The organism is Caulobacter sp. CCNWLW153, assembly GCF_036889365.1.
GTDB classification, from domain to species: Bacteria; Pseudomonadota; Alphaproteobacteria; order Caulobacterales; family Caulobacteraceae; genus Caulobacter; species Caulobacter radicis.
The window spans coordinates 1-114,487 of sequence record NZ_JBAKFV010000014.1; the positions used below are offsets into that span (position 1 = coordinate 1).

Annotated in this window: 96 protein-coding genes, 1 tRNA gene and 1 pseudogene (1 of these 98 cut by a window edge); 45 read left to right on the forward strand and 53 right to left on the reverse strand. The window is 69.9% G+C overall.

From position 1 onward, the window contains the following. The 4 genes from V6S85_RS19985 to rpsL all read right to left on the reverse strand — a co-directional run. The coding region (locus V6S85_RS19985; RefSeq protein WP_334349513.1) for a hypothetical protein at window positions 1-76 on the reverse strand (76 nt) is incomplete at its 3' end. 123 nt (window positions 77-199) lie between these two features. After that, the gene (gene fusA / locus V6S85_RS19990) at window positions 200-2,278 is read right to left on the reverse strand and encodes an elongation factor G (protein ID WP_116564922.1); all 2,079 of its coding nucleotides are present in this window, start codon (window positions 2,276-2,278) and stop codon (window positions 200-202) included. Between the two features lie 114 nt (window positions 2,279-2,392). Continuing rightward, window positions 2,393-2,866, reverse strand: coding sequence for a 30S ribosomal protein S7 (gene rpsG / locus V6S85_RS19995; protein ID WP_004624018.1), 474 nt, complete (start codon window positions 2,864-2,866; stop codon window positions 2,393-2,395). Window positions 2,867-2,878: 12 nt separating this feature from the next. Next, on the reverse strand, window positions 2,879-3,250 hold the full coding sequence (gene rpsL / locus V6S85_RS20000; protein WP_058350131.1) for a 30S ribosomal protein S12: 372 nt from the start codon (window positions 3,248-3,250) through the stop codon (window positions 2,879-2,881). Between the two features lie 354 nt (window positions 3,251-3,604). Here rpsL and V6S85_RS20005 point away from each other — a divergent pair, with 354 nt between their 5' ends. Then, the gene (locus tag V6S85_RS20005) at window positions 3,605-4,387 is read left to right on the forward strand and encodes a hypothetical protein (RefSeq protein ID WP_243410474.1); all 783 of its coding nucleotides are present in this window, start codon (window positions 3,605-3,607) and stop codon (window positions 4,385-4,387) included. Here V6S85_RS20005 and V6S85_RS20010 read toward each other — a convergent pair. From V6S85_RS20010 to rpoB, 4 genes are all read right to left on the reverse strand, one after another. Then, window positions 4,384-6,183 (reverse strand): methyl-accepting chemotaxis protein, encoded by a 1,800-nt coding sequence (locus V6S85_RS20010; RefSeq protein ID WP_334350019.1) that lies wholly within the window; start codon window positions 6,181-6,183, stop codon window positions 4,384-4,386. The two genes, V6S85_RS20005 and V6S85_RS20010, sit on opposite strands and share 4 nt — an antisense overlap. A 126-nt stretch (window positions 6,184-6,309) precedes the next feature. Beyond that, window positions 6,310-6,834 carry a hypothetical protein gene (locus V6S85_RS20015; protein WP_116564926.1) on the reverse strand — a complete coding sequence of 175 codons (525 nt, stop codon included), beginning with the start codon at window positions 6,832-6,834 and terminating at the stop codon, window positions 6,310-6,312. A gap of 111 nt (window positions 6,835-6,945) precedes the next feature. Further along, window positions 6,946-11,136 carry a DNA-directed RNA polymerase subunit beta' gene (gene rpoC / locus V6S85_RS20020; RefSeq protein WP_116564928.1) on the reverse strand — a complete coding sequence of 1,397 codons (4,191 nt, stop codon included), beginning with the start codon at window positions 11,134-11,136 and terminating at the stop codon, window positions 6,946-6,948. A 99-nt stretch (window positions 11,137-11,235) separates the two neighbouring features. Further along, window positions 11,236-15,306 (reverse strand): DNA-directed RNA polymerase subunit beta, encoded by a 4,071-nt coding sequence (gene rpoB / locus V6S85_RS20025; RefSeq protein ID WP_116488548.1) that lies wholly within the window; start codon window positions 15,304-15,306, stop codon window positions 11,236-11,238. Between the two features lie 342 nt (window positions 15,307-15,648). On the opposite strand from rpoB, the gene V6S85_RS20030 reads away from it, so the two are divergent. Further along, a complete protein-coding gene (locus V6S85_RS20030; protein WP_334350020.1) occupies window positions 15,649-17,343 on the forward strand; it encodes a tetratricopeptide repeat protein in 1,695 nt (564 codons plus the stop codon). A gap of 262 nt (window positions 17,344-17,605) precedes the next feature. Here the strand turns inward: V6S85_RS20030 and V6S85_RS20035 are convergent, their stop codons facing one another. The 3 genes from V6S85_RS20035 to rplJ form a co-directional block, all read right to left on the reverse strand. Next, window positions 17,606-19,957: a glycoside hydrolase family 31 protein gene (locus V6S85_RS20035; RefSeq protein WP_334350021.1), complete on the reverse strand. Its 2,352-nt coding sequence runs from the start codon at window positions 19,955-19,957 to the stop codon at window positions 17,606-17,608. Between the two features lie 339 nt (window positions 19,958-20,296). Beyond that, entirely contained in the window at window positions 20,297-20,677 is a 381-nt protein-coding gene (rplL, locus tag V6S85_RS20040) for a 50S ribosomal protein L7/L12 (protein ID WP_058346458.1), read from the reverse strand. Window positions 20,678-20,723: 46 nt separating this feature from the next. Next, entirely contained in the window at window positions 20,724-21,242 is a 519-nt protein-coding gene (gene rplJ / locus V6S85_RS20045; RefSeq protein ID WP_058346459.1) for a 50S ribosomal protein L10, read from the reverse strand. Between the two features lie 376 nt (window positions 21,243-21,618). On the opposite strand from rplJ, the gene V6S85_RS20050 reads away from it, so the two are divergent. Then, the gene (locus tag V6S85_RS20050) at window positions 21,619-21,996 is read left to right on the forward strand and encodes a VOC family protein (RefSeq protein ID WP_116564934.1); all 378 of its coding nucleotides are present in this window, start codon (window positions 21,619-21,621) and stop codon (window positions 21,994-21,996) included. 180 nt (window positions 21,997-22,176) lie between these two features. Here the strand turns inward: V6S85_RS20050 and V6S85_RS20055 are convergent, their stop codons facing one another. From V6S85_RS20055 to V6S85_RS20095, 9 genes are all read right to left on the reverse strand, one after another. Then, on the reverse strand, window positions 22,177-23,400 hold the full coding sequence (locus V6S85_RS20055; protein WP_116564936.1) for a TIGR03862 family flavoprotein: 1,224 nt from the start codon (window positions 23,398-23,400) through the stop codon (window positions 22,177-22,179). Further along, entirely contained in the window at window positions 23,397-23,792 is a 396-nt protein-coding gene (locus V6S85_RS20060; RefSeq protein WP_334350022.1) for a type II toxin-antitoxin system VapC family toxin, read from the reverse strand. The genes V6S85_RS20055 and V6S85_RS20060 overlap by 4 nt, the downstream gene beginning before the upstream one ends. Continuing rightward, window positions 23,792-24,031: a type II toxin-antitoxin system VapB family antitoxin gene (locus V6S85_RS20065; protein ID WP_116564940.1), complete on the reverse strand. Its 240-nt coding sequence runs from the start codon at window positions 24,029-24,031 to the stop codon at window positions 23,792-23,794. Before V6S85_RS20065 ends, V6S85_RS20060 begins: the two co-directional genes overlap by 1 nt. A gap of 127 nt (window positions 24,032-24,158) precedes the next feature. Next, on the reverse strand, window positions 24,159-24,848 hold the full coding sequence (rplA, locus tag V6S85_RS20070) for a 50S ribosomal protein L1 (RefSeq protein ID WP_116564942.1): 690 nt from the start codon (window positions 24,846-24,848) through the stop codon (window positions 24,159-24,161). Window positions 24,849-24,852: 4 nt separating this feature from the next. Next, complete coding sequence (gene rplK / locus V6S85_RS20075; RefSeq protein ID WP_058346464.1) at window positions 24,853-25,284, reverse strand: 50S ribosomal protein L11; 432 nt, start codon at window positions 25,282-25,284, stop codon at window positions 24,853-24,855. 165 nt (window positions 25,285-25,449) lie between these two features. Further along, a complete protein-coding gene (locus V6S85_RS20080; RefSeq protein WP_334350023.1) occupies window positions 25,450-26,805 on the reverse strand; it encodes a tetratricopeptide repeat protein in 1,356 nt (451 codons plus the stop codon). A 157-nt stretch (window positions 26,806-26,962) separates the two neighbouring features. Then, window positions 26,963-27,520, reverse strand: coding sequence for a transcription termination/antitermination protein NusG (gene nusG, locus V6S85_RS20085; RefSeq protein ID WP_058346465.1), 558 nt, complete (start codon window positions 27,518-27,520; stop codon window positions 26,963-26,965). A gap of 14 nt (window positions 27,521-27,534) precedes the next feature. Next, window positions 27,535-27,846, reverse strand: coding sequence for a preprotein translocase subunit SecE (gene secE, locus V6S85_RS20090; RefSeq protein WP_101719570.1), 312 nt, complete (start codon window positions 27,844-27,846; stop codon window positions 27,535-27,537). A gap of 63 nt (window positions 27,847-27,909) precedes the next feature. Continuing rightward, window positions 27,910-27,985 (reverse strand) — tRNA-Trp (locus V6S85_RS20095). Between the two features lie 244 nt (window positions 27,986-28,229). Here V6S85_RS20095 and V6S85_RS20100 point away from each other — a divergent pair. Next, window positions 28,230-28,403, forward strand: coding sequence for a hypothetical protein (locus V6S85_RS20100; protein WP_165799384.1), 174 nt, complete (start codon window positions 28,230-28,232; stop codon window positions 28,401-28,403). A 49-nt stretch (window positions 28,404-28,452) separates the two neighbouring features. Here the strand turns inward: V6S85_RS20100 and V6S85_RS20105 are convergent, their stop codons facing one another. Next, window positions 28,453-28,743: a hypothetical protein gene (locus V6S85_RS20105; RefSeq protein WP_240633813.1), complete on the reverse strand. Its 291-nt coding sequence runs from the start codon at window positions 28,741-28,743 to the stop codon at window positions 28,453-28,455. 328 nt (window positions 28,744-29,071) lie between these two features. Here V6S85_RS20105 and V6S85_RS20110 point away from each other — a divergent pair. Beyond that, a pseudogene (locus V6S85_RS20110) lies at window positions 29,072-29,969 on the forward strand (ferredoxin--NADP reductase); the annotation flags it as partial. A gap of 71 nt (window positions 29,970-30,040) precedes the next feature. On the opposite strand, the gene V6S85_RS20115 reads toward V6S85_RS20110, so the two are convergent. Beyond that, on the reverse strand, window positions 30,041-31,258 hold the full coding sequence (locus V6S85_RS20115; RefSeq protein ID WP_334350025.1) for an MFS transporter: 1,218 nt from the start codon (window positions 31,256-31,258) through the stop codon (window positions 30,041-30,043). Window positions 31,259-31,349: 91 nt separating this feature from the next. On the opposite strand from V6S85_RS20115, the gene V6S85_RS20120 reads away from it, so the two are divergent. The 3 genes from V6S85_RS20120 (at window position 31,350) to V6S85_RS20130 (ending at window position 35,360) form a co-directional block, all read left to right on the forward strand. Then, window positions 31,350-32,144, forward strand: coding sequence for an AraC family transcriptional regulator (locus V6S85_RS20120; RefSeq protein WP_334350026.1), 795 nt, complete (start codon window positions 31,350-31,352; stop codon window positions 32,142-32,144). A 56-nt stretch (window positions 32,145-32,200) separates the two neighbouring features. Next, entirely contained in the window at window positions 32,201-33,415 is a 1,215-nt protein-coding gene (locus V6S85_RS20125; RefSeq protein ID WP_334350027.1) for a molybdopterin molybdotransferase MoeA, read from the forward strand. 73 nt (window positions 33,416-33,488) lie between these two features. Beyond that, entirely contained in the window at window positions 33,489-35,360 is a 1,872-nt protein-coding gene (locus V6S85_RS20130; protein WP_116564953.1) for a nucleoside-diphosphate sugar epimerase/dehydratase, read from the forward strand. 172 nt (window positions 35,361-35,532) lie between these two features. On the opposite strand, the gene V6S85_RS20135 is transcribed toward V6S85_RS20130, so the two are convergent. From V6S85_RS20135 to V6S85_RS20165, 7 genes are all read right to left on the reverse strand, one after another. Beyond that, on the reverse strand, window positions 35,533-38,895 hold the full coding sequence (locus tag V6S85_RS20135) for an error-prone DNA polymerase (protein ID WP_334350028.1): 3,363 nt from the start codon (window positions 38,893-38,895) through the stop codon (window positions 35,533-35,535). Between the two features lie 270 nt (window positions 38,896-39,165). Then, window positions 39,166-40,602 carry a DUF6504 family protein gene (locus tag V6S85_RS20140; RefSeq protein WP_431830623.1) on the reverse strand — a complete coding sequence of 479 codons (1,437 nt, stop codon included), beginning with the start codon at window positions 40,600-40,602 and terminating at the stop codon, window positions 39,166-39,168. Window positions 40,603-40,753: 151 nt separating this feature from the next. Continuing rightward, window positions 40,754-41,530: an ImuA family protein gene (locus tag V6S85_RS20145; protein ID WP_334350029.1), complete on the reverse strand. Its 777-nt coding sequence runs from the start codon at window positions 41,528-41,530 to the stop codon at window positions 40,754-40,756. A gap of 158 nt (window positions 41,531-41,688) precedes the next feature. Then, entirely contained in the window at window positions 41,689-43,614 is a 1,926-nt protein-coding gene (locus V6S85_RS20150) for an HWE histidine kinase domain-containing protein (RefSeq protein ID WP_334350030.1), read from the reverse strand. A 102-nt stretch (window positions 43,615-43,716) separates the two neighbouring features. Then, complete coding sequence (locus V6S85_RS20155) at window positions 43,717-44,439, reverse strand: 2OG-Fe dioxygenase family protein (protein WP_334350031.1); 723 nt, start codon at window positions 44,437-44,439, stop codon at window positions 43,717-43,719. Further along, window positions 44,436-44,834: a group III truncated hemoglobin gene (locus V6S85_RS20160; protein WP_207780690.1), complete on the reverse strand. Its 399-nt coding sequence runs from the start codon at window positions 44,832-44,834 to the stop codon at window positions 44,436-44,438. The genes V6S85_RS20155 and V6S85_RS20160 overlap by 4 nt, the downstream gene beginning before the upstream one ends. A 236-nt stretch (window positions 44,835-45,070) precedes the next feature. Continuing rightward, a complete protein-coding gene (locus tag V6S85_RS20165; RefSeq protein WP_334350032.1) occupies window positions 45,071-46,027 on the reverse strand; it encodes a BON domain-containing protein in 957 nt (318 codons plus the stop codon). Window positions 46,028-46,245: 218 nt separating this feature from the next. Here V6S85_RS20165 and dnaG point away from each other — a divergent pair, with 218 nt between their 5' ends. The 15 genes from dnaG to V6S85_RS20240 all read left to right on the forward strand — a co-directional run bounded on the left by dnaG (window position 46,246) and on the right by V6S85_RS20240 (window position 59,893). Then, a complete protein-coding gene (gene dnaG / locus V6S85_RS20170; RefSeq protein ID WP_334350033.1) occupies window positions 46,246-48,156 on the forward strand; it encodes a DNA primase in 1,911 nt (636 codons plus the stop codon). 48 nt (window positions 48,157-48,204) lie between these two features. Next, window positions 48,205-49,494 (forward strand): SDR family oxidoreductase, encoded by a 1,290-nt coding sequence (locus V6S85_RS20175; protein ID WP_334350034.1) that lies wholly within the window; start codon window positions 48,205-48,207, stop codon window positions 49,492-49,494. Continuing rightward, window positions 49,494-49,964, forward strand: coding sequence for a DUF2269 family protein (locus tag V6S85_RS20180; protein WP_334350035.1), 471 nt, complete (start codon window positions 49,494-49,496; stop codon window positions 49,962-49,964). Before V6S85_RS20175 ends, V6S85_RS20180 begins: the two co-directional genes overlap by 1 nt. A 2-nt stretch (window positions 49,965-49,966) precedes the next feature. After that, the gene (locus V6S85_RS20185; protein ID WP_334350036.1) at window positions 49,967-50,431 is read left to right on the forward strand and encodes a hypothetical protein; all 465 of its coding nucleotides are present in this window, start codon (window positions 49,967-49,969) and stop codon (window positions 50,429-50,431) included. After that, window positions 50,428-50,709 carry a DUF1294 domain-containing protein gene (locus tag V6S85_RS20190; RefSeq protein ID WP_334350037.1) on the forward strand — a complete coding sequence of 94 codons (282 nt, stop codon included), beginning with the start codon at window positions 50,428-50,430 and terminating at the stop codon, window positions 50,707-50,709. Before V6S85_RS20185 ends, V6S85_RS20190 begins: the two co-directional genes overlap by 4 nt. Window positions 50,710-50,765: 56 nt before the next feature. Beyond that, entirely contained in the window at window positions 50,766-51,857 is a 1,092-nt protein-coding gene (locus tag V6S85_RS20195) for an HPP family protein (protein WP_334350038.1), read from the forward strand. Between the two features lie 62 nt (window positions 51,858-51,919). Then, on the forward strand, window positions 51,920-52,585 hold the full coding sequence (locus V6S85_RS20200; protein WP_116564977.1) for a glutathione S-transferase: 666 nt from the start codon (window positions 51,920-51,922) through the stop codon (window positions 52,583-52,585). A 247-nt stretch (window positions 52,586-52,832) separates the two neighbouring features. Beyond that, window positions 52,833-53,087: a hypothetical protein gene (locus V6S85_RS20205; protein ID WP_243410476.1), complete on the forward strand. Its 255-nt coding sequence runs from the start codon at window positions 52,833-52,835 to the stop codon at window positions 53,085-53,087. Further along, a complete protein-coding gene (locus V6S85_RS20210; RefSeq protein WP_334350039.1) occupies window positions 53,084-54,697 on the forward strand; it encodes a methyl-accepting chemotaxis protein in 1,614 nt (537 codons plus the stop codon). The genes V6S85_RS20205 and V6S85_RS20210 overlap by 4 nt, the downstream gene beginning before the upstream one ends. A 153-nt stretch (window positions 54,698-54,850) precedes the next feature. Further along, on the forward strand, window positions 54,851-55,324 hold the full coding sequence (gene greA, locus V6S85_RS20215; protein WP_058349843.1) for a transcription elongation factor GreA: 474 nt from the start codon (window positions 54,851-54,853) through the stop codon (window positions 55,322-55,324). 97 nt (window positions 55,325-55,421) lie between these two features. Beyond that, window positions 55,422-56,423 carry a mitochondrial fission ELM1 family protein gene (locus V6S85_RS20220; RefSeq protein WP_334350040.1) on the forward strand — a complete coding sequence of 334 codons (1,002 nt, stop codon included), beginning with the start codon at window positions 55,422-55,424 and terminating at the stop codon, window positions 56,421-56,423. A gap of 9 nt (window positions 56,424-56,432) precedes the next feature. Beyond that, the gene (locus tag V6S85_RS20225; RefSeq protein WP_334350041.1) at window positions 56,433-57,149 is read left to right on the forward strand and encodes a cytidylyltransferase domain-containing protein; all 717 of its coding nucleotides are present in this window, start codon (window positions 56,433-56,435) and stop codon (window positions 57,147-57,149) included. Window positions 57,150-57,291: 142 nt separating this feature from the next. After that, window positions 57,292-57,939 carry a class I SAM-dependent methyltransferase gene (locus tag V6S85_RS20230; protein ID WP_334350042.1) on the forward strand — a complete coding sequence of 216 codons (648 nt, stop codon included), beginning with the start codon at window positions 57,292-57,294 and terminating at the stop codon, window positions 57,937-57,939. Further along, the gene (locus V6S85_RS20235) at window positions 57,936-59,189 is read left to right on the forward strand and encodes a flagellin modification protein FlmF (protein ID WP_334350043.1); all 1,254 of its coding nucleotides are present in this window, start codon (window positions 57,936-57,938) and stop codon (window positions 59,187-59,189) included. The genes V6S85_RS20230 and V6S85_RS20235 overlap by 4 nt, the downstream gene beginning before the upstream one ends. After that, a complete protein-coding gene (locus V6S85_RS20240) occupies window positions 59,186-59,893 on the forward strand; it encodes a WbqC family protein (protein ID WP_334350044.1) in 708 nt (235 codons plus the stop codon). The genes V6S85_RS20235 and V6S85_RS20240 overlap by 4 nt, the downstream gene beginning before the upstream one ends. Here V6S85_RS20240 and pseI read toward each other — a convergent pair. Together pseI and V6S85_RS20250 are read right to left on the reverse strand one after the other, a co-directional pair. Continuing rightward, entirely contained in the window at window positions 59,890-60,948 is a 1,059-nt protein-coding gene (gene pseI, locus V6S85_RS20245; RefSeq protein ID WP_334350045.1) for a pseudaminic acid synthase, read from the reverse strand. The two genes, V6S85_RS20240 and pseI, sit on opposite strands and share 4 nt — an antisense overlap. A 55-nt stretch (window positions 60,949-61,003) precedes the next feature. Beyond that, window positions 61,004-61,315 (reverse strand): hypothetical protein, encoded by a 312-nt coding sequence (locus V6S85_RS20250; RefSeq protein ID WP_334350046.1) that lies wholly within the window; start codon window positions 61,313-61,315, stop codon window positions 61,004-61,006. A gap of 52 nt (window positions 61,316-61,367) precedes the next feature. On the opposite strand from V6S85_RS20250, the gene trxB reads away from it, so the two are divergent. Continuing rightward, a complete protein-coding gene (trxB, locus tag V6S85_RS20255; RefSeq protein WP_334350047.1) occupies window positions 61,368-62,375 on the forward strand; it encodes a thioredoxin-disulfide reductase in 1,008 nt (335 codons plus the stop codon). A gap of 278 nt (window positions 62,376-62,653) precedes the next feature. On the opposite strand, the gene V6S85_RS20260 is transcribed toward trxB, so the two are convergent. Together V6S85_RS20260 and V6S85_RS20265 are read right to left on the reverse strand one after the other, a co-directional pair. Further along, window positions 62,654-63,871: a cell wall hydrolase gene (locus V6S85_RS20260; RefSeq protein ID WP_334350048.1), complete on the reverse strand. Its 1,218-nt coding sequence runs from the start codon at window positions 63,869-63,871 to the stop codon at window positions 62,654-62,656. Between the two features lie 14 nt (window positions 63,872-63,885). Further along, the gene (locus V6S85_RS20265; RefSeq protein ID WP_116488582.1) at window positions 63,886-64,362 is read right to left on the reverse strand and encodes a Dps family protein; all 477 of its coding nucleotides are present in this window, start codon (window positions 64,360-64,362) and stop codon (window positions 63,886-63,888) included. Window positions 64,363-64,440: 78 nt separating this feature from the next. On the opposite strand from V6S85_RS20265, the gene V6S85_RS20270 reads away from it, so the two are divergent. The 5 genes from V6S85_RS20270 (at window position 64,441) to nadC (ending at window position 71,313) form a co-directional block, all read left to right on the forward strand. Beyond that, window positions 64,441-66,834, forward strand: coding sequence for a PAS domain-containing protein (locus V6S85_RS20270; RefSeq protein ID WP_334350049.1), 2,394 nt, complete (start codon window positions 64,441-64,443; stop codon window positions 66,832-66,834). A 207-nt stretch (window positions 66,835-67,041) separates the two neighbouring features. Further along, window positions 67,042-68,127 (forward strand): quinolinate synthase NadA, encoded by a 1,086-nt coding sequence (gene nadA / locus V6S85_RS20275; RefSeq protein ID WP_334350050.1) that lies wholly within the window; start codon window positions 67,042-67,044, stop codon window positions 68,125-68,127. A gap of 158 nt (window positions 68,128-68,285) precedes the next feature. Further along, window positions 68,286-69,800, forward strand: a complete 1,515-nt coding sequence (locus V6S85_RS20280) for an L-aspartate oxidase (RefSeq protein ID WP_334350051.1) — start codon at window positions 68,286-68,288, stop codon at window positions 69,798-69,800. A gap of 29 nt (window positions 69,801-69,829) precedes the next feature. Beyond that, entirely contained in the window at window positions 69,830-70,456 is a 627-nt protein-coding gene (locus V6S85_RS20285; protein ID WP_334350052.1) for a Uma2 family endonuclease, read from the forward strand. A 14-nt stretch (window positions 70,457-70,470) separates the two neighbouring features. Then, a complete protein-coding gene (nadC, locus tag V6S85_RS20290; RefSeq protein ID WP_116565017.1) occupies window positions 70,471-71,313 on the forward strand; it encodes a carboxylating nicotinate-nucleotide diphosphorylase in 843 nt (280 codons plus the stop codon). Window positions 71,314-71,325: 12 nt separating this feature from the next. On the opposite strand, the gene V6S85_RS20295 is transcribed toward nadC, so the two are convergent. Then, the gene (locus V6S85_RS20295) at window positions 71,326-72,927 is read right to left on the reverse strand and encodes an FAD-binding oxidoreductase (RefSeq protein WP_334350053.1); all 1,602 of its coding nucleotides are present in this window, start codon (window positions 72,925-72,927) and stop codon (window positions 71,326-71,328) included. A 41-nt stretch (window positions 72,928-72,968) separates the two neighbouring features. Beyond that, the gene (locus V6S85_RS20300) at window positions 72,969-73,319 is read right to left on the reverse strand and encodes a hypothetical protein (protein WP_133244713.1); all 351 of its coding nucleotides are present in this window, start codon (window positions 73,317-73,319) and stop codon (window positions 72,969-72,971) included. A gap of 199 nt (window positions 73,320-73,518) precedes the next feature. Here V6S85_RS20300 and V6S85_RS20305 point away from each other — a divergent pair, with 199 nt between their 5' ends. After that, complete coding sequence (locus V6S85_RS20305; RefSeq protein ID WP_334350054.1) at window positions 73,519-74,967, forward strand: mannitol dehydrogenase family protein; 1,449 nt, start codon at window positions 73,519-73,521, stop codon at window positions 74,965-74,967. 155 nt (window positions 74,968-75,122) lie between these two features. Here V6S85_RS20305 and V6S85_RS20310 read toward each other — a convergent pair whose 3' ends face one another. The 4 genes from V6S85_RS20310 to V6S85_RS20325 form a co-directional block, all read right to left on the reverse strand. Next, the gene (locus V6S85_RS20310; RefSeq protein WP_334350055.1) at window positions 75,123-75,491 is read right to left on the reverse strand and encodes a PRC-barrel domain-containing protein; all 369 of its coding nucleotides are present in this window, start codon (window positions 75,489-75,491) and stop codon (window positions 75,123-75,125) included. Window positions 75,492-75,550: 59 nt separating this feature from the next. Continuing rightward, the gene (locus V6S85_RS20315) at window positions 75,551-76,111 is read right to left on the reverse strand and encodes a sugar transferase (RefSeq protein WP_116565019.1); all 561 of its coding nucleotides are present in this window, start codon (window positions 76,109-76,111) and stop codon (window positions 75,551-75,553) included. A 7-nt stretch (window positions 76,112-76,118) separates the two neighbouring features. Then, window positions 76,119-79,172, reverse strand: coding sequence for a polar localization protein TipN (locus V6S85_RS20320; protein ID WP_334350056.1), 3,054 nt, complete (start codon window positions 79,170-79,172; stop codon window positions 76,119-76,121). 198 nt (window positions 79,173-79,370) lie between these two features. Beyond that, complete coding sequence (locus V6S85_RS20325) at window positions 79,371-79,568, reverse strand: hypothetical protein (RefSeq protein WP_133244772.1); 198 nt, start codon at window positions 79,566-79,568, stop codon at window positions 79,371-79,373. A gap of 232 nt (window positions 79,569-79,800) precedes the next feature. On the opposite strand from V6S85_RS20325, the gene cysD reads away from it, so the two are divergent. Both cysD and cysN read left to right on the forward strand, forming a co-directional pair. Next, entirely contained in the window at window positions 79,801-80,772 is a 972-nt protein-coding gene (gene cysD / locus V6S85_RS20330; protein WP_431830644.1) for a sulfate adenylyltransferase subunit CysD, read from the forward strand. Next, complete coding sequence (cysN, locus tag V6S85_RS20335; protein ID WP_334350057.1) at window positions 80,772-82,679, forward strand: sulfate adenylyltransferase subunit CysN; 1,908 nt, start codon at window positions 80,772-80,774, stop codon at window positions 82,677-82,679. The genes cysD and cysN overlap by 1 nt, the downstream gene beginning before the upstream one ends. A gap of 180 nt (window positions 82,680-82,859) precedes the next feature. Here cysN and V6S85_RS20340 read toward each other — a convergent pair whose 3' ends face one another. Both V6S85_RS20340 and metG read right to left on the reverse strand, forming a co-directional pair. Then, window positions 82,860-84,026 carry an MFS transporter gene (locus tag V6S85_RS20340; protein ID WP_116568465.1) on the reverse strand — a complete coding sequence of 389 codons (1,167 nt, stop codon included), beginning with the start codon at window positions 84,024-84,026 and terminating at the stop codon, window positions 82,860-82,862. Window positions 84,027-84,210: 184 nt separating this feature from the next. Next, a complete protein-coding gene (gene metG, locus V6S85_RS20345; protein ID WP_116568463.1) occupies window positions 84,211-85,920 on the reverse strand; it encodes a methionine--tRNA ligase in 1,710 nt (569 codons plus the stop codon). Window positions 85,921-86,093: 173 nt separating this feature from the next. Here metG and V6S85_RS20350 point away from each other — a divergent pair, with 173 nt between their 5' ends. Together V6S85_RS20350 and V6S85_RS20355 are read left to right on the forward strand one after the other, a co-directional pair. Further along, window positions 86,094-87,887, forward strand: coding sequence for a polysaccharide deacetylase family protein (locus tag V6S85_RS20350; RefSeq protein ID WP_334350058.1), 1,794 nt, complete (start codon window positions 86,094-86,096; stop codon window positions 87,885-87,887). After that, window positions 87,884-88,690 carry a glycoside hydrolase family 16 protein gene (locus V6S85_RS20355; RefSeq protein WP_334350059.1) on the forward strand — a complete coding sequence of 269 codons (807 nt, stop codon included), beginning with the start codon at window positions 87,884-87,886 and terminating at the stop codon, window positions 88,688-88,690. The genes V6S85_RS20350 and V6S85_RS20355 overlap by 4 nt, the downstream gene beginning before the upstream one ends. A gap of 80 nt (window positions 88,691-88,770) precedes the next feature. Here V6S85_RS20355 and V6S85_RS20360 read toward each other — a convergent pair whose 3' ends face one another. Together V6S85_RS20360 and V6S85_RS20365 are read right to left on the reverse strand one after the other, a co-directional pair. Beyond that, window positions 88,771-89,232, reverse strand: coding sequence for an EF-hand domain-containing protein (locus tag V6S85_RS20360; RefSeq protein WP_334350060.1), 462 nt, complete (start codon window positions 89,230-89,232; stop codon window positions 88,771-88,773). An 8-nt stretch (window positions 89,233-89,240) separates the two neighbouring features. After that, complete coding sequence (locus V6S85_RS20365) at window positions 89,241-90,023, reverse strand: DUF4198 domain-containing protein (RefSeq protein ID WP_116568457.1); 783 nt, start codon at window positions 90,021-90,023, stop codon at window positions 89,241-89,243. Window positions 90,024-90,189: 166 nt separating this feature from the next. Between V6S85_RS20365 and V6S85_RS20370 the strand changes: the two genes are divergently transcribed. The 6 genes from V6S85_RS20370 (at window position 90,190) to V6S85_RS20395 (ending at window position 96,900) form a co-directional block, all read left to right on the forward strand. Next, window positions 90,190-92,424, forward strand: a complete 2,235-nt coding sequence (locus V6S85_RS20370; protein ID WP_116568455.1) for a TonB-dependent hemoglobin/transferrin/lactoferrin family receptor — start codon at window positions 90,190-90,192, stop codon at window positions 92,422-92,424. A gap of 237 nt (window positions 92,425-92,661) precedes the next feature. Further along, on the forward strand, window positions 92,662-93,267 hold the full coding sequence (locus V6S85_RS20375; protein ID WP_116568453.1) for a YqaA family protein: 606 nt from the start codon (window positions 92,662-92,664) through the stop codon (window positions 93,265-93,267). Further along, a complete protein-coding gene (locus V6S85_RS20380) occupies window positions 93,264-93,818 on the forward strand; it encodes a disulfide bond formation protein B (protein ID WP_334350061.1) in 555 nt (184 codons plus the stop codon). The genes V6S85_RS20375 and V6S85_RS20380 overlap by 4 nt, the downstream gene beginning before the upstream one ends. Window positions 93,819-93,820: 2 nt before the next feature. Continuing rightward, window positions 93,821-94,393 carry a demethoxyubiquinone hydroxylase family protein gene (locus tag V6S85_RS20385; RefSeq protein WP_116568449.1) on the forward strand — a complete coding sequence of 191 codons (573 nt, stop codon included), beginning with the start codon at window positions 93,821-93,823 and terminating at the stop codon, window positions 94,391-94,393. A 146-nt stretch (window positions 94,394-94,539) separates the two neighbouring features. Then, window positions 94,540-96,300 (forward strand): M1 family metallopeptidase, encoded by a 1,761-nt coding sequence (locus tag V6S85_RS20390; protein WP_334350062.1) that lies wholly within the window; start codon window positions 94,540-94,542, stop codon window positions 96,298-96,300. A gap of 81 nt (window positions 96,301-96,381) precedes the next feature. Beyond that, window positions 96,382-96,900, forward strand: a complete 519-nt coding sequence (locus tag V6S85_RS20395) for a VanZ family protein (RefSeq protein ID WP_116568447.1) — start codon at window positions 96,382-96,384, stop codon at window positions 96,898-96,900. A 6-nt stretch (window positions 96,901-96,906) separates the two neighbouring features. Here V6S85_RS20395 and V6S85_RS20400 read toward each other — a convergent pair whose 3' ends face one another. Then, complete coding sequence (locus V6S85_RS20400; protein ID WP_334350063.1) at window positions 96,907-97,191, reverse strand: hypothetical protein; 285 nt, start codon at window positions 97,189-97,191, stop codon at window positions 96,907-96,909. A 114-nt stretch (window positions 97,192-97,305) separates the two neighbouring features. On the opposite strand from V6S85_RS20400, the gene V6S85_RS20405 reads away from it, so the two are divergent. Then, complete coding sequence (locus V6S85_RS20405; protein ID WP_334350064.1) at window positions 97,306-98,169, forward strand: alpha/beta fold hydrolase; 864 nt, start codon at window positions 97,306-97,308, stop codon at window positions 98,167-98,169. 54 nt (window positions 98,170-98,223) lie between these two features. Here V6S85_RS20405 and V6S85_RS20410 read toward each other — a convergent pair whose 3' ends face one another. The 6 genes from V6S85_RS20410 to V6S85_RS20435 form a co-directional block, all read right to left on the reverse strand. Beyond that, a complete protein-coding gene (locus tag V6S85_RS20410) occupies window positions 98,224-99,315 on the reverse strand; it encodes a dipeptidase (protein ID WP_334350065.1) in 1,092 nt (363 codons plus the stop codon). Between the two features lie 29 nt (window positions 99,316-99,344). Further along, on the reverse strand, window positions 99,345-99,863 hold the full coding sequence (locus V6S85_RS20415; RefSeq protein ID WP_116568439.1) for a MarR family winged helix-turn-helix transcriptional regulator: 519 nt from the start codon (window positions 99,861-99,863) through the stop codon (window positions 99,345-99,347). 58 nt (window positions 99,864-99,921) lie between these two features. Beyond that, on the reverse strand, window positions 99,922-100,197 hold the full coding sequence (locus V6S85_RS20420) for a helix-turn-helix domain-containing protein (RefSeq protein ID WP_334350066.1): 276 nt from the start codon (window positions 100,195-100,197) through the stop codon (window positions 99,922-99,924). Window positions 100,198-100,314: 117 nt separating this feature from the next. Continuing rightward, a complete protein-coding gene (locus V6S85_RS20425; protein WP_243410575.1) occupies window positions 100,315-100,776 on the reverse strand; it encodes a hypothetical protein in 462 nt (153 codons plus the stop codon). A 47-nt stretch (window positions 100,777-100,823) separates the two neighbouring features. Beyond that, a complete protein-coding gene (locus V6S85_RS20430; RefSeq protein WP_116568437.1) occupies window positions 100,824-103,637 on the reverse strand; it encodes an ATP-dependent DNA helicase in 2,814 nt (937 codons plus the stop codon). 202 nt (window positions 103,638-103,839) lie between these two features. Next, window positions 103,840-105,507, reverse strand: a complete 1,668-nt coding sequence (locus V6S85_RS20435; RefSeq protein WP_334350067.1) for a M20/M25/M40 family metallo-hydrolase — start codon at window positions 105,505-105,507, stop codon at window positions 103,840-103,842. A gap of 130 nt (window positions 105,508-105,637) precedes the next feature. Between V6S85_RS20435 and V6S85_RS20440 the strand changes: the two genes are divergently transcribed. The 3 genes from V6S85_RS20440 (at window position 105,638) to V6S85_RS20450 (ending at window position 109,471) form a co-directional block, all read left to right on the forward strand. Next, window positions 105,638-108,346 (forward strand): ligase-associated DNA damage response DEXH box helicase, encoded by a 2,709-nt coding sequence (locus V6S85_RS20440; RefSeq protein WP_334350068.1) that lies wholly within the window; start codon window positions 105,638-105,640, stop codon window positions 108,344-108,346. After that, entirely contained in the window at window positions 108,346-109,053 is a 708-nt protein-coding gene (gene pdeM, locus V6S85_RS20445; protein ID WP_334350069.1) for a ligase-associated DNA damage response endonuclease PdeM, read from the forward strand. Before V6S85_RS20440 ends, pdeM begins: the two co-directional genes overlap by 1 nt. Before the next feature lie 76 nt (window positions 109,054-109,129). Continuing rightward, window positions 109,130-109,471: a hypothetical protein gene (locus V6S85_RS20450; RefSeq protein WP_334350070.1), complete on the forward strand. Its 342-nt coding sequence runs from the start codon at window positions 109,130-109,132 to the stop codon at window positions 109,469-109,471. On the opposite strand, the gene V6S85_RS20455 is transcribed toward V6S85_RS20450, so the two are convergent. After that, window positions 109,468-109,929, reverse strand: coding sequence for a DUF3429 domain-containing protein (locus V6S85_RS20455; RefSeq protein ID WP_101719510.1), 462 nt, complete (start codon window positions 109,927-109,929; stop codon window positions 109,468-109,470). The genes V6S85_RS20450 and V6S85_RS20455 overlap by 4 nt on opposite strands. A 243-nt stretch (window positions 109,930-110,172) precedes the next feature. Then, complete coding sequence (locus V6S85_RS20460; protein WP_334350071.1) at window positions 110,173-113,181, reverse strand: peptidoglycan-binding protein; 3,009 nt, start codon at window positions 113,179-113,181, stop codon at window positions 110,173-110,175. A gap of 208 nt (window positions 113,182-113,389) precedes the next feature. Here V6S85_RS20460 and V6S85_RS20465 point away from each other — a divergent pair, with 208 nt between their 5' ends. Continuing rightward, window positions 113,390-113,596 carry a hypothetical protein gene (locus V6S85_RS20465; RefSeq protein ID WP_431830643.1) on the forward strand — a complete coding sequence of 69 codons (207 nt, stop codon included), beginning with the start codon at window positions 113,390-113,392 and terminating at the stop codon, window positions 113,594-113,596. On the opposite strand, the gene V6S85_RS20470 is transcribed toward V6S85_RS20465, so the two are convergent. Then, a protein-coding gene (locus V6S85_RS20470; RefSeq protein ID WP_116568423.1) for a phosphatidylglycerol lysyltransferase domain-containing protein crosses the window boundary here: on the reverse strand, window positions 113,571-114,487 show its 3' portion. Its footprint extends 742 nt past the window's final position; the window shows 917 of its 1,659 coding nt (coding positions 743-1,659); its start codon lies off the right edge, out of view; its stop codon occupies window positions 113,571-113,573. The two genes, V6S85_RS20465 and V6S85_RS20470, sit on opposite strands and share 26 nt — an antisense overlap.

Genomic DNA, 114,487 nt, shown 5'->3' on the forward strand with positions numbered 1-114,487 from the left:
TCTTGCCATGGTCAACGTGACCGATGGTGCCGATGTTGCAGTGCGGCTTATTACGTTCGAACTTTTCCTTGGCCATCTTCTTAGCTCCAGGACCCCAGAGGGGCCTTTATCAAAACAGGTTGAACTTCTGGGGTGGGGCGAAAGGGGCTCCTTTGAACCCCTTTCAATCCAGCGTCTAGGCTTTTCCCGAAGGAGAGGCTTAGGCGTACTTCTTGATCACTTCGTCGGCGACGTGTTGCGGCACCGGATCGTAGTGGTCGTAGACCATGCTGAACTGAGCGCGGCCTTGCGACATGCCGCGCAGGGTGTTCACGTAACCGAACATGTTGGCCAGCGGGACGAAGGCGTTCACGACGGTGGCGTTGCCGCGCATGTCCTGACCCTGGATCATGCCGCGACGGCTGTTCAGGTCGCCGATGACCGAACCCAGGTACTCTTCCGGGGTCACGACCTCGACCTTCATGATCGGCTCGAGCAGCTTCGGAGCGCCCTTTTCGCGCAGCTCCTTGAAGGCGGCGCGCGAGGCGATTTCGAAGGCCAGGACCGAGGAGTCGACGTCGTGGTACTTGCCGTCGGTCAGGGTGGCCTTGAAGTCGATCAGCGGGAAGCCGGCCAGCAGGCCGTTGTCCTTGACCGATTCCAGGCCCTTCTGGACGCCCGGGATGTATTCCTTCGGCACGGCGCCGCCGACGATCGAGTTTTCGAACACGAAGCCCGAACCCGGCTCGCCCGGTTCGAAGGTGATCATGACGCGGGCGAACTGGCCCGTACCACCGGTCTGCTTCTTGTGCGTGTAGTCGATGTCGACCTTGCGGCCCAGCGATTCACGATAGGCCACCTGCGGCGCGCCGATGTTGGCTTCGACCTTGTAGGTGCGCTTGAGGATGTCGATCTTGATGTCGAGGTGCAGCTCGCCCATGCCCTTCAGGATCGTCTGGCCCGACTCGAAGTCGGTCGAGACGGTGAAGGACGGATCTTCGGCGGCCAGCTTCTGCAGGGCGACGCCCAGCTTTTCCTGGTCGGCCTTCGACTTGGGCTCGACGGCGATCTCGATGACCGGGGCCGGGAATTCCATGCGCTCCAGGATCACCGGCGACTTCAGCGGATCGCACAGGGTGTCGCCCGTGCGGGTTTCCTTGAGGCCGGCCAGGGCGACGATGTCGCCGGCGTAGGCTTCCTTGATGTCTTCACGGTTGTTGGAGTGCATGAGCAGCATGCGGCCGACCCGCTCGCGCTTGTCGCGCGTCGAGTTCAGCAGGCTCATGCCGGTTTCCATCTTGCCCGAGTAGAGGCGGCAGAAGGTCAGCGAACCAACGAAGGGGTCGTCCATGATCTTGAACGCCAGAACCGACAGCGGCTCTTCGTCCGAGGCCTTGCGAACGATTTCTTCTTCGGTCTTGAAGTCGATGCCCTTGGTCGGCGGGATGTCGACCGGCGACGGCAGGTAGTCGACGACGGCGTCGAGCAGGGGCTGCACGCCCTTGTTCTTGAAGGCCGAGCCGCAGAGGATCGGATAGAAGGCGCCGTTCAGAACGGCCTTGCGGATGCACTTCTTGATGGTTTCTTCCGAGGGCTCTTCGCCGCCCAGATAGGCTTCCATCGCGTCGTCGTCGAGTTCGACGGCGTTCTCGACCAGGTAGGCGCGGGCTTCCACGGCCTTGTCCAGCAGGTCGGCCGGAATCTCTTCGTCGCGGTAGGTCGCGCCGAGGCCGTCATTGTCCCAGACCACGGCCTTCATGCGGACCAGGTCCACGAGGCCCTTCAGGTTCGATTCCGAACCGATCGGGAATTGGATCGGCACGGCCTTGGCGCCCAGACGGTCGCGGATCGACTCGACCGACTTGTCGAAGTCGGCGCCGATCTTGTCCATCTTGTTGACGAACACGATCCGCGGAACCTTGTACTTGTCGGCCTGACGCCAGACGGTTTCGGTCTGCGGCTCGACGCCGGCGTTGCCGTCCAGCACCGTCACGGCGCCGTCGAGGACGCGCAAGGAACGCTCGACTTCGATGGTGAAGTCGACGTGCCCGGGGGTGTCGATGATGTTGAGGCGCTTGTCGTTCCAGAAAGCGGTCGTCGCGGCCGACGTGATGGTGATGCCGCGTTCCTGCTCCTGCTCCATCCAGTCCATGGTCGCGGCGCCGTCGTGGACTTCGCCGATCTTGTGGGACTTACCGGTGTAATACAGGATCCGCTCGGTCGTCGTCGTCTTGCCCGCGTCGATGTGGGCCATGATGCCGAAGTTGCGGTAGTCTTCGATTTTATGCGTGCGGGGCATAGCGATCGCTCTGCGAAACGGGGCGGCCCTGACGGACACGACCGGGATTTAAACGTGCGGCGCGGGCGGTTTATCGCAAACCGCCCGCGCCTGAAAGGGTGCTGGTAAGAAAGCTTACCAGCGGTAGTGCGAGAAGGCCCGGTTGGCTTCAGCCATCTTGTGGGTGTCTTCGCGCTTCTTCACGGCGGTGCCGCGGTTGTTCGAAGCGTCGAGCAGCTCACCAGCCAGCTTTTCCGTCATGGTGTTCTCACCGCGCTTGCGAGCGGCGGTCACCAGCCAACGGATGGCCAGGGCGCGGCGACGGTCCGGACGGACTTCAACCGGCACTTGGTACGTGGCGCCGCCGACGCGGCGCGAACGGACTTCGATCGCCGGGGCGACGTTGTCCAGGGCGGAGTGGAAGGTTTCAAGCGGACCTTGGTCCTTGCGCTTGGCTTCCAGGATGTCGAAAGCACCGTAGATGATGTTTTCGGCGACGGCTTTTTTGCCTTCGTACATCACGTAGTTCATGAACTTCGTGACAACCAGATCCCCAAACTTGGGGTCCGGCAGGACTTGACGCTTCTCTGCGCGGCGACGGCGGGACATTCTTCTTCTTCCTTACTTCGGACGCTTGGCGCCGTAGAGCGAACGACGCTGCTTACGATCCTTGACACCTTGGGTATCGAGGACGCCGCGCAGGATGTGATAGCGGACGCCGGGCAAGTCCTTGACGCGGCCGCCGCGGATGAGCACCACCGAGTGCTCCTGCAGGTTGTGGCCTTCGCCCGGAATGTAGCACACGGCTTCGATGCCGGTGGTCAGACGGACCTTGGCGACCTTACGCAGAGCCGAGTTCGGCTTCTTCGGGGTCGTCGTGTAGACGCGGGTGCAGACGCCGCGACGTTGGGGGCAGCCCTTCAGGGCGGGCACCTTGTTCCGGACCGGCTTCGGAGAGCGCGGCTTACGGATGAGCTGGTTGACGGTAGGCATTAAGTCTCTGCTCTGATGGAAGCGTGTGCCTTTCGGCCGAGGCGCTTCAGGGTCCTTGTTGTTCTTCTTTCCGGCTTCAAGGCTCCGGTTGGAGACCCGATAAACACGAAACTCGCCGGGACGCGGAAAGCGTTCCGGCGGGCCTGCCGTCGGTTAAGAGACGGACGCTCATCAGGACGGGCGCAAGACCCACCTCGAAAAGAGCGCGGAACCTACTCGCGAAGGGGCTCCACGTCAATCGTCGCCTTCCGCGTCGGTTAATGCGGCGTTTACGCGCGGCGCGCGACGGTCACGCTTTCGCCATCAGCGATCGCCAGCCTGGGCTCGCAACCTTCCCTTGTCGTCGAGTTACTCGTGGTCGAAGCCGCCGCGCGATCCATAACCCTTCTGCTGGATCGCCCCGCCGAAGCCAAGCCCGACAAGCGGTTCTGGGCCGTGGCGGGCGGATCGGCAGCCGTGCACCTGGCGGTGCTGGCGTGGCTGGCCCTGCCCGTGCGCGAGGTCTTTCCCGACCAGGACACGGTGTCGACCGTGACCATCGACCTGATGACGCAGACGCCGCGAGAGACCCCGCGCGAGACCACCAGCGCCGCGCCGGCCGCACGCTCGAATCCCTCGCCGATTCCAAGAGAGGCCCGTCGGCCCGCGCCCACGGGAATCGCCCCCTCCCCGTTCGTGGCCGCGCCCTCGGCGGGCCAGCGCGACCGCGGGGCCTCGGACCATCCCGCGCCCCTGCCCGCCGCCCAGCCCGGCGGCGACCTGAAGGCGGCCCTGCGCGGCAGCGGCACGGGCTGCGCCAACGACCGCGCCGTGGGCCTCAATCGGCGGGAACGGGAGCGCTGCGACGAGCGCTGGGGCGAGGCCGCCCGCAAGGCGCCGGAATACGCAGCCCCCATCGAAGCCGGAAAACGGCGCGACTTCGACATCCAGTCGCTACGGCAGGAGGCCGCCCGCGCCTATCGCGACGCGCCCATGGGCCCCGGCGTCGACCATCGCAGCCGCGACGGCCCCGGCCGGGGCAAGGACATCCCGATGGTCGGGGGCCTGGAGCAGGACGGCCTGGGCCGCCAGCGCGACGCGACGCAGCAGAAGCTGCGCCTGCTGGAGATGCAGCAGAAGAAGACGAAGAAGGACTAGCCGGCGCGACGCAGTCCGGCCGAGGTGGTCTGGGAGGTGCGGAAGCGCGCCACCATGCCCGACAGCTCGTCGGCGGCCGTGACCAGGTTGCGGCTGTCGCCGGCCGAGCGGCTGATCAGGGCCGCGTTGCGCTGGGCGCCCTGGTCCATCTGGTTCACCGCCGTGTTGACCTGCGACAGGCCCACCGACTGCTCCTGGGCGCCGGCGGCGATCTGGCTGACGATGCCGTCGATGGCCTCGACCTGGGCGACGATCTTCTGCAGGGCCTCGCCCGTGCGGCCGACCAGCTTCACCCCGGCCTCGACCTGACGGGCGCTGTCGGCGATGTGGACCTTGATCTCCTTGGCGGCCTCGGCCGAGCGCTGGGCCAGGGCCCGCACTTCTTGCGCCACGACCGCGAAGCCCTTGCCGGCGTCGCCGGCGCGCGCCGCCTCGACGCCCGCGTTCAGGGCCAGCAGATTGGTCTGGAAGGCGATCTCGTCGATGACGCCGACGATCTGGCCGACCTGGTGCGACGAGGCCTCGACCCCGCCGATGGCGGCGATGGTCTCCTCGACGACGATGCGCGAACGGCCGGCCTCGGTCTGGGCTTCACGGACGGCCATGTGGGCCCCGCGGGCGCCCTCGGCGGTGCGGCGGACGGTGACGGTGATCTCTTCCAGGGCCGCAGCCGTCTCTTCCAGGCTGGCGGCCTGCTGCTCGGTGCGGTCTGAGATGTCGGACGAGGCGTCGGCGATGCTGCCGGCGCCGGCGTTGAGCGCGCCGACGGCGTCGACCACCGAGCTCATCGCCCCCTCCAGGCGCTCTACGGCCTGGTTGAAGTCGCTGCGCAGGCCTTCGTAGTCATGGGCGAAGGGCTGGACCAGACGGACCGTCAGGTCGCCGTTCGACAGACGGCCCAGGCCTTCGGCCAGGCTCTCGACCACCAGGCTCTGCTCGCGGGCCGAGCGGGCGTCACGGGCCTGGGCGGCGGCGCGGTCGGCCTCGGCCTGGTCGCGATCGCTGGCGGCGTCGGCCTCGATGCGGCGCTTGGCCTCGGCGTCGTCGCGGAAGGCATGGACGGCGTCGGCCATCAGGCCGATGTCGTCGCGGCGGCCGCCGAACGGCAGGGCGACGTTCAGGTCGCCCTTCATCAGGCGGGCCATGGCCTCGCGCAGGGTCTTCAGCGGCGACAGCTGGCGGCGGACGGTCAGCACCGAGGCGACGCCGCCGGCCAGGCCCAGCACCACGCCGGCCACGCCCAGCCAGGCCAGCTGGCGGTAGACCGGACCGAAATAGATGTCCTTGGGCACGCCGACGAACATCACGCCGATCACCTGGCCCGAAGCGTCCTTGATCGGGTCGTAGGCGACGAAGTAGTCGCGCTTGAGGATCTTGGTCTCGCCGCGATAGGGCTCGCCGCGACCGAGCACGGCGTCATAGACCGGCCCCTGGGCGAGGCTGGTGCCCACGGCGCGCGAGCCGTCCGGCTTCTCGACATTGGTGGTGATGCGCTTGTCGCCGGCGAACACGGTGGCCACGCCCCCGGCCAACGCCTTGACGCGGTCGACGCCGGCCAGGTCGCCGTTCAGCACATGGTCGCCGACCATCAGCTGGTCGCCCTCGCGGCGGAACGACTGCCCCTGGCGGCCGATGACGTCCCAGGCCACGCGCATGCTGGTTTCCTGCTGGGCCACGGCCTGGCGCTTGGCGAAGCCGAGCGAGCTCCAGGCGACCACGGCGAGCAGCCCGGCCAGCAGAACGGCGAAGGCGGCGGCGATGGTCAGGCTGACCTTGGTGGAGATGTCCGAGCGCATGATGTCCGGGCGAGAGGAAGGAATTTGCACTCCTTTTCAGCCCGCCCGGCTGAAATTTCATTTAACGCCCTGAAATAACGAGAGTCTTTTTACAATTCGTCACATTTCCACCGAAGGTTGCCAAATCTAGGCGGCCGGCTTCGGCGTCGTTGCGGGGCGGGTGATCTTGCCGTTGCAAGCCATCTTCCAGGCTTCCCAGTAGCTGGTGTCCAGATGGGCGCAGCCGGCCTTGTTGTAGGCGACCTCGGCCTCGTACCAGTCGACGTCCTGTTCCCCCAGATACTTGAGCACCAGCGCCCGGCACTGAGGCCTGGCCTTGGGCGACAGGGCGTCCGCCTCCCGGACCACGTGATAGGCTTCCTCGTTCTTGGCCCTGGTCGCGACGAAGCCCGTCCAGCGATCGCCCGGCATGGCCGCATCGAGACAGACGAACCGCCCCTCCCCTTCGACGTCGCTGACCAGAGGGTCGCGGAACAGCACCTCCTGGGGCTCCGGGAACGTACCAGAGACGATCGAGAATACCTCGTCGACCGCCACCTTTTCGGCGCCGGTGAAGCCGTCCGAGGGCTTCGGGTCCGGCGGAACCTCCGGCGCGCAAGCTGCCAGGCACAGAGCGGCCGCGACCGTCCCCAACGAGATGCTGCGAAGCATGGACGTCCCCCGACATCCGGCCGCCCCGGGCGACCGCGCAAAACAAAAGAGCGGCCGGGTTTCCCCGACCGCTCCTTGCTTAGCACAACCTGTAAGGCTGTCTCCCGCCGATTACTCGGCGTCCGACAGGGCGATCTCGGCCGGCAGCGGCTCCATCGCCTCTTCGCGCTGGGCGGCCAGCTGCTCGTCGCGCTTGGCGGCGACGCGCTGCAGGCTGCGCAGGTAGGAACCCGTACCAGCGGGGATCAGGCGACCCACGATGACGTTTTCCTTCAGGCCTTCCAGGGTGTCGGTCTTGCCGTGCACCGAGGCTTCGGTCAGGACGCGGGTCGTTTCCTGGAACGACGCGGCCGAGATGAAGCTCTTGGTCTGCAGCGAGGCCTTGGTGATGCCGAGCAGCACCGGCTGGGTCACAGCCGGACGGCCGCCGCGGGCGATCGCCTTGTCCTGTTCCTTGTCGAAGTCCGGCTTATCAAGGTGGTCGCCCTTGATGAGGCCGGTGTCGCCGGGCTCGAGGATCTCAACCTTCTGCAGCATCTGACGAACGATCGTCTCGATGTGCTTGTCGTTGATCGGCACGCCCTGCAGTCGATAGACCTCCTGGATCTCGTCGACGAGGAAGTTGGCCAGGGCCTCGACGCCCAGGATGCGCAGGATGTCGTGCGGATCCGGGTTGCCGTCGATGATGTACTCGCCGCGCGTGATGTAGTCGCCATCATGCACCGCGATGTGCTTGCCCTTCGGGATCAGGAACTCGACCGCTTCGGGCTGGTTGCCGTCGGCGTCGACGTCCGGAGTGATCTTGATCCGGCGCTTGTTCTTGTAATCCTTGCCGAATTCGACACGGCCGTCCATTTCCGCGATGACCGCGCAGTCCTTCGGACGGCGGGCTTCGAAGAGTTCGGCGACGCGCGGCAGACCACCGGTGATGTCCCGGGTCTTGGCGCCTTCGGTCGGGATACGGGCGATGACCTCACCCGGCTTCACTTCGTCGCCGTCAGCCACCGAGAGAATGGCGCCGACCGACAGGAGGTAGCGAGCCTCGCCGCCGTTCGACAGGCGCTTGTACGAGCCGTCCTCGGCCAGCACGCCCATGGCCGGACGCAGGTCCGAACCGCGGGCCGACGCGCGCCAGTCGGCGATGACGCGCTGGGCGATGCCCGTCGCTTCGTCGACTTCCTCGCGGACCGAGAAGCCGTCCACCAGGTCTTCGGCGCGGATGCGGCCGCCGACTTCGGTGATGATCGGCGTGGTGTAGGGGTCCCAGTCGGCCAGGCGCTGGCCGCGCTTGACGGTGTCGCCGTCCTTGATCTTCAGGCGAGCGCCGTACGGCGGCTTGTAGTTCTCGCGTTCCTTGCCGTCGACCAGCACGCTCACCGAGGTGTTGCGGCTCATCACGACCAGGGCGCCGTCGGAAGCCACCACGGTGGCGCCGCTGACGCGGGCGACACCGTCGTTGCTGCTTTCGAAGAACGACTGCTCGGCCACCTGGGCGGTGCCGCCGATGTGGAACGTACGCATGGTCAGCTGCGTGCCCGGCTCACCGATCGACTGGGCGGCGATGACGCCGACAGCTTCACCGATGTTGACCGGGGTGCCGCGCGCCAGGTCGCGGCCGTAGCAGGCGCCGCAGACGCCGATCTTGGCTTCGCAGGTCAGGACCGAGCGGACCTTCACCGACTGGACGGCCGCCGCCTCGATGGCGTCGGCGATGTTCTCGTCGATGTAGGTGTCGGCCGGAACCACCAGTTCGCCGGTGCTCGGGTTCTTGATGTCCTCGGCCGAGAAGCGGCCCAGGACCCGCAGGCCCAGCGAGACCAGCACGTCGCCGCCTTCGACCACGGCGTGAAGGGTGATGCCCTTCGTGGTGCCGCAGTCTTCCTCGACGATGATGCAGTCCTGCGCGACGTCGACCAGACGACGGGTCAGGTAACCCGAGTTGGCGGTCTTCAGCGCGGTGTCGGCCAGACCCTTACGGGCGCCGTGGGTGGAGTTGAAGTACTCCTGAACGGTCAGGCCTTCCTTGAAGTTCGAGACGATCGGGGTCTCGATGATCTCGCCGGAGGGCTTGGCCATCAGGCCGCGCATGCCGCCCAGCTGCTTCATCTGGGCTTGCGAACCACGGGCGCCGGAGTGGGCCATCATGTAGATGGCGTTGATTTCCTTCTCGCGGCCGTTCTCGTCCTTATGCTTCGTCTGAAGCTCGGCCATCATCTCGTCGGCGACGCGATCGGTGGCCTTGGCCCAGGCGTCAACGACCTTGTTGTACTTCTCACCCTTGGTGATCAGGCCGTCGGCGTACTGTTGCTCGTATTCCTCGGCCAGAGCGCGCGTCTCGGCGACGATCGCTTCCTTGCGCTTCGGAATGATGATGTCGTCCTTGCCGAACGAGATGCCGGCCTTGGCGGCTTCCTTGAAGCCCAGGCCCATGACCTGGTCGGCGAAGATCACCGTCGCCTTCTGACCGCAGTGGCGGTAGACGATGTCGATGAGGTTGCCGATTTCCTTCTTGGTCAGCGCCTTCTCGATCAGTCGGTGACCGATCGCGGGGTGGCGCGGCAGCAGGGCGGCGATCTTCATGCGGCCCGGGGTGGTGTCGATCACGCGGCGGCGAGCCACGCCATCGGCGTCCACTTCGGTGAAGCGCGACTTGATCTTGGCGTGCAGCGACACGACGCCGGCGTCCATGGCGGCTTCGATTTCACCCAGATCGGCGAAGATCTTGCCTTCGCCCGGCTCGCCCTCGCGAGCGACCGACAGGTAGTACAGACCCAGGACGATGTCCTGCGACGGCACGATGATCGGGCGACCGTTGGCGGGCGACAGGATGTTGTTGGTCGACATCATCAGGACGCGCGCTTCCAGCTGAGCTTCCAGGCTCAGCGGGACGTGCACGGCCATCTGGTCGCCGTCGAAGTCGGCGTTGAACGCGGCGCAGACCAGCGGGTGCAGCTGGATGGCCTTGCCCTCGATCAGCTTCGGTTCGAACGCCTGGATGCCCAGACGGTGAAGCGTCGGGGCGCGGTTCAGCAGGACCGGGTGCTCGCGGATCACCTCTTCGAGGATGTCCCACACCTGGGGCTGCTCGCGCTCGACCATGCGCTTGGACTGCTTGACGGTGCCCGACAGGCCCTTGGCGTCCAGGCGCGCGTAGATGAACGGCTTGAACAGCTCCAGCGCCATCTTCTTGGGCAGGCCGCACTCGTGCAGCTTCAGGTCCGGACCCACGACGATGACCGAACGGCCCGAGTAGTCGACGCGCTTGCCCAGCAGGTTCTGACGGAAGCGACCCTGCTTGCCCTTCAGCATGTCGGCCAGCGACTTCAGCGGACGCTTGTTGGCGCCGGTGATGACGCGACCGCGACGGCCGTTGTCGAACAGGGCGTCGACCGATTCCTGCAGCATCCGCTTTTCGTTGCGGATGATGATGTCGGGGGCGCGCAGCTCGATCAGGCGCTTGAGGCGGTTGTTACGGTTGATGACCCGGCGATACAGATCGTTCAGGTCCGAGGTCGCGAAGCGGCCGCCGTCCAGCGGCACCAGCGGACGCAGTTCCGGCGGGATGACCGGAACGACGGTCAGCACCATCCACTCGGGACGGTTGCCCGACTCCTGGAAGGCTTCCAGGATCTTCAGGCGCTTGCTGAACTTCTTCTGCTTCATGTCCGACACAGTGCCGGCCAGTTCCTCGCGCAGACGCTCGGCCTCTTTCTCGAGGTCGATGGCCTTCAGCAGGTTCTGGACGGCCTCGGCGCCGATCTCGGCGGTGAAGCTGTCGTCGCCGTACTCGTCCTGAGCGCGGATGTAGTCGTCTTCCGACAGCAGCTGGTGCTGCTTCAGCGGGGTCAGGCCCGGCTCGGTGACGATGTAGTATTCGAAGTAGAGGACGCGCTCGATGTCCTTCAGCGGCATGTCGAGCATCATGGCGATGCGCGAGGGCAGCGACTTCAGGAACCAGATGTGAGCGACCGGCGAGGCCAGCTCGATGTGGCCCATGCGCTCACGGCGAACGCGGGCGAGGGTGACTTCCACGCCGCACTTTTCGCAGATGATGCCCTTGTACTTCATGCGCTTGTACTTGCCGCACAGGCATTCGTAGTCCTTGGTCGGGCCAAAGATACGGGCGCAGAACAGGCCGTCACGCTCGGGCTTGAACGTGCGGTAGTTGATGGTCTCGGGCTTCTTGATCTCGCCGAACGACCACGAACGGATCTTTTCCGGCGAAGCGAGCGAGATGCGGATCTGGTCGAAGGTCGGCGTGGCCTGGACCGGATTGAAGATGTTCAGGACTTCCTGGTTCATCTTGGTTCCTTCTGCGGGACTACCCGCGAAAATTCAAAGTGGAGAAGAGGCTGAAAGGGGCCCCTCCCCGGTCTTCGAGACCGAGGAGGGAGATCCGGATCAGCTGTTCTCCAGCTCGACGTTCAGGCCGAGCGAGCGCATTTCCTTGACCAGCACGTTGAAGCTTTCCGGGATACCGGCTTCGAACGTGTCGTCGCCACGGACGATCGACTCGTAGACCTTGGTCCGGCCGGCCACGTCGTCGGACTTCACCGTCAGCATTTCCTGCAGGGTGTAGGCCGCGCCGTAGGCTTCCAGAGCCCACACTTCCATTTCCCCGAAGCGCTGACCGCCGAACTGGGCCTTGCCGCCCAGCGGCTGCTGGGTGACCAGCGAGTACGGACCGATCGAACGGGCGTGGATCTTGTCGTCGACCAGGTGGTGCAGCTTCAGCATGTAGATGTAGCCGACCGTGACCGGACGCTTGAACTGCTCGCCGGTGGTGCCGTCGAACAGGATCGACTGACCCGAACGGTTCACGCCGGCCATCTCGAGGTGGTCCTCGATGTCTTCCATGCGCGCGCCGTCGAAGACGGGGGTGGCGATCGGGATGCCCTTGCCGAGGTTCTTGGCCAGTTCGACCAGGTCTTCCTCGGTGTCCGGCAGCTCTTCGTCCGGGCCGTAGACGTCACGCAGACGCTGGACCAGGGCTTCCTTCTGGCCGCCGTGCTGCCAGTCCTCGAGCAGACCGGTGATCTGCTTGCCGAGGTTGGCGCAGGCCCAGCCTAGGTGGGTTTCGAAGATCTGACCGACGTTCATGCGCGAAGGCACGCCCAGCGGGTTCAGCACGAGGTCCACGTGGGTGCCGTCGGCGAGGAACGGCATGTCCTCGATCGGCAGGATGCGCGAGATGACGCCCTTGTTGCCGTGACGGCCGGCCATCTTGTCGCCCGGCTGCAGCTTGCGCTTCACCGCGACGAAGACCTTGACCATCTTCATGACGCCCGGGGGCAGTTCGTCGCCGCGTTGCAGCTTGTCGACCTTGTCTTCGAAACGACGGTCGAGGCGCTTGCGGTTCTCGTCGAACAGACGGCGGAGGCTTTCCAGTTCGCCCATCGCCTTCTCGTCTTCGAGAGCGATCTGCCACCACAGGCCCGAAGCCACGCCGGCCAGGCCTTCGGCGGTGATTTCACCGCGCTGCAGGCCCTTGGGACCCGACAGGGCGACCTTGCCGATCAGCAGGTCCTTCAGACGGCCCGAGATGTTGCGGTTCAGGATCGCGAACTCGTCGTCGCGGTCCTTGCCCAGACGATCGATTTCCGAACGTTCGATGGCCAGGGCGCGCTCGTCCTTGTCGACGCCGTGACGGTTGAAGACGCGCACGTCGACGATCGTGCCGGCGACGCCCGGGGGCAGGCGCAGGCTGGTGTCGCGGACGTCCGAAGCCTTCTCGCCGAAGATGGCGCGCAGCAGCTTCTCTTCCGGAGTCATCGGGCTTTCGCCCTTCGGCGTGACCTTGCCGACCAGGATGTCGCCCGGCTGGACTTCGGCGCCGATGGCCACGATGCCGGCTTCGTCGAGGTTGCGCAGGGCTTCCTCGCCGACGTTCGGGATGTCGCGGGTGATTTCTTCCGGACCGAGCTTCGTGTCGCGGGCCATGACTTCGAATTCCTCGATGTGGATCGAGGTGAAGACGTCGTCACGGACGATGCGTTCGGAGATCAGGATGGAGTCTTCGAAGTTGTAGCCGTTCCAGGGCATGAACGCGACGAGCGCGTTGCGGCCCAGGGCCAGTTCGCCCAGCTCCGTCGACGGACCGTCGGCGATGATGTCGCCGGCGCTGATCTTGTCGCCCACCTTCACCAGCGGACGCTGGTTGATGCAGGTCGACTGGTTCGAGCGCTGGAACTTCGACATCCGGTAGATGTCGACGCCCGAGCGGGCCGGATCGGTCTCTTCGGTGGCGCGCACGACGATACGGGTGCCGTCGATCTGCTCGACGACGCCGGTGCGCTTGGCGATGACCACGGCGCCCGAGTCACGAGCCACGACCGCTTCCATGCCGGTGCCCACGAGCGGGGCGTCCGACTGGACGAGCGGCACGGCCTGACGCTGCATGTTCGAACCCATGAGGGCGCGGTTGGCGTCGTCGTTTTCGAGGAACGGGATCAGGGCGGCGGCCACCGACACGACTTGGCGCGGCGACACGTCCATCAGGTCCACCGTCTCCTTTTGCAGGAGGGTCGGTTCGCCGTTGATGCGGCCCGGAACCAGTTCTTCCAGGATCTCGCCTTCGACCACCTTGATGTTCGATTGGGCGATGACGTGCTTGGATTCCTCCATCGCCGACATGTAGACGACTTCGTCCTGCGGCTTGCCGTCCTTCACGCGACGGTACGGGCTCTCGATGAAGCCGTACTTGTTCACGCGGGCGTGGGTCGCGAGGCTGTTGATCAGACCGATGTTCGGGCCTTCCGGCGTTTCAATCGGGCAGATCCGGCCGTAGTGGGTCGGGTGAACGTCGCGGACTTCGAAGCCGGCGCGCTCACGGGTCAGACCGCCCGGGCCGAGGGCCGAGAGACGACGCTTGTGGGTGATTTCCGACAGCGGGTTCGTCTGGTCCATGAACTGCGACAGCTGCGAAGAGCCGAAGAATTCACGGACGGCGGCGGCGGCCGGCTTGGCGTTGATCAGGTCGTGCGGCATGACGGTGTCGATATCGACCGACGACATGCGTTCCTTGATGGCGCGCTCCATGCGGAGCAGGCCGACGCGGTATTGGTTTTCCAGCAGTTCGCCGACCGAACGCACCCGGCGGTTGCCGAGGTTGTCGATGTCGTCGATTTCGCCGCGACCGTCGCGCAGGCCGACCAGCAGCTTCAGGACGGCCAGGACGTCTTCCTTGCGCAGGACGCGGACTTCGTCCGAGACTTCCTGCTCCAGGCGCATGTTCATCTTCACGCGGCCCACCGACGACAGGTCGTAGCGCTCGGCGTCAAAGAACAGCGACTTGAACATCGCTTCGGCGGCTTCCACCGTCGGCGGCTCGCCCGGACGCATGACGCGGTAGATGTCGAACAGCGCGTCTTCACGGACGGCGTTCTTGTCCACGCGCAGGGTGTTGCGCATGTAGGCGCCGACCGTCACGTGGTCGATGTCGAGCACGTCGATGGTGTCGAAGCCTTGGTCGGCCAGGGCCTGGATCGTGGGGACGTCCAGCTCGTCGCCGGCTTCGGCGTAGATTTCGCCGGTCTCGAAGTTGACGGCGTCGCGGGCCAGGTAGCGGCCGGTCAGGGCTTCCGGACCGAGCAGCAGGGTCTTCAGACCGCCGTCGGCCAGCTTCTTGGCGTTGCGGGCGCTGATCTTCTGGCCAGCCGGAGCGACCTCTTCGCCGGTGTCGGCGTCGATCAGGGCGACTTCCGGCTTCACGCCGCGCCAGCGCTCGGGCTTGTACGGGGTGGCCCAGCCGCCCGAACGCTTCTCGAACGGAACGACGTCGTAGAACGTGGTCAGGATCTCTTCGCCGTCCATGCCCAGGGCATAGAGGAAGGTCGTGGCCGGCAGCTTACGGCGACGGTCGATACGGACGTAGACGATGTCCTTGGCGTCGAACTCGAAGTCGAGCCACGAGCCGCGGTACGGGATCACGCGGGCGGCGAACAGCAGCTTGCCCGAAGCGTGGGTCTTGCCCTTGTCGTGGTCGAAGAACACGCCCGGCGAACGGTGCATCTGCGAGACGATGACGCGCTCGGTGCCGTTGACGATGAAGGTGCCCTTGTCGGTCATGAGCGGGATGTCGCCCATGTAGACGTCCTGCTCCTTGATGTCCTTCACCGAGCGGGCGCCGGTTTCTTCTTCGGTTTCGAAGACGATCAGGCGCAGCTTGACCTTCAGCGGCGCGGCGAAGGTCATGTCGCGCTGGATGCATTCCTCGACGTCGTACTTCGGCTCTTCGAACTCGTACGACACGTATTCGAGCACGGCGCGCTCGTTGAAGTCCTTGATCGGAAACACCGACTTGAAGACCGCCTCGACGCCCTCGTCGCGACGCTGGCCCGGACGGACCTCGCGCTGCAGGAACTGTTCGTAGGAGGAGCGCTGAACCTCGATGAGGTTCGGCATCTGCACAGCCTCGGGAATGCGGCCGAACGACTTCCGGATCCGCTTCTTGCCGGTGAAGGATTGCGCCATGTTTTTTCCCTGCGGCGCGGACGGAATCCGCGCGTGAATTCGAATGCCTCGGCGTCCACCCTCGCCGCTCTCCTTGCCGGAGAGCGTCGGACGCTGGAATTCCCCTGACTGGCGACCGGGACCGGAAGCCTGTCGGGCGCCCCTTCGCGCGGATCGGAGGGCGGCTGATCGCGCCTCGGGGCGTTGAAGAGCGGACGTGCGTGGACGCACTCCGCCGAAATGTCTTCGTGAACGGGCCGATATAGGGGATCGAAGCGAGGATGGAAAGGGGGAAACAGCGACCAATTTCACGGCGCGGGTCCGTTCAACGTGGCGACGCTTCCTCCTCGCCAAGGCCCGCCGATGACCGCCGCGCTCAAGACCCGCCCCGCAGAGCGGCCGTTATCGCCCCTGCACCGCATCGCCGCGCGCCTGGACGAGGTTCCCGCCGCCGCTCGAAAGCGGCTGGTCGCGGCCGGGGACGCGCTGGCGGACGGCGACTTCGCCCGCGCCGAAAGCCTGGCCGCCGCGGCCTTGCCCGAGGGCGCAAGCCTGGCCCTGCGCTTGATCGGCCTGGTGCGCGAGCGGGCCGGCGCCCTGCCCCAGGCCTTCGAGGCCTTGCGGCAGGCGCACCTGAAGGCGCCCGCCGATCCCGACGGCGTGCGCGATCTGGCCCGGCTGGCCCGGCGCATGGGCCAGCCGGCGCTGGCCGCCGACCTGCTGGCGCGCGTCCGCGCCGCCCGCCCGGGCGACCTGGCCGACGCCCAGGACCTGGCGGCCGTGCTGCGCGACCTGGATCGCTGCGACGAGGCTTTGGCGATCGTCCGCGAAGCCATGGCCGACGCACCCGCGGCCCCGCACCTGTGGAGCCTGCTGGGCTCGATCGCCGCCCAGAAGGGCGACGACGCCGACGCCCGGGTGTTCCACGACGAGGCCCTGCGCCTGGCGCCGCGCGAGGTTCCGATCCTGGCCAACGCCGCCCTGGCCCGGCTTGATGTCGGCGACGCGGCGGCCGCCAAGGAGGCCTGCGACGCGGCGCTGGCCGCTCGGCCGACGCCGCCCCAGGCCGCCGCGCTCAGGCTGACGCGCGCAACGGCGCAGTTATGCATTGGCGATCTTCCCAGCGGCTGGGCCGACTACGCGGCCCGTCTCGCCCCCGAGCGGCGAGAGGCGCTGGTCTTCGACATCCCCGCCCCGCGCTGGACGCCGGACCTGCCCCTGCATGGCCTTTCCCTGATGCTGGTCGGCGAGCAGGGCCTGGGCGACGAGGTGATGTTCGGCTCGATGATCGGCGACGCCCTGGCCGCCCTCGGCCCGACCGGGCGCCTGACCCTGGCGGTCGAGCCCCGCCTCGCTCCCCTGTTCGCGCGCGCCTGGCCGGGCGTGCGCGTGATCGGCCACGTCACCACCAGCCTGGCCGGCCGCCTGCGCCGCACCGTCCCCGACGCCGGTCCGGTCCAGGCCTGGGCGCCGCTGGGCGACCTGCTGCCGCTGCTGCGCGGGACATTGGAAAGCTTCGAGGACGCCAAGCCCTTCCTCGCGCCCGATCCGGCGCGGGTCGAGCACTGGCGCGACTGGCTGCAAAGCCTCGGCCATGGCCCCAAGGTCGGGATCCTCTGGCGCAGCGGCCTAATGGCCGGCCTGCGCTCGCGCCGCTTCGCGCCGTTCGAGGCATGGACGCCGGTGCTGGCCACGCCGGGCGCGGTCTTCGTGAACTTGCAATATGGCGACGCCGGGCCGGACCTCGCCCGCGCCCAGACCCAGGGCCTGACGATCCACCGACCGCCGAACCTCGACCTGATGCAGGACCTGGAGGGCGTCGTCGCCCTCTGCCAGGCGCTGGACCTCGTCGTCGGTCCGCCGACCGCCACCACCAACATCGCCGCCGCGCTTGGGGCCGAGACCTGGATCGTCTCGGCCAACCCGAACTGGCCGGCGCTGGGGACGACGGGTTACCCCTGGTACCCGGCGGTCAGGGCGTTCCAGCCGGGTGGGGAAACCTGGGAGGCGCGACTGGTAGCGGTGGCCCGGGCGCTTGCCCAAATCCCTCTCTCTTAGAGAGAGGAAGGGGCCCGCCGCGCAGCGGTGGGAGGGTGAGAGGTTTCAACGCCTGCCGCGGAAACCCGCACCTCTGTGTGGTGTAGTCGCGAGAACGGAGCGCGACGGCCAGCAGTCTACCCGCCCCACTTCGACCGCGCCCCATCTGGTGAGATTGTACCCTCTCACCCTCCCATGGCTTCGCCATGGGCCCCTCCCTCTCTCCATGAGAGAGGGTTCAAAAGGAAAAAAGGGGGAGGACGTTTCCGCCCTCCCCCTTCGCTTACTTCACCACCTGGACCGCGGCCTGGGCTTGCGCCGCCAGAGCCTTGTCGCCGGTGGCCGTCAGCTTGCCGGCCTTGTCGTCCCAGCGCAGCTTCACCGTCTTGCCGACGCCCTTCTCGTAGGCGTTGGTGACGCCGTCGTCGTCATAGAGCGAGAACTCGGCGTCGCGGCCCGGATAGACCTTCACCGCGCTGATCGCCTGGACCTGGCTGGTGTTGGTGATCGGCGCGCCCATCGGCACGATCGAACCGGCGCGGACGAACAGCGGGATGACGTCGATCGGCGCCTTCACGCGGATCGTCTGGCCGCCCGTGAACTTCTGGTTGGTCCAGTAGTCATACCAGTCGGCGCCGGCCGGCAGGTAGACGTCGCGCTCGGTCTGGCCCTGCTGCGTGACCGGGGCCACCAGGAAGGCCGGACCGAACATGTACTGGTCGCCGATATTGGCCACTTGCGGATCGTTGGGGAAGTCCATGAACAGGCCGCGCATGAAGGGCGAGCCGGTGTCGTAGGTCGTCTTGCCCATCGAATAGAGGTACGGCATCAGCGCATAGCGCAGCTTCAGGTACTTGGAGAGAACGCCTTCGGCCTCCTTGCCGAACGACCACAGCTCGTTGCCCTTGCGCATGCCGTGCACCCGCAGGGTCGGGGTGAACACGCCGTACTGGAACCAGCGGGTGAAGAGCTCGGGATAGTCGTTGTTCTGGCCGACCACGTCGCGGGCGTCCGACGGATCCAGCAGCGGCGCCTTGGTCGCCGTGGTGGTCGAGGGCAGCCACTGCCAGCCGCCGATGTCGTTGCCCCAGTACGCGAGACCGGACGCGGTGAAGTTCAGGCCGGTCGGCACCTGGCGGCGCAGGGCCTCCCACGTGGGCTGGATGTCGGACGACCAGAACAGCGAGCCGTTGCGCTGGGCGCCGGTATAGGCGGCGCGGGCCAGGATCAGGTTGCGCTTGTCGGGACGGTCGCGGCGCGAGCCGTCGGCGGCCAGTTGGGCGTGCATCAGCGGGAAGGCGTTGCGGATGCGGTCGCCCGTGCCGGCGTGGAAGAAGAAGCCCGACGGCACCAGGTCAGGCTCAGTCTCGTCCAGCCACAGCCAGTCGAAGCCCTGCGAGATGATGTTGTCGCGGATCTTGCCCCAGAACCAGTCGCGGGCCTCGGGGTTGGTGCTGTCGATCAGCGCGCCGGTGCGGTCGCTGCGGAACGGCAGGCCGTCAACCGGATTGCCGTTCTCGTCCTTCAGGAACCAGCCCTTGCCGGCCAGGTAGTTGAAGTAGCGGCCTTCCTGCTCGAAGCGGGGCCACACGCTGATGATGGTGTGGACGCCGCGGTCGTGCAGCGTCTTGTTCATGCCGGCCGGGTCGGGGAACTGCGCCGGATCGATGTCGATCTGGCCCATGCGGGTCCAGTGGAACCAGTCCAGCACCATGATGTCGAGCGGCAGTTGGCGCTTCTGGTAGCCATCGGCCACGGCCATGAACTCGGCCTGGCTCTCGTAGCGGGCCTTGGACTGGATGTAGCCGAAGGCGGCCTTGGGCGGCAGCGGCGTCACGCCGGTCAGCGCGCGGTAGCCGGCGTAGATCTCGTCGGTGGTCTTGCCGGTGATGACGAAGAACGACACGCGCTCGCCGACATTGCTCTGCCACAGGGTGCGGCCGTTGACGCCCGGATAGATCTTCGTGGCCGACGGGTTGTCCCACAGGATCCCGTAGCCCTTGCTGGTCACCAGGAACGGCACGCAGACGCTTTCGCCGTGGGGCGCGTCATAGTCGTGCTTGCAGTCGATGGTGCGGCCGCGCAGGTCGAGCGCGCTTTCCGACTCCTGGTTCTGGCCCAGGCCATAGAAGTGCTCGTCGGCGGTCGTCGAGAAGCTGGCGCCGGCGCGGAAGGTCTTCTCGCCGCTGACCACGTGCGGGGCCATCTCCCAGCCGGTCATGTCGACCAGCGAGGTCCCGTCGGGCTTGCGCACCTTGATCGAGACCGGCGGCAGGGCCGGCGCGAAATAGCGCTCCTGCAGGCTGGGCGCGCCCGGCCACGGCTGGGCGACGACTTCCAGCGACAGCTCGGCGGAGGTGAAGATGTCGGCGCCGGCCTTCTGGTCGTGGCGCCAGCCCTTGTCGGTGGCCACGCCGTTGACGCCGTAGCCCGGGGCGCCCTTGGCCAGGTCCTTGTCCTGGCTGATGGTCACGCGGATCACGTTGGGGGCGTAGGTCTCGACCGAGACATAGGCGCCGTTGCGATCCACCGTGGTCTGCGGCGCGGCGACCGCCATGCCCGCCCCGACGCTGAGCGCCAGACCCGAAACCAGACCCAGGACGCGCGCCTTTGCGCCGTTACCCAGCCAAGCCATGCGATTCCTCCACTAAGTTACCGCTATCATTTCCTGACACCGGCGTAGTGGCGGCTGACAGCGCCGTCAACGCACAAGGTGCGATTTATGGGATGAATAGCAGTGACAAGATCCTCCCCCTGAAGGGGGGAGGTGTCGGCGAAGCCGACGGAGGGGGATGTGGCCTGTGAGCCAGCAACCGCCTCGGCCTCTGAAGGGACTTCCCCCTCCAGCCCTCTGGGCCACCTCCCCCTTCAGGGGGAGGACCTGGGAAAACGAAAACGGGCCCGGAGGTTTCCCTCCGGGCCCGTCTCGTAAGGTCATGAAGACCAGATCCGCGTCAGACGACGCGGAGCCGGATTACTTCACTTGGACCTTGGCGCCGGCTTCGGTCAGCTTCTTGGCGACTTCGTCGGCCTGCTGCTTCGAAACGTTTTCGACGACGTTCTGCGGAGCGCCTTCGACCAGGTCCTTGGCTTCCTTCAGGCCGAGGTCCGGACGGACGCCGCGGACTTCCTTGATCACGTTGATCTTCTTGTCGCCGCCGTCGACCAGGACAACGGTGAACTCGGTTTGCTCTTCAGCGGCTTCAACCGGAGCAGCGGCGCCACCGACGGCGGCCACGGCGACCGGAGCGGCGGCCGAGACGCCCCACTTTTCTTCCAGCAGCTTCGAGAGTTCAGCGGCTTCCAGCACCGACAGGGTGGACAGTTCTTCGACCAGCTTTTCGAGCTTCGACATGTGTCAGTTCCTTAGAGAGATTGGGATAGATTTGCGGGGATGACCGTTACGCGGCGTCTTTGGTCGCGTAGGCGTTGAAGACGCGAGCCAGCTGGCCAGCCGGGGCCTGCAGGACGCCAGCGATCTTGGTCGCCGGAGCCTGGATGAGGCCGATGAGCTTGCCACGCAGTTCGTCCAGCGACGGCAGGGTCGCCAGAGCGCGCACGCCGGCTTCGTCGAGCACGTTGGTCTGGTCCAGAACGCCACCGACAATCTTGAGCTTGTCGTTTTCTTTGGCGAACTGCACCGCGATCTTCGCGGCCGAGACGGCGTCCGGGCCGTAGGCGATGGCGACCGGGCCGGTGAACAGGGCGGAACCCGTGTCACCAAGCTTGCCGTCCAGAGCCTTGAGGGCCAGGGTGTTCTTCACAACCTTGATCGCGGCGCCTTCCTTGCGGAGGCGAAGACGAAGGTCGGTCATTTCCGCAACGGTCAGACCCATGTAGTGGGTCACGACGACAGCGCCGGCATCGGCGAAGACGCTTTTCAGCGACTCGATCGATTCCTGCTTTTGAGCGCGGTCCATTGCGGTCTCCTACTCAGTTGCAGGCGGCCGGACCATTCCGGCAGCCAGATGCTCGTCCCATGCGGAATTGCTCCCGCGCGCGAGTTGCATCAGCCTGTTCCAAGGAAAGTCGGCCGCGCACCTGACTCGGACTGACGTCACGAGAAGGAGGTCTTGGCGTCTCTATCCCTGTCTCCCGACGGCGAGGAAGGGCTCTTCCTCGATTATGGCGCTGGTGACCCCGCGCCCCGCAGTTCTCAAACAGGTTCGCCGCCGAACCGGAGTCCAGCGGAGAGGCGGGCCGTATAGAGGATTTGCACAAGGAACGCAACGGGGTGTCGGAACGCGGCGCGCTCGAACGTCTTCAAGGCAGCGAAACCCATGAAGGAGCCTTGCCATGCTGGGCCAGTTCGACGCCTCCCCCACCCTGCCGGTCAAGGATCTGGCGCGGGCCAGGCGCTTCTACGAGGAGACGCTGGGCCTCGCGCCCGAGGGCGATTCCGAGATGGGCGTCCAGGCCTACCGCGCCGGCGGCGTGGCGCTGACCGTCTACGAGTCAGAGTTCGCGGGGACCAACCAGGGCACCGCCGTGACCTGGCCGGTCGGCGATCGCTTCGACGCCGTGGTCGCCGCCCTGCGCGACAAGGGCGTGGCGTTCGAGACCTACGACATGCCCGGGATCACGGTGGAGGACGGCGTACATCGGGCGGGCGACATGCGGCTGGCGTGGTTCAAGGACCCTGACGGCAACATCCATCACGTGGGGAGTTTCTGAGGGCGCTGCATACGCCTTAACATTCGCTAACCCCTTTCTTCGCTTTCCTCGCCCCTGTGGCGAGGACCCATGCCAGCGGCTGCTCAGATCCCGGCCGACCTCGAAAGGTCTGAGCCGGTTGAAGCATGGGTCCTGGGCACGAGGCCCAGGAAAGCAAAGAAGGAAGAGCCGAGGCTGCGGCTACCGGCCCAAGCGCTCCCCCGCCGCCTTCGCGGCCGCCACGCCGGTGGCGAAGCAGGCCTGTAGCAGGTAGCCGCCCGTGGGGGCCTCCCAGTCCAGCATCTCGCCGGCCAGGAACACGTCGGGACGCGAGGCCAGCGCCAGGCCGTCGAGGCTGTCGAAGGCCACGCCGCCCGCCGCCGAGATCGCCCGCTCCAGCGGCCGGGCGGCGGTCAGGCGGATCGGCGCGGCCTTGATCGCCGAGGCCAGGGCAGCCGGCGACGACGGCAGGTCGAGGCCGTGAGCCTCGCGCAGCAGGTTCACCTCCACCGGCGAAAGCTTCAGCGCCTTGCGCAGGTGGTTGGCCAGCGACTGACCGCCGCGTGCGCCGGAGAGGCGCCGCTCCAGCGTCTCGGCCGGCAGGTCGGGGCGCAGGTCGATCGTCAGCACCGCCTCGCCGTCGCGGGCGATCGCCTCGCGCGGCGCAGGGCCCAGGGCGTAGACCGCCCCGCCCTCGAGGCCGTAGCCGGCGACCATGGCGTCGCCGCGGGCCTGGCGGCCGTCGCAGACCAGGCGAAGGTTCTTGAGCGGCTCGCCGGCGAAGCGGTCGCGGAAGATCGCGCTCCAGGCGACCTCGAAGCCGCAGTTGGCCGGCGCGAACGGCGCGACCTTGGCCCCCTGCCCTTCCAGCACGCCGGTCCAGGCCGCGTCGGAACCAAGCTTGGGCCAGCTGGCCCCGCCCAGCGCCAGGATCGTAACGCGCGGGCGCCAGGCCTCGCGACCGTCGGGGCCGTCGACCAGCAGCGCGCCGTCCTCAGCCCAGCCCGCCCAGGCCGACCGCGTGCGCAGCGAGGCGCCCAAGCCTTCCAGCCGCGCCAGCCAGGCCCGCAGCAGCGGCGAGGCCTTCATGGCCTTGGGGAATACGCGGCCGCTGGCGCCGACGAAGGTTTCCTGGCCAAGATCCCTGGCCCAGGCGACGAGATCGGCCGGCGTGAAGGCCTCGAGCATCGGCCGCAGCCGCGCGGCGCGGTCGCCGTAACGGGCCACGAAGCGCTCGAAATCTTCCGAGTGGGTCAGGTTCAGCCCGCCCCGGCCCGCCATCAGGAACTTGCGGCCGAAGGTCGGCATCTTCTCGAACACCACGACCGAGCGCCCAGCCTCGGCCAGGCGCTGGGCGGCGATCAGCCCGGCGGGCCCGCCGCCGACCACGGCGACGTCGATGATCCTGGAAGCGTTGGCAGTCACGCGGCCTCGATATCCGTCTGCGAGAAGTCGTCGCCCTTGTAGAGCAGCGGAACGCCGTTGGTCTTGGCGCAGGCATAGGCGAAGCAGTCGCCCATGTTCAGCTTCGCGGGATGAACGCCCTTGCCGAAGCGGGCGTGGGCGTCGACAGCAAGGATCTGTTCCGCTTCTTCGATTGGAACGACGACGGCGCCGGCAGACTTCTGGAGCGCTCTGACCTCTTCGGCTGCCTGCCGCACATCCAAGGCCGTTTCCCGTTCAACGGCGCGAACTGTTTCCCAAGTCGCTATCGCCGAGGTCACGACAACTCCAGCTTCCGCCAACTTCAGGCGAAAGGCATCCGCCTCCGGCTCACCGAGGAGTATGGCCGTCCAGGCCGACGCATCGACGAACATCAATCGTCGTTAAGGCTGTCGAAGAACGCCTTGTCGGCCTTGAGGCCCGTCCTCGGCACGCGAGCCATCCGGTCACTGATCGCCCGCATATTCGCCAGCTTCTCCTCCCTCGCCTTCTCGCGCACGGCCAGGGCTTCGGCGGCGGCCAGCTTCACCGTCTCGGTGATGCCGAGCCGCGTCTTCTCGGCCAGCTGGCGGACCAGGGCGTCGGTCTCGGGATCGCGGATGTGGAAGGCCATGGCGTCTCTCCGTCTAGACGAAAGATAACATCGGCTAGCCGGACCTACAACGAGGGCCCAAAACGCAAGACGGGCGCTGGATCGCTCCAGCGCCCGCCCGCGAAGTCAGTTTGCTTCGATCAGCCGATTAGGCGTTGATCGAGGCCACGTCGACCTTGAAGCCCGGACCCATCGTCGACGACAGGCCGATCTTCTTGACGTAGACGCCCTTGGCGCCCGACGGCTTGGCCTTGTTCAGGGCGTCGATCAGAGCCTTGACGTTGATCAGCAGGGCTTCCTCGGTGAACGAGGCCTTGCCGATGCCGGCGTGAACGATACCGGCCTTTTCGACGCGGAACTCGACGGCGCCGCTCTTGGCGTCCTTGACGGCTTGAGCGACGTTCGGGGTCACGGTGCCGACCTTCGGGTTCGGCATCAGGCCGCGCGGGCCCAGCACCTTACCGAGGCGACCGACCAGGGCCATCATGTCCGGCGAGGCGATGACGCGGTCGAAGTCCATGAAGCCGTTCTGGATCTTTTCGACCAGGTCCTCGGCGCCGACGACTTCGGCGCCGGCGGCGGTGGCTTCGGCGGCCTTGGCGTCCTTGGCGAAGACGGCGACGCGAACGTCACGGCCCGTGCCCGACGGCAGTTGAACGACGCCACGGACCTGCTGGTCGGCGTGACGCGGGTCGACGCCCAGGTTCACCGAGATCTCGATGGTCTCGTCGAACTTGGCCTTGGCGTTGGCCTTGACCAGGGCGATGGCTTCGGCGACGGCGTGGGTGGCGTCACGGTCGCCGGTCCAGGCGGTGATGCGCTTGGGTTGCTTAGCCATTGGATTAGGCCTCCACGATCTTCAGGCCCATGGCCTTGGCGGAGCCTTCGATGATCTTGGCGGCGGCCTCGATGTCGTTGGCGTTCAGGTCCTTCATCTTCTTCTCGGCGATTTCGCGCAGTTGCGTGCGCGTCACTTCGCCGACGGTCTCACGACCGGTCAGCTTCGCGCCGGACTTCAGGCCGGTGATCTGCTTCAGGTAGTGGGTCGCCGGAGGCGTCTTGGTGATGAAGGTGAACGACTTGTCCTGGTAGACCGTGATCACGGTCGGCAGGGGGGTGCCCTTTTCGACGTTCTCGGTGCGCGCGTTGAACTCCTTACAGAAGCCCATGATGTTGACGCCGCGCTGACCCAGAGCCGGGCCGATGGGGGGCGAAGGCGTGGCCGAGCCAGCCTTCACCTGGAGCTTGATGTAGCCCAGGATCTTCTTAGCCATACTATCCTCTCGTGAGGGCCGGAGCCCTCGCTGGTGAGCCGTGGTGCGGGCTTGGCGGCCCTTCCACGGATTTGGGTTCGCCTTAACGGCGAACACGCCCCGGAATCGGATCCCGGAGCGAGGTCGCGGCGTGTAGCAGTCGCGCGGCGGAGAGTCCAGCGCCAGTCAGGCGCGAGCGGAGACCAGGGCGGCCAGGTCGCGGGCCGCCGCCTCCACCGCCAGGCTCCAGCCTTCCTCGAGCGCGGCCTGCCGGTAGAGCCTCATCGAACCGTACCACGCCGTGTCGGTTCCCGACACGCCCCAGCGCCAGTCAGGGGCGAACGGGATCATCGTCCAGACCGGTCGCCCCAGCGCGCCCGCCAGATGGCACGGGGCCGAATCCACCGACACCACCAGATCCGCCTGGGCCATCACCGCGGCGGTGTCGGCGAAGTCCTTCAGCTCGCCGCCCAGGTCGAGCACGCCCAGCCGGCGGGAGAGATCGGCCGCGGCGGGCCCCTTCTGCAGGCTGATCCACCGCACGCCCGAGATCCGCAGCAGCGGCGCCAGATCGGCCAGGGTCATGGAGCGGTTATGGTCGTTGGTGTGCTCGGGATTTCCAGCCCAGACCAGGGCCACGGTCAGATCGGCGCTCTCGCCCAGCCGGGCGCTCCACGTCGCCATCCGCCCCGGAGGAACGGTCAGGTAGCCGGCGCGCGCGGGAATCGCCTCCAGCCGGATCCCGCAATAGAGCGGCAGGCTGGGCAGGGGGCAGCAGACATCGAACGAAGACCTGTCGCCCGGCTCCAGCACCCGCACGCCCCCCAGCGAGGCTCGCGCCAGGGCCGTCAGAGGCGCGGGCAGCATGGCCGTGACCCGCACGCCCCGCTCGACCAGCGGCGGCAGGAACCGCAGGAACTGCAGCCCGTCGCCCAGGCCCTGCTCGCCATAGACCAGCAGGGCGCGCCCACGGATGTCCTCGCCGCGCCATTGGGGAGCAAAGCCCGGGTCGACGCCCTCCGTCCGCGCCTCGCGAAACTCGTAGTCGACCAGGCCCGAGGCGTAGTCGCCCTCCAGCAGACTGAGAAAGCCTCGACCGAAGCGGGCGTCGACATGATCGGGCGACAGCTTCAGGGCCGCGTCGAACGCCGTCCTGGCCTCGGCCAGCCGGCCCAGGTGGCGCAGGATGTTGCCGAGCGCGGCCAGGATCAGCGGGTCGCCCGGGTCATTGGCGGCGGCCCGGCGGACATGCGGCTCGGCCGCGGCCGCCGACGTGGTCTGCAGCAGCATCAGGGCCAGGGACGCCTCGGCGCGGGCATGGTGCGGATCGAAGGCCAGGGCCGAGCGGAACGCCTGCGCCGCAGCCTTCCACTTGTGCTGTCCGCGCAGGGCTAGGCCCAGGTGATAGTGCGCGAGGGCCGAACGCGGGTTCACCGCCACCACGGCCCGCAGGGCGACCTCCGCCGGCCGGGTCCGCCCCGCCTGCAGGTGCGCGATCGCCGCGTCGTACTTGTGCTCCTGCCTCATACGGTCGTGACGCATGGCCGCCCTCCCTTCGCGACCCGAGAGGTTGGAGGCGGCAAGGCGCAGCGGCACTGGACTTTAGCACAGCGGCCTACCGGCAAGGCGCGGCCCGGAAAGCAAAAACCCCGCGCCGTCGCCGGCGCGGGGTTTTCGAAAGCTTCGGTGGAGGGATCGCTTAGGCGATCTTCTCGACCTGGCTGTATTCCAGTTCGACCGGGGTGGCGCGGCCGAAGATCGAGACGGTGACCCGCAGGCGGGCCTTTTCCTCGTCGACCTGCTCGACCGAACCGTTGAAGCTGGCGAACGGACCGTCGATGACGCGGACGTTCTCGCCGACTTCGTACAGCACGACGGTCTTGGGCTTCTCGACGCCCTCTTCGATGGCGCCGACGATGCGCTGGACTTCCTTTTCGGAGACCGGGGTCGGCTTGGAGCCGCTGCCCAGGAAGCCCGTCACCTTCGGGGTGTTCTTGATCAGGTGGTAGGCCTCGTCCGAGAGGTTCATCTTCACCAGGACGTAGCCCGGGAAGAACTTGCGCTCGGCGTTGACCTTGCGGCCACGGCGGATCTCGACGACGTCCTCGGTGGGCACCAGGATCTCGGAGAAGCTGTCTTCCAGGCCCTGGGCCTTGGCTTGCTCACGGATGCTCTCGGCCACCTTCTTCTCGAAGTTCGAGTAGGCGTGGACGATGTACCACTTGTGGTTCGGGTTGGTCGCGGTTTCGGTGCTCATGGTCTTTATATGTCTTATCCGGCCGCGAACTTCAGCAGCAGATTGGCCAGCGTACCCAAAATCCAGTCGACGCCGAAGAAGAACACCGAGGCGACGATCACCATGATGAAGACCATCACCGAGGTGATCCAGGTCTCCTTGCGGGTGGTCCAGGTGATCTTGCGGGCCTCGGCGCGGACTTCGCGGAAGAACTGCACCGGGTTGAAAGGCTTCTTGGGCGCCGCGGCGGCGGCGGATGGAGCCTGACCGGCAGGGGCCAGCGCCGCGGCCGTACGGGCGGCGCGGTTCTTGATCGCTGACGGGCTGGATCCCGGTTTCCTGGCCATGGTTTCAGAGGCTCGCGTATCTGACAGGCCGGGCCGAACGCCGGACCGGCCGATGACATATAGTGGCAGGAGTGGAGGGACTCGAACCCCCGGCCCTCGGTTTTGGAGACCGATGCTCTACCAGCTGAGCTACACTCCTGCAGAACTCCGGTCCCGATAGAAAGGACCGCAGCCTTGGCGACGGTCCAGGCCGGAGGGCCGCGAGCGGCGCCGCCGACGCTTCCCAGCGCCAGAGCGGCGTCGTGTAGCAGGGTCGTTTGCGCCGGGCAAGCGGATCAGGACGCGTTCGACACGCGTTATTGCGGAAGTCACGGATCAAGCGGCGCCTTTTCACAGGTTTCTTGGTCCGCCCGCGCCTGAAAGAATGCCTGAAAGGATGAAAGATGGCCGCGAATACCGGCGAGCGCCCCTCAAATCGGGAAGTCGAGCACGAGAATCAGCGACCGAATCCGAACGTCGACGGCAAACCGCCTCGTCCAGCCACCGAACCGGCCGGCGGCGAGGCCAGCGTCGACACGCCGAAGACGCGAACCGACCCCGGCTCCGGCGAGGGCTGAAGCGCAGCCTTCACCGAAGCCCTAGAGCCGTTCGAAACGACAGGCGACCTTAGCCGTCCTTCTTCTCCTCGGCGCCGGTCGAGGCGCTCGGCGTCGCCGCCGCGCACTGGACGTTCAGGTACGACCATTTCACGTCCGTGAGCTCACGGCCGCATTCGGTGTTCTTGCCCTGATCGCGACCACGCAGCGAGACGCCGACCCCCTTGGCGGGGTCCGGAGCCGGACTGGCGCTGGAAACGTCGTAATAGCCGCCGTTGGGGCCGCGCACGACGAGGCACTTGGTGTTCTCGACCGGCCGCACGCAGCCGCTCGCCGTCACCGACTTACCTTCCAGGGTCACTTTCTGGGCCTGGGCGGACTTGGATTGGGCGCCGCCTTCACAACCCGCTACGCCTAACGCTAACAGACTGGCCGCCGCGGCGGCCATGATGAACCTCACCCGCATACGTTCCTCCGTATCGTTGGCTTCGCGAACGAAGCAAAAGGAAGTCTGCGCCCCGTTGGGGTGGCCGGCAATCACATTTTTGACACAGTCAGAAAAAGCGAACGGCGATATTTTGGACTGCTCGTAGAATTTTTTCTCCAAGCGGCTTCAGATCGCAAAAGTTGACATCCGCTCTCAACTTCTCACATGACACCCGTGTCGCCTTCAGGGCCGGAGCGACACCCGACTTTTCTTATGCGCGCCGCCGTTCTTCGTACGGCGCGAACAGGATCGAAATCACTGACATGACGGCCGAGACCGCCACCGCCGCCGCCCCTGCTCCCGCCAAGGAGTCCCCGCACCACCTGGAGACCGTCCTCTGGGTCAAGCACTGGACCGACCGGCTGTTCAGCTTCGCCATCACCCGTCCGGCCAGCTTCCGCTTCCGCTCGGGCGAGTTCGTGATGATCGGCCTGCCCGCCCGCGAGGAACTGGGCGAAAAGAAGCCGATCCTGCGCGCCTACTCGATCGGCTCGCCCTCGTTCGCCGAGGAGCTGGAGTTCTTCTCGATCAAGGTGCCTGACGGTCCGCTGACCTCGCGCCTTCAGCAGATCAAGGCCGGCGACCAGATCCTGCTCGGCAAGAAGCCCACCGGCACCCTCGTGCTGGACGCCGTGAAGCCGGGCAAGCGCCTCTTCCTGTTCGGCACCGGCACCGGCCTGGCCCCGTGGCTGTCGGTCGCCCGCGATCCCGACGCCTACAGCCGCTTCGAGAAGGTGATCGTCGCCCACGGCGTGCGCGAAGTGCAGGAACTGGCCTATCGCGACCTCTTCACCAGCGAGATCCACGAGGACCCGCTGGTCGGCGACGAAGCCAAGGCCCAGCTCGTCTACTATCCCACCGTCACCCGCGAGCCGTTCGAGCGCCAGGGCCGGTTCACCGACCTGATCGAAAGCGGCAAGCTGTTCGCCGACCTGGGCCTGGAAGGCGGCAAGTTCGATCCCGAGCACGACCGCGCCATGCTGTGCGGCTCGATGGCCATGATCAAGGACACCGCCGCCCTTCTGGAGGCCCACGGCCTGGTCGAGGGCTCCAACGCCGAGCCGGGCGACTTCGTCATCGAGCGCGCCTTCGTCGGCTGATCCGGCGCGCATCGCCTCGAATTGAAAAGGCCAGCCGCGAGGCTGGCCTTTTTGCTGTCTGGTCCATGCCCTCATCGTCTTCGCGTATTGGGCAGGAAGGCGGCCATCAGGCCCAGCGCCGGCAGCACGGCGCACAGCTTGTAGACGGTCTCGACGCCCTTCCAGTCGGCCAGTTCCCCGAGCACAGCCGCGCCCAGGCCGCCCATGCCGAACGAGAAGCCGAAGAACAGGCCCGAGATCATGCCGATCCGGCCCGGCGCCAGCTCCTGGGCCAGCACCACGATGGCCGGGAAGGCCGAGGCCAGCAGCAGGCCGATAACCACCACCAGCGGCCCGGTCCAGAACAGGCTGGCATGGGGCAACAGAAGGGTGAACGGCAGCACGCCCAGGATCGAGATCCAGATCACCGCCTTGCGGCCGAAGCGATCGCCGACCGGCCCGCCGGCGATCGTGCCCAGCGCCACCGCCGCCAGGAAGGCGAAGAGATGCATCTGGGCGTTCTCGACCGACAGCTGGAAGCGCTCGATCAGGTAGAAGGTGAAGTAGCTGGTCAGGCTGGCCATGTAGACGTACTTCGAGAAGATCAGCACCAGCAGGATGGCGATGCCCTTGCCGGCCGCGCCCTTGGGCAGGTCGAGGGCGATCTTGCGGCCGCCGCCGGCCGCCAGGCGCGCCGCGCCGTGGTGGCGGGCCCAGACGGCGACATTCCACAGCACCGCCCCGGCCAGCAGGGCCAGCAGCGCGAAGAAGGCCAGGCTCGACTGGCCCCAGCGCACCACCACCAGGGCCGCCGCCAGCGGTCCCAGCGCCTGGCCCGCGTTGCCGCCGACCTGGAACAGCGATTGGGCCAGGCCCGGCCGTCCGCCCGCCGCCATCCGCGCCACCCGTGAGGATTCCGGGTGGAACACCGACGAGCCGACGCCCAGCAGGCACGCGCCCAGCAGGACGAGGCCATAGACGTGCGCCACCGACAGCACCGCCAGGCCCGCCAGCGAGAACAGCGTCCCGCCCGGCAGCACCCACGGGTTGGAACGGCGGTCGGCGTACAGGCCCACCAGCGGCTGCAGGATCGAGGCGGTGATCTGGTAGGCCAGGGTGACCAGGCCGATCTCGCCGAAGCTCAGGTGCAGGTCGGTCTTCAGGTTCGGATAGATGGCCGGCAGCAGCGACTGCATCATGTCGTTGAGCAGGTGGCAGCCGCTGATCGCGAGGATCACGCCGAACACCGTGGTCTGCGCCTGCGGGCTGGACGGGTCGGCGGCGGGGGATCGGATCGCGGTGTCGGTCATCGGGCTCTTCCAGTGAAGGTGAGACCGCGATAGGACCTGCGAAGGCGTCCCGCATTCCGCATTGGGACTTTCACTTTCGAGAGTGGGACAGATGGCCAAGCCCTGGGTGCATCCCGCCGACTACGACGCCATACCCCGTCCCATCGTGGCCACCGGCAACGAGTACCCGCCCTCGTTCGAGCTCGACTGGCACCAGCATGGGCGCGGCCAGCTGCTCTACGCGGCCGCCGGCGTGGCCGTGGTCAGCACGCCGCACGGCGCCTGGATCGCCCCGCCAGAGCGCGCGGTCTGGACCCCGGCCGGCACGCCCCACTCGGTCCGCATGGTCGGGGCGGTCAGCACCCGCAGCGTGCTGCTGGACAAGCGAGCCTCGGCCGCATTGGGCGACACCGGCCGGGTGATCGGCGTCTCGCCGCTGGTGCGCCACCTGCTGATCGCCGCCTGCGCCATTCCGGTCGACTACGACGAGGCCGGCCGCGACGGCCTGGTCATGGACCTGCTGCTCGCCGAACTGGCCCGCGCCCCGGTGATCCCGCTGGCCGTGCCCTTTCCCGCCGCCCCCGCCCTGGCCAGCCGCTGCCACGCGTTCCTGGAGCGTCCTACGCCGCACGAGACCATCGACGACTGGTGCGCGCAGCTGGGCCTTGGCCGCCGGGCCTTCACCCGCGCCTTCCGCCGCGAGACCGGCATGAGCTTCGGCGCCTGGCGGCAACAGGCGTGCCTGCTGGCCGCCCTGCCCCGGCTGGCGGCCGGCGAGCCGGTGACGACCATCGCGCTGGATCTCGGCTACGATAGCCCGGCGGCCTTCTCGACCATGTTCAAGCGCCTGCTGGGCATTCCGCCCAATCGCTACAAGCCCGGAGGCGCCGGCGCAGGTTTCGATTGACCCGCGCCCGCTCGTGCCACAGCCATGCCCCGCGCCCAGACAGAGACCATCGATCCGTGAGCCAAGCCCTGAAGAACCTGACCGTCGAGGAAGCCCGGAGCCGGATGCTGGACGGCGCCGCCCGCCTGGGCGTCGAGGCCGTCGCCCTGCCCCTGGCCGTGGGTCGCGTGCTGGCGCAGGACATCGTCGCCGATCGCCGCCAGCCGCCCTTCGACGCCTCCGCCATGGACGGCTGGGCGATCCGCCGGGCCGACTATGGCGTGGTCGAGACCTTCGCGATCGTCGGCGAAAGCGCCGCCGGCCGGGCCTATTCCCAGCCGCTGGAAGAGGGGCAGGCCGTGCGGATCTTCACCGGCGCCCCGGTTCCCGCCGGCGCCGACCTCGTCGTCATCCAGGAAGAGGCGACGCACGAGCGCGACCATGTGGCCTTCGCGGCCGGTGATAGCCCCAAGGCCAACATCCGCCCCGCCGGCGGCGACTTCCGCGCCGGCGACCGACTGCTGGAGGCCGGCGTGCGCATCGACCCCTGGCGTCTGTCGCTGGCCGCCGCCGCAGGCCGCGCCGAACTGTCGGTCGCCCGCCGCCCGAAAGTGGCGATCCTGGCCACCGGCGACGAACTGGTCGCGCCGGGCGGCGCGCCGGCGCCCGACCAGATCTTCGAGTCCGGCTCGTTCAGCCTGGCGGCCCTGATCGAGGCCTGGGGCGGACAGGCGATCAAGCTCGCCCCCGCCGCCGACTCCGTCGAGGCCATCACCGCCGCGGTGGCCGACGCGGCCGTCGACCTGGTGGTGACCATCGGCGGCGCCTCGGTCGGCGACTACGATCTGGTCAAGCCGGCCATGACGCGACTGGGCCTGGATCTGCGTGTCCAGACCATCGCCGTGCGTCCGGGCAAGCCGACCTGGTTTGGCCATCTCGACGACGGCCGCCGGGTGCTGGGATTGCCGGGCAATCCAGCCTCGGCCCTGGTGTGCGCCGAGCTTTTCCTGCGCCCGCTGCTGTCGGCCCTGTCCGGCGCCGATCCGGCCCTGCCCTTCGGCGTCGCCCGCCTGGCCGCTGCGCTGCCCGCCGCCGGTCCGCGAGAGCACTGGATGCGCGCCGCCCGCGCCATCGACGCCGAGGGTCGGGTGACGGTCACGCCCTTCCCCGACCAGGATTCCTCGCTGGTCGGCGTGTTCGCCCGGGCCGACGCCCTGGTCATGCGCCCCGCCGGCGCCCCGCCCGCCGCCGCCGGCGACCTGGTGACCACCCTGCCGCTGGCCCGCGCCTGAAACGCCCCCTGAATCGGCGACGACGAGCGAGCGGCATGCTAAGCCGCGAAAGTTGAACGGAGTTCGAGTGTCCATGGGTCGCGCCGGCAAGATCGCAGCGCATGTGTTCCTGGCCTTCCTGGCCCTGCTGGTCGGACAGGTCCTGGCCGCGGGCCTGGACACCGACCGGCCGGGCCTGCTGGCCCATGCCGGCCTCTACGCCCTGTCGGCCTTCCTGGTGGAACTGCTGTTTCGGCTGGAGCGCGCGCCCTGGCGGTTCGTGGCCGCCGCCGACTACCTGCGCATCGCCCGCTCGGCGGCGCTGACGGCCCTGACCTTCTCGCTGCTGGCGTTCCTGGTCCTGCCCGACCTCGACGGCGGCCTGCGCACCATCCTGGCGGCCCTGGTCGTGCAGATCGGCCTGCTGGCCGCCCTGCGCGTCGGTCGCCGGGCGCTGCACGAGGGCGTGCTGGCCGAAGCCCTGCTGCGCCTGCGCCCCGCCCCTGCCCACCCGGCCCTGCCGCGCCTGCTGATCATCGGCACGGCGGCCGAGGCCGAGGCCTTCCTGCGCGACCCGGCCCTGGCCGAGCGCTACGCCGTGGTCGGCCTGCTCACCCCCGAGGCCCGCGAGACCGGCGACGAGATCCGCGGCGTCTGCGTGCTGGGCGCCATCGACCGCTTCGACGCCGTCATGCGCCAGCTCAGCGACGGCGGCCTGTCGCCGGCCGCCGTGCTGTTCCTGGCCGAAGCCCCGCTGAGCGCCTTCGGCGCCGAGCGCCTGGGCCGCCTGAAGAGCGAGGGCGTGCGCCTGCTGCGCCGCCAGGGCGTGGTCGAGATGGGCGAAGGCCCCACCGCCGCGGCCCTGCGCGAGATCAGCCTTGAGGAACTGCTCAGCCGCGCCCCCGTGCGCCTCGACCCCGCTCCCGTGCGGGCCCTGGTCAGCGGCCGCCGCGTGCTGGTCACCGGGGCCGGCGGCAGCATCGGCTCGGAGCTGTGCCGTCAGATCGCCGCCAGCGGCGCGGCCCACCTGACGATGGTCGACGCCTCCGAGGCCAACCTCTTCCTGATCGACCGCGAGATCGCCGAGGCCTGGCCCGCCCTGCCGCGCCGCGAGGCCCTGTGCGACGTGCGCGATGCGGATCGCGTCACCCGCCTGCTGGCCGCCGAGCAGCCCGACATCGTCTTCCACGCCGCCGCCCTCAAGCACGTGCCGATGGTCGAGAACCACCCTTGCGAGGGCGTGCGCACCAACGTGCTGGGCACACGCAACGTCGCCATCGCCGCCAAGGCGGCCGGCGCCGCGCACTTCGCCCTGATCTCGACCGACAAGGCCGTGGCCCCGTCCAGCGTCATGGGCGCCACCAAGCGCGTGGCCGAGGCGATCGCCCGCCAGTTCGGCGGCGGCGGCCAGATGCGGGTCGGCGTCGTGCGTTTCGGCAACGTGCTGGGCTCGGCCGGGTCGGTGGTGCCGGTGTTCCGCCACCAGATCGCCCGCGGCGGCCCGGTCACCCTGACCGACGCCAATGTCGAGCGCTACTTCATGACCATCCCCGAGGCGGTGTCTCTGGTGCTGCGGGCCGTGGCCCAGGCGGCCGCCGACGCCGAGCCGCCGGCCGGCGTGCTGACGCTCGAGATGGGCGAGCCCGTGAAGATCATCGACCTGGCCCGCCGGATGATCGAGCTGCAGGGCCTCGTCCCCGGCAAGGACATCGAGATCCGCATCACCGGCCTTCGTCCTGGCGAGAAGCTGACCGAGGCGCTGGTCGACATCAACGAGACCGCCGCGCCCAAGTCGGCCGGCGTGGTCGAGGCCACCCCTGTCGCGCCGCCGCCGCGCATCGACGAGGCGACCCTGGCCAGCCTGGAAACCGCCGCCATCGCCGGCGACGAGTTCGGCGTGCGGGCGCAGCTGTTCGCCCTGGTCGAGCGGCTGAGGGCCACGACGCCGGAAACGGCGAAGGCCTAAAACCTACTCCTCTGGGTGCGAACGAGCGGGAAGAGCGTTCCAATATCCGTAAAACCCCCGCGAAAGCGGGGGCCCAGGTGTTTATCGTCGAGCGCCACGCATTTCAGAAAAAGCCTGGGTCCCCGCTTTCGCGGGGATTTTACGGGAGAAGGGGCAGAGCCTGTCCCTCCTCTCAGTGAAAATCCCGGCTTCGCAGCAGCCGGCCCGACACCTTCTGGCGTACGCGCGGCGCCGGCGCGCCGGGTTCATCCCGTAAGGTCGAGAGCTCCGCCGACAGGTCGGTGAAGCCCTCGGCGACGACGTGGATCACGCCCTCGGCCGCCTGCACCCGGCCGTGCACCACCAGGAACGAGGCGGTCATCACCACGTTGCGGTCGGCCTCGAAGCGGTCCTTCCAGACGACCGCATTCGCAACGCCCGTCTCGTCCTCCAGGGTGACGAACACCACCCCCTTGGCCGTGCCCGGCCGCTGGCGGATCAGGACGAGCCCCCCGACCGACACCTTCTGGCCGTTGCGGAATTTCGGCAGTTGGTCGGCGGTGACCGCGCCCATCTCCCGCAGCATCGGCCGGTAGAATCCGCACGGGTGGGCCTTCAGGGAAAGGCTGGTGGTGCGGTAGTCCTCGGCCACCTCCTGGGGCTTGCCCATCGCCGGCAGGGCCACCTGGTCCTCGAACAGCGGCAGCCCGGCCAGCAGCGGGGCCTGGACCGGCGCCTTGTGCTCGCCCTTCAGCCCCTTCACCGCCCACAGGGCGTCGCGCCGCGACAGGCCCGTGGAGGCGAAGGCGTCGGCCTCGGCCAGCAGTTCCAGCGCCCGCTGCGGCACGCCGCCCTGCGCGAACTCCGCCGGCGTGCGGGCGCCCTCGTCGCGGGCCTTCACCAGGGCCTGGACGTCGACCGCCTTGAGGCCCTTGATCTGGCGCAGGCCCAGGCGCAGCGCCTTCCAGCGGGGACGGGTCTTTTCGCAGGAGATCTTGCGGGGGTCTCGGCGCTCCTCCCCCGTGAAACGGGGGAGGCGGCGCGCTGCGGATACGCAGCGTGACGGAGGGGGCGAGGGACAGAGCGCGGCGCCCAGTCTCGCCCCCTCCACCGCTTCGCGTTCCTCCTCCCCCGCTGGCGCGGGGGAGGAGCTGGAAGCCTCCAAAGTACAATCCCAGTCACTGGCCATCACGTCGGGCGGACGCACCTCGACCCCGTGCTCGCGGGCGTCGCGCACCAGCTGCGACGGCTGGTAGAAGCCCATCGGCTGGGAGTTGATCAGGGCCGCGCAGAACACGTCCGGCCAGGCCCATTTGATCCAGGCCGAGACGTAGACCAGCTTGGCGAAGCTGGCCGCGTGGCTCTCTGGAAAGCCGTAGTGGCCAAAACCCTCGATCTGCTTGAAGCAGCGCTCGGCGAAGTCGCGCTGGTAGCCGCGCCGGACCATGCCCTCGACGAACTTCACCCGGTACTCGGCCGGCGTGCCCAGGTTGCGGAAGGTGGCCATGGCCTTGCGCAGGCCGTCGGCCTCGTCGGGCGTGAACTTGGCCGCCTCGATGGCCAGGCTCATGGCCTGCTCCTGGAACAGCGGCACGCCGTAGGTGTTGCCGAGGATCTCCTCCAGCTCGTTCTCCGGCCCATGCTCGGGCGACGGATGCGGCCAGTCCACCGGCTCGATCCCGTTGCGGCGCTTGAGATACGGATGGACCATGTCGCCCTGGATGGGCCCTGGCCGCACGATCGCCACCTCGATGACCAGGTCGTAGAACCGCCGGGGCCGCAGGCGCGGCAGCATCGACATCTGCGCCCGGCTCTCCACCTGGAACACCCCGATGCTGTCGGCCACGCACAGCATGTCGTAGACGCCCGCCACCTCGGCCGGCACGTCGGCCAGGTCGACGATGCGCTCACCGTGATCCTCGCGCAGCATGCCGAAGGCGCGCTGGATCGCCGTCAGCATGCCCAGGGCCAGCACGTCGACCTTCATCAGGCCCAGGCTGTCGATGTCGTCCTTGTCCCACTCGATGAAGGTGCGGTCCTTCATCGCGGCGTTGCCGATCGGCACGGTCTCGTCCAGGCGCCGCTTGGTCAGCACGAAACCGCCCACATGCTGCGACAGGTGGCGGGGAAAGCCCATAAGCTCGGTGGCCAGGGCCACGGCGCGGGCTATCTCCGGCGCCTTGGGATCGAGCCCCGCGTTCTTCAGGTGCTCCTCAGGCAGGCCGTCGCCCCAGCTGCCCCAGACCGTGCCGGCCAGCAGGCTGGTCACATCCTCGGTCAGGCCCAGGGCCTTGCCGACGTCGCGGATGGCGCTGCGCGGGCGGTAGTGGATCACCGTGCCGCAGATGGCCGCGTATTCCCGGCCATAGCGCTGGTAGACGTACTGCATCACCTCCTCGCGCCGCTCGTGCTCGAAATCGACGTCGATGTCGGGCGGCTCGCCGCGGTTTTCGGAAATGAAGCGGGTGAACAGCAGCCGGTGCTTGGTGGGGTCGATCGCCGTCACCCCCAGGCAGTAGCAGACCGAGGAATTGGCCGCGGACCCCCGTCCCTGGCACAGGATCCCCTGCCCCCGCGCCCAACCGACGATGTCGTGCACGGTGATGAAGTAGTTGGGGTAGTCCATCTTGGCGATCAGCCGCAGCTCTTCCCTCAGCTGGGCGGCCACCTTGTCGGGCACGCCGTCCGGATAGCGCCAGGCCGCCCCCTGCCAGGTCAGGCCGGTCAGGTGCTGCATCGAGGTCTTGCCGGGGGGCACCGGCTCGTCGGGATACTCTTCCTCGAGGTCCTTGAGGTCGAAGCCGATGCGCTGGACGATCTCGGTGGTGCGCGCGATCGCCCTTGGCCAGCGCTCGAAGAGACGCGCCATCTCGGCCGGGGCCTTGATGTGGCGCTCGGCGTTGGCCTCGAGGCGGAAGCCGGCCTCCTGGATCGTGCAGTGCTCGCGCACGCAGGTGATGACGTCCTGCAGCGGCCGCCGCTCGGGGCCGTGATAGAGCACGTCGTTGGTGGCGACCATCGGCGCCCCGGCCGCCTCGCCCAGGGCGTCCAGCCGCGAGAGGCGCTTGAGGTCCTGGGCGGCGTAGGCGCGGGACGCGGCCAGCCATACCCGGCCCTTCAGCACCGCGGCGATGCGGGCAAGGTCGGCCTCGAAGGCGGCGTCCAGCCTTTCCGGCGGCACGACCAGGACCAGTTGCCCCTCGGCGTGCTCGGCGAAGTCGGCCCACGACAGGACGCACTCGCCCTTGCCCGCCCGCCGCTGGCCCACCGTCAGCAGCCGCGTCAGCCGCGCGAAGGCCTCGCGGTCGGACGGATAGCAGAGCAGGCTCGGCGCGCCGTCGGCGAAGTCGAGGCGGCAGCCGGCCAGGGCCCGGACCTTCAGCTTCTTCGCAGCCGTCCAGGCGCGCACCACCCCCGCCAGGCTGTTGCGGTCGACCACACCCACGGCGGAAAGGCCCAGGGCCTCGGCCGTCAGCATCAGTTCCTCGGCCCGCGACGCCCCGCGCAGGAACGAGAAGTTGGTGGTGGCCTGGAGTTCGGCATAGGCGTGGGTCATGGGGTGCAGGCCCGCAAGATCCTCCCCCTGTGGGGGAGGTGTCCGCGAAGCGGACGGAGGGGGGAGCAGCTGATGAACGTCGACCGCCGCGGAAGCTGAAAACGCCCCCCCTCCGGCCCTCTGGGCCACCTCCCCCAGAGGGGGAGGATCCCGGAGGGCCGGAGGGGGAAGAGGCCATTGAAATCGACGCGCGCACGAACGTGAGGAATGACTTCCCCCTCCGTCGGCTTCGCTGACACCTCCCCCTTCAGGGGGAGGGTTTTTGCGCCTTCAACCAAACAGGCCATGCAGCCACCATTTCGGCAAAGCATCGTCGCCATAGAGCCCCTGCCGGTAGATCCAGAACCGGCCGCCGGCCTCGTCCTCCACCCGGTAGTAGTCGCGGATCTTGCCCGGACCCGTGTCGTCGAAATCGCCCCGCCACCATTCCTGGCCGATGCGCTCGGGGCCCTCGGCGGCGCGCAGGCGGTGATGGCGGCCGCGCCAGGTGAAGCGCAGCGGCGGGTCGTCGGGCAGCTTGGCCATCACCTCGATCGGCTCGGGGCGTTTCAGCAGGCGGGTCGGGCGCGGCAGGTCGGGGTTCCACGGCCGGGCGCTCGCCGGCGCCGCCAGGGGCGCGGACCGGCCCACGGCGCGCTCGGGCACGTGGCTCTCCACCGGATCGGGCCGCCAGACCCGCCCTTCGCCCAACCGGTTGACCAGCCGGTCGACCAGCGGGGCCAGGGCCTCGGCCGCGTCCAGCTCGGCGTCGATGCGCGCCTGGCCTTGCGCCAGGGCCTCGACCGCGAAGGCGTGGACGGTGATCACGTCGATCCCGAACCCCGGATCGACGACGTCGAGCCTGGGCGCGACCAGCTTGGCCAGGCGCACGGCGTCACGCCCTGGGCGCGCCAGGCCCACGGGCACGGCGAAGGCCTTGCCGTCCAGGCGATGGTAGACGACCTCGAACCGCTTGGCCCCGCGCCCCTGCGCCTCCAGCCGCTTGCAGATCAGGGCCAGCACGTCGGCGGCGACGCGGGCCAGATCCTCGGGCGCGCTGATCGGCTCGAAGAAGGCCAGGCGCTCGAACCACGGACTGGCGGGACGACGAAAGGCCAGGGCCTCGCCCGCCGCGCCCAGGGCCTGGTCCAGCCGCTGGGTGAAGGCCAGGCCGAAGCGCTTGGCCATCTGGGCGCGCGGCAGGGCGTAGAGCTGGCCCACGCGATGCAGCCCCAGGCGCGGCAGCTGGGCCTGGGCGGCCTCGTCCAGCCGCAAGGCCGCCACCGGCAGGCGGGAGAGCGCCTCGCGCTGGCCGCCGGGCGGAACCACCGCCTGCTCGCGTCCGAAACGGGCCTCTCCAAAGCGAGCGAGGGCCCAGGCCGCCCCGGCGGTGTCGGCGATCGCCCCGCGCGCCGGCACGCCCCAGCGCGACAGCCGCTCCAGGAGATCGGCCAGCATCGCCGCCTCCCCGCCCCACAGGTGGTCGGTCCCGGTGATGTCGAGCAGCAGTCCGTCCTCGCCGTCCACCGCCACGGCCGGCGAGAACCGCACGCACCAGTCGCAGAGGCTCTCCAGCGCCCGCCGGTCGGCGTCGGGGTCATGGTCGGCGGTGACCAGCTGCGGGACCAGCGCCAGGGCGTCGGCGGCCTTCTGGCCGGCGGAGAGGCCCCGGGCTGCGGCGGCCGCGTCGACGGCGGCGAGGCGGCGCGTGCCGCGTTCGGAGACCAGCAGGGCGAAGGGGGGATCTTCTGAGATCCTCCCCCTGAAGGGGGAGGTGTCGCCAAAGGCGACGGAGGGGGAAGTTTCTGCTGAGGCGGAAACCCCTTCCCCCTCCGACCGCTTCGCGGCCACCTCCCCCTTCGGGGGGAGGATCTTTCCCTCACCCCGCTCTGCGAAGCCGTTCGGGTGGTGTCTGCGCCAGGTCGTGATCGGCCAGTTCGGACACCACACGGAAAGGATGCGGGCCATGATCGGCCTCCGAATGTTCCAGGATCCACGCTCCCGGGCGTCCGCCCCGGCAGCGTTCCAGCGCCACGCGCCAGGCCGCAGGACCGAGCCCCAGCCCATCCGGCGGCGCGCGCCCCGGGGCGGGCCCCACCCGCCAGCGGCTGAAGGCGGCCGAGCCGGTCGCCCCCCTGGCCGGTCCGCCATAGGGCCGGCGGTGCAGGACGACCCCGAAGCCCCCCGCCCGCTCGCAGGCCAGTTGCAGCCGACGGCCGGCCACCAGGTCGGGGGCCTCGGCCTCGCCGATGGCGACGGAAACGCCGGGCGTGGCCAGGGCGTCCTCCATCACCGACAGCCCCTCGGCCTCGTCGCGGACCCGCACCATCACCAGCCGTTCGACCGGAAAGCCCAGGTTCACCAGGCCCGGCGCATAGAGGTCCGAGCGCCGCAGCACCCACACCACCGCCCCCTTGGCGGCCCGGGGACGAGCCAGCAGCGCCGCGAAGGCCGCCGTCGCCGCCCCGCTCTCGCCCTCCAGCCCCTCACCGACCACCTCGTGCCAGCCGGCCCGGGGCAGACCCCCGCCAGGCAGGTGGGAGTCGATGCGTGGGTCGCCGAACGGCAGGACCGGAGTCGGAGTCCGAGTCCCCGCCTCGATGGCGGCGATCCGACCTCTCAGGGCCTCGATACGCGCCTCGCGCGAGCCAGGCATGGCGACCTCCGTTCCCACTTTGTTCTGATCCTGATAGGGGCGGGAGTCAAGGTCGCGGCGTGCGGCGGGGTGCCGCCAGGAGACGCCTCCTCCCCCTCCCCTTCATCCCGTCATTCCCGCCACAAGGGCGGGAATGACGGGAGTTGGGAGCAGCGCCCCTAGACCCGCTCCACCCGCCGTCCCGCCAGGGCGCTGACCAGGGCTTCGGGGGCGGCGGGCTTGTGCAGCACCGGGCCGTCGTCGAGGCCGGGCTCCTGGTAGCCAGTCAGGTAGACGAAGGGGATGGCGCGCTCGGCCAGCGCCCTGGCCACCGGCGTGACCATGCGGCCGCCGAGGTTCACGTCGAGCACGGCGCGGTCGATCAGGCTGCTCTCGATCAGCTCCAGGGCCTCCTCGACGTCGCCGGCGGGGCCCACCACCTGGGCGCCGGCCAGGGCCAGCACGCGGGCCAGCTCCATGGCCACCAGGGCCTCGTCCTCGACCACCAGCACCCGCTGGTCCTTCAGCCCCCCGTCGGGCAGGGCGCTGGTCGTCGCCGCCGAACGCTCGCCGCCGCCGGCATGGGGCAGAGCCCCGCGCGAAAGCTCGATCCGACAATGCAATCCCTCGACCCGCCAGTCGTGCGAGACCTGCGCGCCCAGCTGCTTGCCGGCGTTCTGGATCAGGGTGGAGCCGAAGCCCCTCCGGGCCGGGGCGACCGTCGGCGGACCGCCGCCTTCGCGCCAGTCGACGACCAGCCGTCCGGCGTCCCAGGCCCAGCGCACCTCCAGCACCCCGCCGGGCGTCGACAGGGCGCCGTACTTGCTGGCGTTGGTGGCCAGTTCGTGCACCACCAGGCCCAGCGACTGGGCCGCCTCGGCGCGGATCAGCACCGGCGGGCCGTCCAGCACCACGCGGCTCTCGTGCTCGACGCTGTAGGCCTCCAGTTCCTGCTCCAGCAGGGCGCGCAGCACCGCGCCGGTCCAGCGGGTGGTCGACAACAGGCTGTGCGAGCGGGCCAGCGAGCCGATGCGGCCGCTGAGCGCGGTGACGTACTGGCGCTTGTCGACGAAGGGCGTCAGCTGGACCAGCGACTGCACCACCGCCAGCACGTTCTTGGCCCGGTGGTCGACCTCGCGGATCAGCAGGCGCTCGGTCTCCTCGGCCTGGCGCAGGGCGGCGTCGGCGCGGGCCCGGCCGCTGGCGGCCCAGATCAGCTCGGCCACGTCGCCGACGAAGGCGACCTCGTCGACGCCCCAGGTGCGCGGCCGCTCCTGGCAGACGAAGAGGTAGGAGACCAGCCGTCCGGCCTTGACCAGCGGCACGGCCACGAAGGCCAGGATGTCGAGCGCGGAATAGGCCTCGAGACTGTGGCGGGTGCGCATGTCCTCCCGGACGTCGTCGATCACCACCTGCACGCCGGCCCGCAGGTCGTCGCTCATCGCCGGGCCGAAGTCGTCGAGCACGAACAGCGGCCCGACCAGGGGCTGCACCCCCTCCCCGCCCCATTCGCCGACGATCTGGGTCGAGACGCCGGCCAGGTCGACCTCGGCATAGCCGGCGCGCTGGGCGCCCAGCTGCTCGGCCAGCACGGCGCAGGCCTTGTCGGCGATGGCGGCGACCTCGCTCTCCTCGCGCAGCTGGCGGCCGAGATCCAGCATCAGGGCCCGCCGCCGCTCGCGCACGAGCAGGCGCGCCAGTTCGGCCTCGGCCCGCTTGCGCGCCGAGATGTCGGTGACCAGCACGTAGTAGCCGAGCACCGCGCCGTCAGGCGCCACGTCGGGCACGTACTTGGCCTCGACATGGCGCAGGCCCGCGGCCTGGTAGGGCACCTCGCCCTCGAAGGTCAGGCTCTGGCCTTCCAGCGCCCCGTCGACATGGTCGCGGACCCGCTCGTAGGCGGCCTCGCCCATGACCTCGAGCAGGGACTTGCCCTCGATGTCGGCGCGACGGACGCCGAACCAGGTCTCGTAGGCGCGATTGACGAAGCGGTAGCGGCGGTCGGCGTCGACATAGCCGATCAGGATCGGCACCGCGTCGGCCATGGTCGCCGAGAAGGTGTCCCGTCGGCCGGCGTGGGAGGGCGAAGGGGCGTCGTCGGTCATGGATTACGGCGCTCGTTTCGCGAAGGAGCGGCAGGCTTGCACGCCCACCTCCGCAGGTGGAGTGAGACAAACGGTCGCGCCCTGGCTGACCGTCGGAGCGCCTCAGCCCTCCTCGCGGTCAGGGTCCTCCCTACGGAAGGTGACCACCAGCACGTCGCGCCGCGCCTCGCCTCCCGCTTGAAGAGGCCGGATCGCGGTCACCCCGTGCAGGACGCGATGATCGTCGATGAACACCGCGTCGCCCGGCTGCGTCAGGGTGAAGGAGCCCAGGGCGCGGCCGTCGGGGGCGAAGATGTCGGTGACGCCGCTGGCCACATTGTGGCGCTCGACCAGCATGACGATCACCCAGTCGACGCCGTCGCGGTGCGCGCCCTCGGGCGTGGGCAGGCCCGCCTCGCCGTCATGGGCCTCGATGCGGAACTGGTGCAGCTCGACGTGCCAGGCCGCAGGCGGCGCCTCGGTCAACGGGTGGAAGAGATCCAGGCCCGCCTTCAGCAGGCCTTGCGTCACCGGATGCTCGGCGATCCCCTGCGTCACCGGCTCGAACCACCGCTGCACGCCGCCGTTCAGGGCGTTGTAGTCGCGGCTCTGGTAATGCGGCTGGTGCGGCTTGCGCGTGATCGTCCCGTCCGCCGACGCGGCGAAGGCGGCGAAGCGGCGGCGGCGATAGCGCCCGCCGTCGGCCATGAAGCCGTCGACGCCCAGGTTGTTCCAGCTGTCGGCGAAAAGGTCCCAGTCGGGCAGCCCGCCGAGCAGGGCGCGCGTCTGCGCCGCCGGGACGATGGCGAAGCCTTCGGCCTCGATGCTGTCGGAGACCGCGCTCACGCCGGCGCTCCCGGACGGAAGAAGAGCCCGAGCTTCAGCGAGCGGGCGATGCGCTCGGCCTTCTCGCCGATGATCGCCGCGCGCGGAGCGTCGAACAGTTCCACGCAGGTGGCGTGGAACAGGTTCAGCCACGGCGTGAACATCCATTCCTGGAAGCCCTCGATGCGCTGGTGAACCGCCATCGGCGAGCCCTTGTAGCGCCCCGAGCCCTGCAGCACCGTGGCCCAGAAATCCTTCAGCGTGGCCATGTGATGGGGCCAGGCCTCCTCGGCGATCTGGCCGTTGAACACCGGCCCGATGCGCGGATGGCGGCGGACCTTGGCGTAGAAGGCCTCGACCAGGGCGTCGATCTCGGCGTCGGTGAAGGTCGGTTCTTTGAGGGCGGGCTCGGACATGGGCCCTAGATGGTCCCAAGCAGAGCGCCAGCCAAGCTAGGGATGATCACTTATGACTTCAAAGTCCTCCAAGCCGTCATCCCGGCCGTAGCGCGCAGCGCGTAGAGCAGGGACCCAGGGGCCGCCGCGATACGCCGGCCACCAGCGGCAGGCGAACGCATGCGCCGCGCCCAATCCCCTGGGTCCCGGATCGGCCTGCGGCCGTCCGGGATGACGAGATAGTTGGCGCGGGAGCCTCAAGCCTTGCCCGTCACCCCCTGCTGGGGCGCGTTGCCCTGCAGGGTCCAGTCGCCGGACCTGGCCTCGGTCCCGCGATCCAGGCGCAGGTTGTTCTGCACGTTGTCGACGCCCGAGACGCTCTCGGCCAGCAGCTCAGCCCGGCGCTTGTCGTCGCGGGCGTGGACCGTGCCGCTCAGCGTGACCTCGCCGTCCTTGACCGCCACCTCGATGAACGAGGCGTCCAGCCAGCCGTCGTCGGTCAGGCGGTCGCTGACGTCCTCGCGAATGCGCTCGTCCGAGCGGCGATAGCCCTTGGGACCCCGGCCGCGATGGTCGGCGCGGACGGCCGCGTCATGCTCGCGGCGGCGCTGGGCGTCATGGTCGCCCATCCAGGCCGAGACCTCGTCGCGGGCCCGCTCGAACCAGCCGCGGTCATCGTCGTGGCGGTCACGCGGATGGCGGGCATAGGCCCAGTGCTCGCGCCCATGGCCATAGTCGTGGCGACCACGTCCCGGCCCGTCGGTGTAGTAGTTGCGCTCGCGCTCGTGGCGGCGATCGAAATAGGCCCGGTCGCCGTAGTCGGGCGCCTCGCCGCGATAGCCGCCCCCGCCGTAGTCGGCCGTGGAGCCGCCGAAGTCGAAGCCGCCAACCTGGCCGTAGTCGCCCGGCGCGCGGTAGCCCCGGCCCGACGCGTAGTCAGAACCCGAGCGGATCGAGCCGTAGCCGATGTCGCCGCCCTGGCTGATGGCCCGGCGCAGTTCGGCGCTTCCCGAACGATGGCCGGACGACCGGTGGCGCGGCTCGCCGTAGCTGCGCTGCTCGCGGGCGGCGTAGCGGTCGCGCCAGTCGGGATCCTGGGCGTAGCGGTCCTGGCGACGTGAAGCATCGTAGCCGTAGCCGCGCTCCTCGTCGAAATCTCGGTCGCGGTCGATCTCGAAGCGGCCTTCACGGTCGTTCCAGCGAGACTCGGGCATGGGTGTTCTCCGTGGCTTTGTGATCCGTGGACGCGTCGAGACGTCCTCGGCCTCAGAAACGGAGGGGCCGAAAGGCCTGTTCCTAATGCGACGCTTCTTTGGGTAGCGAGGCAGCCAACTGTGGATGATCGCGGGATAGGTCGGCGACGGCCTGTAGATTGTCGCTGAGCAAGGCGTGCCTTCGCGCGCGGGGAAGCTTATGCTGGGGCCAATCCGCCATGCGCTTCGACGACCGCTTCCTTGAAGAACTGAAGTCCCGACTTCGCCCCTCCGACGTGGTCGGAAAGACGGTGAAGCTGCGGCGGCAAGGTCGCGAGTACGCGGGACTGTCGCCCTTCACCAAGGAAAAGAGCCCCTCGTTCTTCGTCAACGACGACAAGGGCTTCTACCACTGCTTCTCCAGCGGCAAGCACGGCGACATCATCAGCTTCCTGCAGGAGACCGAGCGCCTCACCTTCTCCGAGGCGGTCGAGCGGCTGGCCGCCGAGGCCGGCATGAGCCTGCCCGAGCCCGACGCCCGCACCGCCCAGGACGACCGCAAGCGCGCGGGTCTGGGCGACTGGATGGAGCTGGCGGCCGCCTGGTTCGAGGCCGAGCTGCGCCGCCCCGTCGGCAAGGACGCCCGCGCCTATCTCGACCGCCGCGCCCTGCCGGAAGACCAGTGGAGCCGCTTCCGCATCGGATTCGCGCCGAACGGCCGCACGGCGCTGAAGGACTATCTGGTCGCCAAGGGCGCCAAGCCCGGCGACCTGGTGGAAGCCGGCCTGCTGATCGCGCCCGAGGACGGCGGCGCGCCCTACGACCGCTTCCGCGACCGGATCATCTTTCCGATCACCGACACGCGCGGCAAGGTCGTCTCGTTCGGCGGCCGGGCCATGGATCCCAACGCCCGCGCCAAGTACCTGAACGGTCCCGAGACCAGCCTCTTCCACAAGAGCCGCGTGCTCTACGGCCTCTATGACGCGCGCAAGCTGCTGCACGCGGCCCAGGCGGCGGCTCCGACCGAGCAGACCCCGATGCTGGTGGTCGAGGGCTACATGGACGTCGTGGCCTGCCAGCGCGCCGGCCTGGCGGCCGTGGCGGCCATGGGCACGGCCCTGACCGAGGAGCAGATGGAGGCGCTGTGGCGCCTGCATCCCGAGCCGACCCTGTGCTTCGACGGCGACAAGGCCGGTCAGCGCGCCGCCAGCCGCGCCATCGACCGCGCCCTGCCGCTGCTGAAGCCGGGCCGCTCGTTCCGCTTCTCGATCGTCAGCGGCGGCAAGGACCCCGACGACGTGCTGCGCGAGCAGGGTCCGGCGGCGCTGAAGGCCCAGGTCACCCAGACCACGCCCTTCGTCGAGGCGCTGTTCGTGCGCGAGCGCGACCTGGAACCGCTGGACACGCCCGAGCGCAAGGCCGGCCTGAAGCAGCGCCTGCGCGCGGCCGCCGGAACCATCGCCGACAAGGACCTGGCGTCCGCCTACAAGGATGACCTCTACGCCAAGCTCGACCTGCTGTTTCCCAAGCCGGCCTATGGCGGGGGCGGCGGCCAGGGCGGCGGCTATGGGGAGGGGCGCCCGTTCACGCCGCGCAACGGCGGCGGCGGCTGGAAAGGCCGCGAGCGCGGTCCGCCCGATCCCGGCATCCGCGGCGTCGCCCGCGAGCAGATCGGCCGCCGGCTGAACCCCTTCCACGCGGCCGTGGCCATCGCCGCCGTCGACCATCCGGCCTGGGCCCGCCCCTACGACGAGGCGCTGGAGCGGATCGGCTTTGGCGAAGCGCGCCTCAAGGGCCTGGCCCACGAGATCTTCGAGGCGCTGATCGACGACATCGGCGAGGACACGCCGTTCCGCGACATCCTGGTCCGCAAGGGCCGGGGCGAGGAACTCGCCGAACTCGACCGCCTGGCCCAGACCCTCAAGCCGCCGTTCCTCGATCCCAAGATGGAGCGCGAGCGGGCCCGCGCCCTGTGGGCCGCCTGCTACGAGGCGATCGTCGAGGTCGGCGACGCCCAGCGCGCCCTCAAGGCCATGCGCGAGGAGGCGGTCACCGCCGCCAGCCTGGTCGCCACCCGCGACCTGCGCGATCGCATCGCCATCCTCGAACGCCAGATCAGCAACCTGGAATTCTGGCAGCCCGCGCACTAGGGCGACGCGCCCTTCACCGCCAAGCTGCAACCCGCTAACAACGCCGCCATGCGCATCGTCGTCGTCGGAGCCTACGGGCTGATCGGGTCCTACGTGACCGCCCGCCTGCTGGCCGACGGCCACGCGGTGGTCGGGGTCGGCCGCGACCTGACCCAAGCGCGCCGGCGCTTCCCCAGCGTCGACTGGCGCGCCGCCGACCTGCGCACCGCCAGCGTCGCCGACTGGGCCGCCCTGCTGACCGGCGCCGACGCCGTGGTCAATTGCGCCGGCGCCCTGCAGGACGGCCCGCGCGACGACCTGCAGGCCGTCCATGCCGACGCCGTCGCCCGCCTGGTCGAGGCCTGCCAGGCGACCGGCGCGCGTCTCGTCCACATCTCGGCCGCCGGGGTCGCGCCGGGTCGCATCGATCCGTTCGGCGCCACCAAGCAGGCGGCCGAAAGCCTGATCGCCCAGAGCCGCATCGACTGGATCATCCTGAAACCGGGCCTGGTGATCGCGCCGGCGGCCTATGGCGGCACCGCCCTTCTACGCGCGCTGGCGGCGTTCCCGCTTGCCATGCCCGCCGTGCATGCGCAGGCCCGCGTGCAGGTGGTGTCCGCCGAGGACGTCGCCGCCGCCGTGGCGACCGCGATCCGACCGGACACCGCGCCCGGCCAGACCCTAGACCTCGTCCATGCCGAGCCGGTCGCCCTGGGCGACCTGCTGACCCGGCTGCGCGGCTGGCTGGGCCTGGCGCCCGCCCCCGTCATCGCCCTGCCGCCCGCCGTCGCGGCGATCCCGGCCAGGGCCGCCGACGCCCTGGCCCTCCTCGGCTGGCGCAGCCCGATGCGCAGCGCCGCCCTTCAGCAGCTGCGCCTGGGCGTGGCCGGCGAGGCCGCGCACGCCGCGCGACTTGGCCTCGTCCCCCGATCGCTGGACCAGATCCTGGCCGCCATGCCGTCGAGCGTGCAGGAGCGCTGGTTCGCCAAGGCCTGGCTGGCCAAGCCGCTGATCCTGGCGACGCTCTGCGCCTTCTGGCTGGTCTCGGGCCTGATCGGCCTGACCGTCAGCCGCCAGGCCGCCGTCGCCCTGCTGACCAGCGCCGACATGCCCCAGCCCCTGGCCCAGGCCTTCGTGGTGGGCGGCGGGATCGTCGACGTCGCCCTGGCCCTGCTGGTCGCCCACCGCCGCACCGCGCGCCTCGCCTTGCTGGGCATGATCGCCGTCACCGCCGGCTACCTGGCCGGCGGCGCGGTCGTGCGCCCCGACCTGTGGCTGGATCCGCTGGGCCCGCTGGTGAAGAGCATTCCCGCCGCCGTGCTGGCGATCGCCGCCCTCGCTCTGCTGGACGAACGCTGATGGACCTCTACCTCCTGCTGAAGGCCGCCCACGTGGTCGGGGCCACGGTGCTGCTGGGCACCGGGGCCGGCATCGCCTTCTTCATGCTGATGGCCCACCGCACCGGCCAGCCGGCCCTGATCGCCCATACCGCCCGAGTGGTGGTGATCGCCGACACCGTGTTCACCGCCACCGCCGTCGTCATCCAGCCGATCACCGGCGCGGCCCTGGCCCATGTCGTCGGCTACCCGCTGCTGAGCGGCTGGATCGGACTGAGTCTCGTGCTCTACGTCGTCACCGGCCTTTGCTGGCTGCCCGTGGTCTGGATCCAGATCCGGCTGCGCGACCTGGCCGACGCCGCCGCCAGGGCCGGCCAGCCCCTGCCCGAGCGCTACCACCGCCTGTTCCGCGCCTGGTTCGTGCTGGGCTTCCCCGCCTTCGCCGCCGTGCTGGCCATCGTCTGGCTGATGCTGGCCAGGCCGAGCTTCTGACCATGACCGCCTATTCCGCCGCCCCATACTCCGCAGAAGACGTCGCCCGCCTCGCCGAACGGCTGCTCGATCGCAGCCTGCCCAAGGCCGAGTGGACCCACGCCGCCCACCTGAGCGCCACTCTGCGCCTGGTGCGCATCCGCGACGAGGGGCTGGAGCGCGACCTGCCAGGGATCATCCGCGCCTACAACGAAGCCGTCGGCGGGGTGAACGACGACACGAGCGGCTATCACGAGACCATCACCCAGGCCTATCTGGCCGCCATCCGAGGTTTCGTCGCCGCCCTCCCGACCGATCTGGACGGCGGCGAGGCGGCCGCCCGCCTGCTGGCCACGCCGCTGGGCGACAGGGCCTGGCCGCTGGCCTTCTGGTCGCGCGAGCGATTGTTCAGCATCGCCGCCCGTCGCGGCTGGATGGAGCCGGACCTCGCGCCGCTGGAGCACGCCCCGCCCGAGGGCGCGCGGTGACCCTGATCCTCGCCCTGGCCCTGCTGGCCGCCAACCTGTTCTGCTTCCTGCTGTTCGCCCACGACAAGGCCGCCGCCGTGCATGGCGAGCGCCGGGTGCCCGAGCGCGTGCTGCTGCTGTCGGCGGCGATGTGCGCCGCGCCGGGCGCGCTGCTGGCCCAGCGCTGGCTGCGCCACAAGACCCGCAAGCAGCCGTTCGGCGCCTGGCTGACCCTGATCGTCTTCGCCCAGGCCTGCGCGGTCGCCGGCCTCGTCGCCCTGACCTTCCAGCGCGGCTGAGCCATGCGCCAGCGAATTTCGGCGCCGCTGCGCGCCCGCATCGCCTATCAAGCCCCATGACCCAGCGCCTGCTGACCCTGCTTCGCGGCAAGACACCCATCCGCCCGCTCGACGCCCTGAAGGGCGGCGGCGGCGCCTTGCTGGGCCTGCTGTTCGCCGGCCTCCTGGGACGTTTCGCGGTCGGCGGCGGCGACTGGCTGCATCCGCTGCTGGTTGCGCCGATCGGGGCTTCGGCGGTGCTGGTCTTCGCCGTGCCCGCCAGTCCCCTGGCCCAGCCGCGCGGCGTGATCGGCGGCAACGTCGTCTCGGCCTTCATCGGCATCACCGTGGCCATGCTGCTGCCCACCCAGCCCCTGATCGCCGCGCCCCTGGCCGTGGGCCTGGCCATCGCGGTGATGATCCTGCTGGGCTGCCTGCACCCGCCCGGCGGCGCCGTGGCCCTGATCACCGTCATCGGCGGACCGGCCGTGACCAAGGCCGGCTATCTCTTCGCGCTCAATCCGGTGGCCGTGGACTCGGTGCTGCTGGTCGCCGCCGGCATGGCCTACAATCGCCTGGTCGGCCGCTCCTATCCGCACAGGGCCCCAGCCCCGCCGCCCAGCCCGCACGGCACGACCGATCCCCTGCCCGCCTCGCGCATCGGCTACGACGCCGGCGACCTCGACAAGGCCCTGGCCCGCTACGGTGAACTACTCGACGTCAGCCGCGAGGACCTCGACGCCCTGTTCCGCGAGGTCGAGATCCAGGCCCACCAGCGCCTGCACTCGCAGATCCGCTGCGGCGAGGTGATGTCGCGCGACGTCATCCGCCTCGACCGCACGCAGTCGGCCGAAAGCGCCCTGGCCTTCCTGCAGCGGCACGACCTGCGCGCCGCCCCGGTGGTCGACGAGGACGGCCGCGTCATCGGCATGGCCCGCCGCGCCGAATTGCAGGCCAACCGCCGCCGCACGGTCGAGGCCGCGCTGGACCCGTTCGTCCACCGGGTGCGCGAGGGCACGCCGATCGCCGCCCTGCTGCCGATTCTCTCCAGCGGCCAGACCCACGAGGCCATGGTCGTCGACGGCGACCGCAAACTGGTGGGCGTGATTACCCAGACCGACCTGATCGCCGTGCTCTATCGCGCCCATATCGTCGAGAGCGTGCTCTGACGAGGCTTGACTGACGCGCGCGTCGCCGCGCCATGCTGGGCCAAATCGATAGGGGAAACGCCATGCTCGTCGTCCACCACCTGAACAACTCGCGCAGCCAGCGCGTGCTGTGGCTGCTGGAGGAGCTGGGCGTGCCCTACGAGGTCAGGCGCTACGAGCGCGACGCCAAGACCATGCTGGCCCCGCCCGAACTGCTGGCCATCCACCCGCTGGGCAAGTCGCCGGTGATCACCGACGGCGACAAGACGATCGCCGAGACCGGCGCCATCATCGAATACATCCTCGACGCCTACGGGAACGGCCGCCTGATTCCGCCGGCCGGTACGCCCGAGCGCCTCCGCTTCACCTACTGGCTGCACTACGCCGAGGGCTCGGCCATGACGCCGCTGCTGCTGAAGCTGGTCTTCACCGCCCTGCCCGCCCGCGCGCCGGGCCTGCTGAAGGGCCTGGTCAAGGCCATCGCCGCCAAGGCCCAGTCGGGGTTCGTCGATCCGCAGCTGAAGAGCCACATCGACTACTGGAACGCCGAACTGTCCAAGTCCGAATGGTTCGCCGGTCCCGAATTCACCGCCGCCGACGTGATCATGAGCTTCCCGCTCGAGGCGGCGGTGTCGCGCGCCGGAGCCGGATCGCGCCCCAAGGTGAAGGCCTTCCTCGACCGCATCCATGCCCGCCCGGCCTATCGCGCCGCCCTCCAGCGCGGCGGCGAATACGCCTACGCCGACTAGGAAGAAGGCTTGCAACTCAAGGCCGAGCTTGCGCCTGCGACATGGCGACGCTCGGCCTTCGCCTTAAGACTTCACACACCACGGATGCGCAAAACCTCTCCCTAGAAGCCGCCTGTCCATGGCTCAGCTTACCCGGAGATCAAGGTTGTCCCTGTCGCGCGTTCGAACTTGGCGTGATCTGCTTCACGCCCTGGGTCGGACACTGGCCGCAACCTCCGCGATCATTGTCACCTTACTGGCCGTGACGTTGTCCAGCGCCTCGCCGCGTGACCCCGGCCGCGTGGCCGCCGTCTTCCCGCCCTGGTGGACCCCCGCCCGCGCCGCCGGCGCCGCCACCTCGGCCGGCGACATATCCGGCGCCGGCGCGGTTCCCTTCATCCTGATCCTGCGCGGCGACCCGGCCACGCTGGGCGGCCGCCTGCGCGCCGCCGGCGCCCTCGTCCTGCTGGACCCCGACGCCGCCGGCGTCTGCGCCAAGACCGTCCTGGAGCCCCGCCCATGAGCACGAAGCCTTCGAATCTCGACGCGCAGCGCCGCTCGGGCGGCCGGCTGATCCTGCTGCTGACCGCCCTGATGGCCCCGATCGTCGTCGCCGCCCGGTTCCTGGTCGGCGAGCCGGTGCTGGGCATGGCCGTCGCCACGGTCATGGTTACGGCTCTCGCGGCCGGCGCCGTGCTGCATCGGGGCGAGACCGCCACGGGCCGCATCCTGTCGGGCGTGGCGCTGATGGCCCAGGTCTCGCTGCTGGTCGCCGCCCTGGGCGGCCACGACTGGCAGATCGACATGCACATGGCCTATTTCGCGGCCCTGGCCCTTCTGGTCGTCTATTGCGACTGGACCGTCATCGCCGCCGCCGCCGCCACGGTGGCCGTGCACCACCTGGCGCTCAGCTACCTGCTGCCTAGCGCCGTGTTCCCCGGCTCGGCCAGCCTGGGCCGGGTGCTGGTCCACGCCGTCATCCTGATCGTCGAGGCCGGCGCCCTGATCGCCGCGACCTTCAGCATCCACCGCGTCATCGCCCTGGCCGAGCGCGCCCGGGCCAAGGCCGAGGCGGCCATGCAGGAAGCCCGCGAGGCCGACGCCGCCGCCGACAGCGCCCGCCGCTCGGAAGAGGAAGGCCGCATCGCCCACGCCGCCGTCCAGGCCGCCGCCGAGCGCCAGCGCGCCGACATGGTCGACGCCCTCGCCGCCAGCCTGTCGCGCCTGGCCAAGGGTGACCTCTCGGTGCGCCTGATCGAGGAGTTCTCCGAATCCTACGAACAGCTGCGCGCCGACTTCAACCAGGCGGCCGGCAAGCTGGCCGGGGCCCTGGCGATCATCGACGAGCGCGCCTCGGGCGTGCGCCACGGCTCTGACCAGATCGCCGACGCGGCCGCCAACCTGTCGCGCCGCACCGAGCAGCAGGCCGCCAACCTGGCCGAGACCGCCAGCGCCATGGACGAGATCACCGCCACCGTCGGGCAGACGGCCGACGGCGCCCGCAAGGCCGCCGCCGTCGTGGCCCGGGCCCGCGACGACGCCCGCCGCTCGGGCGAGGTGGTCGGCGAGGCGGTCGACGCCATGGGCGCGATCGAGACTTCGGCCACCCAGATCTCGCGGATCATCGGAGTGATCGACGAGATCGCCTTCCAGACCAACCTGCTGGCGCTGAACGCCGGCGTCGAGGCCGCCCGCGCGGGCGAGGCCGGCAAGGGCTTCGCCGTGGTCGCCTCCGAGGTGCGGGCCCTGGCCCAGCGCTCGGCCGAGGCCGCCAAGGAGATCAAGCAGTTGATCACCACCTCGACTCGCCAGGTCGGCGAGGGCGTCGAGCTGGTCGGCCGCACCGGCGAGGCGCTGGAGCGGATCGTCTCGCAGATCGCCGAGATCGACGGGCTGGTCTCCGAGATCGCCGCCAGCGCCCAGCACCAGGCCCAGGGCCTGACCCAGGTCAACACGGCGGTGAATCAGATGGACCAGGTGCTGCAGCAGAACGCCGGCATGGTGGAGGAGACCGCCGCGGCCACCCACGCGCTGAACGACGACGCCGGCGAGCTGGCCCGCCTGGTCGGCCAGTTCCAGTTGCCCGGGGATCGCAAGGCCGGGGCTTTGCCCCGCGGTTTGCAGCGCGCCTGAGGGCCCGGCGCCGTTCTCAGCTTGGCCACGCAACCGTTGCGGTGCGTGAGACTTGCTTATCCAGAACGCGGCGCCTATCCTCTCAGCCCCCGGTCGCGCTCGCCAGCGACTGGAAGTCTTCCTCCCTTAGGGCGAACCGAGCTAAAATCCACAATGGAAAAAGTGCCGATGACCGTCGTGGGTTATCAGACCCTCGACGAAGAACTGAAGCGTTTGAAGACGATCGAACGGCCCGCCGTGATCGCCGCGATCGCCGAGGCGCGTTCGCACGGCGACCTCTCGGAGAACGCCGAGTATCACGCCGCCAAGGAACGTCAGGGCTGGATTGAAGGCCAGATCGCCGAGATCGAGGACAAGATCGCTCGCGCCCAGGTCATCGACGTCTCGAAGCTCTCCGGCTCGCAAGTGAAGTTCGGCGCCACGGTCAGCGTGGTCGACGAGGACACCGAAGAAGAAGCCCGCTACCAGATCGTGGGCGACCACGAGGCCGACGTGAAGTCGGGCCGCATCTCGCTGAGCTCGCCGCTGTCGCGCGCGATGATCGGCAAGGAAGTCGGCGAGGTGGTCGAGGTCAACACGCCCGGCGGCGTGAAGGCCTACGAGATCCTCAAGGTCGAGTGGGTCTAGGCTTTAGCCCTAACCCCGCCATAAAGTCCGGCCAATCGCCGCGGAGTCGCCTGTTCAGGGTGGTTCCGCGGCGTTCGCCGTTTTGAGGGCTGGAGCGATGAGCGCCAATCAGACGCCAGGTCCCGAACCGCTGACCATCTGGGCCGTCTCGGACGGCCGCGCCGGCATCGAGGCCCAGGCCGTGGGCCTGGCCGAGGCCATCGCGCGCAAGCGTCCGGCCAGGATCGTCGTCAAGCGCGTGGGCTGGAAGGGCCGCACCGGCCGCCTGCCCTGGTGGCTGGCCTGGCTGCCGCGCCGCTGGCTGACGCCCGAGAGCGAGATCACCCCGCCCTGGCCCGACCTCTGGGTCGCCGCCGGCCGCGCCACCCTGCCCCTGTCGATCCGCCTGAAGAAATGGTCGGGCGGCAAGACCTATGTGGTGCAGATCCAGGACCCGCGCGTCCCGGCCCACATGTTCGACCTGGTGATCCCGCCCAAGCATGACCGCCTGACCGGCGACAACGTCGTGCCGATCACCGGCTCGCCGCATCGCGTCAGCCAGGGCCGCCTCGACGCCGAGTACGAGAAGTTCAAGGACGCCATCGAGGCCCTGCCCCGTCCGCGCGTGGCGGTGCTGCTGGGCGGCAAGTCCAAGGCCTTCGACCTGCCGGTCGAACGCGCCGCCCAGATGGCGCACGAGATCCAGCTGCCGCTGGAACAGGAAGGCGGCAGCCTGCTGATGACCTTCTCGCGCCGCACGCCCGAGCCGGCCCGCGCCCTGCTGGCCGCCCGCCTGCGCGACGTGCCCGGCATCATCTGGGACGGTGAAGGTCCCAACCCCTACTTCGCCTTCCTGGCCGCGGCCGACTACATCCTCGTCACCGAGGACTCGACCAACATGGCCACCGAGGCGGCCTCGACCGGCAAGCCGGTGTTCATCCTCAAGATGGAAGGCCAGAGCGTGAAGTTCCGCCTCTTCCACGAGGAGCTGGAGCGCCAGGGCGCGGCCCGCCCCTATGGCGGCGCCTTTCACGGCTGGACCTACGAGCCGGTGGACGAGACCGGCCGCGCCGCCGCCGAGGTCCTGGCCCGGATGGACGCCCGCAAGGCCAAGGCCTAGCCTGGCTCGATGATCCTCGCCGTCCTGCAAGCCCGCATGAGCTCCACCCGCCTGCCGGGCAAGGTGCTGATGCCGATCGTGCGGGCGCCGATGATCATCCGCCAGATCGAGCGCGTCGCCCGCGCCCGCCGCATCGACAGGCTGGTCGTGGCCACCAGCACCGATCCGCTCGACGACGCCATCGAGGCGGCCGTGCGCCGCGACGGGATCGCCGTGCATCGCGGGCCGCTGGACAACGTGCTCGAACGCTTCGTCGGCGCGCTGGACGCCCATCCGGCCGACCACGTGGTGCGCCTGACCGCCGACTGCCCGCTGGCCGACCCGACGGTGATCGACGCGACCATCGACCTGCACCTGTCGTCTGGCGCCGACTACACCAGCAACAGCCCCGAGGGCGCGGCCTTTCCCAAGGGCCTCGACGTCGAGGTGATCACCGCCGCCGGCCTGCGCCGCGCCGCTACCGAGGCCGACAGCCCCGAGGCCCGCGAGCACGTGACCTGGGACGTCTGGAACAATCCCGATCGCTGGAACCTGGCCTGGCTGCCGGACGCCCCCGGTGAGGGCGCGGTGCGCTGGACGGTCGACCGGCCCGACGACTATGCCTTCGTGGCGGCGGTCTATGACGCGCTCTATCCGGCCAACCGCACCTTCACCTCCGACGACGTCCGGGCCTTCGTGAGAAGCCGGAAAGACCTGCTGAACTACGGCGGCGACCGTCGCGGATAGGCCCCGGGTGCGACAATCGCGCCGCGCTCCTTAAGGACAGGGTTAACAAAGTATTCGGCAAAGCGGCCCCAGGCTGCTGCCGCGACCGCTCCACCGGTTCGCGCCAGCTTTTGAGGGGCCTCCGGTTCGGGGGCGGACGGACATGCGCGCCCTGCCGGACATCCGGGGTCTGAAGTACCCCGACGAGTTCATCGCCCGCCACTTCTTCAAGCGCGGCCTGCACCAGCGCGCCGGCAAGGTGGTCGAGCTGGGCGGCGGCACGGGCAACAACCTGTCGCTCTACGCCGCCTACGGCTGGACCCTGGTCAATGTCGACTATTCGGCCGCGGCGCTGGAAGACGCCCGCTGGAACCTGGGCGAGGCCGCGACCCTGATCCAGGCCGACCTGTCGCTGGGCCTGCCCGACGGGATCGAGGGACCGATCGACGTCCTGCTGATCCCCAACCTGCTCTGCTACCTGACCAACGCCCAGGCCCACCGGGTGCTGACCGCCGTGCGCGAGAAGCTGGCCCCGAACGCCGAGGTGTTCGTCCGCACGCGCCTGGTCGACGACTACCGCTATGGCCGCGGCGTCGCCGAGGAGCCGGACGGCTTCCGCCTGGCCACGCCGGAGACCGGCGAAGAGGGCCTGTTCAACCTGTTCTACACCGAGGCGGGCCTGGTGAGCCGCCTGCGCGACGAACTGGGCCTCACCCAGCCCGACGTCTTCCGCATCGCTTTCGACAACCTGCAGGCCGGCGTCCGGGTGCCCCGCAACAGCGACCTCGTGGTCTGGGGGAGCGCCTCGTGAACGGCCGGATCCGCATCGTCGGCGGCGGCCTGACCGGGATCATGGCCGCCTTCGAGGCCCATCGCCTGGGCTGGCGCAACATCGAGCTGCACGAACGCTTCGACGCCCTGGGCGGAGTGGCCCGCCCCAAGGTCGTGAACGGCGCGGAGATGCGCGACGGCTGCGTCTATTTCGGCCCCGAGGGCGACGCCCTAGTCGAGCGCCTGAAGGCGCAGGGGGCGGCGTTCGAGACCTTCGACAACCGCTTCGGCTCGCTCAGCCTCGACGGCGCGGGCAAGCGCGTCTTCACCTGGGACTTCGGCGGTCCGGCCGTCGACTGCGCCAGCCTGCGCATCGCCCGGCCGGCCGGCGACAGCCTGGCCGACCGCATCGCCGCCTACCCCTCGCCGATCGCCGAGACCCTGACCGAATACTGCCGCTGGCACCTGGACGCCGACCTTTCCGCCGTGCACGGCGAGGCGGCCATTCCGCTGGCCATCAACCGGGTCTATCCGGCCGGCGCCGAAACCCCGGCCCTGGTCGCCCTGAAGGCCTCGAACGAGTGGGCCGACGAGCTGTACGGCGTGCCGCGCGGCCTTTCGGGGCGCACCGCCAACGTCAACGCCAGCCTGCCGGCCGGCGGCTTCACGGCCCTGTTCGAGACCTGCCGCCGCAGGCTGGAGGCCCTGGGCGTCGACATCCGCTTCGAGAGCCTGATCTCGCCCCGCCAGGTGATGGCCGAGCACGCGGCCGGCGATACCGTGGTCTGGGCCGCCAATCCGACGCCGCTGTTCAAGCCCATGGGCCTTTCGACCCCGTCGCTGGTGAAGAAGAGCTTCTTCACCTACGTCTTCGAGGCGCAGTTCGACGGCCCCTGCCCGGTCTACGTCCAGAACTTCACGGCCAAGGGCGACTGCTTCCGCGCCTATCTGTACGAGAGCGGCGGCAAGACCCTGGTGGTGGCCGAGTGCGTGCGCGAGGCCGACCTGCGCGCCCTGCCCGGCGAGATCCGCGGCCTGCTGTCGGGCTTCGGCTCGCTGAAGACCGGCGCCCTGCTGCACTCGGGCGCCCAGCCGCGCTGGATCTATCATTCACGCGACGCCATCGCCGGCCTGGCGACCCTGCGCGAGAAGCTGACCGAGCGCTTCGGGCCGTCCTTCGTCTGCGGGGCCTGGGAGCCCTATGGCAAGAGCGCCAAGCTGGCCGAGGTCGACGCGGCCCTCGCCATGGCCCGGAATGCGCCCGCCGCCGGCCTGGCCCTCGCCGGATGAGCAAAGCCTCGCCCCCGAAGACGGCGGCGATCATGCAGCCGACCTATCTGCCGTATCTCGGCTATTTCCAGCTGATGGCGGCCAGCGACGTCTTCGTGTTCCTCGACGACGTGCAGTTCGCCCGGCGCTCCTGGCAGTCGCGCAACCGGATCCTCACCGCCCAGGGCGAGCTGATGCTGACGGTCCCGGTCAAGAAGCACGACCGCGACACGCCGATCCACGCCATCCGCATCGACGACAGCCAGCCCTGGCGCGACAAGCACCTGGCCGCCATCCGCCACGCCTATGGCAAGCGGCCGTTCTTCGCCGAGGGCTTCGCCTTCGTGTCCGAGCAACTGGCCCGCGAGCCCGACGGCGCCCTGGCCGACCTGACCTGCGGCCTGGCCCAGGCCGCAGCCGAGCGGATCGGCATCGAAACGCAGTTCGTCCGCGCCTCCAGTCTCGGCGCGGCGGGCGCCCGGTCCGAGCACCTGCTGGCCATCTGCCGCGCGGTGGCCGCGACCGAGTATGTCTCGCCGACCGGCTCGGCCGACTACATGGAAGAGGACGGCGTGTTCGCCGCCGCCGGCTTCCCGGTCCGCTTCAAGCCCTGCCGCATGACGGAGTATCCGCAGGGCCGGCCCGAGTTCACGCCCTATATGGGCTTCGTCGACGCCCTGATGAACGTCGGCTGGAACGGCCTGAAGGCCCTGGTGGCCGCCTAGCCGGCCACCATGTCCCAGGCCAGCGGCTCGCCGCGGGTCAGGGCGCGGGCGGCGGGGCGGCCCAGCACCTTGTCGAGATCGGCCGGGGGCAGGCCGTTACCCGGGCGCACCGAGCGGACGTTGTCGCGGGTCAGCGGCGCGCCGGCCGGCACGTCGGCGGTGACGTAGAGCGAGCGGCGGAACAGCAGGGACCCCTGCTCGGCGCCCAGCACGTCGTAGTGGGCGCGGCCCAGCGAGGCCCAGGCGTTCCTGGTGTCGTCGACCAGGGCCTTGAACTCGGCCGGCTCCAGGCTGAAGGCGGCGTCGGGGCCGCCGTCGGCGCGGGCCAGGGTGAAGTGCTTCTCGACCGCGCAGGCGCCGACCGACACCGCCGCCACCGAGGCGGCCGTGCCCGGCGTGTGGTCCGACAGGCCGATCGGGCAGCCGAAGCGGGCGGCCATGTCGGCCACGGTCCGCACATTGGCGTCGGCGAAGGTGGCCGGATAGCTGGACACGCAGTGCAGCAGCAGCACGCCCGGCGCGCCGGCTTCGAGCGCGGTGTTCCGGGCCGTTTCGATCTCGGCCAGGTTGGCCATGCCGGTCGAGATGATCAGCGGCTTTCCTTTCGCGGCCGCGTAGCGGATCAGCGGCAGGTCGACGGCCTCGAACGAGGCGATCTTGTAGGCGGGCGCGTCGAGGCCCGCGAGCAGGTCGACCGCCGTCTCGTCGAACGGGCTGGAGAAGATGGTCACGCCGCGCTTGCGGGCCCGCTCGAAGATGGCCGCGTGCCACTCGAACGGGGTGTGGGCCTCTTCGTACAGCTCGTACAGGCTGCGCCCGTCCCACAGGCCGCCGTGGATCTTGAACTCCGGCCGGTCGACGTCGAGCGTGATGGTGTCGGCGGTGTAGGTCTGGATCTTGATCGCGTCGCAGCCGGTGTCGGCGGCGGCGTCGACCATCGAAAGGCAGCGATCGAGGCTGCCGTTGTGGTTCCCCGACAGCTCGCAGATCACGTAGGGCGGATGGTCCGCGCCGATCTTGCGGCCGGCGATCTCGATTTCGGGCGAAGCGGTCATGGGCGGAAACTCACGCGGTTTGTCCCCTATTAACCCTGAAATCGTGGACGAGGCGTCAATCGCCGCCGCCACCCCCGCCATCGCCCCCGCAGCCGCCGCCGTCGGAGGAGGAGCCGCAGTCCGACGAGGACGACGAGGACGACGAGGACGAGGTGTCGGAATGGTGGGTCGAGCCGCTGTCGCCGCCGTCGCCCTTCTTGCCGCCGGCCTTGGCCTCTGCCGGCTTGGCGACCTGCAGCGCCGTGCCCAGGCCGCCGCCGATGGCGATGCCCACGCCGATGCCGATCGCCAGGTTGTCGAGGGCCAGGCCCAGCGCGACCCCGATCGCCGTCCCGATGCCAATACCGATCGTCAGTCCGCCCTTCATGGTGTCCCCAAAGCCATCGCAACGACGCGGAATCGACACTATATGTTCGCCCATGTCCACTACCGCTCCCCGCCAGACGCGCTGCCTGATCATCGGTTCGGGCCCCGCCGGCTACACCGCCGCCATCTATGCCGCCCGCGCGCTGCTCAAGCCCGTGCTCATCGCCGGCATCCAGCCGGGCGGCCAACTGACCATCACGACCGACGTCGAGAACTATCCGGGCTTCGCCGACGTCATCCAGGGCCCCTGGCTGATGGACCAGATGCGCGCCCAGGCCGAGCACGTGGGCACCGAGTTCGTCAGCGACATCGTCACCAGCGTCGACCTGTCCAAGCGCCCGTTCGTGGTCAAGACCGACAGCGGCCAGGACTGGATCGCCGAGACCATCATCATCGCCACCGGCGCCCAGGCCAAGTGGCTGGGCCTGGAGAGCGAGAGCAAGTTCCAGGGCTTTGGCGTTTCGGCCTGCGCCACCTGCGACGGCTTCTTCTATCGCAACAAGGAAGTCGTGGTGGTCGGCGGCGGCAACACCGCCGTCGAGGAAGCCCTGTTCCTGACCAGCTTCGCCAGCAAGGTCACCCTGGTGCACCGCAAGGACGAGCTGCGGGCCGAGAAGATCCTGCAGGAGCGCCTGCTGGCGCACGAAAAGGTCGAGGTGGTCTGGGACAGCGTCATCGACGAGGTCGTCGGCGACAGCGATCCCATAGGCGTCACCGGCGTGCGCCTTAAGAACATCAAGACCGGCGAATTCACCGAGCTGAAGACCGACGGCGTGTTCATCGCCATCGGCCACGCCCCGTCGTCGGAACTGTTCGCCGGCCAGCTGGAAGTCGGCCCCGGCGGCTACCTGAAGGTCAAGCCGGGCACGGCCTCGACGGCCGTCGAGGGCGTCTATGCCGCCGGCGACGTCACCGACGACGTCTACCGCCAGGCCGTGACCGCCGCCGGCATGGGCTGCATGGCCGCCCTGGAAGCGGTTCGTTTCCTGGCCGAGGAAGACCACAGGAAGGCTCACCATCCGATCAGCCACGCCGAGGCCAACGAGATCGGCGCCTGGTAGGGCTGGGTCTGTGAAGTCACGAAAGGGCCGCTCCGAAAGGGGCGGCCCTTTTTCTTTGATGCGCTTCCTGAAGGGGGAGCTTCACCATCTCCGTAAAACCCCCGCGAAAGCGGGGGCCCAGGTCTTTTATCGTCGAGCGCCACGCATTTCAGAAAAAGCCTGGGTCCCCGCTTTCGCGGGGATTTTACGGATGGGGTTTGACGGCCGGTATTACGGCGGCTGAGAACGTCCCCCCTCCGTCGCCTTCGGCGACACCTCCCCCAGAGGGGGAGGATCTTTTAGAGCGGATTCAGCAGGTTCGGCGGCCGGGGCTTCGGCTTGGGTGGCGGCGGCTCCGCCACTGGCGGCGGCGAAACGGGCCTGGCGGCGGCTTCGGCCTGGACCTCGGGGAGCACTTCCAGGGCCTTGTTGATGCGGGCGATCTCTTCGGGCGTGGCTATGCGGCGGCCCGCGACGCTGCCCTCGACCTTGATCCGTTCGCCGCCCGGCGCCGTGGCGTCGGGGATGACCACCAGCCTGGCGTCCTTGAGGGCGGCGGTCGGCGCGGGGCCGCCCAGGGTCTGGGCGAGATTCTGGGCCAGGACGGCCGGCGGCGCGGCCTCGAGCGTGCGCGGGTCGGCGCCCATCAGGGTGGCGGTCGAGATCTGCGTCTCGCCGCCGGCGTAGCGGCCCTTGAAGGCGGCCAGCGTGCCTGACGGCCCCGTCCAGCGATAGAAGATGTGCGTGCCGACCTGCTTCAGCTTGACCAGGGTCGGGGCCCAGTACGGGGCCACGTAGTCGGCGTGGTAGTGGGTGGCCACGCCCACGTCCTTCATCACGAAGCCCGACAGCGCCCTCTTGGCCACGGCCTGGGCGCGGTCCCAGATCGTCGGGACCACGGTCTTCTCCAGCGAGCCGTCGCAGGTGAAGCTGAACTGGCAGCCGGTGCTGCGCAGCGAGCCCTCGTAGATCACCCCGCAGATCGACTTGGGATAGCCCGGATGGCGCAGGCGGTTGAGCACGGTCTGGGCCACGGCCTGCTGGCCCTCGGGCGCCTCGAAGCCGGCCTCGAAATAGACCGCCTGGGTCAGGCAGTGCAGGGCCCTGGCCCGCTCCTCGCCCGAGGTCTTCAGCACGAAAGGCCGGGCCGCCTCGATCGGCAGGGCCGCGGGCAGGCGGTAGCCGTTGATCAGCCGCGCGTCCTCGAAGCCTGGAACGCCATCGCCCAGCACCGGGATGGTGGCGATGTCGATCACCTCCCAGCCCTTCACGCGGCCCCAGTAGTCCTTGCGCGGACGCGGATCATGGCGGCGGGCCAGGGCCAGCATGGCTGGGTCCATGTCGGCCGTGTAGCGGGCCAGCCCCGCGTCGGAGAGCGCGCCGGCCTGGCTGGCCACCCCCGCCGCGCGACCATGCTGGCGCGGCAGGTGGTAGGCCGTCGCGCACGCAGAAAGGCCGCCGACGGCGATCAGCGCCGCGGCGGCCTTCTTGCCCGGATGTCGCCTTGAGGACGGCACGCGGGGTGGTCGGATTACTTGCTCAGGGTCGAGCGCAGCATCCAGGCGTGCTTTTCATGGGCCGCCAGGCGCTGGGTGTAGAGGTCGACCGTGGCTTCGTCGCCCGCCTCGTCCGGGGCCTCGATGGCGCCGCGCAGGGTGGCGATGACCGTCTCGTTGTCGGCCAGGAGTTCCTTGATCATGCCCTCCCAGTCCTTTTCGGCGTCGCCGTCCTTGATGCTGGAGAGGTTGCCGAAGGCGGCGTAGCCCTGCGGCGCCAACTCGCCCAGCGCGCGAATACGCTCGGCGATCAGGTCCAGAGCGGCCCATTCTTCGTTGTATTGGCCTTCCAGGAGGATGTGCAGGGACTGGAAGTAGGGCCCGCGAACATTCCAGTGATAGCCGTGCGTCTTGAGGTAGAGCGCATAGCTGTCGGCCAGGACCTTGTTCAGTCCCTGCGCGATGTCAGCGCGTTGCTTGGCCGAAATGCCGATGTTCGGAGCGGTCGCCATTCATGATCTCCCGTGTTGCGTGTCCTAGGTAAGCGTGTCCATGCTCTTGGCAAGCCTGCTCATGAGCGCGGAGCAAGAATGAACAAAAACGATCCGCTCGCCCCCACGCCGACGCCGCGCCCTGCGGCGTCCGCCCTGCTAAGCGCGTGGCTCATACCAGAGGTTCCTCCGCCGTTCTGGCGGGCGGCCCTGGCCGCGATCGTGGCCACGCTGGCGGCGCTGGGCATGCGCTTCGCCCTTCTGGGCCCCGACCAGACCCTTGGCGCGACCCAGGCCTTCTTCCCGGCCATGGTGCTGGTGACGCTGTACGCCGGCTGGCGCTGGGGGCTCGTGCCGATCGCCAGCGGCGCCGCGCTGGGCTGGTGGCTGTGGGCCGGACGCTACGCCGACACCCTGAGCGAGCCGCAGACCGCCTCGATGGTGCTCTACCTGGTCTCGGCCACGGCCACGACGGCGGTGGCCCACGGCATGCGCGCGGCGGTGATCGGCCTGGCCGAGGCCCGTCGCCGCCAGCAGGACGCCGAGACGCGGCTGGACGTGACCCAGGCCGCCGCCGGCGTCGGCCCCTGGGAATGGGACGTCGCCACCGGGGCCCTGCTCCTGTCGCCGGCCGCGCGGCGCAACCTGCGCCTGCCGCTGGAGGGGCCGCTGGATTTCGAGCAGGTGGCCTCCGCGGTGCATCCCGAGGACCGCCCCCGGGTGCAGGAGGAGATCAGGCGGGCGATCAAGAGCGGGCCGCTCTACGAGGTCGAGTACCGGCTGGTCGACGGGCCGGACGGCGAGCGCTGGATCCACGGCCTGGGCCGGATCGAGCGGGACGCCGCGGGACGGGCCGTGCGCGTGCTGGGCGTCAATTTCGAGGTCACCAAGCGCCGCCAGGCCGAGGAAGGCCTGCGCGAGAGCGAGGCCCGCTTCCGCGCCCTGGCCGACAGCGCCCCGGCCCTGATGTGGATCACCGGCATGGGCGGCTCTCGGGAGTTCGTCAACGCCGCCTATGTGGACTTCGCCGGCGCCGACTATCGCGACGCCCTGACGCTGGACTGGCGCACCCGCATCCATCCCGAGGACCTGCCGACCATCCTCAAGGCCCAGATCGCCGGCGAGGCCTCGCGCAAGCCGTTCAGCCTGGAGGCGCGCTATCGGCGGCCCGACGGCCAGTGGCGGTGGCTGAAGTCGTTCTCGCAGCCGCGCTACGGCCCAGGCGGAAGCTTCGCCGGCTTCATCGGCATCGCCTTCGACGTCAGCGACGCCAAGGAGGCCGAGGCCAAGCTGACGGGCATGAACGAGCTCTTGGCCGACAAGGTCGACGCCGCCGTCGCCGAACGGGACCTGGCCCAGGCCGCGCTCAGCCAGGCCCAGAAGCTGGAAGCCATCGGCCAGTTGACCGGCGGCGTGGCCCACGACTTCAACAACCTGCTGACCGTGGTCATCGGCGCCCTGGACGCCGTGCAGCGCCATCCCGACGACGCTCGCCGGCGCGACAAGATGATCGACGCTGCGATGACGGCCGCCCGCCGCGGCGAAAAACTGACCCAGCACCTGCTGGCCTTCGCCCGTCGCCAGCCGCTCAATCCCGAGATCTGCCGCGTCGATCGCCTGATCGCCGAAAGCGAGGCCCTGCTGCGCCGCGCCGTCGGCGAGGTGCTGCCGCTGAAGCTGAGCCTGGGCTCGGGCACGCGCACGGCGCGGATCGACGCCGGCCAGTTCGAGGCCGCCCTGCTGAACCTGGTGGTCAACGCCCGCGACGCCAGCCCCCCGGGCGGCGCGATCGTCGTGGAGTCAGGCCCCGAGACCCTCGACAGGCCGCGCGGCGAACTCAAGCCCGGCGCCTACCTGCGGGTCGCGGTGCGCGACGAGGGCAAGGGCATGGACGCCGACACCATCGCCCGCGCCTTCGAGCCGTTCTTCACCACCAAGGCCTCGGGCAAGGGCACGGGGCTGGGCCTGTCGCAGGTCTACGGCTTCGTGCGCCAGAGCGGCGGCGAGGTCGAGATCGCCTCCAAGCCGGGCCAGGGCACGACGGTGTCGCTGCTGCTGCCGGCCAGCCACGAGGGCGCGATCCTGCAGGCGGCGCCGGTGGCCCCGCCCGCCCCGCGACCGGGCGTCGAGGTGCTGCTGGCCGAAGACGATGTCGAGGTCGGCGACCTGGTCGAGGCCATGCTGATAGAGCTGGGCCACAACGTGCGCCGGGCCGGCGACGCCGACGAAGCGCTCAGCATGGCCCGCGCCCATCCCGACCTTGGCCTGCTGCTCACCGACGTGATGATGCCCGGCGACAAGAGCGGCGTGGACCTGGCCTCGATCCTGTCGGCGGAGCGGCCCGAGCTGCCGATCCTGCTGAGTTCCGGCTACACCGGCCAGGAACTGGCGGAAGCCCGCGCCGCGCCTTGGCCCCTTCTGCGCAAGCCGTATGCCCTGGACGCCCTGGTGCGGGCCATAGACCAGGCCTTCGAGACCCGCCGCCCGCACTGACCTGCCCTTGGACCTTCGGGGCGGGCTTGGACGGGGTCGCGCGATTTTTCGTCCGCATGCTTTGCATTCCCGGAACGAGCGGCTATATGTGGATAGCCCCTTATGCTCATTTTCAGCATAAGTCGCGACGCTGGACGGAGCCGCAACCTTTGCCCGGCGTTTTTTGAGGCCCAGGAAATGCTCACTTTGAGCATAAGAGAGGACGACATGGCCGACGGTTTCGCGCCCCTCGCCTTCACCGCCGATATCGAGGCGGAAACCGCCGCCGTCTGGGACAAGGTCAAGCACCACGTCACCCCGATGGAGTGGCGTCTGCAGGCGCCGCTGATCTCGGAGATCAACCGGATCAAGCGCGAGAAGAACGCCGCCATCCTGGCCCACAACTACATGACGCCGGACATCTTCCACGGCGTGGGCGACTTCGTGGGCGACAGCCTGGCCCTGGCGAAGGAAGCCGCCAAGAGCGATGCGGCGATCATCGTCCAGGCCGGCGTGCACTTCATGGCCGAGACCAGCAAGGTCCTCAGCCCCGAGAAGAAGATCCTGATCCCCGACCTGCTGGCCGGCTGCTCGCTGGCCTCGTCGATCACGGGCGCGGACGTGCGGCTGATCAAGGAGCGCCATCCGGGCGTGCCGGTGGTCACCTACGTCAACACCACCGCCGACGTGAAGGCCGAGACCGACATCTGCTGCACCAGCGCCAACGCCGTGCAGGTGGTGGAGTGGGCGGCCAAGGAATGGGGGACCGACAAGGTCATCCTGATCCCCGACGAGTTCCTGGCCCGCAACGTCGCCCGCCAGACGAACGTCAAGATCATCGCCTGGGCCGGCCACTGCGAGGTGCACAAGCGCTTCACGACCCAGGACATCGCCGACATGCGCGCGGCCTGGCCCGGCGCCGAGGTGCTGGCCCACCCCGAATGCCCGGCCGAGATCCTCGAGGCCGCGGACTTCGCCGGCTCGACCGCGGCGATGAACGACTACGTCGCCGCGCGGAAGCCCGCTCAGGTGGTGCTGATCACCGAGTGCTCGATGGCCAGCAACGTCCAGGCCGAAAGCCCCGGGACCCAGTTCATCGGCCCCTGCAACATGTGCCCGCACATGAAGCGGATCACGCTGCAGAACATCTACGACGCCCTGGTTCACGAGCAGTACGAGGTCACGGTCGACGCCGACGTCCTCGACCGCGCCCGCCAGGCCGTGCAGCGGATGATCGACCTGCCCCCGCCCGCCGCCCCGGCCCGCTACGACCTCGTCAAGGCGCGCCACCACGTGGATGTGGAGCTGATTTAAACTCCCTTCCCCCTGATGGGGGAAGGGTTGGGATGGGGGGTGACGCGGCCTGTCCGCTTCAACGCCCTCCCCTCGTCTTTCTCGGATGGCCGAACCGCCGTGTTCACCCCCATCCCCGGCCCTTTCCCCCATCAAGGGGAAAGGGAGTGGAGTATGAGATGGCCGCACGCATCACCTTCGACGGCCCCGTGATCCTCGGCGCCGGCCTGGCCGGCCTAAGCGCGGCGCTCGCGGCCAGGACGGCGCTGGTGCTGTCGCCGACGCCGCTGGCGACCGGCTGCTCCAGCGCCTGGGCGCAGGGCGGGCTGGCCGCGGCCCTGGCCGGCGACGACACCCCGTCGCTGCACGCGGCCGACACCATCGCCGCCGGCGCCGGCCTCTGCGACGGCGACGCCGTGGCGCTGCTGACCCGCGAAGGCCCCGCCGCCGTCCGCGCCCTGGCCGCCATCGGCGCGCCGTTCGACCGCAAGCCGGACGGCGACTTCGTGCTCAGCCTCGAAGCCGCCCACTCCAAGGCCCGCGTCGCCCGCGTGGGCGGCGACGGGGCCGGCGCGGCGATCATGGCCGCCGTTATCGCCACGGTGCGCACGACGCCGACCATCGATGTGCGCGAGAACGCCCGCGCCCGCCGCCTGCTCCAGGACGACACCGGCCGTGTGGTCGGCGTACTCGCCGAGATCGACGGCGCCCTGGTCGAGATCCGCGGCCATGCGGTGATCCTGGCCACCGGCGGTGTCGGCGGCCTCTATGCGGTGACCACCACGCCCGCCCAGGTGCGCGGCGAGGGCCTGGGCCTGGCCGCCCTGGCCGGTGCCGAGATCGCCGATCCCGAGTTCGTGCAGTTCCACCCCACCGCGATCGACATCGGCCGCGATCCCGCGCCCCTGGCCACCGAAGCCCTGCGCGGCGAAGGCTCGATCCTGCGCAATACGGATGGCCGCGCCTTCATGGCCGACTATCACCCGGCCAAGGAACTGGCGCCCCGCGACGTGGTGGCCCGCGCCATCCATGCCGAGCGCGCCGCCGGCCGGGGCGCGTTCCTCGACGCCACGACGGCGGTGGGCGGCCATTTCCCCCACGAGTTCCCGGCCGTGTTCGAGGCCTGCCAGAGCGCCGGGATCGACCCCCGCCGCGAGATGATCCCCGTCGTGCCCGCCGTGCACTACCACATGGGCGGCGTAGCCACGGACCTGGACGGCCGCGCCAGCCTGCCTGGCCTCTACGCCGCCGGCGAATGCGCCTCCACCGGCGTGCAGGGCGCCAACCGCCTGGCCTCCAACAGCCTGCTGGAAGCGGCCGTGTTCGGGGCCCGCGCCGGCCGCGCGGCCGCGCTCGAGGGCGAGGCCGGCGGCGAGACCGTCTCTCTCGCGCCGCTGCCTGACCTGCCGGACGAGGCGTTCCAGGCCCTGCGCAAAGCCATGAGCCGCGACGCCGGCGTCATCCGCGACGCGGCGGGCCTGGCCTGCCTGCAGGCCGAGATCGCCGTTCTGGAAGCGGCTCACGGCCCCTGCCCGCCCCTGGTCGCCGCCCGCCTGATCGTCGACGCCGCCCTGGCCCGCCAGGAAAGCCGGGGCGGTCACTATCGGTCTGACTTCCCCGAAAAGGCTGTCCCCGCCCGCACCTTCGTCACCCTCGACCCCGTCCAGGCCGGTTTGCGCCACGCCGCCGAGTAGTGGTACGTAAGGGGAACGGAGACGCGACCATGAGCACCAACCTCGGTCCATCTGACAGCCCTTTCGACGGCGCGGCCGAAGGCTTCGCCGAGCAGGGCGTGACCGAGTTCCTGCTGACCGTCGACGACCTGGAGACCATGCTCCGGGCCGGAATTTTCGATCGCGACGACGCCACCCGCGTGGAACTCGAAGACGGAAGGCTGGTGCGGATGTCGTCGGAATCGCTGCCCCATGCGCGGACCGCCGCCCGTCTGTCGCTCGCGCTGAACCTGGCCCTCTCGCGGTTGGGCCTGACCGACCGCTACGAAGTGCTCAACGGCGGTACGGTCCGCGTTTCCGATATCTCGGCCTTCGACCCGGACGGCGCGGTGATCGCCCGCGACGCCGAAGGCTTCTTCATGCGCGCCGATCAGGTGTTCCTGGTCATCGAGTCTTCGCTGGCCACCCTCAAGCGCGACCTCGGCTCCAAGAGCCGCGCCTACGCCGCCGCCGGGATCGCCGAATACTGGGTGATCGACGTCAGGCACGCCCAGTTTCACGTCTTCCGCCGTCCGTTCGAGGGCGAGTGGACCGAGCGCCAGATCCTTAGCCCCGACGACAGCGTCTCGCCGCTGTTCGCTCCCGACGCCGACATTGCCCTGAAGAGCGTATTTTGACCGTCCCTCCCCGTATCGAGCCGCTGCCCGACCTCCTGATCCGCCCCATCGTCGATCTATCCCTGGCCGAGGATCTGGGCCGGGCCGGCGACATCACGGGCCTGGCCTGCATCGATCCCGACGCCCGACTTTCGGTGGTGTTCGCCAGCCGCCAGGACGGCCGGGTCGCGGGCCTGTCGTGCGCCCGCCTGTCGCTGGCCGCCCTCGACCCGACCGCGACCTTCGAGGTGGTCACGCCCGACGGCGCCGACGCCGCGCCGGGAACCGTGCTGGCCCGCGCCGAGGGCAACGCCCGCGCCGTGCTGGCCGCCGAACGCACGGGCCTGAACCTGCTGGGCCGCCTGTCGGGCATCGCCACCCTGACGCGGGCCTATGTGCGCCTCGTCGAGGGCACGGGCGCGACCATCGTCGACACCCGCAAGACCACGCCTGGCCTGCGGGCGCTGGAGAAGTACGCCGTGCGCTGCGGCGGCGGCGTCAACCACCGCTTCGGCCTCGACGACGCGATCCTGATCAAGGACAACCACGTGGCCGCCTGCGGCGGGGTGGGCGAGGCCGTCCGCCGGGCCCGCGCCTTCGCCGGCCACCTGGTCAAGGTCGAGGTCGAGGTCGACGGCCTGGACCAGCTGGAAGACGCCCTGAAGCACGGTCCCGACGTGGTCATGCTCGACAACTTCAGCCTGGACGACCTGAAGACCGCCGTGTCGCTGGCCAAGGGCCGGGCGGTGCTCGAGGCCTCGGGCGGGGTCAACCTGACGACCGTCCGCGCGATCGCGCAGACCGGCGTCGACGTGATCAGCGTCGGCGCCCTCACCCACTCGGCCCCGGTGCTCGACATCGGCCTGGACGCAGCCTGAGCGGCCGCCTCCCTACGGCCGCGGGATCGCCTGGTTGAAGTTGAACACCCGGTCGGGGTCGGCTTTGGCCTTGATGGCCTTCAGCCTGCCGAGGTTCTCGCCGTAATAGGCCGTGGCGAAGTAGTCGGCCCTCTTGGGATCGTGCGACAGCGAGGGGTCGGCGAAGTTCTGGTAGGCCCCGCCGCCGGCGCGCGGCCACATGGCCGTGTAGAACTCGTCCTGCCAGACGCGGTTGGCGTCGAGCAGGATCTTGTTGTGGCTGTCGCCCTCGCTCCAGTAGAGGCCCACCACCATCAGCCAATGGCTGTCGCGGTGGACGAAGGCGGTGTCGGTCGGCTTGGGCGTATTGATCGCCCCGCCGGTCTGGAAGAACCGCAGGTCGCAGTAGCCGTTGACGCCGGGCCACTGGCGCAGATGCCTGAAGCCCAGCGCCAGGTCCTCCACGCCGAACTTCGGATTCCTGACGAAGGCCGAGCGCTCCTGGTAGAAGGTGGCGAAGCCGTCCTCGTGCAGGAAGTCCTGCGCGGCCCAGTAGGGCAGCTCGTTGATGCCGGCCCCGCCGGTCGGCGCAGCCACGTCGAGCACGGGCTTGAGGATCTTCAGCAGCTCGTCGCGCGGGCCGGCGTACTGGCCCAGCACGCTGATCGGCACGTCGTAGCCGGCCTTGTACTGCAGCGGCGTGATCGCCCCGAACGACACCCGCGAGCCCAGCTTGCCGGGCGCGGCGTTCAGCACCTCCATCAGCATGGCGCCCAGCGCCTCGACCGAGACGCTGGGACGGATCTCCGGCGTGCGGCTCCAGGAAAGGTCGAAGACGGTGACGACCTTGCCCTTCACGTCGAAGGTCTGGAGGGCGAACTCGGTGCTGACGCCGAAATTACCGCCGCCGCCGCCCTGGCAAGCCCAGAACAGGTCGGCGTCGCGGGGGTCGGGGGCCTTGGCCAGGAGCCGGCGCTGGGCGCCGTCGGCCAGCACGATCTTACTCTCGACCAACTGGTCGCAAGCCATGCCGTGGGCGCGCATGTTGAAGCCGATGCCGCCGCCCAGCAGGAAGCCGGCCGCGCCCACCGACGGACAGCGCCCATGGGTCACCGCGCGGTCCTCGGCGCGCAGCAGGCGATAGAGGTCGCGGTTGCGCGCCCCGGCCCCGAACCGGGCGACCCCGGTCGTCCTGTCGTAGCGGGCGTAGTTGATCAGACTGGTCTCGATCAGCAGGCCGTCGGTGACCGAATAGCCGGCATAGGAATGGCCGCCGCCGCGGATGATCGGCCGGATGTCGTTCTCGCGCGCCCAGCGGACGGCGAAGCCGACCTCGTCGGCCGAGGCGCAGCGGGCCACGCCCTGAGGCAGGGTGTGGGCGTAGCGCAGGTTGTTGGGCAGGGCGATCACCTGGTAGTCGGCGTCGCCCAGGCGCAGCAGACGACCCGAAAGCGCCTTGGACAGCTGCGCCCAGCGGGCCTCTGGCGGACCACCGGGGGCGGGCGTCGGCGGCAAGGCTCCCACGCGCGGATCGCGGGCGTAGGCCGCGACAGGCGCCAGGGCGGCGCTGGCCGCCAGGAAGCCGCCCGCGGCCAGGAAGTCCCGCCGGCTGGCGAAGTAGCGCTTGGTCTGCATCGTCTCCCCACTCTGTTGTCTGGTTGGCCCTGATCGCTCGATCAGAGGCAGTCGGCCGCCACCTTGCGAAGGTCAGGCGCACCGGCCGGACGCTCGGGGTCCAGCATCAGCTTCTCGTCGCCGCTCAGCCCGGCCCGGGCCGCGTCGAAACCCTTCTCGCGACCGCGCGCATAGTCCTCCAGCGCCGTCATCGCCTTGGGCGACAGCTGGGCCTGCAGGACGTTTGACGCACAGGCGCAGCCCACGCGGTCGAGCTTCAGCCCGAAGGCCTGCAACTCGCCGTCCAGGCAGGCCCTGGTCACCGCCTGGCGTTGGGCGGCGGGCGTGTCGGCCTGCACCCGGCCGCAGGCGCCCAAAGCCAGCAACGCCAAAATCGTCAGAATCGTACGCATGCTCTTCCCCTACCCGGCCAGGGTGGCGATGCACGCATCGGTTTTATGTGAAAATTATAACGCCCCGCGCGTTTCGCCAACCATCGGGCGCCGTAGCGGAAAGTCTTTGCGAAACCACCATTGCCACCGGTGTCTTCCTGGCTCATCTAGGCGCTCGGGCGGGCTTCAAGACCCGCCGGATCATTACCGAGGCGCCCCCGTGACCACCGACACCGCCGCCAGCCAGGCCCTGCGCCTATCGGCCACCAGCTTCCCCGCCGCCCTGCCCGGCGTGGCCCTGCCGGCCTATGCGCGCGACAAGGTGGAGATCGGCGTCGTCCATTTCGGTCCCGGGGCCTTCCACCGCGCCCACCAGGCCTTCTATTTCGACCAGTTGCTGGCTCGCGACCCGCGCTGGGGGATCTGCGCCGTCTCGCTGAAAAGCCCCGGCGTGCGCGACGCCCTCTCGCCGCAGGACGGCCTCTACACCCTGGCCCAGCTGGATCATGAAACCAGCTTCCGGGTCATCGGCTCGATCCTGGAGGTGCTGGTCGCGCCGGAGGACCCGGAAGCCGTGTTCGCGCGCCTGGCCGCGCCGCAGACCCGCGTCGTCACCCTGACCGTCACCGAGAAGGGCTACACCCTGACCGGCGAGGGCAAGCTGGACACCGCCCACCCCGACATCGTTCACGACCTGGCCGAGCCCGGCCGGCCGGTCAGCGCCGTGGGCTACATCGTCGAAGGCCTGCGCCGCCGCTTCGCCGCGGGCCTGCCCCCCTACGCCGTGGTGGCCTGCGACAACCTCGCCGACAACGGCTGGCGACTGAAGGCGGCCACGGTGGCCTTCGCGCAGGCCGTGGATCCGGCCCTGGCTTCCTGGATCGAGGCCAACGCCGCCTTCCCGCGCACCATGGTCGACAGCATCACGCCCGCCACCGACGACGCCTTGCGCGCGCGCGTGCAGGCCGCGACGGGGCTGGCCGACGCCTGGCCGATCCAGCGCGAGGCCTTCACCCAGTGGGTGGTCGAGGACGTGCTGGGCGACGGCGCCCCCGATCTCGCTTCCGTGGGCGTCACCCTGACCGACGACGTACGCGGCTTCGAGCGGGCCAAGCTGCGCCTGTTGAACGGCGTGCACTCGACCCTGGCCTATGCCGGCCTGTTGAAGGGGCACGAGACGGTGTTCGAGGCGGTGGGCGATCCGGCCCTCGAGGCGCTGGCCCGCGACCTGATGGTGCAGGACATCATCCCGACCCTGACCGCGCCGCGCGGGCTGGACCTCGCCGCCTACGCCGAGGCCATCCTCGATCGCTTCCGCAACCCCGAGATCCGCCACTTCCTCAGCCAGATCGCCTGGGACGGCTCGCAGAAGCTGCCGTTCCGCATCTTGGGCACGGTGAAGGACGCGCTGGACTCCGGCCGGAGCGTCGAGCGCCTGGCCGTGCCGATCGCCGCCTGGTTCCATTTCCTGAAGACGCGCGCCGCCGAGGGCGCAGCCGTCACCGACCCGCTGGCCGACCGCCTGCTGGCCGTCGTCCAGGCCCTGCCCGGCGACGCCAAGGGCGACGTCGCGGCGTTCCTGGCGGTCAAGGCGGTGTTCCCGGCCGAACTGGCGGGCGACGCGCGGTTCGTGGCGGCGGTCGAGAAGGCGTATGGGGAGCTGAGCTAAACTATACTCCCGTCATTCCCGCCCCTGTGGCGGGAAACCCTGGTTCCGCTGGCAGGTGAGACGCAAGCGGCGTGCTCGGCACGCCGCCCCTCTCGCCCTTGCGACTTTCAGAGGGGTTCCCGCCACAGGGGCGGGAACGACAGGAAGAGAGAAGCTTACGGCTTCCAGTCCGGCAGGTTGGCCAGCTGGTCCTTGGTCAGCTTGGTGCGCACCAGATAGTCGTTCGGATCGCCCGGCTCGGGCGCGACCGACACGTCGGCCAGGGCCACCACGACCTTCTTGTCGGGACCGACGCGGTCGATCTCGATGACCACGGCGGTGGGCTTTCCGGCCGCGTCCAGCAACACGTGCTCGACCTCGCCGGCCTTGCGGTTGGCCGAGTCGATGACGTCGGCGTCCTCGATCTGGCCGACGGTGAAGCTGCCCTTGGCGCTCAGCGTCTCGTCTCGGGCGATGGTCGATTGGGCGAAAGCCGGGCCGCCGACGAGGGCGAAGGCGACGGCGGTCAGGGCAATCCGCTTCATGGCGTGTCTCCGTGTTGATGCACCGGAGCCAACGCTCCGTACACGGCGCCGTTCCGAAACTAGGCCCGCACGCCCCTGCCCAGCACCACCGGCGCGACGGTGCCCAGCAGGATCTTCAGGTCGAACAGGAACGAGGCGCGGGCCAGGTAGTCGGCGTCCAGCGCCACCTTCTCGGGAATGGCCAGTTCGTCGCGGCCGTTGATCTGGGCCCAGCCGGTGACGCCGGGGCGCAGGGCGTGGACGCCGGCGGCGGTGCGGGCGGCGACCAGGTCGTCCTGGTTGAACAGCGCCGGGCGAGGACCGACCAGGCTCATGTGGCCGACCAGCACGCTCCACAGCTGCGGCAGCTCGTCGAGGCTGGTCTTGCGCAGGAACGGCCCCACCGGCGTCAGCCAGCGGTGCGGGTCGTCCAGCAGGTGGGTGGCGACCTCGGGCGTGTCGATCCGCATGGTGCGGAACTTGGGCATCGGAAACAGGCGGTTGCCCCGCCCCACCCGCTGCGACCAGTAGACCGCCGGGCCGGGCGAGGTGGCCCGCACCAGCACGGCCACGACGGCCAGCGGCAGGGCCAGCGCGGCAAGGCCCGCCGCCGCGGCGGCGAAGTCGAAGGCGCGCTTCAGCACGAGATCAGGCCAGGTCGCTGGCCGCCGCGTCGAGCAGCAGGTAGGCGCGGCCGGCTTCCGAGGCCAGCAGCGCGGCCACGAGGAAGCCCTCGCGGTCCTGCTGGGCGGCTTCGCTCACCATGCCGGCGTAGCGGCGCACGAAGCGCTCGGCGTTGGCCTTCAGCGTGGCGTCCGAGAACAGGCGGCGGACCAGGCGGCGGATCGCGGCCGGAGCCAGCTTCTTGACCACCTCGCGGGCGCCGTTGTCGTCGTGGGTCTGGATCGCGGCGGCGATCTCGTCGATGCGGCCGCGCGGCAGTAGGGCCGATGGGTCGATGCCCATGGCCAGGATTTCGCCGGCCAGCTTCTCGCCCAGGGCCGCGTCGCCCGGCGAGCTGCCCTGCATGTCGCCCAGCAGGTTCTTCCAGCTCCAGCCGCCCTCGTCCTGGGCGGGCTCGGGCGGAGCCGGCGCCGCGCCGCGGCCGCCAGCGGCGTCGAACATGGTGCGGAACTCGTCGTCGGTGGCCGTCGGGGTCAGCTTCAGGCGCTGGCGCGGCGGCGGCTCCAGCGGCGCGAAGTCGTCGTTGGGATAGGCCGGCGGCGGGGTCTGGGCGCGCGGCGGCTGCGGCGCGGGCTGGACCGGCGGAGGCGGCGGCGGGGCCTGGCGCTGCTGAGGCGGCGGGGCCGGTTGCGGCGCGGGCTGCGGGGCCGGCTGGGGCGGACGCACCAGGGCCGCCGCGCCACGGCTCGGCGCGGCGAAGGACGGCGTCTGGGCGGCGGCCGCGTTCATCTGCGTCACCGCCTCGCTCAGCATCTCGTAGTTGCGGCGCACGCGGTCCTGGAAGGCCTGGTCGATGGCCGCCGTCTCCTCGGCGGTGCGGCGGGCGGCGGCGCGCAGGTCGTCGATGCCCTTCTCGATCTGGGCGCGGACCTCGGCGGCGCGGGCCAGGGCCTCGCCCGGCAGGGCCGCGCTGCTCTGGCCGGCCTCGACCAGCAGGCGCTCCATCTCGGCGATGGCGGTGCGGGCGGTCTCGACGCTCTCAGCCAGCTTCTGGGCGGTGCGGGCGCCGGCCTGCTCGACCACCTGGGCCGCGTTCTCGATCAGGTCGCGAGCTTCCTGCATACGCGACTCGAACACGGCGTCGGCCTTCTGGCCGGCCGAGAAGGCGATCTCGTTCAGCTGGTCGACGCGGCCGCGCGCGGTCTCGACGCGCAATTCGACGCCCTCCCCGGCCCGCTGGGCGGCGTCGGTGATGGCGTTCATGGCGCGGGTCAGCTCGCCCTCGAGGTCGCCGCGGCGGTCGGCGGCGGCGGCTTCCAGGCGGGCCAGGGCGGCCTGCGTCTCGGCGGCCAGGGCCTCGCGCTCGGCGCGGGCGGCCTCGGCCATCTCGCGCAGCTGGTCGCCGGACGAGACGATCAGGCCGCGCAGCACCTCGGCGCCCATGGCGGCGATGTCGCCGAGCTCGGAGGCGCCGACGCGGGTGTAGGCCACGAACTCGGTGAGCTGGGCGGTGCGGGTCTCGGTCTCGGAGGAGAAATCCTCCTGGTCGGCGCGCAGGGCCTGGGCGGCGGCCACCAGGGCGGCGCGCTGCGAGGCCAGGCTGCGCTCGACGCTGCCGATCTGGTCGCCGACGCCCTGGCCGGCGGTCTCAAGGCGGGCGATCTGACGCGACAGGTCCTCGGCCCCGATGCGGGCGGCGTCGGACGCCTCGGCGGCGGCCGCCGCCAGGTCGGCGGCGCGGGCGGCCAAGGCGGCCTCGGCTTCGCGCAGCTGGGTTTCGGCCAGGTCTGAGGCCTCGGCGACCATGCGCGCCTGGCTGCCGATGGCGTCGACCACGGCGGTCGACTGGGTGTCGAGGGCGGTCGACAGCGTCTGCATGGCGGCGCGCTCATGGCCCAGGCCCTCGGCCAGCTGCCTGGCCATGCGGCTGGACGAATCGGCGGCCTCGACCAGGCGGGCGGTCTCTTCAGCCAAGGCCTGGCGCAGGGTGATGATGCGCTCGCGGGCGGCGTCGGCGGCGCTGGTGGCCGCGTCGATCTGGCCGCTGAGGGCGTCGACCACGCCGGTCGCCCCGGCGGCGGCCAGGGTCGCGGGCGTGAGCAACTGGTCGGTCAGCTGGCGCGTGCGACGCAACTCGGCCGACACGCCCATGGCCTGGCGCAGCATGTAGGCGGCCAGCAGGATGAAGGCGGCAGGCCCCGCGGCCAGGGCGGCGAACACCGCCATGGTGACCGGCAACGGCAGCGAGGGACCATAACCAAGGGCGAACATCACCGGCGCGACGGCCCAGAGGGCGGCGACGCAGACGGCCAGGCTCCAGTAGACGCCGCCCGGCATCGGCTTGCGTTCGGCCTTTTCAGACAGCGCGTGCACCGGGCGTTCGGCGGCGGGCGGACGCGCGGCCGGTTCCGACCGGGCGGGCGGTTCCGGCTCGGGACGCGGAGCCGGCGGCTGGGCCGCGGCGGGCGCGGTCAGGAAGGTCGGCAGCGGCGACAGGTCGTCGGCAGGCGCGCGCTCGGCCGTGCGCGTGCGGCGCGCTCGCGGTTCCGGCGGCGGGGCGAATTCGGGCATGGATTCGGGCGCGGGCGGCGGCGCCTCGGCCGCGGGTTCGGGTTCCGGCGGCGAGACCGGTTCAGGTACGGCCGGCTCGGGCGGCGGCGAACTGCGGAAGAACGAGCGACGCGCCGACGAGCGATCCTCGCGCAGCACCGGCTCCAACGTATCGGCGGCGGGCTCGGCGGGCGGCGGCGCTTCAGGCTCGAGTTCCGGCTGAGGCGCGGGTTCGGGCGCCATCGCCGAGGTCAGGGGCTCTGGCGCGGGCTCGGCTTGCGGCTCCGGCGGCTGATAGGACGGCGGACGCGCGCCGCGCGGCGGCGCGGCGAGGAAACCCGCCTCCGGCAGGTCGGCGATGTCGAGATCGTTGTCCGGCTCGCTGATCGGCGCGTCGGGATCGGGCTCGGCGGCGGCGAAGATCGACGGGTCCGACTCGGGCAGGCCAGAAGCAGGCGCCGCATCATCGCGGGGCGTCTCCACCGGCAGGGTGGAAAAGTCGAGCGGTCGGCGCTTCTTAGGCTTCATACGCAGCCACTGTCCCAAGGCGAACGACGAGGGGGCCTCTCACAGCGACGCAGCGCGCAAGCCCCTTCATCGCGCAGGCGAGTAAACCTAGCCGCGAAAGGCGCCCGCGCATAGCCGGTTGACGCGGTTTTCCCCAAAGCGGACCGAGTGTTGCGCGATTCTGGGAGGTGTCGCCCCGACGATCCCGGGGCGGACGGATCAGGCGCGGGCGAGGCGCGCAGCCTGCTCGGGGCAGATGATCTTGGGCGCGGTTTCGAGGCGCGCGGCCTCGCGCGGCGACCGCGCGACGGTGCGCTCGACCTTCGGCTTGATGATCTTTTCCTCGATCACCACGCCGAACTGGCACAGGGCCGTGGCCGAGAGCCACAGCACGATCGCCGCGAGGAGTTCTGACAAGAATGACATCGGCTTACCCGTCGATCCGATAGCGCCGTTATGCCGCAATCCATGGCCATGCTCGAATGAACTTTTGGTCATGTTGACGCAACGGCGCCCACACAAGCTGACAGCGACCCTAGATTTCTGCGCCTTGCTCCCAGGCCCCCGGAGACCTAGGTCGCAGGCTCCCCCGGTGCTTCCCTCTCGCCGCTCGGCGCGGGCGAAGTCTTTCTGTTTGCGGACGACCGTCTTGGCCCTTACCCAGCTTGCACCCCAGGCGCCCGCCGTCGCTTCCGAGCCGCCGATGCCGCTGATCACCCCCGCTCGCCTCACCCACCTGCAGCGCCTGGAAGCCGAGAGCATCCACATCATGCGCGAGGTCGCGGCCGAGTGCGAAAACCCGGTCATGCTGTATTCGATCGGCAAGGACAGCGCGGTGATGCTGCACCTGGCCGCCAAGGCGTTCTATCCGTCCAAGCCGCCCTTCCCGCTGCTGCACGTCGATACGACCTGGAAGTTCAAGGCGATGTACGAGCTGCGCGACAAGATCGCCGAGCAGCTGGGTTTCGACCTGCTCGTCCACAAGAACCCCGAGGCCGAGGCGCGCGGCATCAACCCGTTCGACCACGGCAGCGCCCTGCACACCGATCTCTGGAAGACCGAAGGCCTCAAGCAGGCCCTGGCCAAGTACGGCTTCGACGCGGCCTTCGGCGGCGCCCGCCGCGACGAGGAAAAGAGCCGCGCCAAGGAGCGCGTGTTCAGCTTCCGCTCGGCCGAGCAGCGCTGGGATCCCAAGAACCAGCGCCCCGAGCTGTGGAAGCTCTACAACACCCGCAAGCACCCGGGCGAATCCCTGCGCGTCTTCCCGATCTCCAACTGGACCGAGCTGGACGTCTGGCAATACATCCACCTGGAGAACATCCCGATCGTGCCGCTCTACTTCTCGGCCCCGCGGCCGGTGGTCGAGCGCGACGGGGCGCTGATCATGGTCGACGACGAGCGCTTCCGCCTGCGCGAGGGCGAGGAGCCGCAGATCAGGAGCGTGCGCTTCCGCACCCTGGGCTGCTACCCGCTGACCGGCGCCGTCGAGAGCACCGCCTCGACCCTGCCCGAGATCATCCAGGAGATGCTCCTGACCACCACCAGCGAGCGCCAGGGGCGGGTCATCGACCACGACCAGTCCGCCTCGATGGAGAAGAAGAAGCAGGAGGGCTACTTCTGATGGCTCACCAGTCCGCCCTCATCGCCGAAGACATCGAGGCCTATCTCGAGGCCCACCAGAACAAGTCGCTGCTGCGCTTCATCACCTGCGGCAGCGTCGACGACGGCAAGTCCACCCTGATCGGCCGGCTGCTCTACGACAGCAAGATGATCTTCGAGGACCAGATGGCCGCCCTCGAGGCCGACTCCAAGCGTGTGGGCACGCAAGGCGGGGCGATCGACTTTGCTTTGCTGGTCGACGGCCTGGCCGCCGAGCGCGAGCAGGGCATCACCATCGACGTCGCCTACCGGTTCTTCTCGACCGACAAGCGCAAGTTCATCGTCGCCGACACCCCCGGCCACGAGCAATATACGCGCAACATGGTCACCGGGGCCTCGACCGCCGACGCGGCCGTGATCCTGATCGACGCGCGCAAGGGCGTGCTGACCCAGACCCGTCGCCACTCCTACCTCGTGTCCCTGCTCGGCATCCGCAACGTGGTGCTGGCGGTCAACAAGATGGACCTGGTCGGCTGGGACCGGGCGACCTTCGACGCCATCGTCGCCGACTACCGCGCCTTCGCCGAGAAGATCGGCCTTTCCGTCTTCACCCCGATCCCGATCTCGGGCCTGGGCGGCGACAACATCGCCGTGCGCAGCGAGCACACCGCGTGGTTCGACGGCCCGATCCTGATGGACTGGCTGGAGAGCGTCGAGGTCGAGGACAGCCTGCAGGCCCAGCCGTTCCGCATGCCGGTGCAGTGGGTCAACCGCCCCAATCTCGACTTCCGCGGCTTCTCGGGCCAGCTGGCCTCGGGCGTGGTGAGGCCGGGCGACCGGGTCAAGGTGCTGCCGTCGGGCCGCGAAAGCCGGGTGTCGCGCATCGTCACCCTGCCGGGCGACCTGGACCAGGCCGTGGCCGGCCAGTCGGTGACCATCACCCTGGCCGATGAAGTCGACGTCAGCCGTGGCGACGTTCTGGTCGCCGCTGACTCGCCCTCGGCCGTCGCCGGCCAGTTCGAGGCGACGCTCGTCTGGATGGACGACGAGCCCCTCCCGCCGGGTCGCTCCTATCTGCTGAAGATCGGCGCGCGCCTCGTGGGCGCCAGCGTCACCGAGATCAAGCACCGGGTGAACGTCAACACGCTGGAGCACACCGCCGCCAAGCGGCTGGAGCTCAACGAGATCGCCCACGTCAACATCTCGCTCGACCAGGCCATTCCGTTCGAGGCCTATGCCGACAATCGCGACCTGGGCGGCTTCATCCTGATCGACCGGATCAGCAACCGAACCGTCGGCGCGGGCCTGCTGAACTTCGCCCTGCGCCGGGCCGACAACATCCACTGGCAGCACACCGACGTCTCCAAGGCCTCGCGAGCGGCCCTGAAGAGCCAGCGCGGCCGCGTCGTGTGGCTGACCGGCCTGTCGGGCGCGGGCAAGTCGACCATCGCCAACCTGGTGGAAAAGCGCCTGCACGCGCTGGGCCGACACACCTACCTGCTGGACGGCGACAACGTCCGCCACGGGCTCAACAAGGACCTCGGCTTCACCGAGGAGGACCGCGTCGAGAACATCCGCCGCGTGGCCGAGGTGGCCAAGCTGATGGTCGACGCCGGCCTGATCGTGCTGACCGCCTTCATCTCGCCGTTCCGGGCCGAGCGCCAGCTGGCGCGCGAGATCCTGGCCGAGGGCGAGTTCGTCGAGGTGTTCGTCGACACCCCCCTGGCCGTGGCCGAGAGCCGCGACGTCAAGGGTCTCTACAAGAAGGCGCGCTCGGGCCAGCTGAAGAACTTCACCGGCATTGACAGCCCCTACGAGGCGCCCGAGGCGGCCGAACTGGTCATCGACACCACCAAGGTCGACCCGGTGGCCGCCGCCGAGCAGATCGTGGCCTGGCTGGAAGGCGAAGAAATCTCGTACGAGATCTAGAGCGGGAGGGTTCGCCCCTCCCCTTCTTCCCGTCATTCCCGCCCTTGTGGCGGGAGCCTCTCTGGCAGCCGCAAGGGCAGTCGGGGCGGACTGCCAAGCAGTCCGCTAGCGCTTCACGTGCGAACGGAACCAGGGGTTCCCGCCACAAGGGCGGGAATGACGGGAGTTGTAGGGCTGAACCTACGCCCCCGCCTTCACCCGCGCACTCCGCCCCAACACCAGCGCGCCGACCAGTCCCGCCGCGCCCAGCGCCGCCATCGCCCAGTAGCCCTTCACGCCCAGGGCGTCGAACAGCGGACCGGAGGCCAGCGTCGCCAGGCCCAGGGTGAAGCCCTGCGACACCGCCGAGTTGAGCGCTTGGGCGGCCGAGGCGCTCTTGGGCGGCGTCAGGCGCTCGATCAACTGCAGCGAGGCCAGGAAGCTGGCGGCGAAGGTGAAGGCGTGCAGCATCTGCAGCGGAAACAGCGCCCATAGCGGCGGGGCGAAGGCGTAGGCGGTCCAGCGGATCACCGCCGCGCCCGCGCCCATGGCCAGCAGCCGGCCGGGGCCGACGCGGCGTCGCCAGGGCTCCAGGAACCACATGAACCCCACCTCGGCGGCCACGCCGACGCCCCACAGGACGCCGATCATCGGCTCGGGGATCTCCTGCCTGCGCCAGAGGATGGTCGAGAAGCTGTAGTAGAAGCCGTGCGCCCCCTGGATCAGGCCGGCGGTGACCACCGCCAGCACGAACACCCGATCGGTCAGCAGGCTGCCCAGGCCCTTCCAGCGATCCCGCTTGGCGGGGGCCTCGCCCTCGTCGTGGACCCGCTCGGCCGGCACCAGGGCGAAGGCGGCGAAGGCCGTCAGCAGCGCCGCCACGGTGATCCAGACGACGATGACCTCTGCCCCCATCCAGGTCAGCACCAGGCCCATGGCCAGGTTGGCGGCGATGAAGGCGCTGGAGCCGGAGCCGCGCGGCAGGCCGTAGTTGAAGCCCTCCGTCCGCGCGCGGCGCAGGGTGACGACGTCGATCAGCGGCGAGATGGTCGAGAACAGGGTCGCGCCCAGCAGCCAGCAGACCAAAAGGCCCCAGAAGCCCGGCGCGACCAGCATGGCGAGGTAGGCGCAGGCGGCGGCGATCGCCAGCAGGATCATCGGCGAGCGGCGCAGCCTGAAGCCGTCGGCCCACACGGCCAGCGCCGCGCCGGTGAAGGGCTTCAGCAGCAGCGGCGCGGCCAGCACGGCGCCGATCTCGGCGCCGGAAAGCCCCCTCGCCCGCAGGAAGGTGGCCACGTACGGCAGGCTCACCCCGATGACCAGGTAGATGGCCACGTAGAACAGGCTGAGACGGGCGACGAGCGGCATGGCCCGCTCGTAGAGCGGTGTGCGGTGAAGGGGAAGCGGTTTCAGATCCTCCCCCTGGAGGGGGAAGTGTCGGCGAAGCCGACGGAGGGGGATGTAACCTCCCACGCCTACGACTTCACCAGTTTCCGCAGGGACTTCCCCCTCCGGTCCTTCAGGCCGCCTCCCCCTTCAGGGGGAGGATCTTTTACTCCGCCCCGCCGAACCGCGCGGCCCATTCGGCGATCATGTCGTCGTCGATCTTCTTGAACAGCACCTCCGGCGCGCGCACGGCCTGGCCGGCCGGCACGGTCGACAGTTCGGCGGCGACGTCGGCGGTCGGCCACGCGGGCGGCCAGGCCTGGCCGAAGGCCTCGCCGATCTTCTCGGCGGCGAACGGGATGAACGGAGCCGAGATGCGGGCGTAGAGCGCCGCCAGGTTCAGGGCCGTGCGCACGATCACGGCGGCGCGGTCGCGGTCGGTCTTGATCGCCGTCCAGGGGGCGGCTTCCTGCAGGTACTCGTTGCCGACCACCCACAGCGCCCGCAGCGCCTGGGCGCTCTTGCGGATCTCGATGGCGTCCATCTGCTCGGCGAGGTCAGCCAGGCGCTCGGCGACGTCGGCGTAGAGCTTCTCCTCCAGCGGACCGATCTCGCCGCCCTCCGGCACGACGCCGTCGAACTTGCTCTCGGTAAACTTCAGGATGCGGTTGACGAAGTTGCCCAGCACGTCGGCCAGGTCGCGGTTCACGGCGCTGGCGAACTGCTCCCAGGTGAAGGCCGTGTCGCTGCCTTCCGGCGAGTTCGAGGTCAGGTACCAGCGCCACAGGTCCGGCGGCAGGATGTCGAGCGCCGCGTCCATGAACACGCCGCGCTTGCTGCTGGTCGAGAACTTGCCGCCGTACCAGTTCAGCCAGTTGAAGGCTTTCAGCATGTCGACGCTCTTCCACGGCTCTTCCGAACCGAGGATGGTGGCCGGGAAGCTGACGGTGTGGAACGCCACGTTGTCCTTGCCCATGAACTGGACGTAGCGGACGTCGTCGGCGCCGGCGTCGGTGCGCCACCACGAGCGCCAGTCACGATCCGGCGCGGCCTCGGCCCATTCCTGGGTGGCGGCGATGTATTCGATCGGGGCGTCGAACCAGACGTAGAAGACCTTCTCCTCCATGCCCGGGCGCGGCAGGCCGTCCTTGGTCACCGGCACGCCCCAGGCCAGGTCGCGGGTGATGCCGCGGTCGATCAGGCCCTCGTCCAGGTGCTTGTAGGCGATCGACTTGGCCAGGGTCGGCCAGTCGGGATGGCTGTCGACCCAGGCGCGGATACGGTCGGCCATCTTGGTCTGGAGCAGGTAGAGGTGCTTGGTGTCGCGCACCTCGAGGTTCCGCGAGCCCGAGATCACCGAGTACGGGTCCTTCAGGTCGGTCGGATCCAGCAGGTTGCCGCAGTTGTCGCACTGGTCGCCGCGGGCCTTCTCGAAGCCGCAATGCGGGCAGGTGCCCTCGATATAGCGGTCGGGCAGGAAGCGGCGGTCGTCGATCGAGTAGACCATCTGGTCGACCCGCTCCTCGATCAGGCCCTGCGCTTCCAGCACCTCGGCGAAGTGCTGGGTCAGGCGATGGTTCTGCGGCGAGGACGAGCGGCCGAAATGGTCCCACGAGAGGCCAAACGCGCGGCCCACGTCGTGCTGCAGCACGTGCTGCTCTTCACAGTAGGTGGCGACGTCCTGGCCGGCGGCGGCCGCGGCCAGCTCGGCCGGGGTGCCGTGCTCGTCGGTGGCGCAGATGTAGAGGGTGTCGTGGCCCCGCGCCCGCTGGAAGCGCGCATAGACGTCGGCCGGCAGCATCGAGCCCGCGAGATTGCCCAGGTGCTTGATGCCGTTGATGTACGGCAGGGCCGAGGTGATCAGGATGCGGGCCATGGAACGGGCGTCTTTCCGGGGGCGAACGAGAAACAGGAGGCGTCCGCATATAGAAGCCCCCGCGCCGAAGGGAAAGCTTCGCGGCGCGCCCGCAACCGTGCGGATCACGAAATCACGGGCTCGCGCATCGGGCGTTTTCGGGTTTGGATGTCCGGCGCTTGACTGGAGGCCTCATGATCCGCCGTCGCCTGCCGCTGCTTCTGCTCGTCTTCGCCGTGCTGCTGGGCGGCGGCTGGTGGTTGTGGCGCGAGCGGCCCGATCCGTCGGTGATGCACGTCTTCCCCGGCGTGCGCGGCCCGGCCAAGGCTTCCAAGATCGTCGAGCCGCCCCGCACCCGCATCGCGCAGTTCGACAAGGGCGGCCCGCATCGCCTGGCGATCCTGGTCACCGACCCGCAGTCGGGATGGCTGGGCCTGGTGCGCGGCTTTCGCGCCCACGGCGTGCCGATCACGGTGACGCAGGACCCCGCCAAGGCCCTGACCCACAAGGTGGTGCTGGTCTATCCGATCGTTTCGGGCCGGGTGCTGAGCGCCGAACAGTTGCGGGCCCTGGCCCAGCATGTGCGCGGCGGCGGCACGGTGCTGGCCTTCAACCTGGCCGGCGGCGGGCTTGGCGAACTGTTCGGCGTCGGCGGGGGAACCGAAGCCTCCTCCCGCCTGCGCATGCGCTGGACGAAGACCACCGGCGAGCCCGAGCGCGACGAGATCGTCGTCTCGTCCACCGGCGAGGCCAAGGTCGCCAGCGTCGGCTACGCGCCCGGAACGGCGGAGGTCGCCGCCCGCTTCGACGACGGCTCGGTCGCCGCCGCCTGCCGGCGGGTGGGCGGCCAGGCCTGCGTGTTGGGCGTCGACCTCGGCTCGCTGGCCCAGCGCGCCATGAACGGCCGGGCCGAAACCCTGGCCCGGCGCTACGTCAACGGTTACGAGCCATCGCTGGACAGCCTGTTCCGCTGGGTGCGCGACCTCTACCTGGCCGGCGAGCCGATGCCCTGGCTGGTCTCGACCGTCCCGGCCGGCAGGCAGGTGTCGATCCTGTTCACCCACGACGTCGACTACGGCCCGTCGGTTCGCAACGCCCTGGCCTATGCCGACGCCCTGAAGGCCCGGGACATCCGCGGGACCTTCTTCGTCCAGACCAAGTACATGAAGGACTACAACGACAAGGTGTTCTTCGACGACGCCGCCGTGGCCGACGTGAAGGGCCTGCTGGCGCGCGGCCAGGAGGTAGGCAGCCACACCGTCGCCCACTCGCGCGAGTTCGAGCGGATGGACCTGGGCAGCGGCCGCGAGCGCTATCCCCGCTACCGCCCCTTCGTCGAGACCGACACCAAGGTGCGCGACGCCACCATCCTGGGCGAGCTCAGGGTCTCGAAGTTCCTGCTCGACCGGCTGGCGGGCGCTGACGTCGTCTCGTTCCGCCCCGGACGGCTGGCCTATCCGTTCACCCTGCCCCAGGCCCTGCAGGCCAGCGGCTATCGTTACTCCTCGTCGATCACCGCCAACACGGTGCTGACCCACCTGCCCTTCCAGCTGACAGATGGACGGGCCGACGGCGCCTTGCAGCCGGTGTTCGAGTTCCCCGTCGCCGTCGAGGACGAGGAGGCCCCGCCCCTGCTGCAGCGGCTCGACGCGGCCGACGCCCTGGTGACGCGCGTGGCCCGGGACGGGGGCGTGGTCACGGTGCTGATCCATCCCAACACGGTCGGCGACAAGCTGAAGTTCGAGGAAGCCCTGGCCGATCGCTGGAAGGGCCGGGCCTGGATGGGCTCGACCCGAGCCTTCGGCGACTGGTGGGCGGCGCGCGACGCCCTCGACATCGACGTCGCGCCGAACGGCTCTGGCTGGATCCTGACCGCCAATGCGCCGAAGGGCGTTTCGAACGTCGAGATCGTGCTGCCCAAGGCCGCCAAGGGGCGCGTGACCCTGGGCCTGCCGGCCGGCGGCCGCTCGACCACGGCGATCCCGTGAGGCGCCTGCGCCTGGCTCTGCTGCTGGCCGCCCTCGCCTGCCCGGCCATGGCGGCGCCGCGACTGATATGGTCGGACGAGTTCGACGGCGATCGCCTGGACCCGGCCAGGTGGACGGCGGCGACCGACTGCTGGGGCGGCGGCAACGACGAGCGCCAGTGCTACGCGCCGGCCAATGTCACCGTCTCTGGCGGGGTGCTGCGGCTGAACGCCCGCAAGGAGCACGCATCGGGCCCGGCCCGTCGCGACGGCGGACCGCGGGTGAGCCGCGACTATGCTTCCGGCGGCGTCAGCACCAAGGGCCTGGCCTCGTTCCGCTACGGCCGCATCGAGGTGCGCGCCAAGCTGCCGCTGGGCCAGGGGCTGTGGCCGGCGATCTGGATGCTGCCCGAGCACGACAACTACGGCCCCTACCCGCTGTCGGGCGAGATCGACATCGCCGAGGCCGTGAACCTGGGGGTCCGCTGCCGGTCCTGCCGCGACCGGGTGCGGGGCGCGGTGCATCACGGCCCGACGCTGCAAGCCAACCGCAGCGACTCGGCAGACACGGCGCTGGGCGACCTGACGGCCTTCCACGTGTTCGCGCTGGAATGGACGCCCAGCCAGCTGACCTGGCTGCTGGACGGAAAGCCCTATTTCACCCGGGTGGGCGGGCGGCCCTTCGACGAGCGCTTCCACCTGATCCTCAACCTGGCGGTCGGCGGGCGGTGGGCGGAGACGACGGGCCGGCGCGGCGTAGACGACGCGGCCTTGCCCGAAAGCCTGCTGGTGGACTGGGTGCGCGTATACGCACCGACAGACTAGGCGACGGGCAAGCGCCCTCGGCTCCAGAAGGGGATCAAGAAGCCGAGGGCGCGCCCCCCCAAGGGGGAGGTTTGGCGGATCTAGTTCGTGTCCGCGGCCACCGGGTCGGCGGCCGAAACCACGCCGTCCTTGTTGGTGTCGTGGGTCACGAACATCCGCCAGCCCGAATAGGCGAACTCGGCCGGGGTGATGCCCCCGCTCTTGTCGCTGTCGAGGACGCCGAAGCGCACGTCGGCCTGGCGCATCTGGCGCACGCGCTCTTCTTCCTTCTTCTCGGCGGCCTCGGTCGAGGCGGCCAGGCGCTTCTCGAGGCGGACCTTGAACTCGCCGACGTACTCTTCCTTGGACAGCACGCCGTTCTTGTCGGCGTCGATGGCCTTGAACAGCTGGTCGCGGGTGATGACGAACTCTTCCTTGGTGACGATCCCGTCGCCGTTGACGTCCTGCTCCTTGATGAAGGTGTCGCGGGCGTGCGAGGCGGCCAGGGCCGGGGCGGAGACGGCGGCCAGGACGGCGGCCAGGATCAGGGTGTTGCGGATCATGTCGGCTCTCAGCGCAGGGATTCGAAGGTCAGGGAGTAGGTGTGGCTCTGGCCGGGCTGGCCGGCGGCGGCCGGGGCGACGCGGTAGCGGGCCTGGACCTGGTAGACGCCCGAACGCTCGGGCTTCAGCTCGAAGCGGCCCTGGGCGTCGCTCTTGACGGTGACCGGGGCGGCCTTGACGTCGGCGTAGCGGTCGCCGCCGGCGGTCAGGGTGACCTCCTGGCCGGCCACGGGCTTGCCGTCGTACAGCACCACGAACTTGGCCGGCTGGCCGGTGGTGATGTCGCTGGGGTGGGTGATGGCCTGGAACTCCAGACCCTTGCCGACCGGGGCCAGGGCGGCCGTGCTGGGCGCGCCGCGGGTCACGTAGACGTCGGCGGTGGTGATGCTCTGCATGTCCACCACCTCGGCGCCGGCCGGGGCCTTGCCCGGCTCGAGGAACTCCCACTCGCCGTTGACCAGCGTGGCCTTGCCGACGCGGCCGGCGCGCTGGCCGGTGGTGATGCGGTAGGTGCCGGCCGTCTCGACCGGGGCCTCGACCAGGGCCAGTTCGCGCAGGTAGGTCGGGGTCAGGGCCTTACGCACGCCGTCCGGACCGACCACCGCATAGGTGTCGGACTTCATCACCACTTCCGGCGTGAAGAAGCTTTCGGTGAACGAGCCCTGGACGGTCACGACCTTGCGGTCGGAGACGTCGAAGGTGCTGGGCAGCATGTAGGGCGAGTGGGCGTGCGCCAGGCCGGACAGGCCAAGGCCCGCCAGCAGCGCCGCCGAAGCGAGCATGGTCTTCATCGGAATCCCCCTTCCAGGACGATCGGTGCGTTGAAGAGGCTCCTATTGCGGATGAATCTAAGAATCAATTGCAAATAACTTGACCAAGCCGCCAGACGGTCGTAGCTCCCCATCCAACGAATGCGAACAATTCGCATCTGAGGCCGAAAACTGGGGATCTCGAACTTTGTCGCGCAACAGACTCGCCTATCTCGCCGCCGTCTCGGCCGGCGCCCTGCTCTCCGCCACGGCGGCCTTCGCGGCCGACGCGCCCTCGGCCGACGTGGCCGAAGTCGACAAGGTCACGGTCACCGCCACGCGCAGCGAGAAGTCGGTGCTCGACGCCCCCGCCACCGTCACCGTGACGACGAGCCAGGAGATCGAGGACGCCCTGGTCAACGACGTGAAGGATCTGGTGCGCTTCGAGCCGGGCGTCTCGGTGCGCAGCGCCCCGTCCCGCTTCACCGCCGCCGGCGCCTCGACGGGCCGTGACGGCAACGCCGGCTTCGCCATTCGCGGCCTGGAGGGCAACCGCGTCCTGATCATGGTCGATGGCGTGCGCGTGCCCGACGGCTACGCCTTCGGCGCCCAGGCCGCCGGCCGCGGCGACTATGTCGACGTCGACGTGCTGAAGTCGGTCGAGATCGTGCGCGGCCCGGCCTCGGCCCTCTATGGCAGCGACGGCCTGGCCGGCTCGGTCAGCTTCTTCACCAAGGATCCGTCCGACGTCCTGCAGGGCAAGTCGATCGCCGCCCGCGGCCGCGTCGGCTACAGCTCGGCCGACGAAAGCTGGAGCGAAAGCGCCCTGGTCGCAGGCGCCAGCGGCCGCTGGGAAGGCCTTCTGGCCTATACCCGCCGCGACGGCCACGAAACCGAGACCCAAGGCACGGCCGCCCTGCGCGACGTGCGCCGCACGGTCGCCAATCCCGAGGACAACAGCTCCAACGCCGTGCTCGGCAAGCTGGTGTTCAACCTCGACGACCGCAACAAGTTCTCGCTGACCGTCGACCACCTGGATCGCGACATCGACTGGAACGTGCTGTCGGCGATCACCTATGTCGCCCCGAACGCCACCCCGGCCTCGACGGCCGTCGTCGGCCTGACCGCCTTCGACAAGATGCGCCGCGACCGCGTCAGCCTGGCCCACGCCTTCACCGGCGGCCAGGGCCTGATCCAGAGCGCCCGCACCACCCTCTACTACCAGGACAGCACCACCCGGCAGTTCTCGGCCGAGGACCGCTACACCGCCGCCGACCGCACCCGCGACGCCAAGTTCGACAACGAAGTGTTCGGCGGCGCGGTCGAACTGACCAGCAAGGCCAGCTTCGGCGGCGTGGACCACAGCATCGTCTGGGGCGCCGACGCCTCGCTTACCCGCCAGCAGGGCCTGCGCGACGGCACCGTGCCGCCGGCCGGCGAGACCTTCCCCAACCGCGCCTTCCCGACCACCGACTACACCCTGTTCGGCGGCTACGTGCAGGACGAGTTCTCGGTCGGTCCGGTCACCTTCTATCCGGCCCTGCGCTACGACTACTACAAGCTGGATCCGAAGAACGACCCGCTGTTCACCGCCAACACCGCAGTCGGCCAGAGCGACTCGCGCTTCTCGCCGAAGCTGTCGGCCGTGTGGCAAGCCACCGACCTGATCAGCGTGTTCGCCAACGCCGCCACCGGCTTCAAGGCCCCGGCGCCCTCGCAGGTCAACAACGGCTTCTCGAACCCGACCAGCTTCTACACCGCGATCGCAAATCCGGACCTGAAGCCCGAGACCAGCCAGACCTTCGAGCTGGGCTTCCGCCTGCGCCAGCCGACCTGGAACATCAGCGTCACCGGCTTCACGGGCAAGTACGACGACTTCATCGAGCAGGTGCAGGTCAGCGGCTCGTTCCGCCCGACCGACCCGGCCGTGTTCCAGTTCGTCAACCTGGCCGAGGCCGAGATCAGCGGCGCCGAGGCCCGCGGCGAGGTCATCATCGCCGACAACTGGCGCCTGATCGGCGCGGCTTCGTACGCTCGCGGTTTCTCGACCAACACGGCGGGCGTCAGCACCCCGCTGCAGTCGGTCGATCCGGCCAAGTTCACGGCCGGCCTGTCGTACCGCGATCCGGCTGGTCGCTTCGGCGGCCAGTTCAGCGTCATGCACGTGCAGAAGAAGTCCTTCGACAGCCTGGGCGTCACCTGCACGGGCGGCTGCTTCGCCCCGCCGGCCTTCACCACGGCCGACGTCACCGCCTACTGGAACGTCACCGACGCGGTCACCCTGCGCGGCGGCGTCTTCAACCTGACGGACGAGAAGTACTGGTGGTGGTCTGACGTGCGCGGCCAGTCGGCCGCCGCCTCGGCCACCGTGCCGGCGGTGATCGTCGACGGCTACACCGCCCCGGGCCGCAACTACAGCGTCTCGCTGGCGGTCAAGTTCTAGGACCCGCAAGGTCCTTACCGAGACACGCGGTCGTAATGTTGCGGCGACCGCGTGGCCCCGTCCTCCTCCGCGCCATGTCGGCCCGGCGCCTGGAGGACGGGGCGTTTTACTGCCTGGAGCCCCGTTCAGCGCCCGCCTTCGCGGCGTCGCAAAAAGAACCGGAAATCGTCGTCGCATCGCCCGGGACAAGCGCGCCGCCCCCTGCTAGCAACGGCGCATCCGCAAACGGGAGTTCGCATGCTGCGCCGCCTCTACGACTGGGTCATGGGCCTGGCCGCCTCGCGTCACGCTCCCAAGAGCCTGTTCGCCGTCTCCTTCGCCGAGAGCTCGTTCTTCCCCGTCCCGCCCGACGTGATGCTGGCCCCGATGGTGCTGGCCCGTCCCGACCGGGCCTGGCGCTACGCCGCCATCTGCACCCTGGCCTCGGTGCTGGGTGGGATCCTCGGCTACGCCATCGGCTATTTCCTGACGCCGGTCGGCCAGTGGATGATGGCCGCCACCGGCCACGCCGGCGGCCTCGCCGAATTCAAGTGCTGGTACGACAAGTACGGGGTCTGGGTGATCCTGGCCAAGGGCCTGACCCCCATCCCCTACAAGCTGGTGACCATCGCCTCGGGCCTGGCGGCCTTCAGCTTCCCGATGTTCATCTTCGCCTCGGTCGTCACCCGCGGCGCGCGCTTCTTCCTCGTCGCCTTCGTGGTCAAGAAATTCGGCCCCGCCCTGCTGCCGGTGATCGAGCGCCGGCTGGCGCTGGTGGCCGGCGGTTTGATCCTGCTCCTTGTCATCGGCCTCGCCGCGAGCCATTTCCTGGGAGGAAGCAGCGGAGGCGCGTGCGCCGTATGACCACCGACACCCCGGCCGTGACCACCGGTCCCCTCGTCCCCAAGCGTCCGCCCCTGGCGTGGGTCGCCCGGCACTGGCCGGTCCTGGCCTTCGCCGCCAGCGCGATCATGCTGGGCGCGGCCCATGCGTTCGAGAGCTTCGGGGGTCTGGCGCCCTGCCACCTGTGCCTGAAGCAGCGGGAGGTCTACTGGGTCGCCGGAACCGTCGGCCTGATCGCCACGATCCTGCAGCGCACGCCCCTCTGGACGCGCCTGCGCGCCCCGGCCCTGTGGCTGCTGGGCGCGATCTTCCTCTACGGCGCGGGCCTGGCGGCCTTCCACGCCGGCGTCGAATGGAAGTGGTGGCCCGGCCCCAGCACCTGCACCGGCGGTGGTCTGGCGACCTCCGACGACCTGGTGGCCATGCTGAAGGGCGCCAAGATCGCCCCGCCGATGTGCGATAAGGCCGCCTGGGTGTTCCTGGGCCTGTCGATGGCCGGCTGGAACGCCCTGGTCTCGCTGGGCCTGGCCGTCGTCTCGGCCTTCGCCGCCCTGCGTTCGAAGGAGGCCTGAAGATGAGCGCCGCCCAGCAGAAAGCCGTTCCGCCCCGTCCCGGTCGCGGCGCCCAGGCCGCTCGCCTGGCCGAGATCCTGCGCGTCGACCAGGCCGGCGAACTGGCCGCCGTGCACATCTATCGCGGCCAGCAGGCGGTGATGAAGCACGCCCGCGGCCGCGAGCGCATCGCCGAGCAGCTGAAGGAGATGGAGGGCCACGAACAGGTCCACCTGTCGCGCTTCGACGAACTGCTGTCCGAGCGTAAGGTGCGCCCGACCCTGATGTCGCCCCTGTGGCGGCTGGCGGCCTTCACCCTGGGCGCCGGCACCGCCCTGATCGGCGACAAGGCCGCCCACGCCTGCACCGAGGCCGTCGAGTCGGTGATCGAGAAGCACTACGCCGGCCAGATCGACGAGCTGAAGGACCGCGACCCGGCCCTGGCCGCCGAGCTCTCCAAGTTCCGCGACGACGAGCTGATGCACCGCGACCTCGCCGTCGAGGAAGGCGCCCACGAGGCCACGGCCTACCCCCTGCTCAGCGCCGTCATCCAGACCGGCTGCAAGGTGGCCATCAAGATCAGCGAGAAGCTCTAGGGATAGCCCCTCTCTCCCGGAGCGTTCGGCCTATCTGCCCGTCATTCCCGCCTTGTGGCGGGAATGACGGGAAGTATGGGAACGACGGCTTGGCGAGGTCGCCCGCCTCCCCTACCGATGAGTTCCGTCCATCGCGGGGAATCGCCGTGCCGTCATCGTCCGCCCGGGCCCTGGCCCTCGCCGCCGCCCTGCCGCTGCTGATCGCCGCCGCGCCGGCCAAGCCGCCCAAGCCCGCGCGCGCCGCCCCCACCGCCCAGACCCTGGCCACCGGCGGGGCGCTGAAGCCCGACCAGGCCGGCGTGCATATCGAGCACGTCGACCTGTCGATCGAGGTCTTCCCCGAGCGCAAGTCGATCTCCGGCGAGGCCGTGCTGGCCCTGCGCGCCGACCGCGAGCTGCCGGTGATCGTGCTCGACCTCGACCGCGCACTGCCGGTGTCGGCGGTGTCGCTGGACGGTCGCGAGCTGCCATCCACGGCCTGGCGCAATCCGGACGGCCGCCTCTCGATCACCCCGCCGGCCCCGATCCCGGCCGGCCACACCACCGCGGTGCGCATCCGCTACGCCGGCGCGCCGGTGGAGGCCAACAACGCGCCGTGGGACGGCGGCTTCGTCTGGACCAAGGCCCCCGACGGCCGCCCCTGGATCGCCACCGCCGTCCAGGGTGAGGGCTGCGACCTCTTCTGGCCGTGCATCGACCATCCGACCGGCGAGCCCGACCTCGTCGACCTGCATGTCACCGTTCCTGCCGGCCTGTCGGCGCCGTCGGGCGGGATCCTGATCGACGTCACCGAGGCCGGCGGCGGCCGGCGCACCTTCCACTGGCGGATGAAGACGCCCAACACCTACGCCGTGGCGCTCAATATCGGGCCTTACGTCCACCTGACGGCGCTCTACCGCAGCCGGTTCGGCGACAGCTTCCCCATCGAGTTCTGGGCCCTGGAGGGCAACGAGGCCAAGGGCCGCGACCTGCTGGCCCAGTTCACGCCGATGCTCGACTTCTACGAAGGCATGATCGGGCCCTACCCGTTCCGGTCCGAGAAGATGGGCGCGGTCGAGACCCCGCACCTGGGCATGGAGCACCAGACGCTGAACGCCTACGGCGCCGGCTACGCCAAGGAGATCTACGGCTTCGACTGGCTGCTCGAGCACGAACTGGCCCACGAGTGGTTCGGCAACCAGATGACCAATGTCGACTGGGACGACATGTGGCTGCACGAGGCCTTCGGCACCTACATGCAGCCGCTCTATTCGCAGTGGCTGCACGGCGACATGGAATACATGGTCCGCCTGAACGGGATGCGGGTGAAGAGCTTCAACAAGTTCCCCATCGTCTCGGGCAAGCCGATGGAGGAGGAAGCCGTCTACGACGCCAAGGTCGGGCCGGGGACCGACATCTACTACAAGGGCGCCAACATGCTGCACACGTTGCGCGGCCTGATCGGCGACGAGGCGTTCTTCACCGCCACCCGGGTGCTGGTCTATGGCCGCCCCGATCCCAAACCCGGCAACTTCGCCCCGCGCTACGCGGTGACCGACGACTTCATCAAGGCCGTGAACGAGGCGACCGGCGCCGACTACCGCTGGTTCTTCGACGCTTATCTGCGCCACGCCGCCCTGCCCGAGCTGATCGAGACCCGCGAGGGCGAGGACCTGGTGCTGGCCTGGAAGACGCCGGCCGGGCGCTTCCCGATGCCGGTCGAGGTCAAGGTCGGCGGCAAGCTGGTAACCCTGCCGATGGCCGACGGGACGGGCCGGGTGCGCGTCGGCGACGCGGTTCCGGTGATCGTCGACCCCGCCTCGAAGACCCTGCGCCGGCAACCGTATCTGGAGGCCTACCACGCCTGGAAGATCGCCAAGGACGCCGCCGACAAGGCCAGGACCCGGCCGGTCAATCCGAAGAAATAGTCATCTTCCGTTGACCGTGTTCCTTCACGGTTTGCGAGGCATGCGGCCTTAGGACTCAAGGCTCCACCGCGAGCCGAGCCCATGCTGACGCCCAACCATGTCGTTATCGCCGCCAAGGCCGTGCTGTTCGTCGGAGCGGCCAGCGCCGTAACCCTGATGCTCGGCCCGTTCCAGGGCCTGGAGGAAGCCTTCGGGCTCAGCGACAAGGCCGCGCACGCCCTGGCGTTCGGCGGCCTGACCGCCATGGCCTTCCTGGCCTTCCCCAAGATGCGCCGCAACGACCTGGCGATCGCCGCGATCCTGCTGGGAGCCAGCGCCGAGATCGCCCAACTGTTCGCCCATCGCAGCGCCAGCTTCACCGACTTCGCGGCGGACGTCGCGGGCATCGCTGTCGTCTACCTGGCCAGCCACATCGAGGCGGTCCGCCGCGACGCCCGCGAGCGCGGCGCCATGCGTTTTTCGGACATTTCGGCCCAGCGCCAGCGCCGCCGTCGCCGCAAGAGCAGCGTGGTCATGCCGGCCGCCGGCCCGACCGAGAGCGAAACCGCCCACGGCAGCTTCGCCTCCCGCGCCGCCGCGCGCTTCCCGCGCGAGGCCTGATTCCCGTCAGGTGATCCGCTTGACGCTGACCGGGTCGCTGCCCGGGAAGCTTTCCTCCAGGCCCTCGTCCAGCAGGGCTTCCTGGCGGCTTTCCGAGCACTCGACCTTCTCGGCCAGCTGGTCGTGCTTTTCGTTCTGAGCCAGGGGCCTGTCCGCCAGCTTGGCGTGGGGGGCCTCGATATGGCGGTCCTCGGGGCGCAGCTTGCCCTCGGACGCGCAGTCGGCGGTCGTCGACGAGGTGCCGTGCGTGAAGTGACGGCCGTCTTCCTGATGATGCCTGTGACCGATCATGACCGGTTTCTCCCGTGCTTCGCCCGCAGGGGGCGTCGGGAGATAAACCCCCAGGTCATGGCCGGGGTTGCTCCGCCTCCAGACAAGCGGCGCGAAGCAGGTTATGCAAACGCCATGCAAAAGCCGCTTACGTTGCTCGCCTGCCTTTTGCTGGGCGCCTGCGCCACGACGCCCGCGCGCGGACCCGCGCCGGATCGCGCGGCCGCGCCTGCGCCCAGGCTGGCGGTCGAGACGCGCAGCTACGCCACCACGCCCCTGACGCCGACGCCGTCCGACCTGCCGCCGGTCGAGGCCTTCGCCGCAGCCAGCTTCACCGCGCCTAATGGCGTGCGCCTGCCCTATCGGCTGCTGTCGCCAGTGACCAAGGAGAAGCTGCCGCTGGTCGTGATGCTGCACGGCTCCGGCGCGGTGGGCCACGACAACAAGGCCCAGATGGGTCCGTTCGTGCGCAGCTGGGCCCGCCCCGGCACGGCCAAGGCCTTCCCGGCCTTCGTGCTGGCGCCCCAGGCCCCGGTCCGCACCGCCAACTACGCCAAGGGCGCCGACCGGCTGCTGGCCTCGCGCCCCGGGACCAGCCTGCCGGCGATCCTGGCCCTGATCGACGACCTGTCGGCCCGCCTGCCGATCGACACCGACCGCATCTATCTGGTCGGCTTCTCGATGGGCGGCTCGGCGGCGATGAACGCCGCGGCCCTGGAGCCGGGCAAGTTCGCCGCCGTAGCGGCCTTCTCGGGCGTGCCGCCCGAGCGCGCCCTGGCGGTCAAGGTCGCCCCGACGCCGGTGATGATCGTCCATGGCGACAAGGACCGCGAGAACCCCTACGCGCCGGACCTTGCCTGGGCCGGCGCCCTGGCCGACGCCGGCGGCGACGTGCGCTTCGTCTCCTATTCGGGCATGGCCCACGTGGTGCCGCCCGACATGATGCACGACGACGCCTGGCGGGCCTGGCTGTTCTCGCAGAAGCGCAAGAAGGGCTAGAAGAGCGCGTTAGGCGAAAGTGTAAGCGGTTTCACCATCTAGCGCGCTCCCGCTCTAGAGTCCGGTCCAGGTCTCGGCGAAGACCCGCTGGAAGTTGCCGCCCAGCACCTTGTCGACCACCCGTCCCGAATAGCCCCGCCGCCGCAGTTCGTCGGCGATGACGGCGCAGCGATCGGCTCGGTTCAGCCCGGTCACGAACGGGGGCGGCCCCTCGCCGGGCGCGGCCACGCCAGCGGCCTTGCGCTCTTCCAGGCTCTTGTTCCACTCGGCCATGCTTTCGGGCGAGGTGTCGAACGGCCACAGCAGGGCGTCGCTGCCAATGCCGACATGGTCCTCGCCGCAGACCTTCAGGGCGTGGGCCAGATGGGCGAAATAGACGTCCAGCGACGGCTGGGCCGGCGCGGTCGTCAGATAGCTCAGCTCGTAGATCCCCATCACCCCGCCGCGCTCGGCCAGGGCCTTCATCAGCCGGTCGGACTTGTTGCGCGGATGGGCGTGGACGGCCGCGCACCCGGCGTGGGTGATGAGCACGGGCTTGCTGGAAGCGGCGATGGCGCCCAGGCTGGACGGCTCGTCGCTATGGCTGACGTCGATCGTCACCCCTTTCGCGTTCATGCGCTCCACCGCGCGTCGCCCCAGGTCCGTCAAGCCGGTGGGCGGCGACGACATCGTGCCCGACGCGAACGGCGTCGTCCGGTTGTAGCTCAGCCCCATGACCAGCACGCCGGCGGCGCGGAACTGGTCGATGGCGGCAAGGTCGCCCTCCAGCATCTCGGCGGCTTCGAACGAATAGATGATCCCCAGGCGCCCGCTCGCCCTGGCGCGGGCGAAGTCGGCGACGGACGCGACCTTGAGATAGAGGTCGGGATTGAGCGCCACGGCCTTGTCGATGTCGGCGATGGAGGCGGCGGTCTGGGCGCGCGTCTCGCCGCCCGAGCCGCCGATCGTCAGCTTGGCCGCCGTCAGGCCCGAGGCCTTGACGAGGTCGCGGGCCTCCTGGTCCAGGGGCTTCTCAGTATCCATGGGCAGGACCAGATTGCCGTTGATCACGACGCTGGCGGCCTGTCCCGTCGCGGCCGAAGCGGTCGCGCTGGCGGCCAGCGAGGCGGCGGCCGCGCCCAGGAAGATGCGTCGCGTGGTGCTCATGGTCCCCTCCGAAAGAAATATGTAGGTGCCTACATATCCTTCCCATACCCAGGGTCGTCCAATGAAATTCCATCCATGATCCGATCGAACATCGACCGGCGGTCCAGGGCGTCGTCCAGTTGGTCGAGCCGGCGGACAAGGTCGCCGACCTCGGCGTCCAGCTCCCGCGCGGCGGTGTTGAAGGCCTCCCAGAGCGGTGAGAGCCTGGCGACCATTTCGCGCCCTTGGTCGGTCAGCGCGATCAGGCGGCGGCGCGCGTCCTCGGTCGATGTCTGCGAGGCGATCAGGCCGGCCTTCTCCATCGACCGGCTGGCCTCGCTGACCGAGACATGGGTGATGCGAAGGATGGCGGCGATCTCGCCCACAGCCATCGGAGCACCGCGCTCGACCAACTGGCGCAGGACGCCATACCAGCGCTGCTCGAACTTGACGCCGCGGGCCGCATAGACCCGCGAGCCGTCACGGTCGATCCGCTCGGAGACACGCCGCAGGCGAGCCGCGAGCGCCTCGGCGCCGAAACCGCGGCTGTAGTCTTCGGGATCGGACATGGCGGAATCCGCTGACGGAGGAACCTAGCCTCCTTCTGGGCCATCCGCGCGCGGCAGCCTAGAGCCCAGCGCGCGTCAGGGCCTCGCGCACCACGTCGGGCGCGTGGTCGATGACCCGCAGATAGGCCAGCATGGCCGCGTCTGGCCGGGCCTCGCCGTGCTCGAGCTCGCTCAGCACCGGCAGGGGAATGGCGAAGGCCCGCGAGAACTCGGCCTGCGACAGGCCGCTGCGCCAGCGCACCGCCTGCACCAGCGCGCGGGACGAGCGGACCTCGCTGGGCGCGGCGCGCTCGTCGATGGCGATATCGGTCGTGGTCAGGCGCGCTGCGGCCATAGGATCTCTCCCTTCGCTGCTCTTCTCCCCGACCGCTCCTCTATACGCGTTCGATTGCACAAATTCGACGGCCCCACGTCGCCAATACGACGGTTCGGGGGCGGCTTGACCGAGAGGTCAGCCCTGGGGCTTGGCCAGCAGGGCGCGCGCCTTGACCTCGACCGCCTCGACGCCCTTCAGCGGGTCGCCGGCGTCGTCGAGAATGTTGGAGAAGCGCTTGAGGTCCTGGGTGCTGATCCGCTTGATGCGGCGATCACGCGCCCATTCCATGCCGATCAGCTGGCCCAGGCGGCAGGCCTTGGGCAGCAGGGCCGGCTTCTCGGCCGGGCCGCCCTTGACCAGCAGCTTGCTGACGATGTCGTTCCAGTTGGGCGAGCCGGGGAAGCACAGGTTCAGGTCCTGGCAGTTGCCGGTCCAGAACCGCTTGTACCAGCGCGCATGATCGTCGTTCTCGAAACGCAGGCCGCGCGTGGGTTGGACCACATTGAGGCAGTCGCCGCGCACGAACTCCTGCGCGGACGCGGAGCCGGCCATCAGGCCGGCAAGCAGCAGGGCCGTCGCCCCCAAACGAAACGCCAAGTCTTCCTCCTGGAATCCTCCCCCCACGGAGGATGCTCACGGCTCGTTTAATCGCGCGCTTCGGACAGAAATGCGGCCGTCGCTTCAATGACTTCCACGAGCGTGAGTCGCTCGATGGTCACCCCTTCCGGCAGACTTGAAAAGAGCCTCGTGGGGGCGGCCGCGTCGAGCATCACGAAGACGCCGCGATCCTCCGCCCGGCGGATCAGGCGGCCGAAGGCCTGGCTGATGCGGGCGCGGGCGATCGAGTCGTCATAGCCCTTGCCGCCGAACTTGGTCCGCCGGGCCTTGTGCAGGATGTCCGGACGCGGCCAGGGCACGCGGTCGAAGACCAGCAGGCGCAGGGACCGTCCCGGCACGTCCACCCCGTCGCGGATGGCGTCGGTGCCCAGGAGGCAGGCGTCCTCCTCGGCCCGGAAGATGTCGACCAGGGCGCCGGCCTCCAGCGGATCCACGTGCTGCGCGTAGAGCGGCAGGCCCTTGTCGGCCAGAGGGGCGGCGATGCGCTCGTGCACGGCCTTCAGCCGGCGGATGGCGGTGAACAGGCCCAGCGCCCCGCCGTTGGCGGCCAGGAACAGCTCGCGCATGGCCGCCGAGACCTGGCGCGCGTCCTCCTTGTTGACGTCGGTGACGACGAAGGCGCGGGCGTTCTTCTCGTAGTCGAAGGGCGAGACCAGACGCAGCACCTTCGGCGGCTGCGGCAGGCGGGCCGCGCCCGTGCGCATCTCGGCCAGGGCGAAGGGATCCTCCAGCGCCGGATCGACCAGCGTGGCGCTGGTCACCAGCACGCCGTGGGCGGGGCTCAGCACTGCCGCGCGCAACGGCTCGGTCGGGTCCACCCAGTGGCGGCGGCAGGCGGCGTCCACGACGCGGCCGTAGAGGAAGGTGGCCTCGAACCAGTCGACGAAGTCGGGATCGTCCTCGGCGTCCTCGTCGATGGCCTTCAGGATGGAACGCCAGGCCGGCAGGGTCATGCGCGCCCGGCGGTCCAGCCCCCGCAGCGCGCCCTCGATCCGGGCCCGTTCGGACGGACCCAGGTGCTCGGCGTCCTCGTCGAGCACGTCCTCCAGCTGGCGGGCCAGGGCCAGAAGCGGAGCCTCGACGCCGGCCAGGGCCCGGGCGGCCTCGCCGGCCCGCTCGCGCACCAGGTCGACGGCCGGACGGGCGGCGCATTGCAGGCCCTGCTCGGCCCCGCCACGTTCGCTGGACCGCGCGCGAAGCTGCTCGATGACGGCCACGAGATAGTTCTCGATCGGCCCGATCGGGTTGACCTGGCCGTCCGGCGGCGCGATCCGCCCCGACCAGCCTTCGCCCGGCAGCGCCGTGGCGGCCTGGATCACCGCGCTCAGCGCCTGGCGGGCGCTTTCCTTGTCGCCCAGGATATCGAGCAGCCGGGCCTCCAGCCCCCTGCCCCGCCGCCCGCGCCCTTCGGGACCGCGGATCCAGCGGCGCAGCTCGGCGGCCTCGGCGCCCGAGAGGGCTGCCGAGAAGGCGCTGTCGGCGGCGTCGAACAGGTGGTGGCCCTCGTCGAACACCACCCGCTTGACCGCCGTGGTCTCGTTGTCGCCCTTCAGGCCGCGCGCCGTACGCGCGCCGTCGAAGGCCGCCTGGGTCATGACCAGGGCGTGGTTGGCGATGACGAGGTCGGCGCGCTTGGAGGCCCGCACGGCCTTCTCGATGAAGCAGACCCGATAGTGCTGGCAGCCGGCGTGGATGCACTCGCCCCGGCGGTCGACCAGGTTGGCGGCGCTGGCCTGGGCCGAGGGCTGCACGGCGAACAGGGTCGGCAGCCAGGCCGGATAGTCGCCGCCGGTCATGTCGCCGTCGCGGCTGACCCGCGCCCAGCGCGCGGCGAGCGCCAGGCCCACCAGGTCGCCATTGCCCAGCTGGGCGCTGTTGACCTGCTCCTGCAAATTCAGCAGGCACAGGTAGTTCTCACGCCCCTTGCGCACCACCGCCTTGCGGGCGCGCAGCTGCGGGTCGGGATAGATGGCGGCGCTCTCACGCTCGATCTGGCGCTGCAAAGCCCGCGTGTAGGTGCTGATCCACACCGACGGCCCGTTGGCCTCGGCCCAGACGCTGGCGGGCGCCAGATAGCCCAGGGTCTTGCCGACGCCGGTGCCGGCCTCGGCCAGCATCATGCGCGGCTCGCCTTCGCGCTCCCTCGGCTGGAAGGCGAACGAAGCCTCGCGGGCGTAGGTGTCCTGGGCCTCGCGCACCTCGTCGAGGCCGGCGCGGGCCAGCAGCGACTTCAGGCGCTCGGAGGCGGCTTCGGGCTCTATGGGACGAGACAGCGGCTCACCGACCGGCGCCTGGTCCTCCCACTCGACGAGGCGGCTCCAGACGTCGAGGCCGGAGCTTCTGAACTGGTTGCCGACCGGAACCGAGCGCAGGGCGCCGACCACCGCCGGTCCCCATGACCAGCCGGCCCGGGCCAGGGTCTCGGCCACGGCCAGGGCCTCCTCTCGCGACGGACGCGGCGTCAGGGCCAGTTCGCGCAGCAGGAAATCGGCGGCCTCGCGCAGGGTCTGGGCCTGGGCGGCGGGACCTCGCGGTTCCGGCAGGCCCAAAGCCATGGCCAGGCCCACCGACGACGGCGCGCAGAAGGTCGCCGGCCGGGTAAAGGCGTAGAGCTCCAGCACGTCGAAGATGCCGGGATAACGCAGCGGCGCATGCAGGTTCAGGCGCTTGGCGGTCATCGCCGCGTGGGCCACCAGCACGGGGCCGTGCTCGAACAGGTCGCGCGCGTCCGGCGGCCGGATCACCCGCCCCTCGCCCGAGCCGTCGGCCAGGCCGGCGCGAGGGCCGGGCAGCACCACCAGGGCCGGGGCAAGGTCAAGATTCGGAGGAAGCGCGCTCACGAGCGTGGATTAACACTTTGGCGCGGGGAAACGAACGGGGAACTCGGCGCGCCGGCCCCCTCCCCCGTAAAATCCAGACCCTTCATCCGCACAATCCCCGCGAAAGCGGGGACCCAGGCTTTTCTGCAACGCACGGCGCTCGACGATAAAACACCTGGGTCCCCGCCTTCGAAAGCGGGGATTTTTCGGAGTTTGGACAGCCTTACTTCCGCTGACCAGCACTTTCCGCCCGTACCGGCTTGAACTCCGAGCCGGCGTTCCAGTCGGGCCAGACGCGCGAGTTAGCGATCGCCTTGCCGGCCTCGTAGACCAGGGCCACGTCCTGGGCCGCGCCGCGCAGGTCCCAGTCGGCGCTCCAGGCGTCGCAGGGCTGGTGGTAGCAGCGGGCGGTGTAGTCGGCGACCCACGCGTCGCCGGCCGCGCGGCCGCCGTTCAGCAAGTCGGCCCCGCCGCCCAGGCCCATGACCAGCAGCACCGGCACGCCGCGCTTGGCCAGCGAGAAGTGATCGGCGCGATAGAACAGCGCCCGTTCCGGCTTGGCGTCCGGCGTCACCGTGCGCCCTTGCGCGGCCGCGGCCTTGGCCAGGCCCTGTTCCAGCTCGTTCTGGCCGGCGCCGACCAGCACGATGTCCTTGGCCGGACCCGCGGTCTGGAGGACGTCGAGGGTGTAGTTGGCGGCCATCTTGCCGAGCGCCGCGTCGCCGGCCTTCACGGCGTAGTATTCCGAGCCCAAGAGGCCGCGCTCCTCGCCCGTCCACGCGGCGAAGACGATCGAGCGTTGCGGCGCCGGGCCCTGCTTGAAGGCGCGGGCCACCTCGATCACGCCCGCCACGCCGATGGCGTCGTCGGCCGCGCCCGGACGGATCGTCTTGCCCTGCGCGTCCGGCGCGCCCACGCCGTAGGCGTCCCAGTGGGCGGCGTACATGATGCTCTCGTCGGCGTGGGTCGCCCCCGGCAGCCTGGCGACGACGTTGTGGCTGACCATCGGCTCGTGGGCCACCTTGTAGGCGGCCGAGAACGCCGCGCCCTTCAGCGCGACGGGCTTGAAGCCAGGATCGCGGGCCGATTTCTTCAGCGCCTCGAAGTCCAGGCCCGAGCGTTTGAAGAGATCGACGGCCACGTCGCGCTGGATCCAGCCTTGCAGTTGCAGCTTCTCCTTGGCCGGGTCCGCGCGCTGGATGTCATAGCCCTCGCCGTTCGAGGCCTTCACCGTGCTCCAGCCATAGCCCGCGCCGAGGGTCTCATGCACGATCAGGGCGCCGACCGCCCCGCGCCGCACGGCTTCCTCGTACTTGTAGGTCCAGCGGGCGTAGTAGGTGGCCGCCTTGCCGCCGAACTTGCCGTAGGCGGGCTCGCCGGCCTCGGCCTCCAGGTCGGGATCGCTGATCAGGAAGACGGCGACCTTGCCCTTCAGGTCGACGCCCTTGAAGTCGTCCCAGCCGCGCTCGGGGGCGCTGACGCCATAGCCGACGAAGACCAGCGCAGCGTCCTTGATCGCCACCTTGTCGACCGGCAGCAGGGTCATGACCTGGGCCTGCTCGCCCTGGGCCAGGGTCACCGGGCCGGCGGCGGTGGAAAAGCTCATGACCACCGGGCCGTCGATGCGGGTGTGCACCAGCGGCACCTTCTGGGTGTAGGACCCGGCGTCACCGGCCGGCTCCAGGCCCAGGGCCTTGAACTGCCCGGCGATGTAGTCGGTGGTCTTCTGCTCGGCCGGACCGCCCGGGGCGCGGCCGAGGAACTCGTCGCTCGCCAGCACGCGGGTGATCTCCGACAGCCTGGCCGGGTCGATCGGACCGCTGTCCTGCGCATGGGCCAGGGCGGGTAGCGCCAAGGCGGCGGTCAGCAGAAGGGCGGCGCGGCGGGACATGGCGAACTCCGAGATTTTCGGAGCCGACCCTAGGAAGCTTGGCGAACGAGGGCAAACTTCGCACATCGTTCTTTGCGGCTAAGTCGATTCCCCGCCAGAAACAGAACAGGAACATGCTATAGCCACCGCGATGGTTTCGGCCGACCTGCTTCCCCCGTGCTTTTCCGAGTGGTTCGCCGCCCGCGGCTGGGCGCCGCGCGCCCACCAGCTGGCGATGATCGAGAAGGCCAAGGCCGGCCGCGACGCCCTGCTGATCGCCCCCACCGGCGGCGGCAAGACCCTGGCGGGCTTCCTGCCCAGCCTGATCGAGCTCTACGAGCGCCCGCCGCGAAACACGCCCGCCGGGATCCACACCCTCTACATCTCGCCGCTGAAGGCGCTGGCCGTCGACGTCGAGCGCAACCTGATGACGCCCATCCGAGAGATGGGCCTCTCCATCGTCGCCGAAAGCCGCACCGGCGACACCGGTGAGAGCCGCAAGGCCCGCCAGCGGATTCGCCCGCCCGACATCCTGCTGACCACGCCCGAGCAGCTGGCCCTGTTCTGCGCATGGGAGGGCGCGCGGGAGTATTTCGCCGACCTGTCGTGCGTGATCGTCGACGAGGCCCACGCCATGTGGCCCTCCAAGCGCGGCGACCTGCTGGCCCTGGATATCGCGCGGCTTCAGCAGTTCGCGCCGCGCATGCGGCGGGTGGGGCTGTCAGCGACGGTGGACGATCCGGACCTGGTCAGGCGGTGGCTGGGCAGAAATCCTCCCCCCGAAGGGGGAGGTGGCGGCGAAGCCGACGGAGGGGGAAGTGATCCCACCTCAACAGCCCCTTCGCCCTCCGGCCCTCCGGGCCACCTCCCCCTTCAGGGGGAGGGTCTGAAAACCAAGAAACCTCCCCCTGTGGGGGAGGCGGCGCCTCGCGCCGGTGGGGGGGCGGTTTCAGCTTCCGCGACGCTCGAAGCCCTCCCCCCTCCGTCGGCTTCGCCGACACCTCCCCCACGGGGGGAGGTTCCTTCCATCGCGGGCTCGTCCGTCGACCTCGTCCTCGGTTCGGGCGGCGCCCAGCCGGTGGTGGAAGTCCTCGTCTCCGGCGGCCGCGTGCCTTGGGCCGGACACACCGCACAGCACGCCATGGCCGAGGTCTACGACATCATCCGCCAGTCGCGGACGGCGCTGGTCTTCGTCAACACGCGCTTCCAGGCCGAGTTCGCGTTCCAGGAGCTGTGGAAGCTCAACGACGAGGGCCTGCCGATCGCCCTGCACCACGGCAGCCTGTCGGCCGAGCAGAGACGCAAGGTCGAGGCCGCCATGGCCCGCGGCGACCTGCGGGCCGTCGTCTGCACCTCGACGCTGGACATGGGCATCGACTGGGGCGACGTCGATCTCGTCATCCAGCTGGCCGCGCCCAAGGGGGCCTCCCGGATGGTCCAGCGGATCGGCCGCGCCAACCATCGCCTGGACGAGCCCAGCCGCGCCCTCTTCGTGCCCGCAAGCCGGTTCGAGATGCTCGAGTGCCGCGCCGCCGCCGACGCCATCCTGGAAAATCACCTCGACGGCGAGCCGGCCCGCGTCGGCGCCCTCGACGTGCTGGCCCAGCACGTGATGGGCTGCGCCTGTTCCGAACCCTTCAAGCTGGTCGAGCTCTATGACGAGATCCGCACCGCCGGCCCGTATGCCGACCTCTCCTGGGAGGACTTCGAGACCGTCGTCGATTTCGTCTCGACCGGCGGCTACGCCCTGAAGACCTACGACCGCTTCCGCCGGATCGTGGAAGACGCCGACGGCTTCTGGAAGGCCCGCAACGCCCAGGTCGTCCAGCGCCACCGCATGAACGTCGGCGCCATCGTCTCGCCGGCGGTCGTGAACGTGAGGATCGGCGGCGGCCGCCGCCCCATGGGTGGCAGAAAGATCGGCGAGGCCGAGGAAGGCTATTTCGAGCAGCTGACGCCGGGCGACACCTTCGTCTTCGCGGGCCAGGTCTGGCGGTTCAACAGCCTGGTCGGGGCCGACGCCTATGTGTCGCCCGCCCCGGCCAAGGACCCGAAGATGCCCAGCTGGGGAGGCTCGAAGTTCCCGCTGTCGACCTATCTCGCCGGCCGCGTTCGCAAGATGATGCACGACGAGGCCGAGTGGACCGCCCTGCCTCCCGACGTGCAGGAATGGATGGCCTACCAGAAGGCCCGCTCGATCATCCCCGACGAGGACGAGATGCTGCTGGAGACCTTCCCGCGCGGGAAGCGGTTCCACATGGTCATGTATCCGTTCGAGGGACGGCTGGCCCACACCACCCTGGCCATGCTGCTGACGCGGCGGCTGGACCGGTTGGGCGTCGGGCCGCTGGGCTTCGTCTGCAACGACTACGCCCTGAACATCTGGTCGCTGAAGCCGATGGACGAACTCGACCTCGACGACCTGTTCGACCAGGACATGCTGGGCGACGATCTCGAGGACTGGCTGAACGAGAGCTTCCTGATGAAGCGCGCCTTCAAGGCCTGCGCGCTCGTCGGCGGCCTGATCGAACGCCGCTACCCCGGCGAGGAGAAGTCGGGCCGCCAGGTGACCTTCTCGACCGACCTGATCTACGACGTGCTGCGCAAGCACCAGCCCGACCACCTCTTGCTACGCTGCGCCCGCGCCGACGCGGCGACCGGCCAGCTGGACGTGGCGCGGCTGGGCGACCTGCTGGCCCGCATCAAGGGCCGCATCCGCCATGCGGCGCTGGACAAGGTTTCGCCCTTCGCCGTGCCGATCATGCTGGAGATCGGCCGCGAGCGCGCGCCGGGCGACGCGGCCAGCGACATGATCCTGGCCGAGGCGGAGGAAGACCTGATCGCGGAGGCGCTGTCTTGATGACCAGGTTCCAGTCCAGCGACTGCGGCGGCCTGGCGGTGCTGGTGGCCCAGCGGCTTGTGCTGCTGCGCGGCTCGGGCGCCCTGTGGCTGGAAGCCGAGCGCGCCCTGGTGGTCGCCGACCTGCACTTCGAGAAGGGTTCGTCCTACGCCGCGCGCTTCGGCCAGATGCTGCCGCCCTACGACACGCGCGAGACCCTGACCCGCCTGGAAGCCGAGGTCGCCGCGTTGGAGCCGGCGACCCTGATCTTCCTGGGGGACAGCTTCCACGACGGCGCGGCCGAGGATCGTCTGGCCGCCGACGACGCCGAGCGTCTTCGAGCCCTTTCGGTCGGCCGCGACCTGATCTGGGCGGTGGGCAATCACGACGCCGACGGCCCGCGCGCCCTCCCCGGCCAGATCATCGACGAACTGGCCATCGGCGGCCTGATCCTGCGCCACGAACCCGAGCCTGGCCATCAGCCCGGCGAGGTGGCCGGCCACCTGCACCCGGCGGCGCGGGTCTCCAGCGGCCGCGGCAGCGTACGCAAGCGCTGCTTCGTCACCGACGGCCAGCGGCTGATCCTGCCCGCCTTCGGGGCCTATACCGGCGGCCTGAACATCTTGGACGAGGCGTTCGCGGGCCTGTTTACCGCCCCGCCCCTGGCCGGCGCCCTGGGCGGCAAGCGGGTGCACGCGGTGGGGCCGAAGTCGCTGCGGCCGGACTGACGCAAGCTAGGCCCTGGGATCGCCCAGGCGCCCAGCGGCGTTTGCCCGGAAACCTCCACCCGGGAGACCCCGCTCCATGCGCCCGCTGATCCCGAGCGTCGCCGTCCTTCTGGTCCTGTCGGCCTGCGCCAGCAACCCGGCCCCGCGCGAAACCGTCGCCAGGCTCGACGCCAGCCATCCGCGCTACGACAGCGCCAGGTGCCGCAAGGCCCGCGCGGAGGCCGAGCAGTACAACGAGCACCGCATCATCCGCGCCGTCGTCGGCGTGGGCGGCAACGTGGTCATGCCCTTCGCCGGCGCGGCGGCGGGCGGCGCGCTGACCCACAGGCTGGAAAGGAAGAAGGCCAAGCTGAACCACGCGGTGGCCAAGGCCTGTCTCGACGACCCGTTGGCGCGCAAGGCGGTGGCGGCGCGCTAGAGCGCCAGGGCCTGTTCCAGCGCGAAGGCCAGCGACAGGGCCGCGCCGGTGGTCAGCAGGGTGCGCAGGCGGGGCCGCCAGGCGGGGCCCTCGTGGCTGGTGACGTCCCACAGCCATTGCAGCAGGAACACGAACAGGAAGCCGGAAAGCTGCCAGGCGGCGCCGAAGCGCTCGGCCCCCAGCATCAGCGCCACCCCGGCCAAGGGCGGCAGCAGCGACAGGCCCAGCGTCATCCATCGCGGCTGGACGTGGTCGATCTCGAGCCCGCAGCGCACGCCGCCCAGATACGAGAGCATCGCCGTCGAATAGGCCAGCAGCGCCACCAGCGCCGGGCCGCGCTGCCCCTGGGGTCCGTAGCAGAACAGCCCGGAGGCGATGACGAAGGGCGCCAGCGTGCACAGGCCGAACACCCATACGGCGCGCGGAACCGGCACGCGTTCGGTCACGTGATCCGTCATCAGCTCGTCACTCCTCCGGCAGGCCCGAAAGCCTTCCCCCGCCCCGTCCGCGATCGCCGGCGTCCCGGTCTTTCGCGTAAACCCTAGTCTGAACCGGGCCTCGGATTGTTTCACCCGACCCGATTTACGTCGAAACGGTGACTATTACCGAGGTCGGCGGCGAGGTCCACGCTGGAAGTGGACGGCAAAACGCCCCCGGAGCGGACTCCGAGGGCGTTTCGAGATCTTCAGGCCGCGCCTGGATCAGCGCGCGAAGGCCGAAAGGCGGTTCAAGGTCTCGCCGTCCAGGGCGCCGGAGGCCGGCAGGTTCTGGTCGCGCTGATAGGACTGGATGGCCATGCGCAGAGCCGGCGACGAAACGCCGTCCTTGGGCCCTTGGTAGTAGCCGAGGCTGGAGAGCGCGCGCTGGGCGGTGGCCGTGCCGGCCGACGGCGCGGCGGCAGTCGCCACCTGGGTCGTGCGCGGGGCTGCGGCCAGGCGCGAGCGGAAGGCCTCGGCCGAGCGTTCGGCGATGCGCTGGCTTTCCGGCGTCAGGCCGCCGCGCAGGGCGCTGGCGCGGGTGCGGGCGTCGGCGTCGCCGGCGCGGGCCGCGATCAGGTACCAGCGATAGGCCTCGGCCGGGTTCTGGGCGACGCCGCGACCGTTCTCGTAGAGCTGGGCCAGGTTGAACTGGCTGTCGACCAGGCCGGTCTCAGCGGCCTTGCGGAACCAGTTGGCGGCCGTGGTCAGGTTCTTGGCCCCGCCGTCGCCGCGATAGGCGAACAGGGCGATGTTGTGCATGGCGCTGGGGTCGCCGCCCTGGGCCGCGCGCTCGTACCAGCGACGGGCCTCGACCAGGTCCTTCTTGACGCCGCCCTCGCCCATCTCGGCCATCTTGGCGAGCAGGAACTGGGCCTTGGGCTGGCCCAGGTTGGCGGCCTTGCGCAGTTGAACGAGTCCGCCGCGATCCTTGGCCTCGAGACGGCTGACCGCCTCCGCGAACAGGGCAGAGCCCTCGTCGACGGCGGCGGGCGCGGGCGCGGGCGCTTCGGCCTCGGTCGAGGCGGGCTGGGCCGCGCCCGGCTGGGCGGCGGGCGTCACGACGGCCATGGCCACCCGCGGCTGGGCCGGCGTGGTGTCGGCCTCGCGGGTCTTGATCTCGACGTCGGCGGCGCGACCGGCGATGGCCCGGGCCACGCGGTCATTGAGCGCGCCGTCGCTGTCCTTGGGCAGCAGGGTCAGACCGGCCGTGCCGACGCCCAGCGCCGCGGCGCCGGCCGAGACCAGCAGCGCGGTGACCAGGGTCGAGGACGTGCGCTTGTCCTTCTTCTGCAGCGCCTTGCCGAAGCCGGCGAACAGCGACTTGGCCGCGGCCTTGTCGGCCTTGGTCTTGGCCTTCGCCTTGGTTTCGGCGCCGGCGGCCGCGGCGCGGGCGGCGGCGCGGGCCTGCTCGATCACCTCGCGGGTCGAGAGGGCGCGGGGGGGCGCCATCGGCAGTTCGGGCTCGGGATCGAAGGCGTCGGCCTCGAACGACGGCGCTTCGATGCGCGGGGTCGCGGAGAAGCCGTCGGCGGCCTCGAAGTCCTCGTCGGCGAAGCTCGGAGCCTCGGGCTCCTCGACCGGGAAGTCGGCGTCAAAGCCGCCCGAGGCCGACCAGCCGGTGTCGACGGTCGGAGCCGGCGCGGGCGCGGCGGCCTGCGGGGCGGCGGCAGGCGCCTGGAAGGCCGCCTGCGGGAAGGCCGGCTGGTCGAACACCTCCTCGGAGACGGCCTCGCCGCCGAACGAGAAGCGGTCGGCGTCGAACGGCGAGGCCGCGGGCGTGGGCTGACGGGCCGGAACCGGCGCGGCGGCCGGGGTCTCGGCCAGGCGGCGCTGGGCGTCGGCCAGGCGGGTGTCGATCTTCTCGCGGGCCTCGTCGAGCAGGCGCGCGGTGCGCTCCTCCGACTGGCGGATGCGGTCGATCAGTTCCTGCGAGCTGCGCTCGGCGCGCTGGTTCAGGCGATCGGTGACCCTGACCACCTGGTCGCCGACGTCGTCGATGGCCAGGGCGTTGCGGCGCTCCGAGGCGCTGATGCGCTCGGCCAGCTTCTCGGTGATGCGGGCGATCTCGACGCCAAGCTTCTCGAGAGCCTGGGCCTGGACGCTGTCGGCGCGGTTCAGCTTGTGCTCGACGCTGGAGGCGATGCGGGCCACCTCGCCGCCGACCTGCTCGATGGCGTTGGCCTGGCGGGCTTCGGACGTCTGGATGCGGCGGTTGAAGGCGTCGGCCAGGCCCACGACCTCGCGGCCCATGCGTTCGATCGCCTGGGCCGAGCGCGCCTCGGCGGCCTGGATGTGGGCGGTCATCTCGCCCAGCTTGCGCTCCATGCGGTCGAAGCGGCCGTCGGCCGTCTCGCGCAGCTTGGCGGCCATCTCGGCGCGGGCGGCCTCCATCTTGGCCGACAGGCTGCCGGCCAGTTCCTCGAGGCGCTTCTGGGCGCTGCCGCCCTCGCCCTCGACGGCCGACAGGCGGGTGTCGAGCGCGTGGAACGACCCGCCCAGCTGCTGCAGCGCCTCGGCGGTGCGGGCCTCGGCGGCTTCCAGGCGTTCCTGCAGGCGGGCGACGACCTCGTCGACCAGGCCGGACGCGGGCGCGGCGGCCTGGGCGGCGACCTTGGCTTCCAGGGCGGCCAGGGTCTCGCGGGTGCGGCCTTCGCCTTCGTACAGGTGGCTGGCCACGCGGCCGACGGCGCTTTCCAGCGCGCGCAGGGCCTCGGCCGAACGCGGGCCGGCGGCTTCGTTCTCGATGCGGCGCAGGCGCTCTGCGTTGCGGCCCTGCTCGGTCTTGATCTCGTCGGCCAGGCCCTCGAAGCGGGCGGCGACGGCGATCTGCTCGCGTTCGGAATGCGACAGGCGCTGCAGCGCGCCGCGCACGGACTGGTCGATGCCGGTGATGGCCTGGGCCGAGCGGGCCTCCGCGGCCTCGATACGTTGGGTCAGGCGGTCGAGCGCCGACGCCATGCGGCCCACCTCGTCGGCGGGATGTTCGGGAGCCTCGATGCGCGGCGGCGCCTCGGCGCGCTCGGCTTCAAGGTAAACGGATCGGCCGTTCGAACGACCAGTATCGTTAACGGGATCGGCGGGAGGCGCGTCGAAACCGGCGGAATCACCCTCGATGATCATCCGGTTCAACCACTCGCCAAGGGTCATGCCCGAGCGACGGGCGAGGTCCTTGGCGACCTCCCGTGCCTTCGGGTCAATTCCCTTTACGCTCCATGGCGCTGCAGCAGTCATGCGAATCGCTCTCCCCGCACCTGGGGACCCACGCTAGTCACCGATTCCTAGCGTGTAAACGCGACGGTAAACGCTAGATTTAGCGTTCCTGTGGACAGGTTAACAGACACAGTTACCAAGGTATGTACAGAGGATTTGGTTCCAATGTGTTAATGCGTATTAACCTATTGCCAGACCGATTGTCGCAGGCCATCTGCGGCCCATGGACATGATCCCGACCCTGATCGCGGGCGCGACGACGCTCGCCCTCACCGTGCTGTTCGGCTGGCTGGGCGCGCGCCCTTCCAACCCGGCAAAGGGTCCGCGCATGGCGCCGTGGCGCCCGATGATGATGGCGACGGCGGTGGCGACCCTGCTTCTGGCCGCTCACGCGCTCAATCTTCTGGGATTTAAGACGGGCGACCCGCGCTATTAGGCCGCGGCCGTTTCGTCAGGCCGGACATGCCGCCCGACGACAACAGGCCGATGTCGGCGAGCAGGAAAGGGATGGCCCAGCGGCGAGGCGCGGCAATGTAGCGCGGCTGCCAGACGGGGTCGTACTTGTCCTTGTACCGGCGTACGCCCTGGAAATTGTAGATTCCCTCGCCGCGCTCGTAGAGCAGGCGGCCCACGCGCGACATGATCGGGGCCAGCGGCCGGTCGTCCAGGCCCGCCAGCGGGGCCATGCCGAACTCGAACGCCGTGTAGCCCTCCCCCTTGCCCCATTGCAGGAGCTCGACGAACAGGTAGTCCATGATGTTCTTGGGCGCCTCGTCGGAGTAGCGCATCAGGTCCATCGAGAACGAGGCCTTGTGGGCCGTGGTCCACAACGTGGCGAAGGCGACGATGCGCCCCTCCGAGCGCACCAGGGCGACCGGGAACTCGGCCACGTAGCGCGGATCGAACCCGCCCATCGAGAAGCTCTTCTCGCCGCCGGCGTGATGGGCCAGCCAGGCGTCGGAGATCACCCGCAACTCGGCCATCACGGTCATGGCCGCGCCGGCCGGCAGCACCTCGAACGCCGCCCCGCCCTCGCCGGCCTTGCGCCAGTTGCGGCGCAGGACCTCGCGACGGCGGCCGGCCAGCGTGAAGCTCTCCAGCGGCACGATGGCGCTCTCACCGGTCTTCTGGATGGCCAGGCCCAGGTCGACGGTATCGGGCAGGTCCTCCGGACCGAGGGCGTAGAAGCCCGCCCGCGCGGCGTGGGCGTCGGCCAGTTCGCGGAAGCGCCAGAACAGCTCCATGCGCTCGTCGTGGCGGCCGATCGGCGGCCCCAGGGCGATCCACGAGCGGCGGCGCACGCCGAACATCAGGAAGCTCTCGCCCG

Excerpts from the sequence above, each read along its gene's own strand:
- fusA (WP_116564922.1), bottom strand. The coding sequence starts at position 2,278 with ATGCCCCGCACGCATAAAATCGAAGACTACCGCAACTTCGGCATCATG.
- rpsG (WP_004624018.1), bottom strand. The coding sequence starts at position 2,866 with ATGTCCCGCCGTCGCCGCGCAGAGAAGCGTCAAGTCCTGCCGGACCCC.
- rpsL (WP_058350131.1), bottom strand. The coding sequence starts at position 3,250 with ATGCCTACCGTCAACCAGCTCATCCGTAAGCCGCGCTCTCCGAAGCCG.
- V6S85_RS20010 (WP_334350019.1), bottom strand. The coding sequence starts at position 6,183 with ATGCGCTCGGACATCTCCACCAAGGTCAGCCTGACCATCGCCGCCGCC.
- V6S85_RS20015 (WP_116564926.1), bottom strand. The coding sequence starts at position 6,834 with ATGCTTCGCAGCATCTCGTTGGGGACGGTCGCGGCCGCTCTGTGCCTG.
- rpoC (WP_116564928.1), bottom strand. The coding sequence starts at position 11,136 with ATGAACCAGGAAGTCCTGAACATCTTCAATCCGGTCCAGGCCACGCCG.
- rpoB (WP_116488548.1), bottom strand. The coding sequence starts at position 15,306 with ATGGCGCAATCCTTCACCGGCAAGAAGCGGATCCGGAAGTCGTTCGGC.
- V6S85_RS20030 (WP_334350020.1), top strand. The coding sequence starts at position 15,649 with ATGACCGCCGCGCTCAAGACCCGCCCCGCAGAGCGGCCGTTATCGCCC.
- V6S85_RS20035 (WP_334350021.1), bottom strand. The coding sequence starts at position 19,957 with ATGGCTTGGCTGGGTAACGGCGCAAAGGCGCGCGTCCTGGGTCTGGTT.
- rplL (WP_058346458.1), bottom strand. The coding sequence starts at position 20,677 with ATGTCGAAGCTCGAAAAGCTGGTCGAAGAACTGTCCACCCTGTCGGTG.
- rplJ (WP_058346459.1), bottom strand. The coding sequence starts at position 21,242 with ATGGACCGCGCTCAAAAGCAGGAATCGATCGAGTCGCTGAAAAGCGTC.
- V6S85_RS20050 (WP_116564934.1), top strand. The coding sequence starts at position 21,619 with ATGCTGGGCCAGTTCGACGCCTCCCCCACCCTGCCGGTCAAGGATCTG.
- V6S85_RS20060 (WP_334350022.1), bottom strand. The coding sequence starts at position 23,792 with ATGTTCGTCGATGCGTCGGCCTGGACGGCCATACTCCTCGGTGAGCCG.
- V6S85_RS20065 (WP_116564940.1), bottom strand. The coding sequence starts at position 24,031 with ATGGCCTTCCACATCCGCGATCCCGAGACCGACGCCCTGGTCCGCCAG.
- rplA (WP_116564942.1), bottom strand. The coding sequence starts at position 24,848 with ATGGCTAAGCAACCCAAGCGCATCACCGCCTGGACCGGCGACCGTGAC.
- rplK (WP_058346464.1), bottom strand. The coding sequence starts at position 25,284 with ATGGCTAAGAAGATCCTGGGCTACATCAAGCTCCAGGTGAAGGCTGGC.
- V6S85_RS20080 (WP_334350023.1), bottom strand. The coding sequence starts at position 26,805 with ATGCGTCACGACCGTATGAGGCAGGAGCACAAGTACGACGCGGCGATC.
- nusG (WP_058346465.1), bottom strand. The coding sequence starts at position 27,520 with ATGAGCACCGAAACCGCGACCAACCCGAACCACAAGTGGTACATCGTC.
- secE (WP_101719570.1), bottom strand. The coding sequence starts at position 27,846 with ATGGCCAGGAAACCGGGATCCAGCCCGTCAGCGATCAAGAACCGCGCC.
- V6S85_RS20100 (WP_165799384.1), top strand. The coding sequence starts at position 28,230 with ATGGCCGCGAATACCGGCGAGCGCCCCTCAAATCGGGAAGTCGAGCAC.
- V6S85_RS20115 (WP_334350025.1), bottom strand. The coding sequence starts at position 31,258 with ATGACCGACACCGCGATCCGATCCCCCGCCGCCGACCCGTCCAGCCCG.
- V6S85_RS20120 (WP_334350026.1), top strand. The coding sequence starts at position 31,350 with ATGGCCAAGCCCTGGGTGCATCCCGCCGACTACGACGCCATACCCCGT.
- V6S85_RS20130 (WP_116564953.1), top strand. The coding sequence starts at position 33,489 with ATGGGTCGCGCCGGCAAGATCGCAGCGCATGTGTTCCTGGCCTTCCTG.
- V6S85_RS20135 (WP_334350028.1), bottom strand. The coding sequence starts at position 38,895 with ATGACCCACGCCTATGCCGAACTCCAGGCCACCACCAACTTCTCGTTC.
- V6S85_RS20145 (WP_334350029.1), bottom strand. The coding sequence starts at position 41,530 with ATGCCTGGCTCGCGCGAGGCGCGTATCGAGGCCCTGAGAGGTCGGATC.
- V6S85_RS20150 (WP_334350030.1), bottom strand. The coding sequence starts at position 43,614 with ATGACCGACGACGCCCCTTCGCCCTCCCACGCCGGCCGACGGGACACC.
- V6S85_RS20160 (WP_207780690.1), bottom strand. The coding sequence starts at position 44,834 with ATGTCCGAGCCCGCCCTCAAAGAACCGACCTTCACCGACGCCGAGATC.
- V6S85_RS20165 (WP_334350032.1), bottom strand. The coding sequence starts at position 46,027 with ATGCCCGAGTCTCGCTGGAACGACCGTGAAGGCCGCTTCGAGATCGAC.
- dnaG (WP_334350033.1), top strand. The coding sequence starts at position 46,246 with ATGCGCTTCGACGACCGCTTCCTTGAAGAACTGAAGTCCCGACTTCGC.
- V6S85_RS20175 (WP_334350034.1), top strand. The coding sequence starts at position 48,205 with ATGCGCATCGTCGTCGTCGGAGCCTACGGGCTGATCGGGTCCTACGTG.
- V6S85_RS20180 (WP_334350035.1), top strand. The coding sequence starts at position 49,494 with ATGGACCTCTACCTCCTGCTGAAGGCCGCCCACGTGGTCGGGGCCACG.
- V6S85_RS20185 (WP_334350036.1), top strand. The coding sequence starts at position 49,967 with ATGACCGCCTATTCCGCCGCCCCATACTCCGCAGAAGACGTCGCCCGC.
- V6S85_RS20195 (WP_334350038.1), top strand. The coding sequence starts at position 50,766 with ATGACCCAGCGCCTGCTGACCCTGCTTCGCGGCAAGACACCCATCCGC.
- V6S85_RS20200 (WP_116564977.1), top strand. The coding sequence starts at position 51,920 with ATGCTCGTCGTCCACCACCTGAACAACTCGCGCAGCCAGCGCGTGCTG.
- V6S85_RS20210 (WP_334350039.1), top strand. The coding sequence starts at position 53,084 with ATGAGCACGAAGCCTTCGAATCTCGACGCGCAGCGCCGCTCGGGCGGC.
- greA (WP_058349843.1), top strand. The coding sequence starts at position 54,851 with ATGGAAAAAGTGCCGATGACCGTCGTGGGTTATCAGACCCTCGACGAA.
- V6S85_RS20220 (WP_334350040.1), top strand. The coding sequence starts at position 55,422 with ATGAGCGCCAATCAGACGCCAGGTCCCGAACCGCTGACCATCTGGGCC.
- V6S85_RS20225 (WP_334350041.1), top strand. The coding sequence starts at position 56,433 with ATGATCCTCGCCGTCCTGCAAGCCCGCATGAGCTCCACCCGCCTGCCG.
- V6S85_RS20230 (WP_334350042.1), top strand. The coding sequence starts at position 57,292 with ATGCGCGCCCTGCCGGACATCCGGGGTCTGAAGTACCCCGACGAGTTC.
- V6S85_RS20240 (WP_334350044.1), top strand. The coding sequence starts at position 59,186 with ATGAGCAAAGCCTCGCCCCCGAAGACGGCGGCGATCATGCAGCCGACC.
- pseI (WP_334350045.1), bottom strand. The coding sequence starts at position 60,948 with ATGACCGCTTCGCCCGAAATCGAGATCGCCGGCCGCAAGATCGGCGCG.
- V6S85_RS20250 (WP_334350046.1), bottom strand. The coding sequence starts at position 61,315 with ATGAAGGGCGGACTGACGATCGGTATTGGCATCGGGACGGCGATCGGG.
- trxB (WP_334350047.1), top strand. The coding sequence starts at position 61,368 with ATGTCCACTACCGCTCCCCGCCAGACGCGCTGCCTGATCATCGGTTCG.
- V6S85_RS20265 (WP_116488582.1), bottom strand. The coding sequence starts at position 64,362 with ATGGCGACCGCTCCGAACATCGGCATTTCGGCCAAGCAACGCGCTGAC.
- V6S85_RS20270 (WP_334350049.1), top strand. The coding sequence starts at position 64,441 with ATGAACAAAAACGATCCGCTCGCCCCCACGCCGACGCCGCGCCCTGCG.
- nadA (WP_334350050.1), top strand. The coding sequence starts at position 67,042 with ATGGCCGACGGTTTCGCGCCCCTCGCCTTCACCGCCGATATCGAGGCG.
- V6S85_RS20280 (WP_334350051.1), top strand. The coding sequence starts at position 68,286 with ATGGCCGCACGCATCACCTTCGACGGCCCCGTGATCCTCGGCGCCGGC.
- V6S85_RS20285 (WP_334350052.1), top strand. The coding sequence starts at position 69,830 with ATGAGCACCAACCTCGGTCCATCTGACAGCCCTTTCGACGGCGCGGCC.
- V6S85_RS20295 (WP_334350053.1), bottom strand. The coding sequence starts at position 72,927 with ATGCAGACCAAGCGCTACTTCGCCAGCCGGCGGGACTTCCTGGCCGCG.
- V6S85_RS20300 (WP_133244713.1), bottom strand. The coding sequence starts at position 73,319 with ATGCGTACGATTCTGACGATTTTGGCGTTGCTGGCTTTGGGCGCCTGC.
- V6S85_RS20310 (WP_334350055.1), bottom strand. The coding sequence starts at position 75,491 with ATGAAGCGGATTGCCCTGACCGCCGTCGCCTTCGCCCTCGTCGGCGGC.
- V6S85_RS20320 (WP_334350056.1), bottom strand. The coding sequence starts at position 79,172 with ATGAAGCCTAAGAAGCGCCGACCGCTCGACTTTTCCACCCTGCCGGTG.
- cysN (WP_334350057.1), top strand. The coding sequence starts at position 80,772 with ATGGCTCACCAGTCCGCCCTCATCGCCGAAGACATCGAGGCCTATCTC.
- V6S85_RS20340 (WP_116568465.1), bottom strand. The coding sequence starts at position 84,026 with ATGCCGCTCGTCGCCCGTCTCAGCCTGTTCTACGTGGCCATCTACCTG.
- metG (WP_116568463.1), bottom strand. The coding sequence starts at position 85,920 with ATGGCCCGCATCCTGATCACCTCGGCCCTGCCGTACATCAACGGCATC.
- V6S85_RS20350 (WP_334350058.1), top strand. The coding sequence starts at position 86,094 with ATGATCCGCCGTCGCCTGCCGCTGCTTCTGCTCGTCTTCGCCGTGCTG.
- V6S85_RS20360 (WP_334350060.1), bottom strand. The coding sequence starts at position 89,232 with ATGATCCGCAACACCCTGATCCTGGCCGCCGTCCTGGCCGCCGTCTCC.
- V6S85_RS20365 (WP_116568457.1), bottom strand. The coding sequence starts at position 90,023 with ATGAAGACCATGCTCGCTTCGGCGGCGCTGCTGGCGGGCCTTGGCCTG.
- V6S85_RS20375 (WP_116568453.1), top strand. The coding sequence starts at position 92,662 with ATGCTGCGCCGCCTCTACGACTGGGTCATGGGCCTGGCCGCCTCGCGT.
- V6S85_RS20380 (WP_334350061.1), top strand. The coding sequence starts at position 93,264 with ATGACCACCGACACCCCGGCCGTGACCACCGGTCCCCTCGTCCCCAAG.
- V6S85_RS20385 (WP_116568449.1), top strand. The coding sequence starts at position 93,821 with ATGAGCGCCGCCCAGCAGAAAGCCGTTCCGCCCCGTCCCGGTCGCGGC.
- V6S85_RS20395 (WP_116568447.1), top strand. The coding sequence starts at position 96,382 with ATGCTGACGCCCAACCATGTCGTTATCGCCGCCAAGGCCGTGCTGTTC.
- V6S85_RS20400 (WP_334350063.1), bottom strand. The coding sequence starts at position 97,191 with ATGATCGGTCACAGGCATCATCAGGAAGACGGCCGTCACTTCACGCAC.
- V6S85_RS20405 (WP_334350064.1), top strand. The coding sequence starts at position 97,306 with ATGCAAAAGCCGCTTACGTTGCTCGCCTGCCTTTTGCTGGGCGCCTGC.
- V6S85_RS20410 (WP_334350065.1), bottom strand. The coding sequence starts at position 99,315 with ATGAGCACCACGCGACGCATCTTCCTGGGCGCGGCCGCCGCCTCGCTG.
- V6S85_RS20415 (WP_116568439.1), bottom strand. The coding sequence starts at position 99,863 with ATGTCCGATCCCGAAGACTACAGCCGCGGTTTCGGCGCCGAGGCGCTC.
- V6S85_RS20420 (WP_334350066.1), bottom strand. The coding sequence starts at position 100,197 with ATGGCCGCAGCGCGCCTGACCACGACCGATATCGCCATCGACGAGCGC.
- V6S85_RS20435 (WP_334350067.1), bottom strand. The coding sequence starts at position 105,507 with ATGTCCCGCCGCGCCGCCCTTCTGCTGACCGCCGCCTTGGCGCTACCC.
- V6S85_RS20440 (WP_334350068.1), top strand. The coding sequence starts at position 105,638 with ATGGTTTCGGCCGACCTGCTTCCCCCGTGCTTTTCCGAGTGGTTCGCC.
- pdeM (WP_334350069.1), top strand. The coding sequence starts at position 108,346 with ATGACCAGGTTCCAGTCCAGCGACTGCGGCGGCCTGGCGGTGCTGGTG.
- V6S85_RS20450 (WP_334350070.1), top strand. The coding sequence starts at position 109,130 with ATGCGCCCGCTGATCCCGAGCGTCGCCGTCCTTCTGGTCCTGTCGGCC.
- V6S85_RS20455 (WP_101719510.1), bottom strand. The coding sequence starts at position 109,929 with ATGACGGATCACGTGACCGAACGCGTGCCGGTTCCGCGCGCCGTATGG.
- V6S85_RS20460 (WP_334350071.1), bottom strand. The coding sequence starts at position 113,181 with ATGACTGCTGCAGCGCCATGGAGCGTAAAGGGAATTGACCCGAAGGCA.
- V6S85_RS20465 (WP_431830643.1), top strand. The coding sequence starts at position 113,390 with ATGATCCCGACCCTGATCGCGGGCGCGACGACGCTCGCCCTCACCGTG.